Annotated in this window: 85 protein-coding genes and 3 tRNA genes (1 of these 88 cut by a window edge); 41 read left to right on the top strand and 47 right to left on the bottom strand. The window is 70.3% G+C overall.

Translation table 11 applies throughout. The annotated features are described in order from the left end of the window. From DFP85_RS07845 to DFP85_RS07860, 4 genes are all read left to right on the top strand, one after another. Window positions 1-416, top strand: partial view of a phosphate-starvation-inducible PsiE family protein gene (locus DFP85_RS07845; RefSeq protein WP_208108467.1) — the 3' portion only. Its footprint begins 55 nt before the window's first position; only the last 416 of its 471 coding nucleotides appear in the window; the start codon falls outside the window, past its left edge; the stop codon is at window positions 414-416. An 83-nt stretch (window positions 417-499) separates the two neighbouring features. Continuing rightward, on the top strand, window positions 500-1333 hold the full coding sequence (locus DFP85_RS07850) for a PhzF family phenazine biosynthesis protein (RefSeq protein ID WP_133635748.1): 834 nt from the start codon (window positions 500-502) through the stop codon (window positions 1331-1333). A 166-nt stretch (window positions 1334-1499) separates the two neighbouring features. Then, on the top strand, window positions 1500-3368 hold the full coding sequence (locus DFP85_RS07855; protein WP_243737236.1) for a glutamate synthase-related protein: 1869 nt from the start codon (window positions 1500-1502) through the stop codon (window positions 3366-3368). Window positions 3369-3552: 184 nt separating this feature from the next. Further along, the gene (locus DFP85_RS07860; protein ID WP_208108468.1) at window positions 3553-4131 is read left to right on the top strand and encodes a hypothetical protein; all 579 of its coding nucleotides are present in this window, start codon (window positions 3553-3555) and stop codon (window positions 4129-4131) included. 229 nt (window positions 4132-4360) lie between these two features. Here the strand turns inward: DFP85_RS07860 and DFP85_RS07865 are convergent, their stop codons facing one another. Continuing rightward, a complete protein-coding gene (locus DFP85_RS07865) occupies window positions 4361-5428 on the bottom strand; it encodes a class I SAM-dependent methyltransferase (protein WP_133635749.1) in 1068 nt (355 codons plus the stop codon). A 158-nt stretch (window positions 5429-5586) separates the two neighbouring features. On the opposite strand from DFP85_RS07865, the gene DFP85_RS07870 reads away from it, so the two are divergent. Next, window positions 5587-6624 carry a GlxA family transcriptional regulator gene (locus DFP85_RS07870; protein WP_133635750.1) on the top strand — a complete coding sequence of 346 codons (1038 nt, stop codon included), beginning with the start codon at window positions 5587-5589 and terminating at the stop codon, window positions 6622-6624. Here DFP85_RS07870 and DFP85_RS07875 read toward each other — a convergent pair. After that, complete coding sequence (locus DFP85_RS07875) at window positions 6545-7936, bottom strand: tetratricopeptide repeat protein (protein WP_243737237.1); 1392 nt, start codon at window positions 7934-7936, stop codon at window positions 6545-6547. The two genes, DFP85_RS07870 and DFP85_RS07875, sit on opposite strands and share 80 nt — an antisense overlap. 158 nt (window positions 7937-8094) lie before the next feature. Here DFP85_RS07875 and DFP85_RS07880 point away from each other — a divergent pair, with 158 nt between their 5' ends. Further along, entirely contained in the window at window positions 8095-9075 is a 981-nt protein-coding gene (locus DFP85_RS07880; protein ID WP_133635751.1) for an AraC family transcriptional regulator, read from the top strand. A 121-nt stretch (window positions 9076-9196) separates the two neighbouring features. Here the strand turns inward: DFP85_RS07880 and DFP85_RS07885 are convergent, their stop codons facing one another. Beyond that, window positions 9197-10195: an NADP-dependent oxidoreductase gene (locus tag DFP85_RS07885; protein WP_133635752.1), complete on the bottom strand. Its 999-nt coding sequence runs from the start codon at window positions 10193-10195 to the stop codon at window positions 9197-9199. Between the two features lie 157 nt (window positions 10196-10352). Here DFP85_RS07885 and DFP85_RS07890 point away from each other — a divergent pair, with 157 nt between their 5' ends. Then, complete coding sequence (locus tag DFP85_RS07890) at window positions 10353-11192, top strand: CPBP family intramembrane glutamic endopeptidase (protein WP_166644618.1); 840 nt, start codon at window positions 10353-10355, stop codon at window positions 11190-11192. Between the two features lie 442 nt (window positions 11193-11634). On the opposite strand, the gene DFP85_RS07895 is transcribed toward DFP85_RS07890, so the two are convergent. Continuing rightward, window positions 11635-11922: a hypothetical protein gene (locus DFP85_RS07895; RefSeq protein WP_133635754.1), complete on the bottom strand. Its 288-nt coding sequence runs from the start codon at window positions 11920-11922 to the stop codon at window positions 11635-11637. Between the two features lie 182 nt (window positions 11923-12104). On the opposite strand from DFP85_RS07895, the gene DFP85_RS07900 reads away from it, so the two are divergent. Further along, window positions 12105-12962, top strand: coding sequence for an alpha/beta hydrolase (locus DFP85_RS07900; protein WP_133635755.1), 858 nt, complete (start codon window positions 12105-12107; stop codon window positions 12960-12962). Between the two features lie 70 nt (window positions 12963-13032). Further along, the gene (locus tag DFP85_RS07905; protein WP_243737238.1) at window positions 13033-13722 is read left to right on the top strand and encodes a transglycosylase SLT domain-containing protein; all 690 of its coding nucleotides are present in this window, start codon (window positions 13033-13035) and stop codon (window positions 13720-13722) included. 70 nt (window positions 13723-13792) lie between these two features. Here the strand turns inward: DFP85_RS07905 and DFP85_RS07910 are convergent, their stop codons facing one another. Beyond that, window positions 13793-14104, bottom strand: a complete 312-nt coding sequence (locus DFP85_RS07910) for a hypothetical protein (RefSeq protein ID WP_133635756.1) — start codon at window positions 14102-14104, stop codon at window positions 13793-13795. Window positions 14105-14233: 129 nt separating this feature from the next. Next, window positions 14234-15103 carry a LysR family transcriptional regulator ArgP gene (locus DFP85_RS07915; RefSeq protein WP_133635757.1) on the bottom strand — a complete coding sequence of 290 codons (870 nt, stop codon included), beginning with the start codon at window positions 15101-15103 and terminating at the stop codon, window positions 14234-14236. A gap of 135 nt (window positions 15104-15238) precedes the next feature. On the opposite strand from DFP85_RS07915, the gene DFP85_RS07920 reads away from it, so the two are divergent. Beyond that, entirely contained in the window at window positions 15239-15853 is a 615-nt protein-coding gene (locus DFP85_RS07920) for a LysE/ArgO family amino acid transporter (RefSeq protein ID WP_133635758.1), read from the top strand. A gap of 72 nt (window positions 15854-15925) precedes the next feature. Then, window positions 15926-16870 (top strand): sensor domain-containing diguanylate cyclase, encoded by a 945-nt coding sequence (locus DFP85_RS07925; RefSeq protein ID WP_166644619.1) that lies wholly within the window; start codon window positions 15926-15928, stop codon window positions 16868-16870. A gap of 58 nt (window positions 16871-16928) precedes the next feature. Here DFP85_RS07925 and mltF (DFP85_RS07930) read toward each other — a convergent pair whose 3' ends face one another. The 6 genes from mltF (DFP85_RS07930) to DFP85_RS07955 form a co-directional block, all read right to left on the bottom strand. Then, a complete protein-coding gene (mltF, locus tag DFP85_RS07930) occupies window positions 16929-18314 on the bottom strand; it encodes a membrane-bound lytic murein transglycosylase MltF (RefSeq protein WP_133635760.1) in 1386 nt (461 codons plus the stop codon). A gap of 84 nt (window positions 18315-18398) precedes the next feature. Continuing rightward, entirely contained in the window at window positions 18399-19082 is a 684-nt protein-coding gene (locus DFP85_RS07935) for a DUF6064 family protein (protein WP_133635761.1), read from the bottom strand. 3 nt (window positions 19083-19085) lie between these two features. Continuing rightward, window positions 19086-20021 carry an aldo/keto reductase gene (locus DFP85_RS07940; protein ID WP_133635762.1) on the bottom strand — a complete coding sequence of 312 codons (936 nt, stop codon included), beginning with the start codon at window positions 20019-20021 and terminating at the stop codon, window positions 19086-19088. Between the two features lie 60 nt (window positions 20022-20081). After that, the gene (locus tag DFP85_RS07945; protein WP_208108469.1) at window positions 20082-21026 is read right to left on the bottom strand and encodes a patatin-like phospholipase family protein; all 945 of its coding nucleotides are present in this window, start codon (window positions 21024-21026) and stop codon (window positions 20082-20084) included. Window positions 21027-21028: 2 nt separating this feature from the next. Continuing rightward, a complete protein-coding gene (locus tag DFP85_RS07950; RefSeq protein ID WP_133635763.1) occupies window positions 21029-22495 on the bottom strand; it encodes a dihydrolipoyl dehydrogenase in 1467 nt (488 codons plus the stop codon). 128 nt (window positions 22496-22623) lie between these two features. Next, on the bottom strand, window positions 22624-23241 hold the full coding sequence (locus tag DFP85_RS07955; RefSeq protein WP_133635764.1) for a LysE family translocator: 618 nt from the start codon (window positions 23239-23241) through the stop codon (window positions 22624-22626). A 145-nt stretch (window positions 23242-23386) separates the two neighbouring features. Between DFP85_RS07955 and DFP85_RS07960 the strand changes: the two genes are divergently transcribed. Beyond that, window positions 23387-23899: an Lrp/AsnC family transcriptional regulator gene (locus DFP85_RS07960; protein WP_133635765.1), complete on the top strand. Its 513-nt coding sequence runs from the start codon at window positions 23387-23389 to the stop codon at window positions 23897-23899. A gap of 21 nt (window positions 23900-23920) precedes the next feature. Here the strand turns inward: DFP85_RS07960 and DFP85_RS07965 are convergent, their stop codons facing one another. From DFP85_RS07965 to DFP85_RS08010, 10 genes are read right to left on the bottom strand one after another with little or no spacing between them, the layout of a single operon-like run. Beyond that, window positions 23921-24463: a hydrogenase maturation protease gene (locus DFP85_RS07965; RefSeq protein ID WP_166644620.1), complete on the bottom strand. Its 543-nt coding sequence runs from the start codon at window positions 24461-24463 to the stop codon at window positions 23921-23923. Continuing rightward, window positions 24447-25778, bottom strand: coding sequence for a Ni/Fe hydrogenase subunit alpha (locus tag DFP85_RS07970; RefSeq protein ID WP_133635767.1), 1332 nt, complete (start codon window positions 25776-25778; stop codon window positions 24447-24449). Before DFP85_RS07970 ends, DFP85_RS07965 begins: the two co-directional genes overlap by 17 nt. Further along, window positions 25775-26596, bottom strand: a complete 822-nt coding sequence (locus tag DFP85_RS07975; protein ID WP_133635768.1) for an NADH-quinone oxidoreductase subunit B family protein — start codon at window positions 26594-26596, stop codon at window positions 25775-25777. Before DFP85_RS07975 ends, DFP85_RS07970 begins: the two co-directional genes overlap by 4 nt. Window positions 26597-26598: 2 nt before the next feature. Further along, window positions 26599-27432 carry an FAD/NAD(P)-binding protein gene (locus DFP85_RS07980; RefSeq protein WP_133635769.1) on the bottom strand — a complete coding sequence of 278 codons (834 nt, stop codon included), beginning with the start codon at window positions 27430-27432 and terminating at the stop codon, window positions 26599-26601. After that, complete coding sequence (locus DFP85_RS07985; protein ID WP_133635770.1) at window positions 27429-28547, bottom strand: 4Fe-4S dicluster domain-containing protein; 1119 nt, start codon at window positions 28545-28547, stop codon at window positions 27429-27431. The genes DFP85_RS07980 and DFP85_RS07985 overlap by 4 nt, the downstream gene beginning before the upstream one ends. Window positions 28548-28595: 48 nt before the next feature. Further along, the gene (gene hypE, locus DFP85_RS07990) at window positions 28596-29624 is read right to left on the bottom strand and encodes a hydrogenase expression/formation protein HypE (RefSeq protein ID WP_208108470.1); all 1029 of its coding nucleotides are present in this window, start codon (window positions 29622-29624) and stop codon (window positions 28596-28598) included. Continuing rightward, window positions 29625-33149 carry a carbamoyltransferase HypF gene (hypF, locus tag DFP85_RS07995; protein ID WP_208108471.1) on the bottom strand — a complete coding sequence of 1175 codons (3525 nt, stop codon included), beginning with the start codon at window positions 33147-33149 and terminating at the stop codon, window positions 29625-29627. Between the two features lie 3 nt (window positions 33150-33152). Next, complete coding sequence (gene hypB, locus DFP85_RS08000; protein WP_133635771.1) at window positions 33153-33941, bottom strand: hydrogenase nickel incorporation protein HypB; 789 nt, start codon at window positions 33939-33941, stop codon at window positions 33153-33155. A gap of 13 nt (window positions 33942-33954) precedes the next feature. After that, window positions 33955-34320: a hydrogenase maturation nickel metallochaperone HypA/HybF gene (locus tag DFP85_RS08005; RefSeq protein ID WP_133635772.1), complete on the bottom strand. Its 366-nt coding sequence runs from the start codon at window positions 34318-34320 to the stop codon at window positions 33955-33957. Further along, entirely contained in the window at window positions 34313-34564 is a 252-nt protein-coding gene (locus tag DFP85_RS08010) for a HypC/HybG/HupF family hydrogenase formation chaperone (protein WP_133635773.1), read from the bottom strand. The genes DFP85_RS08005 and DFP85_RS08010 overlap by 8 nt, the downstream gene beginning before the upstream one ends. A 297-nt stretch (window positions 34565-34861) precedes the next feature. Between DFP85_RS08010 and dbpA the strand changes: the two genes are divergently transcribed. From dbpA to DFP85_RS08030, 4 genes are all read left to right on the top strand, one after another. Further along, window positions 34862-36256, top strand: a complete 1395-nt coding sequence (gene dbpA, locus DFP85_RS08015; RefSeq protein ID WP_133635774.1) for an ATP-dependent RNA helicase DbpA — start codon at window positions 34862-34864, stop codon at window positions 36254-36256. A 65-nt stretch (window positions 36257-36321) separates the two neighbouring features. Further along, the gene (locus DFP85_RS08020; protein ID WP_133635775.1) at window positions 36322-37224 is read left to right on the top strand and encodes a PA4780 family RIO1-like protein kinase; all 903 of its coding nucleotides are present in this window, start codon (window positions 36322-36324) and stop codon (window positions 37222-37224) included. A gap of 97 nt (window positions 37225-37321) precedes the next feature. After that, window positions 37322-37756 (top strand): DUF4399 domain-containing protein, encoded by a 435-nt coding sequence (locus DFP85_RS08025; RefSeq protein ID WP_133635776.1) that lies wholly within the window; start codon window positions 37322-37324, stop codon window positions 37754-37756. 275 nt (window positions 37757-38031) lie between these two features. Then, window positions 38032-38583, top strand: coding sequence for a hypothetical protein (locus DFP85_RS08030; protein ID WP_208108473.1), 552 nt, complete (start codon window positions 38032-38034; stop codon window positions 38581-38583). 30 nt (window positions 38584-38613) lie between these two features. Here the strand turns inward: DFP85_RS08030 and DFP85_RS08035 are convergent, their stop codons facing one another. Then, on the bottom strand, window positions 38614-39843 hold the full coding sequence (locus DFP85_RS08035; protein ID WP_133635777.1) for a thioredoxin: 1230 nt from the start codon (window positions 39841-39843) through the stop codon (window positions 38614-38616). Window positions 39844-39851: 8 nt separating this feature from the next. Next, window positions 39852-40580: a YebC/PmpR family DNA-binding transcriptional regulator gene (locus DFP85_RS08040; RefSeq protein WP_133635778.1), complete on the bottom strand. Its 729-nt coding sequence runs from the start codon at window positions 40578-40580 to the stop codon at window positions 39852-39854. Between the two features lie 149 nt (window positions 40581-40729). Between DFP85_RS08040 and DFP85_RS08045 the strand changes: the two genes are divergently transcribed. Continuing rightward, entirely contained in the window at window positions 40730-41920 is a 1191-nt protein-coding gene (locus tag DFP85_RS08045) for a M24 family metallopeptidase (RefSeq protein ID WP_133635779.1), read from the top strand. Between the two features lie 62 nt (window positions 41921-41982). Next, a complete protein-coding gene (locus DFP85_RS08050; protein ID WP_133635780.1) occupies window positions 41983-42960 on the top strand; it encodes an MBL fold metallo-hydrolase in 978 nt (325 codons plus the stop codon). A gap of 73 nt (window positions 42961-43033) precedes the next feature. Here DFP85_RS08050 and DFP85_RS08055 read toward each other — a convergent pair whose 3' ends face one another. The 5 genes from DFP85_RS08055 to acsA are packed head-to-tail and all read right to left on the bottom strand — an operon-like array spanning window position 43034 to window position 48311. Beyond that, complete coding sequence (locus tag DFP85_RS08055) at window positions 43034-43291, bottom strand: acyl carrier protein (RefSeq protein ID WP_133635781.1); 258 nt, start codon at window positions 43289-43291, stop codon at window positions 43034-43036. Beyond that, window positions 43279-44523 (bottom strand): dihydrolipoamide acetyltransferase family protein, encoded by a 1245-nt coding sequence (locus DFP85_RS08060; protein WP_133635782.1) that lies wholly within the window; start codon window positions 44521-44523, stop codon window positions 43279-43281. Before DFP85_RS08060 ends, DFP85_RS08055 begins: the two co-directional genes overlap by 13 nt. A 28-nt stretch (window positions 44524-44551) precedes the next feature. Beyond that, a complete protein-coding gene (locus tag DFP85_RS08065; RefSeq protein WP_133635783.1) occupies window positions 44552-45532 on the bottom strand; it encodes an alpha-ketoacid dehydrogenase subunit beta in 981 nt (326 codons plus the stop codon). Further along, entirely contained in the window at window positions 45529-46560 is a 1032-nt protein-coding gene (gene pdhA, locus DFP85_RS08070; protein ID WP_133635784.1) for a pyruvate dehydrogenase (acetyl-transferring) E1 component subunit alpha, read from the bottom strand. The genes DFP85_RS08065 and pdhA overlap by 4 nt, the downstream gene beginning before the upstream one ends. Then, a complete protein-coding gene (gene acsA / locus DFP85_RS08075; protein ID WP_133635785.1) occupies window positions 46557-48311 on the bottom strand; it encodes an acetate--CoA ligase in 1755 nt (584 codons plus the stop codon). The genes pdhA and acsA overlap by 4 nt, the downstream gene beginning before the upstream one ends. A gap of 228 nt (window positions 48312-48539) precedes the next feature. Between acsA and DFP85_RS08080 the strand changes: the two genes are divergently transcribed. Genes DFP85_RS08080 through DFP85_RS08095 form a run of 4 tightly spaced genes read left to right on the top strand, consistent with a single transcriptional unit; the run spans window position 48540 to window position 54527 of the window. Then, a complete protein-coding gene (locus DFP85_RS08080; protein ID WP_133635786.1) occupies window positions 48540-48761 on the top strand; it encodes a hypothetical protein in 222 nt (73 codons plus the stop codon). A 60-nt stretch (window positions 48762-48821) separates the two neighbouring features. Beyond that, on the top strand, window positions 48822-51086 hold the full coding sequence (locus tag DFP85_RS08085; protein ID WP_133635787.1) for a toll/interleukin-1 receptor domain-containing protein: 2265 nt from the start codon (window positions 48822-48824) through the stop codon (window positions 51084-51086). Beyond that, a complete protein-coding gene (locus DFP85_RS08090; protein WP_208108474.1) occupies window positions 51058-52431 on the top strand; it encodes an IS30 family transposase in 1374 nt (457 codons plus the stop codon). The genes DFP85_RS08085 and DFP85_RS08090 overlap by 29 nt, the downstream gene beginning before the upstream one ends. A 20-nt stretch (window positions 52432-52451) precedes the next feature. After that, the gene (locus DFP85_RS08095) at window positions 52452-54527 is read left to right on the top strand and encodes a WD40 repeat domain-containing protein (RefSeq protein WP_133635788.1); all 2076 of its coding nucleotides are present in this window, start codon (window positions 52452-52454) and stop codon (window positions 54525-54527) included. Between the two features lie 26 nt (window positions 54528-54553). Here the strand turns inward: DFP85_RS08095 and DFP85_RS08100 are convergent, their stop codons facing one another. Both DFP85_RS08100 and DFP85_RS08105 read right to left on the bottom strand, forming a co-directional pair. After that, window positions 54554-55591 carry a hypothetical protein gene (locus tag DFP85_RS08100; protein WP_133635789.1) on the bottom strand — a complete coding sequence of 346 codons (1038 nt, stop codon included), beginning with the start codon at window positions 55589-55591 and terminating at the stop codon, window positions 54554-54556. A 10-nt stretch (window positions 55592-55601) separates the two neighbouring features. Next, window positions 55602-56078: a glycine zipper 2TM domain-containing protein gene (locus DFP85_RS08105; RefSeq protein ID WP_243737240.1), complete on the bottom strand. Its 477-nt coding sequence runs from the start codon at window positions 56076-56078 to the stop codon at window positions 55602-55604. 195 nt (window positions 56079-56273) lie between these two features. Between DFP85_RS08105 and DFP85_RS08110 the strand changes: the two genes are divergently transcribed. Further along, window positions 56274-56801, top strand: a complete 528-nt coding sequence (locus DFP85_RS08110) for a DUF4231 domain-containing protein (protein ID WP_133635791.1) — start codon at window positions 56274-56276, stop codon at window positions 56799-56801. A 24-nt stretch (window positions 56802-56825) separates the two neighbouring features. After that, window positions 56826-58694: an ABC transporter ATP-binding protein gene (locus DFP85_RS08115; RefSeq protein WP_133635792.1), complete on the top strand. Its 1869-nt coding sequence runs from the start codon at window positions 56826-56828 to the stop codon at window positions 58692-58694. A gap of 8 nt (window positions 58695-58702) precedes the next feature. On the opposite strand, the gene DFP85_RS08120 is transcribed toward DFP85_RS08115, so the two are convergent. Further along, window positions 58703-59317, bottom strand: a complete 615-nt coding sequence (locus DFP85_RS08120; protein WP_133635793.1) for a cell wall hydrolase — start codon at window positions 59315-59317, stop codon at window positions 58703-58705. Window positions 59318-59494: 177 nt separating this feature from the next. Further along, window positions 59495-60934, bottom strand: coding sequence for an FAD-binding oxidoreductase (locus tag DFP85_RS08125; protein WP_133635794.1), 1440 nt, complete (start codon window positions 60932-60934; stop codon window positions 59495-59497). A gap of 195 nt (window positions 60935-61129) precedes the next feature. Here DFP85_RS08125 and DFP85_RS08130 point away from each other — a divergent pair, with 195 nt between their 5' ends. From DFP85_RS08130 to DFP85_RS08140, 3 genes are read left to right on the top strand one after another with little or no spacing between them, the layout of a single operon-like run. Beyond that, window positions 61130-62152 (top strand): AraC family transcriptional regulator, encoded by a 1023-nt coding sequence (locus DFP85_RS08130; RefSeq protein WP_133635795.1) that lies wholly within the window; start codon window positions 61130-61132, stop codon window positions 62150-62152. 19 nt (window positions 62153-62171) lie between these two features. Further along, complete coding sequence (locus DFP85_RS08135) at window positions 62172-62795, top strand: LolA family protein (protein WP_133635796.1); 624 nt, start codon at window positions 62172-62174, stop codon at window positions 62793-62795. 31 nt (window positions 62796-62826) lie between these two features. Next, window positions 62827-63306: an SRPBCC family protein gene (locus DFP85_RS08140; protein ID WP_133635797.1), complete on the top strand. Its 480-nt coding sequence runs from the start codon at window positions 62827-62829 to the stop codon at window positions 63304-63306. A gap of 9 nt (window positions 63307-63315) precedes the next feature. On the opposite strand, the gene DFP85_RS08145 is transcribed toward DFP85_RS08140, so the two are convergent. Further along, complete coding sequence (locus DFP85_RS08145; protein WP_133635798.1) at window positions 63316-64596, bottom strand: MgtC/SapB family protein; 1281 nt, start codon at window positions 64594-64596, stop codon at window positions 63316-63318. 173 nt (window positions 64597-64769) lie between these two features. Here DFP85_RS08145 and DFP85_RS08150 point away from each other — a divergent pair, with 173 nt between their 5' ends. Then, window positions 64770-67862 carry a bifunctional diguanylate cyclase/phosphodiesterase gene (locus DFP85_RS08150; RefSeq protein ID WP_133635799.1) on the top strand — a complete coding sequence of 1031 codons (3093 nt, stop codon included), beginning with the start codon at window positions 64770-64772 and terminating at the stop codon, window positions 67860-67862. A gap of 139 nt (window positions 67863-68001) precedes the next feature. After that, a complete protein-coding gene (locus DFP85_RS08155; RefSeq protein WP_133635800.1) occupies window positions 68002-68523 on the top strand; it encodes a hypothetical protein in 522 nt (173 codons plus the stop codon). 90 nt (window positions 68524-68613) lie between these two features. On the opposite strand, the gene DFP85_RS08160 is transcribed toward DFP85_RS08155, so the two are convergent. Further along, window positions 68614-70578: an acyl CoA:acetate/3-ketoacid CoA transferase gene (locus DFP85_RS08160; protein WP_133635801.1), complete on the bottom strand. Its 1965-nt coding sequence runs from the start codon at window positions 70576-70578 to the stop codon at window positions 68614-68616. 158 nt (window positions 70579-70736) lie between these two features. Between DFP85_RS08160 and DFP85_RS08165 the strand changes: the two genes are divergently transcribed. The 3 genes from DFP85_RS08165 (at window position 70737) to DFP85_RS08175 (ending at window position 73335) form a co-directional block, all read left to right on the top strand. After that, entirely contained in the window at window positions 70737-71195 is a 459-nt protein-coding gene (locus tag DFP85_RS08165; RefSeq protein WP_133635802.1) for a LexA family protein, read from the top strand. Next, window positions 71192-72466, top strand: a complete 1275-nt coding sequence (locus DFP85_RS08170) for a Y-family DNA polymerase (protein ID WP_133635803.1) — start codon at window positions 71192-71194, stop codon at window positions 72464-72466. The genes DFP85_RS08165 and DFP85_RS08170 overlap by 4 nt, the downstream gene beginning before the upstream one ends. A gap of 116 nt (window positions 72467-72582) precedes the next feature. Continuing rightward, entirely contained in the window at window positions 72583-73335 is a 753-nt protein-coding gene (locus DFP85_RS08175) for an SDR family NAD(P)-dependent oxidoreductase (protein ID WP_133635804.1), read from the top strand. Between the two features lie 4 nt (window positions 73336-73339). On the opposite strand, the gene DFP85_RS08180 is transcribed toward DFP85_RS08175, so the two are convergent. From DFP85_RS08180 to DFP85_RS08225, 10 genes are all read right to left on the bottom strand, one after another. Beyond that, a complete protein-coding gene (locus DFP85_RS08180; protein ID WP_133635805.1) occupies window positions 73340-74554 on the bottom strand; it encodes an MFS transporter in 1215 nt (404 codons plus the stop codon). A 6-nt stretch (window positions 74555-74560) separates the two neighbouring features. Next, window positions 74561-75493, bottom strand: a complete 933-nt coding sequence (locus tag DFP85_RS08185) for a hydroxymethylglutaryl-CoA lyase (protein ID WP_133635806.1) — start codon at window positions 75491-75493, stop codon at window positions 74561-74563. 17 nt (window positions 75494-75510) lie between these two features. Then, the gene (locus tag DFP85_RS08190; RefSeq protein ID WP_133635807.1) at window positions 75511-77448 is read right to left on the bottom strand and encodes an aconitate hydratase; all 1938 of its coding nucleotides are present in this window, start codon (window positions 77446-77448) and stop codon (window positions 75511-75513) included. After that, entirely contained in the window at window positions 77441-77962 is a 522-nt protein-coding gene (locus DFP85_RS08195) for a TRAP transporter small permease (RefSeq protein ID WP_133635808.1), read from the bottom strand. The genes DFP85_RS08190 and DFP85_RS08195 overlap by 8 nt, the downstream gene beginning before the upstream one ends. Window positions 77963-77973: 11 nt before the next feature. Continuing rightward, entirely contained in the window at window positions 77974-79020 is a 1047-nt protein-coding gene (locus DFP85_RS08200) for a TRAP transporter substrate-binding protein (RefSeq protein ID WP_133635809.1), read from the bottom strand. A 74-nt stretch (window positions 79021-79094) separates the two neighbouring features. Next, window positions 79095-80384, bottom strand: coding sequence for a TRAP transporter large permease (locus DFP85_RS08205; RefSeq protein WP_133635810.1), 1290 nt, complete (start codon window positions 80382-80384; stop codon window positions 79095-79097). 12 nt (window positions 80385-80396) lie between these two features. Continuing rightward, the gene (locus DFP85_RS08210) at window positions 80397-81614 is read right to left on the bottom strand and encodes a CaiB/BaiF CoA transferase family protein (protein ID WP_133635811.1); all 1218 of its coding nucleotides are present in this window, start codon (window positions 81612-81614) and stop codon (window positions 80397-80399) included. A gap of 24 nt (window positions 81615-81638) precedes the next feature. Continuing rightward, a complete protein-coding gene (locus DFP85_RS08215) occupies window positions 81639-82358 on the bottom strand; it encodes a GntR family transcriptional regulator (RefSeq protein ID WP_243737241.1) in 720 nt (239 codons plus the stop codon). A 235-nt stretch (window positions 82359-82593) separates the two neighbouring features. After that, window positions 82594-82669: transfer RNA gene (locus tag DFP85_RS08220), tRNA-Thr, on the bottom strand. Window positions 82670-82710: 41 nt separating this feature from the next. Continuing rightward, entirely contained in the window at window positions 82711-83526 is an 816-nt protein-coding gene (locus DFP85_RS08225) for an acyl-CoA thioesterase (RefSeq protein WP_133635813.1), read from the bottom strand. Window positions 83527-83610: 84 nt separating this feature from the next. Between DFP85_RS08225 and tadA the strand changes: the two genes are divergently transcribed. Next, window positions 83611-84096: a tRNA adenosine(34) deaminase TadA gene (tadA, locus tag DFP85_RS08230; protein ID WP_133635832.1), complete on the top strand. Its 486-nt coding sequence runs from the start codon at window positions 83611-83613 to the stop codon at window positions 84094-84096. On the opposite strand, the gene mltF (DFP85_RS08235) is transcribed toward tadA, so the two are convergent. Beyond that, complete coding sequence (gene mltF, locus DFP85_RS08235) at window positions 84097-85560, bottom strand: membrane-bound lytic murein transglycosylase MltF (RefSeq protein ID WP_133635814.1); 1464 nt, start codon at window positions 85558-85560, stop codon at window positions 84097-84099. A gap of 159 nt (window positions 85561-85719) precedes the next feature. Between mltF (DFP85_RS08235) and purL the strand changes: the two genes are divergently transcribed. Next, window positions 85720-89670 carry a phosphoribosylformylglycinamidine synthase gene (gene purL / locus DFP85_RS08240; protein WP_133635815.1) on the top strand — a complete coding sequence of 1317 codons (3951 nt, stop codon included), beginning with the start codon at window positions 85720-85722 and terminating at the stop codon, window positions 89668-89670. Window positions 89671-89749: 79 nt separating this feature from the next. Here purL and DFP85_RS08245 read toward each other — a convergent pair whose 3' ends face one another. Beyond that, window positions 89750-90250, bottom strand: coding sequence for a hypothetical protein (locus DFP85_RS08245; protein ID WP_133635816.1), 501 nt, complete (start codon window positions 90248-90250; stop codon window positions 89750-89752). Window positions 90251-90511: 261 nt separating this feature from the next. On the opposite strand from DFP85_RS08245, the gene radD reads away from it, so the two are divergent. The 7 genes from radD to nadA all read left to right on the top strand — a co-directional run bounded on the left by radD (window position 90512) and on the right by nadA (window position 96660). After that, the gene (radD, locus tag DFP85_RS08250) at window positions 90512-92344 is read left to right on the top strand and encodes a DNA repair helicase RadD (RefSeq protein ID WP_133635817.1); all 1833 of its coding nucleotides are present in this window, start codon (window positions 90512-90514) and stop codon (window positions 92342-92344) included. A 126-nt stretch (window positions 92345-92470) separates the two neighbouring features. Continuing rightward, a complete protein-coding gene (locus DFP85_RS08255) occupies window positions 92471-93409 on the top strand; it encodes a segregation and condensation protein A (RefSeq protein ID WP_133635818.1) in 939 nt (312 codons plus the stop codon). Beyond that, complete coding sequence (gene scpB / locus DFP85_RS08260) at window positions 93406-94266, top strand: SMC-Scp complex subunit ScpB (protein ID WP_133635819.1); 861 nt, start codon at window positions 93406-93408, stop codon at window positions 94264-94266. The genes DFP85_RS08255 and scpB overlap by 4 nt, the downstream gene beginning before the upstream one ends. Further along, window positions 94263-95120: a 23S rRNA pseudouridine(2605) synthase RluB gene (rluB, locus tag DFP85_RS08265; RefSeq protein WP_106230635.1), complete on the top strand. Its 858-nt coding sequence runs from the start codon at window positions 94263-94265 to the stop codon at window positions 95118-95120. The genes scpB and rluB overlap by 4 nt, the downstream gene beginning before the upstream one ends. Before the next feature lie 81 nt (window positions 95121-95201). Continuing rightward, window positions 95202-95277: transfer RNA gene (locus DFP85_RS08270), tRNA-Lys, on the top strand. Window positions 95278-95307: 30 nt separating this feature from the next. Then, window positions 95308-95383: transfer RNA gene (locus DFP85_RS08275), tRNA-Lys, on the top strand. Between the two features lie 248 nt (window positions 95384-95631). Further along, entirely contained in the window at window positions 95632-96660 is a 1029-nt protein-coding gene (nadA, locus tag DFP85_RS08280; protein WP_133635820.1) for a quinolinate synthase NadA, read from the top strand. The last annotated feature ends 190 nt before the right edge of the window (window positions 96661-96850 follow it).

The following is a 96850-nucleotide window of genomic DNA, read 5'->3' on the forward strand; positions in this document are numbered from 1 at the left end:
TCCCCAAGGAGCATGAAGACCCGCTGATCCGCAGGCTGCACCTCGTCATCCGCTTCGCCATCAAGATCCTGGCGGTGCTGATGGTGCTGGTGATCATCTGGGGCGTGCTGGACGTGGTCTACGTGCTCTACTCGCGCTTCATGGCACCGCCGGTGATGCTCTTCGAGGTCAGCGATATCTTCGTCATCTTCGGCGCCTTCATGGTGGTGCTGATCGCCGTGGAGATCTTCATCAACATCCGGCTCTACCTCGGCACCAATATCCTGCCCATCCGGCTGGTGATCGCCACGGCACTGATGGCGATCGCGCGGAAGGTGATCATCCTCGACACCGAGATCGTCACCGCGGAGGAGATGCTGGCCATCGCGGCGGTGGTGCTGGCGCTCGGCGTGACGCACTGGCTGGTCGGCAAGTAGTTGCCGTGGCCTCGGGCCTGGAGGGCGAGCCCGGCGGGGTGCACCATGGGGAATGATGCCCCCACCACAGGAGATGCTTTCCCATGACCGGTACCCTCTATCGACTCTCGGCCTTCACCCGTAACCCCGCCGGCGGCAACCCGGCCGGGGTATGGCTGGGGGAGGTGCTGCCCGATGCCGCTACCATGCAACGCATCGCGGCCGAGGTCGGCTATTCGGAGACGGCCTTCCTCGCCCCGGCGCAGGGCGAACGCCGCCGGGTGCGCTACTTCAGCCCCGAGGCCGAGGTGAGCTTCTGCGGCCATGCCACCGTGGCCGCCGGTGTGCAGCTGGGTCGCCTGGAAGGCGCCGGCACCTATCGGCTGGAGACCGCCGTCGGCGAGGTGCCGGTGACGGTCAGCCAGGTGGGCGACGAGTGGCGGGCCTCGCTGGAATCCGTGACGCCCGCCCATCGGCCGCCCGGGCCCGGCCTGGTGGACGAGGCCCTCGCCCTGCTGGGCTGGCGGGCCGAGGAGCTGGCGGCCGACCTGCCCCCGGCGCTGGCCTATGCGGGAGCCTGGCACCTGGTACTGGCAGTGGCGGACCGCGAGCGGCTCGCCACGCTGGACTACGATTTCGAGGCCCTGCGGGCGCTGATGGCGCGCGAGGGCCTCACCACCCTGCAGCTCGTCTGGCGTGAGTCCGCCACGTGCTTTCACGCCCGCGATCCCTTCCCGGTGGGCGGGGTGGTGGAGGATCCCGCCACCGGCGCCGCGGCCGCCGCCCTGGGCGGCTACTTGCGGGATGCCGGGCTCCTCCAGGCCCCTGCGCGGCTGACCATCCGCCAGGGCGAGGCGATGGGACGCCCCAGCCAGCTGGAGGTGGAGATCCCCGCCTCCGGCGGCATCCGCGTGACCGGCACCGCGGTGGAGCTGTAAGCCTGTCTCCCGCGTCCCGCGTTGAGGGCCCGCGTTTCCCCGCCCGGAGCGGCCGGGTAGGCTGACAGCTGGCGCCCGCCGTCCGGGTGCACCACCCTTGAACGACGACCGTGCGGAGTCGTCTCCGCCCCCCTCCCGGCATCAACCCGATCAGGAGCCCGTCACCATGAGCCAGCCCGTCATCGCCGACAACAAGCCCGCCACGGTGAAGCTGACCAAGGGCAAGGAGTACGCCTTCTGCCGCTGCGGGCGCTCCGCCAGCCAGCCGTTCTGTGATGGCTCCCACGCCGGCACCGGCTTCACGCCCAAGAGCTTCGTCGCCGAGCAGGACGGCGAGGCCACCCTTTGCCAGTGCAAGCACACCGCGGATGCCCCCTTCTGCGACGGCACCCACCAGCGCTTCTCCGATGACCAGGTGGGCAAGGAGGCGCCCAGTGAGCAGGCCTCCGGCGAGGAGGCTACCGCGAGCGGGCCGGTGATCGCCGATAACAAGCCCGCCACGGTGACCCTGACCAAGGGCAAGGAGTACGCCTTCTGCCGCTGCGGACGCTCCGCCGATCAGCCATTCTGCGATGGCTCACACGCCGGCACCGGCTTCACTCCGAAGAGCTTCGTCGCCGAGCAGGACGGCGAGGCCACCCTGTGCCAGTGCAAGCACACCGCGGATGCGCCCTTCTGCGACGGCACCCACCAGCGGTTCTCCGACGACCAGGTCGGCAAGCAGGCACCTGGCGAAAAGCAGGGTGAGAGCGAGAGCGATGAGCCGCCGCAGTCCAAGGCCCCGGAGGCCAAGGCCACCCGGGAGGAGCCCACGGTAGCGTTCATCCACCGGCTGGCCCGGGAAGGCCTCGAGCAGATGGGGCCCCACGGCCCGACCACCGCCATGGGGGTGCCGCGCCACACCCTGCCGCACTGGGATGACCTGCAGATCATGGCCGCCCAGCTGGCGACCCAGCCCCTGATGGAGGAGGCCGAGGTCGCCACCGAGCTGGTCATCGGCCCCGAGGCCAAGAAGCCGCTGACCTTGAGCATGCCGCTGTTCGTCTCGGACATGAGCTTCGGCGCCCTCTCCGAGGAGGCCAAGGTCGCCCTGGCGCGCGGCGCCGAGCGGGCCGGTACCGGGATCTGTTCCGGGGAAGGGGGCATGCTGCCGGAGGAGCAGCAGGAAAACTCCCGCTACTTTTACGAGCTGGCGAGCGCCCGCTTCGGCTACCGGGAGGAACTGCTCGAGAAGGTCCAGGCCTTCCACTTCAAGGGCGGGCAGGGCGCCAAGACCGGCACCGGCGGTCACCTGCCGGGCAACAAGAACACCGGCAGGATCGCCGAGGTGCGCGGCATCCCCGAGGGCGAACCCGCGGTCTCGCCGCCCACCTTCCAGGACCTGCACACGGTGCAGGACTTCCGGCGCTTCGCCGACCGGGTGCGGGAGGTGACCGGCGGCATCCCGGTGGGCTTCAAGCTCAGTGCCAACCACATCGAGCGGGACATCCAGTTCGCCCTCGACGCCGGCGCCGACTACCTCATCCTGGATGGCCGCGGCGGGGCCACCGGCGCGGCCCCGGCACTCTTCCGCGACCATATCAGCGTGCCCACCATCCCGGCCCTGGCCCGTGCCCGGCGCCACCTGGATGACCAGGGCGCCAGTGGCCGGGTCACCCTGATCGTCACCGGCGGGCTGCGGGTGCCGAGCGACTTCGTGAAGGCCCTGGCCCTGGGGGCGGACGGCATCGCCATCGCCAACAGCGCCATCCAGTCGATCGGCTGCGTGGCCGCGCGGATCTGCAACACCAACAACTGCCCGGCCGGGGTCGCCACCCAGCGCAAGGACCTGCGCCAGCGGCTGGACGTCGACAAGTCCGCCCACCAGCTGCAGAACTTCCTCGAGGCCTCCGTCTCGCTGATGCAGGTCATGGCCCGGGCCTGCGGCCACGACCGGCTGGACCAGTTCAACCGCGAGGACCTGGCCACCTGGCACCGCGAGATGGCCCTGTTGAGCGGAGTTCGCTACGCGGGCGTGCTGGACCCGCGCGGCTGAGGGGCGAGAGCGCCGCTGACCCCTGACGGCATCGCTGGCCCGGGTGCCTGCGGGCCAGCCGGGGCCTCGTTGGGTAACCGGCCGGCGGCCCTCGCGTGGTGGGGCCCGGGCAGGTCGACTATCGTCAAGGCAGGGGAGGGACTATCTCCAGGGGCAGGGAGGCCCGGGGTTTGGGGGCCGCACCATGCAGCGCATCCGGCATATCCATGCCATCACCAGGCGCCTGATCGTCATGACCACGGTGGCGGTCGCCGTGCTGGGCGCGATCTTCGCGCTGACCTTCTTCTACAACCAGCGTTTCCTGGTGACCTGGGCGGTCCCCCTGTGCGGCATCATCGGGGGGTTCGTCAGCATCCAGCAACGCCTGAACAAGGTCACGGACGAGGAGCTCGCGCTGCTCAATGCCTCCTGGTTCCAGATCCTGCTGGTGCCCATCTTCGGCGGGGTGTTCGCCCTGGTGCTCTACCTGGTGTTCCTCTCAGGCATCGTCTCCGGCGATCTCTTCCCCGCCTTCTCCTTCCCGAGCCGTGACGAGATCGAGGAGGGAGAGGACTTCATGCTGCACATCTTTCAGGAGACCTACCCGAGCACCGGGCCGGACCTGGCCAAGCTGCTGTTCTGGTCATTCGTGGCGGGATTCTCGGAGCGCTTCGTGCCACAGCTGATCAGCTCGGTCACCTCATCGGTGTCCGAGGCCGCCGAGCGGGATGAGCGGGATGAGCGGGATGAGCGGGACGAGCGGGATGACACGGAGCAGCGCTGAGTGATCAGCACCATGTCAGGCCGGGGGGGACTGTGCGATACCGAACTGATCCTGGCCCCGATTCGGCCGATGAAATGTCACGGCAGGACCATCGGCCCGCGTGCCAGGCGGTCGTGATGGAGAGGTCGCCGTCGTAGCCGTTCATCCCGTCGCGGGAACAGCCGTTGCGCCATGCGTCGCCCCGTAGGGCAACGCATGGCGGCGTATCGTCCGGGAACCGGCCGGCGCGTCAGCGGCAAGCCTCGAGAATCAGGTTGAAGGGTGTCTCGGCCGCACGCCGGAAGTGACTGACCCCGGCCTTGCGGAACACCTCGGCCAGGCGCGCCTCCCCGGCCTGGGCGCCGAGCACGAGCTCGCCACCCTCCGATATGGCATGAGCGCAGCAGATGGTGGTGGAGGCCGCGTAGTACATCCGCGAAACCGGCGACAGGTTGTGCTCGACCCGGTCCTGGGCGAAGGGTTCGACCAGCATCACCGTGCCGCCGGGGGCCAGCACCCGGGCGGCGTAGCGGGCCGCGGCCACCGGGTCGCCCATGTCGTGCAGGCAGTCGAAGAAGCAGATCAGCCCATATTGCCCGTCGGGGTAGTCCACCGCCCGGGCCACCTCGAAGCTCGCGCGCTCGGCGACGCCTGCCGCGGCCGCGTTGTGCCTCGCCGCATCGATCGAGGCCGCATGCCCATCGAAACCATGGAAGCGTGATCGCGGGAAGGCCTGGGCCATCAGCACCGTCGAGTGTCCGTGGCCGCAGCCCACATCGGCGACGATGGTGCCGGCCTCGAGCTGCTCGACGACTCCTTCGAGGGCGGGCAGCCACTCCGGCACCAGGCTGGCGCGATAGCCGTTGCGGTAGAACGCCGCCACGCCACACTGCAGGCGGCCATCGTGATCGCCCCAGGCCACGCCCTTGCCGGTGCGAAACGCCTCGAGGGTGCGCTCTTCGTCGAACCACATCGAGGCCGGCACCTGCCAGGCATGGGGAATGAACAGCGGGCTCTCCTCGTCGGCCAGCACCAGCGCCTGTTCGGGGGAGAGCTCGTAGGTGTCGCTGTCGGTGTGGTAGCCGACGTAGTCGCCGGCGGCCTGGGCGTTCAACCACTCGCGCACGTAGCGCTCGGCGCAGCCGGTGCGGGTGGCGAGTTCCGCGGCGCCGATGGGGCCGGCACCTGACATGGCCTTGTACAGTCCGAGCTTGCTGCCCAGGCTGACCAGCACGCCGCCGTAGGCGGAGGAGAGGTCACCCACGGCGCGGGTGACAAAGGCGTCCAGTTTCGTTTGATCGATGGCGGGGGCATTCATGGTTCCGACTCCTGTTGTCATTGGGATAGTCATTGGGATAGGGCTCATACCACGCCCCCATCATGGGCGTACCACACCACCGTCTTAAGAGCCGAATCGCCCCCAATCGGTCCGTTCGTGCCACACTGAATGATCAGCGGCGAAAAGACCCATGCGCCATGACCGGACCAGCCCCCCGCGCCGGAAAGCGCCTCCATCACGTCAGCCTCGTGGCGCTGCCCGACGCCGTGATCTCCACGCTCGCCGGCATCTTCGATGTGATGAACGGCGTCGCGCTACTGGGCATCTCACGCCCTGGCGACCCGGCCCCCTTTCATGTCGAGATCGTCGGCGAGGCCGTGGGGCCCCTGGGACTGGCGAGCGGCGTGCCGATCAACGTGCAGCGCGCGATCGACACCATCGAGACCAGCGACATCGTGATCGTCCCGTCGGTGCTGCTGCGCCCGCAAGGCTGGGAGATGGGCCGCTACCCTCGGCTGGTCGACTGGCTGCAGCGCATGCATGCGCGCGGTGCCGTGCTCTGTTCGGCCTGCTCGGGGGTCTTCCTGCTGGCCGAGACCGGGCTGTTCGACGGCAAGGACGCGACGGTGCATTTCGGCTTCGCGCGGGCCTTCGCGGCCACCTATCCGGCCGTTCCGATCCATCCGGAGCGCGTACTGGTGATCGCCGGACGGCGCGAGGAGCTGGTGAGCTCGGGCGCCTCGATGAGCTGGCACGACCTGGTGCTCTACCTGATCGCCCGTTATGCCGACGCGACCACCGCCCAGGAGGTCGCGCGGCTGTTCGCACTGCAATGGCATCAGGACGGTCTCACGCCCTATATCGTCTTCGAGGGCAAGGCCGACCACGGCGACGGCGAGATCCAGGCCGCACAGCAGTGGTTGAGTGACCACTTCTCGCTGGCCCACCCGGTGGAGGAGATGATCAAGCGATCGCGACTCGCCGAGCGCACCTTCAAGCGGCGCTTCGCGGGCGCCACCGGCCTGACGCCGATCGCCTATGTCCAGCGCCTGCGCGTCGAGGCGGCCAAACGTCGGCTCGAGCGCACCGACGTCTCGATCGAAGAGATCAGCTGGCGGGTCGGCTACGAAGACGCTGCCTTCTTCCGGCGGCTGTTCAAGCGCACCACCGGTCTCGCCCCAGGGGCCTATCGCCGGCGCTTTCGCCTTCCCGACTTTGCCCGGCCGTCGCACTGACAAGGGCGCTGGCCCGGTTCAGGAAGGCTCGGTTGACGGGACTATATGGCTTGGCCGCGAGTCGCTCGTGTGCCAGCGCCTCGGCCACGTCGCGGTCGCCGCCGCGCAAGGCGGCCTCGGTCAGGGTCCAGTCGATGATGTCACGCTGGGCATGGCTGCCACCGAAACCGTTGGCGATAAAGCGGGCCGGGTGCAGGCGCTCGACCGCGGCCGCGTAGTCGCCGCGCCAGAAGGCAACGAACCCCTCCACCAGCGGCAGGCCGATGCGTCGTGCCCAGGCCGCAGTCTCCGTGGTGCTTTCGGCGCCGCGCAAGGCGCTCAGCAGCTGTTCGACCCGATCGTCGCGTCCTGCCCCCAGGTAGGCCATCACCGCGTGCCAGTCGTTGAACGGGTAGAGCCGGCCGTCGGCATGGCTGTCCCAGGCGTCCGCCAGTTCCTGCCAGCGGTGGCCGACGTCCTGGCCGGTGAGGGTCAGTCGCCACAGCAGCGCCGAGGCGTCCACCATGTCCAGCGCCACGGCGCTGCGCTCCTGGCGGACCGGACCGTCGTAGAGGGCCAGCGCCTCGCGGGCCTGCCCCAGGTCGAGATGGCAGAGGGCGAGGTGCCACCAGTTGTGGACCTTGAACAGGTTGTCCTCGCCGGACCACCAGGGTTCCCGCGCGGTCATCCAGCCGATGCCGTCCTCGGCACGACCCTGCATCTCCATGACATGCGCCACGGCGTGATGCGCCCAGCAGTCGAGCGGCTCCATGGCCAGTGCCTGCCGTCCGGTCTCCTCGGCCCGGGCGTAGGCGCCGGTCTCCTCCAGTCCGAAGGCGTACATGCCGAGCACGATGGAATGGCCCGGTAGGTCGGATGACCACCTGGGCAGCACGCGGGCCAGGCGGTCGCGCAGGTTGCGGGCGTTGGCCCGGTAGAAATCGATCAGGTGCCCGGCCTGCAGCGCCACCAGGTCGTGGGGGTGGCGCATGTTGTGATGGTCCAGCATGCCCCCTGCCGCACTCCACTCACCGGCCAGGAGGCGGTCGAGGGCGGCCAGATGGGAGGCTTCTCGGTCGGTCAGGCGGGCCCTCTTCAGCACGGCCAGGTCGGCCGCGGCCGCGGCGGTGGCGTCGGGTTCGGTGGCCAGCGCGAACAGGTAGGCCCGGAAGAGCCGGGCCATGGTGAAATCGGGCGCTGCTTCCAGTGCCTGGTCCAGCGGTGTCACGGGGTCGCCGCGGTAGATATTGAAGGCATCCACGGAGCGCTGGTACAGCTCCAGGGTGTCGGCGGTGGCGCCGGAGAGGGTATTGCCTTGGCGGTCGGTCAGCATGGCGGTGTGCTCCACGGTCGAGTCGTTGTCAGGGGAGGGCAAGTGTCGACAGGGTCCTGCGCCTTGCCCTGCTGCTAAACTACGTGGAGGTGCGGCGGACAATAATGGGCGCGACGCCGGCATTCTTGTCCGATCCGCCGCCTTTGGAGACCAGGCCGATGGAGGCTGCGCTTGAGGTGCTGCGCACGATCCGCTTGACGGGAGGCATCTTTCTCGATGCGGAGTTTACCGCGCCCTGGTGTGTGGCGGCTCAGGTCAGTCCGCAAGACTGCTCCCCCTTTACCCCGCTAACCGGCGGGATCCTGGCCTACCACTATGTGAGCGCTGGCCGTCTCCTGCTCCGGGTGGGGCAGGGGCGACCGGTGGTGGTCCCGGCGGGGCATATCGTCGTGCTGCCACGCAACGATCCGCATGTCCTGAGCAGTGGGCTGGACTGCCCGCCAGTCAGTGTCGATCACCTCATTCAACCCTCGGATGAAGGCGGGCCCGCGCGGATCGTGCATGGCGGCGGTGGCGAAGCCACTCGTCTGCTGTGTGGCTTCCTGCATGGGGAGACGACGGGAAATCCCCTGATCGGCAGCCTGCCCAGCGTGATGACCCTCGATGTGGCCAAGGGCGCGGCCGGGCTGTGGATCGAAAGCTCCTTCCGCTATGCCGCTGATGCACTCGCCGCCGGCGAGATGCGCTCACCGGCGCTGCTTGCCAGGCTGGCCGAACTGCTCTTCATCGAGGCCGTACAACGCTACCTCGCCGGCCTGCCGCCGGAGCAGCGCGCCTGGGTGGGAGGCTTGCGCAACCCCTTCGTGAGCCGCGCGCTGTGCTGCCTGCACGATCACCCGGAGCACCACTGGACGACGGAGGCACTGGCGCGGCATGTGGGGTTGTCGCGTTCCGCCTTCGCCGAGCGCTTCACGGAACTGGTGGGCGTGCCGCCGATGCGCTATCTGGTGGCACTGCGCATGCAACTGGCGGCACGCCAACTGAGAGAGTCGCCTACTCCCATCGTTCAGGTCGCCCTTGAGGTGGGATACGAGTCCGAAGCGTCGTTCAGCAAGGCCTTCAAGCGCATCTACGGGACGCCGCCGGCGACATGGCGCAAGGGGCAGCAGGATGCGTCGGAATCCATTGCGTCTTCGTGACCCTTGCGGGGGAGGGTTGCCGGCCTCGAGGCTCATCGCAACCACCCTCTCTTCCTCGTCGCACTCCAGCGCCGTCACGAGAAGGTGCTTCGCCTCGTGACGGTACATGACGCGGCTCGGATCAGAGCCTGACCAGCATCTTGCCGCGGTTGGCGCCCTCGAACAGCTTGAGGAAGGCGTCGGGGGTGCGCTCGAGGCCCTCCTCCACGGTCTCCTCGTAGTCGAGCTGGCCGCTCTCGACCTGAGGGCCGACCTCATCGAGGAACTGCGGATAGTGCGCCCAGTGGTCGAAGACGATGAAGCCCTCCATGCGGGCACGGCGGATCAGGATCATCGCCAGGTTGCCGGGACCGGCGCTCGGTGTTTCCTCGTTGTAGCGGGCGATCATGCCGCAGATGGCGATGCGCGCGCCGACCTTGAGGGTGTTCAGCGCCGCCTCCAGGCAGGTGCCGCCGACGTTCTCGTAGTAGACGTCGAAGCCCTCGGGGCAGGCGTCCTGCAGCGCCTCGGTGAGCTGGGCGGCGTCCTTGTCCCGGTAGCTCACCGCCTTGATGCCGTGGGACTCCAGCCATTCGAGCTTCTCGGGGGCCCCGGCGATGCCGACCACGGTGCCGCCCCTGGCCTTGGCCAGCTGCACGGCCAGCGAGCCCACCGCGCCGGCGGCGCCGCTGACCAGCACGTTGTCGCCCTCCTGCATCTCGGCAATGCGGTTCAGGCCGGTCCAGGCGGTCATGCCCGGCATGCCGAGCACGCCCAGGTAGGCCTGTTCCGGGACCTCGAAGGTGGGCAGCGGCTCCAGCTGGTCGCCGGGTAGCTGGGCGATGTCCCGCCAGCCGCCCATGTGGCGCACCCTGGTGCCCACCGGGAAGGCCGCATCGCGGGACTCGATCACCTCGCCGATGGCCGCCCCTTCCAGGGGGGCGTTCAGCTCGAAGGGAGAGATGTAGGTCGTCACGCCGCTCATGCGGCCACGCATGTAGGGGTCCACCGACAGCCAGCTGTTGCGGATGCGCACCTCGCCTTCGGCGAGCGAGGGCAGTTCCCGCTCGTGGAGCTCGAACAGCTCGCGTGCCGGTGTGCCCTGGGGGTGGTCGTTGATGGTGAAGTAGCGGGATTGCATCGTGCGGCTCCTTCGCTTCGGTAAGTAGACGACCAGTCTAATGCAGTGGCGGCGAACGGGCCAACCTGTCCGGTCGTGCCGGCTGGCCCTGGCGAAGGATGCGGATTCGCCGGGCAGCCGTCATCATGGATGCCCCGGCCACACGGCAAGGACGCCCATGCTCGCCTTATCCATGCTCTACTCCCTCTCGCTGATCGTGCTCGGCCTCTGTGCCGATGCGCGGTGGCGCATCGGCGGGGCCGTGGCGGTGCTGATGGTGGCGGGGCTCATCGGGCTGGCGACCTGGCTCTTCGTCGCGATGGCGCTGGGTTATGTGGCGCTCAGCGCCTGGATGCAGGCCCGTCCAGGGCCGCCCTTGCTGGCCTGGGCGCGTCTCGCGGTGTGGGTCGTCGCCAGCGCCGGGCTCGTGCTCCACGCCTGGCCGGGCCACGAGGGGCTGGTGGTGGTCGAGCAGCAGGTGCTGAAGGCGGATAGCCTGCCCGTGAGCCTCTACCTCAACCACGACAAGGTGCTGGTGGCCTGGTCGCTGCTCGGCTGGCTGCCGCTGTTCGGGCGCAGCGTCTCGACGGTCGGCGGGATGTCGTCGCTTGCCGTGCCATGGCTGGCTGTCGCGGGCATCGTGGCGCTCATGGGGCTCGCGGTGGCGCTGGGGCTGGTGGCCTGGCAGCCGGGTCTACCGGAGGTGGTCTGGGTGTTCGCCGTGGCCAACCTGCTCAATACCTGTATTGCCGAGGAACTGCTGTTCCGGGGCATGCTGCAGCGCTGGCTGATGGGGCGGGCAGGGGCGCTGGCCGCCGTGGCGCTGACCAGCGCCCTCTTCGGCGTGGCACACCTCACCGGGGGCGGGGCCTTCGTGCTGGTCGCCACCGCGGCCGGGCTGCTCTATGGCCTGGTCTACCTGTGGACGGGCCGGCTGGTGTGGGCGGTGCTGGTGCACTGGGGGCTCAACCTCAGCCACCTGCTGCTGTTCAGCTATCCCATGCTGGCGGGTGCCTGAGGTGACCCAGGGCTTCCTGTCGGCATTCCACCCCGACGGGTCGGGGTGGAAGGGTGTCAGGGGTGGCTCTTCCCTGAGCCCTCGTCGTGACGAGTCTTGCGCCTGAGGGGGTGGCTCTTCCTTGAACCGCTCATCGCGACGAGTCGTTCTCCTGCCCAGTATCAAGCCAAAGGTGTGCCAACGTCATTGTTAGTCCATTTAAATCATGTGTTTGGAGTCTTATCGATCCCTGGCCGGCTTTCTCCAGCCCGGCGAACGTGCCGAGACTGTCGCCAGCCGCCAACAGGATCGGCGCGCAAGGCGAGCAGGCGGGCTCCTGCTGGGCTGGAGCCTGTCGCTTATCCGAGACAGTCGTGGTCCCTTGGGCATCTTGCGCGGTGTCAATCAGGCCATGTCGCCCTCCAGACCCCGGGGTAGGGGACCGCAAGCCACCGGGCCGCGATCAGTCACCCTTATCCAGGGCATGCAGCCCCCTGGCAATCAGCTCGTCGGCCATCGCCCGGGAGGCCAGGGCGAACTCCACCCGTGCCGTGGCCAGGGCGCTCAGGTCGCGGGAGTCGACCTGATGCTCCAGGCGGTCGAGGCGCGCCTTGGCTTCGGCCAGCCGCCGGGCCAGTGACGCCTCCAGGCTGATGCAGGCCTGGGGCAGGTCGGGCATCGGGAACAGCTGCTCCACCAGTTCCTCTTGAACTGCATCAGGCAGCTCGCATGCCAGTGTCGGGATGTTCATTGTGAGACCTCCTCGGCCTCAGGGGCGGCCAGGATGTGACGTCCTGCAGTTCGGGGCCCACCAGCAGCGGGACAGGCCCCTCTCTGTGACTATAGTGTGTTTTTTTGTAAGTCAAGGCGAGAATCTGGTCCTGGCGTGGCTGGACTAGGCTGGTGGATGAGCCTCGGGTCTCGAGGATGCCGATGAGTGACCTTCATCCCCTGTTTCGCCTGCTCCTCTGGCTGCTGCTGGTCTACGCCATGCTGGTGATGATGGCCTGTGCCTTCCAGGACCGGCTGCTCTACCTGCCCCATGTGGGCGGACGCGAGCACCTTGCCACCCCGCAGGAGCGCGGCTTGGCCTATGAGCCGGTCACCCTGGGTACCGAGGATGGCCTGCGACTGGATGCCTGGTGGGTGCCGGCCCGGACGTCGCGGGGCGCCCTGCTGTTCCTGCACGGCAATGCCGGCAACATCTCCCACCGGCTGGACTCGATCGAGCAGTTCCACCGCCTGGGGCTCTCGGTGCTGATCCTCGATTACCGGGGCTACGGCCGGAGCGAGGGCAGCCCCTCGGAGGCGGGCACGGCGCACGATGCCCGGGCCGGCTGGCGCTGGTTGCGCGAGACGGCTGGCCTGTCGCCCGGCGAGATCGTGCTGTTCGGCCGTTCGCTGGGAGCCGCCGTGGCGGCGAACCTGGCGCGGGAACTCCGGGGCGAGGCGCGCCCCGCGGCGCTGATCCTGGAGTCGGCGTTCCGCTCGGTTCCCGAACTGGGCCAGCGGCTCTACCCCATCCTGCCGGCCCGCTGGCTGTCACGCTTCGACTACGATACCGCGGCCTATGTGGCACAGAGCGAGGCGCCGGTGCTGGTCATCCACAGCCGGGAGGACGACATCATCCCGTTCGCCGAAGGCGAGGCAGTCCATGCGGCGGCGCCCGAGCCCAAGCGGATGCTGGTGATCGGCGGCAGCCACAATACCGGTTTCCTGGAGAGCGAGGCGGTCTACCTGGCGGGTATCGAGGCCTTCCTGGTCGAGGTCGCGGGGTTGCCCGCCCCCTGAAGAGAGAGGCGCGTCCTCAGGGGTGGGGCCGGTGTAGTATCGGGCTATGCACCAGCGACAGGAGGGCGACATGGCATCGGCGATCGGTTGGCTCGGGGCCAGGAGGGCAAGAGGGGCCTGCTTGCGGCGTGTGGCGGGGTTCCTGCTGGTCGGCGGCTATCTCCTGGTGGCCAGCGGCTGCGCCATGCTGGCGCCGTCGCCGCCGGAGGATCAGCGCAACATCTGCGAGATCTTCCGTGAGCAGCCGTCCTGGTATGACCACGCCCGGGCCGCCGAGGAACGATGGGGAACGCCCATCGCCACGCAACTGGCGTTCATCCAGCAGGAGTCGGGCTTCCGCAGTCATGTGCGGCCACCACGCACCCGCCTGCTGGGCGTGATTCCCTGGCGGCGGCCGTCCTCGGCCAAGGGCTACGCCCAGGCCCAGGATCCGGTGTGGGGCGAGTATCGCGACGATGCCGGCGGCCTCTTCGCGCGCCGTACCCACATGCAGCACGCCACCGACTTCATCGGCTGGTACAACGCGCGATCACGCCGCCAGCTGGGTCTCTCGCTGCACGACCCCGAACGGCTCTACCTGGCCTACCACGAGGGCCAAGGTGGCTATCGGCGGGGCACCTACCGGGCCAAGCCCCGGGTGAGGCAGGCGGCTCGCCAGGTGGCCGCCCGGGCCGACCGCTACCAGGCACAGCTCGGGGCCTGCGAGGCCGAGTTTCGCTGTCGACGCTTCTATCAGGTCTGGCCGTTCTGTCGCGCCTGAACGAAAACACCCCACCCGGCCCGGGGCCGGATGGGGTGCGGTGACTGCACTTGCAGGTACGGTCACGGCCTCAACGGTGAGGCTCTTCCTCGAACAGCTCCGCCTTGGCATCACGCATGACGTCCTCGCAGGCGGCCTGATGGGCGAGCTGGGTGAGCAGGCTCTGGCTCAGGGCGAAACCCTTCTCCAGGCAGGTGTCGACGTCCTCACGGCTCACTTCGGGGGTGACGTTGCAGTCAATCTTGATCGTTCTTCCACCACCGTCCAGCCTGTCGGCGAACTCCCGAAAGCGCCAGGCGATTCGCTCCTTCCAGCTGGCTGATTCTTCCACGCCTTCGTTTACGCTAAACGTGCACTGCCACTCCGGTTTGTAGACCTTCATGAGAACCTCCCGTGCTGGCTTGAAAGAATGATCGATCGTGTCTTCTGCTCCGTATCTGAAGGTGTTGCCCGTTCATCATACAGGCTTTCGCTCGACTGACCATCGGTGGCGCCCCGGGGTGCCGACGGCTCACTCGAGCCGAACCTCGCCCAGCACCCCGGTCAGCCGCTCCAGCACCTCGCCGCTGTGCCGCCAGAAGTGCCAGTAGAGCGGCACGGCAAGCGAGCGCTCGGGGGCGATGCTGGCCAGCCGGCCCTCGGCCACCAGCGAGGCCACCTGCAACCGCGGCAGCATGCCGTAGCCGATGCCGGCGGTGGCCAGGCGCACGAAGCCTTCCGACGAGGGGCAGAGGTGGTAGGGGAAACGGCCGTGGTAGCCGCAGTCGGCGAGGAAGCGGTGCTGCAACTGGTCATGGGGGCCGTAGACGATGGCCGGTGCCCGGCGGAAGGCCTCTGGCGTCGGCCCGTTCGGGAAGTGCCGTTCGATGTAGGCCGGGGTGGCATAGGGGTGATAGACCATGGTGCCCAGCGGCACGCAGCGGGCCCCGGCGATGGGCTGGTCGCTGGCGCACAGGCAGGCCGCCACCTCGCCGTCGCGTAGCCGCTTGAGCCCCACGTCCTGGTCCTCGACCACCATGTCCAGCAGCAGGCCCTCCGCCCGGCAGAAGTCGCCGACGGCCGCGGCCCACCAGGTTGCCAGGCTGTCGGCATTGAGGGCGATGCGAAGCCGGGGCGAGGCCGCCTCCAGGGTGGGCAGGGTCGTGCGCAGGTCGCGCTCGAGGAGCTGGACCTGCTGGACATGGTTGAGCAGCCGCTGTCCCGCGGGGGTGGGCCGCAGCATCGGGTGGCGGACCAGCACCGGCTGGCCCAGGCGGACCTCCAGCGCCTTGATGCGCTGGGAGACCGCCGACTGCGAGAGGCCCAGCTGTTCGCCGGCGCGCTCGAAGCCGTCGCACTCGACCACCGTGGCCAGCGCCTGGAGCAGCTTGTAGTCCAGCATGGGGCCTCCGTGCCGGAAGGGGATGGGCATCAAGTATAAGCAGAACTGATGTGATATTAGCAGGATGATTTTTCGGCATGACGTGGCAGCGCTATGCTGGCCGCTCTCGATGGGTACCAGGAGAGGGAAAAGGCGATGCTGGAGAGCTATCTGACCGGGCTGGTGGTGTGCGGCGGGATCATCGTCGCCATCGGCGCGCAGAACGCCTATGTGCTGGGGGTGGCCGTGCGGCGGGAGCATCACTGGTGGTCGGCCGGGTTGTGCATGAGCACCGACGTGCTGCTGCTGGCCGCCGGGATGTTCGGGGTCAGCGCGGTGCTGCTGAGCATGCCGAGCGCCATGGAGGTGCTGCGCTGGCTGGGGGTGGCGTTCCTCGCCTGGCTGGCGGCCCAGGCCTTCCATCGCGCCGCCACCGGGCGTCAGGGACTGGCCGGTGGCGCGGCGGGCGGGCGCAGCCGCCGGGGAGTGCTGCTCGCCACCCTCGCGGTCACGCTGCTCAACCCCCAGGTGTACCTCGATACCCTGCTGCTGATCCCGGCCATCGGTGCCCAGCAGCAGAGTGCGGCCACCTTCGTGGCGGGCGCCGTCACCGCCTCGATCCTCTGGTTCAGCCTGCTGGCCTGGGGCGGCTCGGCGCTCTCGCCCTGGCTCTCCCGGCCTCTGGCCTGGCGGGCGATCGACGGCGCCATCGGCGTGATGATGGCGGTCATCGCCGTGCACCTGGCCGGCGGGACCGGCCTCGCGACCTGACCGGGATCAAGCGGCCCGCCGATGCCGTCCGCGGGCTTTGCAATCAACGAACGGCTTGGCTCTACTGGGGCCATGACACCGACCCAGGCCCCCGCTACCCCGGAGCGCAAGTTCGAGCGCTCGCTGGTCGAGGCGATCCTCGAAGCCTCGCCCGACGGCATTCTCGTCGTCGACGACCAGGGGGTGATCATCTGCCACAATCACCGGCTGCTCGAGGTGCTCGGCATCCCGCCCGGGGCGATTTCGGGTGGCGAGGACGGTGACCTGGCGGGCGTGGACGACGAGCACCTCCTGGCACAGGCGCTACGGCTCTTTCGCGAGCCGGAGGCCTTCCTGGAGCGGGTGGAGAGGCTCTACGCCGACCCCGGCCTCGAGGACCACTGCGAGCTGGCGTGCCGGGATGGCCGCACCCTGGAGCGCCACTCCAGGGCCCTCTGGGACGAGGGGCAGCGCTATGTCGGCCGTGTCTGGTTCTTCCGCGATATCACCGCGCGCAAGCGGGTGGAGCATGCCCTGGAGCAGCTGGCCCGGCATGACCCGCTCACCGGTGCCGCCAACCGCCGCCACTTCTTCGAGCGGGCCGCCGAGGAGCTCGCGCGTGCCCGGCGCCACGGCGATGCCCTCTCGCTGGTGATGCTCGACCTCGACCACTTCAAGCGGATCAACGACCACTGGGGACACGCCGCGGGCGACCGGGTGCTGCAGGCCTTCGCCGCCTGCGTCCGCTCGCTGCTGCGCCGGGAGGACCTGTTCGGGCGCATCGGCGGCGAGGAGTTCGTGGTGATGCTGCCGGCCACCGGCCAGGAGGGGGCCCTGCAGCTGGCCGAGCGCCTGCGCCGCCATACCGAGGGCCTCGAGCTCGCGGAGAATGGCGAGCGGGTGAGCGTCACCACCAGCGCCGGCGTGGCGACCCTGGCGGCGGGGGATGCCTCCCTGGATGCCCTCCTGCAGTGGGCGGACGAGGCGCTCTATGCCGCCAAGCGGGCCGGCCGCAACCGCTCGTTCTGCCAGGCCTAGGCACTCGCCGCCGGCGATACCTGCAGGCCCTTACTTGCTCTTGCTCATCACCTCGTGTTCATCCCTCCCCGGACGGCGACAGCTCCACCTCCACCGCAGCGCCGATCACGTCCTGGTAGTTGCGGATGCGCTGGACATAGTGCACCGGCTCGTAGCCCCGCGCGTAGCCGTAGCGGGTCTGCGGGTAGTAGCGCTTGTCGGCCTTGAGCGGCAGTACCTCCTTCATGTCCTCCCAGGAGTCCGGGTTCCTGCCGAGCTCGCGGGCCAGCTTCCGGGCGTCCAGCAGGTGGCCACGGCCGATGTTGTAGCTCGCCAGGGCCAGGTAGGTGCGGTCCGGCTCGGGAATGGTCTCGGGCAGCCGCCTGTGGCGGTCGGCGAGATACCGGGCGCCACCGTCGATCGCCGAAGCCGGGTCCAGGCGATTGGCGACGCCGAGGGACTGGGCGGTGTTCTGCGTGAGCATCATGATGCCGCGCACCCCGGTGGGCGAGACGGCCTGGGGGTCCCAGTGCGACTCCTGGTAGGCCAGGGCCGCGAGCAGGTCGGCGGGCATTCCGGTGGCCTCCTCGGCCGCCAGGAAGAGCTCGAGGAAGGAGGGCAGCCGCTCGTCGATGCGCCGGTTCAGCGCGCGAAGGTCGACGAAGTCGAACTCGCCGATATAGGCGTAGTAGCGCTCCTCCATCGCCGCGACGCTCTGCTGCCCCTCGGCGCTCTCCATCCACTGCCCGGCCATCTCGGCCAGCGCCTGGTGGCCTTCGGGCAGGTACCAGCCCAGCCGGTCACCGCTGGTCAGGTTCATGGCGACCTCCAGGTGCGGGAAGTGGCGGCGCACCACCCGCACGATGTTGGAGTCGGCCAGGGTGCACTCGATTCGCCGCTCGGCCACCTCGGCCAGCAGCATCTCGGTGGTGCGCGGGTCCTCCTGGTAGGCGATGCCGGTATAGGTGTTGACCAGGCTCGCGAGCTTCTCCGCGTAGCTGGAGTCCGCCGTGACGCGGATCTCGACGCCGGCCATCTCCTCCACCTCGCGGGGCAGGGGCCGCATGTCGCGGTGGCAGACCAGCTGCTCGACGATATCGGTATGGCCGGGGCCGCGCCGGAAGCGCGCGTCGCGGGAGGGCAGGTGGGTCAGCCCCGCGGCGGCCAGGTGGACCTCGCCGCTCTCCAGGGCCTCCAGCACCTCGGCGGTGGAGCCCTGCAGCCGCCACTCGACCTCCCAGCCATGGGCCTCGGCAAACCGCTGGACCAGGTCATGTTCCGGCCCCGCCGGGGTCTCGTGGCGGTCCAGGTAATAGGTGGTGGCGGCGTTGCGGGTGGCGACCCTCAGTGTCTCGCCAGGCTCGGGCGGGTCGAGCCGCGTGACCGGGGGCTCGCCCGGCTCGCAGCCCAGGAGCAGGGCCAGCGACAGCAGCAGGGGGGCGGTGAGCAGGCGGAATCGGGACATGGGACGGGTATCCTGGCCGGAGGGAGGATCGGGCACCGAGAGGACCAGCCTACCAGCCTCTGGCCGCGTCCTCGGCGGGGCGAGTCAACGCGGGGCCTTGGGTGCCGGCCACAGCCTCGCCGCCAGGGCCGCGGCGATGGCCAGCAGCGGCAGCCAGGCGCCGGGGGCGTCGAGCAGGAAGAGTGTGAGCGCGCTCAACAGGCACCAGAGGGCGGGAACGACCATCAGCGCCCAGGCGCGGGGGGCCGGCTCGGCCATGGCCGCCACGCCCAGGGTGGCGATGGCGAGCGGGTCGGGCGTGAGCCCGATGACCTCGGCGCCCGCCAGGCCTCGGCCTGTGGCCAGGGCGGCAAGCGGGTGCAGGGCCAGGGCATAGGCGAACAGCCCGATGCCGAGCCCGCGCCGCACGTTCCAGTGCCCCGGCAGGCGCAGCCCGCCGCGCAGGCTGCCCAGGGCCGCCAGCAGCAGCGCCTGGAGGCCGAACAGCCGGACGAGATAGGCGATGCCCCAGTGGATGGGGGCATAGCGCTGCCACAGGAAGGCCCAGGCCACGAAGGCCCAGGCCACGGCCAGCAGGGCCACGACCAGACGAGTGCGCCGCGGGCCGGGGCGCAGCAGGAAGACCAACACCACGGCGCCCAGCACCAGGGCGAGCAGCGGGGCGGGCCACAGCGCCTGGTTGTGCAGCTCGAACAGCCGCGCATAGACCCGCGGCGAGAACATCAGCAGGTCCCCGGGGCGATAGCTCCACCAGGCGCCGCCCACCATGCCCTAGAGCCCTCGCACGTGGTCGGCCATGCGGCGGCGCATGGCGTCGTCGGGCAGCGGCTCGCGGGCGGCGGCGAGGTTCTCGCGGACATGGTCGACGCGGGTGGTGGCGGGAATGGCGCAGGTGATCGCCGGGTGGGAGATGATGAACTTGAGGATGAACTGCGCCCAGGTGGTGGCGCCGATCTCGGCGGCCCAGGGCGGCAGCGGCTTGCCCGCCAGGCGCCGGATCAGGCGCTTGCGCTGGAAGGGGCGGTTGGCGATCACGCCGATGCCGCGCTCCCGGGCGAGGGGCAGCAGGCGACTCTCCGCCTCGCGGTCGACGATGTTGTAGGTGAGCTGGACGCTGTCCAGGGGCGCTCGCCGCATGATGCGCTCGAGCTCCTCATGGCGTCGTCCATGGGAGGTGGTGATGCCCAGGTGGCGCACCTCGCCGGCCGCCTTCATCGCCTGCAGGGTCTCGAGATGGCCCTCCCAGCCCAGCAGGTTGTGGACCTGCAGCAGGTCGAAGCGCGGCACGCCCCAGGCCCGGCGGGAGGCCTCGATCTGCGCCGGCCCCTCGGCGGGACTGGAGGTCCAGACCTTGTCCGCGGCATAGACGCGATCGACGGCCTCGAGGCGCTCCAGGGCATGGCCGATCGTCGCCTGCGAGGAGCCGTACATCGGCGAGGAGTCGATCAGCCGTCCGCCCGCGGCGAAGAAGGCCGCCATGACCGCGGTGCACTCCTCGAGCAGTACCGGGTCATCGCCGACGTTGAAGGTGATCCAGCTGCCCAGGCCGACCCGGGGCAGCGCCTCACCGGTGCCGGGCAGTTCGCGGGTCAGCGGGTCGGCCGCCCGCGCCAGGGCGCCGGCAGAGGGCAGCGCCGTGACGGCCGCCGCGGCGAGCAGGCCGCGCAGCAGCCGGCGGCGGGACAGGGCTGGAAGAGGCTGGGCCATGATGCGCTCCTGGGAATGCTGAGCACAGTGTAGCTGGCGGGTGAGGTGGGCCGGGGGCCGTCAGGGCGAGGGGGCTGCCTGCAGGGCCAGCCAGCCCTCGAGCAGGTCACGCAGCTCCTCGGCGGTGGGCTCGGTCTGGCGCAGGATCTCGTCGATGCGGTTGAAGTGCAGCAGGCGCACCCCCCGGGTCTCCGGACGCAGGTAGATGTCGGGGGGCCGGTGGTGGAGCGCCTGTCGGATGAGCGCCTGCTGCATGATCTTGAAGCTGTTGAACAGCATGTCGCTCAGGCCGAGCTCCTCACCATCCTCCTGCCGACGGCTGCCCGAGACGTCCACCGCGATGACCAGGTCGACCTCGCCGTGGAGCAGGTCGAAGGGCAGGGGCTTGGAGATGCCGCCATCGATCAGCAGCTGCTTACCATGGTGGACGGGCAGGAAGAGCCCCGGCACCGCCATGCTGGCCTCGATGGCCGGGAACAGGAGGCCCTCGTCGAGGGTCACGCTCTCCCCCGTCCAGTAGTCGGTGGCCACCACCTCGAGCGGGATGCGCAGCTCGTCGAAGGTGCGAACCTCGGTATGGCCGGCCAGGAAGTGGAGGAAGCCTGCCGAGTCGAGCAGCCCGGCATCGTCGTGCCCGAACGGCACCAGCGCCGACAGCTCCACCTCCGACTCGGCCAGGCCCGAGAGGGCATCCAGCGGCGAGCCGGCCACGTCGTCGAAGATGTCGCGGATCGCCTCGGCCGGGAGGCCCGCGGCATAGAGCCCGCCGATCACTGCCCCGATGCTGGTGCCGACGATGCGGTCGGGCACGATCCCGAGGTCGTCGAAGACCTGCAGGATGGCGATGTGCGCCAGGCCGTTGGCCCCGCCCGAGCCCAGCGCCAGGCCGATGGTCGGACGGGGCGACGGGGTATCGGGGGAGGCCGACGCGGCCGGGGCCGCCGCCAGCAGGGCGGCGGTCAACAGGGCAAGCGCGAGCCGGGGCATGATGAGCCGTGGCGTCATGCTCAGTCTCCGGGGCCGCACTCCATGCAGCGCTCGGTGATGGCCGGGCCCTGCTGCAGGTTGGCATTGAGGTCGCGCAGGGCGCTGCGCAGCCCCTCCTCGAGCACCGGGTGGTAGAAGGGCATCTCGAGGATGCGGCTCACGCTGGGCCGCTCTTCCAGCATCCAGGCCAGCAGGTGCGCCATGTGCTCCACCCGGGGGCCGAACAGCTCGGCGCCCAGGAACTGGCCCGAGCCGTGCTCGGCATAGAGGCGCATCAGGCCGTGATTCTGGCGAATCACCACGGCACGCCCCTGGTCCTCGAAGGAGGCCTCGCCGGTGGCGATGCAGTCGCAGCCGCCGTACTGCTTTTCCAGCTCGGCGCGGCTCGCGCCGATGGTGGCCATCTGCGGGTCGGTGAAGACCACCGCCAGGGGCACGTTGCGGGTGCCGGCGCGCAGTTCCGGATAGCGCCCGGCGTTGTCGCCGGCGATCCGCCCCTCGGTATTGGCCACGTGCAGCAGCGGCAGCTCCTGGTTGGCATCGCCGGCGATGAAGACGTGGCTGGGGCTGTCATCGGCATTGCGGCACTGCAGGGTGAAGCGGTTGTAGTGGGGCACGCCCTTGTCGTCGACCGCCAGGCCGGCCTTCTCCAGGTCGAGCCGGTCGACGTTGGCCCGCCGGCCGGTGGCCGCGAGCAGGTAGTCGAAGCGCTCGGTAAGACGCCTGCCGGTATTGCGCTCGAGGAAGGTGATCACCACGGCGTCACCATCGCGCTCGATGCCCTCCACCTTGGCGTCGGGGTCGACGTAGAACTCCTCGTTGAAGGTGCGGTCGGCGTAGTCCCGCACGTCCTCGTCCTGGAAGGGGCCCAGGGCGCCGCCCACGCCGAAGACCCGCAGGCGCACGTCCAGCCGGTGCAGCGCCTGGCCGAGCTCCAGGCCGATCACGCCGGGGCCGAACACGGCGACCGACTCGGGCAGGTCGTCCCACTCGAAGACGGCGTCGTTGACGACCAGCCGGTCGCCGGCCGCCTCGAAGAAGCCCGGCCAGGTGCCGCGCGAGCCGGTGGCGATGACGATGGTGCGCGCCGTCACGCGGGTATGGTCACCGACGATCAGGGTGTGCGGGTCCTCGAAGCGCGCATGGCCCTCGAGGCGGTTGTCCTCGCCCAGGCGCTTCACCGTCTTCATCACGCTGCCCACGAAGCCATCGCGCTTGCGCCGGACGCGCTCCATGACGGCGCGCCCGTCCACCTCCACGGGGCCGGTGCGCACGCCGAAACCGCCGGCATCGCGGGCGTGGTGGGCGGATTCGGCGGCGGCGATCAGCAGTTTCGAGGGCATGCAGCCGACCCGGGCACAGGTGGTGCCATAGGCCCCGCCCTCGATCAGCAGCACGCTGTCGCTGTGCTTGCGGGCGGCGTGCCAGGCGCTCAGGCCGGCGCTGCCGGCGCCGATGATGGCGATATCGACCTCACGTTCCTGCATCGGGGTCTCCTCTCACTGGTGGCATGGGTAGGCGCGTCGATGTGCATGGCCTCACTATGGCACAGGGTGGGGATGGGTCGCCGGGACGCAACGGTGGCGTCTTGACGCAGGACAAGGCCGTCGGCCGCTCAGGCGGCCAGGCGCAGGGCGAAGCCGATCATCAGCGAGCCGAAGGTCCAGCGCTGCAGGCGCGCCCGTAGCGGGCTGACGGCGAACCAGCGCTGCAGGGCGGCCCCCAGGGTGGCGTAGCCGGCATCGAACAGCAGGCCGATGCCCACCAGCAGGCTGCCCAGCAGGGCGAACTGCAGCAGCACGGGCCCCTCCCCGGGAGAGACGAACTGGGGCAGCAGCACCGAGCAGAACAGCAGCGACTTGGGGTTGAGCAGGTTGGTCAGCAGGCCACGGCGCCAGGCGCGGCGGTGACCGTCGTCGAGCCTCCCCACGCCGACCGCGTCGATGCCCTCCGTGACGGGCGGCGAGCGGAGCAGCTGCAGGCCGATCCAGGCCAGGTAGGCGCCCCCCGCATAGCGCACCCCATCGAAGGTCCAGGGCGCGCTGGCGAACAGCGTGGCGAGCCCCAGGGCCGCCAGGGCCACGTGCAGGCCCCGCGCCACGGCGAGGCCCACCGCGGTGGCCAGCGCCCGGGTGTGCCCCTGCTGGCTGCCGGTCTGCAATATCAGGATCATGTCGGGGCCAGGCAGCAGGTAGACCGCCGCCAGGGCCCCGATGAACAGCCACAGCTCCATGGGTTCGCCTCCCGCCGTCGTGAAACTTCTTGCTGGAACGCTGCCAGTCTAGCCCCGGGGGCGCCGGCAGGTCCTTGCGAAGTCGGCCAGGAAAACGGCTACAGTTGGCAGAAGATGCCAACGAAAAAGAGTGAGGTGAGAGTTCATGCCAAACACTCGGCTGGATGCCATCGACCGCCGCATCCTGGCGGCACTGCAGCGCGACGCCCGGCTGACCAACGTGCAGCTGGCCGAGGAGGTGAACCTCTCGCCCTCGCCCTGCCTGCGACGGGTGCGCCAGCTGGAAGCGGCGGGGCTGATCCGCGGCTACCATGCCGAGCTGGACCGCGGCGGGGTGGGCCTTGGTCTCACCGTCTTCGTCGGCGTCAAGGTGGAGCGCCACCACGAAGCCGAGGCCAACGCCTTCCGCGAGGCGGTCGTGGCGCTGCCGGAGGTGGTCTCCGCCCACCTGGTGTCGGGGGAGTCGGACTTCCTGCTGCAGGTGGTGGTGGCGGACCTGGCGGCCTACGAGCGCTTCCTGACCGGGACCCTGCTGCGCCTGCCGGGCGTCAGCGACATCCGCAGCAACTTCGCCATCCAGACCGTCAAGGAGCACGGGCCGCTGCCGCTCACGCGGCTCGAGGAGCGGGATACGCTGCCCGTCGGTCGACGCCCCTGAGGCCCGCCCTGGTCCGGGACCCTAGCCGGCATCGAGCCAGCCCAGGACCGCCGCGTGCAGTCGCCGGGCCTGCGCCCCGTCGAGCCCGGGTGCCGTCATCTCGCGGCCCGTCATCTCGGGGCCTGCATCTGTTGGCATCTCGATGCCGATGATCCGGATGCCCGCCCGGAAGAGCCCCAGGGCCTCGACCAGCGCCAGGGTGCCCGCCAGGTCGAGGCCGTGGGAGGACAGCCGAGCGGCGGCTGTGGGGAGCTCCGCCGGCGAAAAGGCCTTGAGGGTGCCGGGCGGCCCCTGGCCCCGCATGGCGTCGACCAGCAGCAGGCGGTCGCGTGGCGTCACCGCGTGCAGGAAGAGGTCGACGGGCTGGTCGAGTCGCGCGACCGTGAGGTCATCGCGCTCGCACAGCGCATCACCCAGCCACTCGGCGGCGAGCCAGCCCAGCCGGTCCCCGCCATGGGGCGAGCCGAGCCCGAAGAGATAGGCATGGCCCCCGGGCCGACCGTCTGCGGTGTTGGTCTCGGTCGCGCCCGGGGCATTCCTGCGGGGCTTATCTTCGCCAGTCATTTTCTCGCAAGTCATTTTCTCGCAAGACACGGAAGTCCAGGAAGTGGGTGGCGCAGGAGATGCAGGGGTCGTAGTTGCGGATCACCATCTCGCCGTGCAGGCGCAGGGCATCGTCGTCACGCTCCAGGCCGAAGCGCGTGAGGCTCGCCGCGAGGTCCTCCTCCATCCGCGCCTGGTTCTGGCTGGTCGGGGGGACGATCCGGGCCTCGACGACCCGGGCCTGATCGTCCAGCGCATAGCGGTGCCAGAGGATGCCGCGGGGGGCCTCGGTGCAGCCGACGCCGACCCCGGCCCGGGCGGGCGCCTCGGCATGGGGCTCGGCGGCGGGGTCGTAGTCCTCGGTGAGGCGCAGCGCCTCGGCGAGGGCGACATGCATCTCCACCGCCCGGGCGACGATGCTGTGGAACATGTTGCGGCTGGGAAAGCGCACGCCGAGGTCGTCGAGCAGCTCTCGCAGCTCCTCGGGCAGCCGGTCGAGGTTGTTGTTGAGCCGGGCCAGTGGCCCCACCAGGTAGGGGTGGCCGTCGAGCTGGGCGTGCAGGGCGGTGGAGTGGGGGACCTGGAACTCCCGGAAGCGCTGCTCGAAGTCGGCCGGGTCAAGGTCGAGCCCCTGGTCGGAGACGATGCGGCCCGCGGTGATGGGGTAGTCGTGGTCATGGCGCAGCGAGACGGAGACGAAGTCCTGGTCGTCCTCGGGCAGCGGCAGGCCGGCTACCCAGGTGATCAGCTCGCGGGCCTCCTCGAGGCCCGCAGCCAGGTGCTCTCGAAGGGCATCGATGGCCGCCGCGTCGGGGGCATGGAAGAAGCCGCCCGGACAGATGCCGACCGGGTGCACCGAGCGGCCGCCGAAGGTGCGGATGATCTCGTTGCCGAGCCCCTGCAGGCGCAGGCCGCGGCGCACCTCGTCCGGGTAGTCCCGGGCCATCGCCGGGGCACTCTCGTAGCCGAGGAAGTCGGGGGCGGCCAGCAGGTGGATGTGCAGGCTGTGGCTCTGCAGCCACTCGCCGCAGTACATCACCCGGCGCATCGCCTCCACCCAGGGGCTCGGCGTGACGCCGAGGATCGACTCGATCGCCGCCACCGCACTCATCTGGTAGGCCACGGGGCAGATGCCGCAGATGCGGGCCACGCTGTCGATCACGTCCTGGGTGCTGCGCCCCTCGAGCAGCTTCTCGAACAGCCGGGGCGGCTCGAAGATGCGCAGCGTCAGCGCCTCGATCCGGCCGGCCGCGATGCGGATGTCCAGCGCCCCCTCGCCCTCGACCCGCGCCAGGATGGGTACATGGATCTCGCCGGTTCGCGTGTCGTGACTCATCCCTGCTCCTCCTCGCCGCCCTGACGCGTGATGACCCGGGCCTGCCAGTCCAGGCCCTCGCTCCGGAACGGTTCGGCATGGCCGTTGATGAACAGCAGGCGCCGGGCGATGTCGCCTGCCGGCATGCCGGTATCGGCCAGGTGGCTGGCCAGGGCCGAGACGTTGGCCTGGACGGCGGGCCCGTAGCAGGCGTAGCAGTCGCGCTGCCAGCGGGGGCAGATCGCGCCGCAGCCGGTGCTGGTGACCGGGCCCATGCAGGGCTGGCCCTTGGCGACCATCACGCACACCGCCTGCTGGCGCTTGCACTCCATGCAGACCGCACTGTGGTCGACCCGGGGCAGATGGCCGGCCAGCAGCGACTTGGTGGCGCCGAGCACCTGTTCGCCGCTGACCGGGCAGCCCCAGAGTTCCAGGTCGACCTTGACGCTCTCGGCAATCGGGGTCGAGTCGGCGAGCAGGTCGATATGCTCGGGCTGGGCATAGACCCCGGATACCCACTCATCGGCGTCGTGGAGGTTGCGCAGCGCCTGGATGCCGCCGGCGGTGGCACAGGCGCCGATGGTGACCAGGTAGCGACTGCGCTGGCGGATGCCGCGCAGGCGAGCGGCGTCCTGGGAGGTGGCCACGCTGCCCTCGACGAAGGCGATTTCGACCTCGGCCTCCTCGTCGACCGGCCCGGCCTCGGCGAAGTGCAGGATATCGACGGTCTCGGCCAGGGCCAGCAGGGGCTCGCCCAGGTTGAGGAAGGCCAGCTGGCAGCCGTCGCAGGAGCTGAACTTGTGCACGGCGATGCGTGGGCGGCGGGTCGCGGTGGCCATGGTCAGACTCCCTTGTGCGACAGGTAGGGCGCCAGTTCCCGGCAGGTGAAGACCGGGCCGTCACGGCACACGAACTTGGGCCCCAGCTGGCAGCGGCCGCAGGAGCCGATGGCGCAGTGCATGTTGCGCTCCATGCTGAGCCAGATCCGCTCTTCCGGCACCTGGCGCTCGCGCATCGCCTTGATCACCGCCCGCATCATGCCCTCGGGCCCGCAGATGAAGACCGAGCAGCGCGCCGGGTCGAAGTCGATGCGCTCGAAGAACTGGGTCACCGGTCCGGTATGCCAGGGCCAGAACGTATCGCCGGTGTCGGCGGTCAGGTAGACCTCGACGTCGGGGTGCCAGCGCCAGGCGTCGTAGCGGTCGCGCCAGATCAGGTCGTTGGAGTGTTTGACCCCCTGGATGATATGCAGCCGGCCGTAGCGTCCGCGTCGGTGCAGGACGTACTCGATCAGCGAGACCGACGGCGCGCAGCCCAGCCCGCCGGTGACAATCAGCAGGTCGGTACCCTCGGCCTCCTCCGTGGGCCAGCCGCGACCGTAGGGGCCGCGCAGGCCGAGCCGGTCGCCGACCTCGAGCCGCCCCAGGTTGCGGGTGACCGAGCCGACCTTGCGGATGGTGTGGTCGATCATCGCCCGCTCGTCGGGGTCGGAGACGATGGAGATCGGCACCTCGCCCATGCCCGGCAGGTAGAGCATGTTGAACTGGCCCATCGTGAAGCGGTAGGCGGCCTGCACCTCGGGGTCGGTGAAGCGCAGCTGCAGGCTGAACATGTCCGGGGTCTCGTCCCTGCAGCCGACGACCTCGGCCTCGAAGGGCACCAGCGCGCTGGTCATGGCGTGTCCTCCCCATCGGGGGCCTTGGAAAGCGCCTCCAACTCTTCGGTCACGTCGATGCCCACCGGGCACCAGGCGATGCAGCGGCCGCAGCCCACGCAGCCGCTGCGGCCGTACTGCTCCACCCAGGTGCCGAACTTGTGGGTCAGCCACTGCCGATAGCGCTGGGGCCGCTCGGCGCGGATGACGGTACCATGGATGTAGCTGTGGTCGGGGTCGAAGCAGCTGCCCCACTGCCGGCCGTGGCTGGCCGTCTGGCCGTCCAGGGAGAGTTCGTCGACGTGGGTCTGGCAGAAGCAGGTGGGGCAGACCGCGGTGCAGTTGCCGCAGGTCAGGCATCGGTCGTTGAGGCTCTGCCAGTGCGGATGGTCGACGGCCGCCTGCAGCATCTCCGGGAGCGAGGTGTCGGGCAGGCCGCGCGTCTGCTGGCGGGTGGCACGCTCGACCCCGGCCTCCACCTGCTCGAGCTGGTCATGGCTTGCCAGGGTCGTCTCCAGGGTGTCGAGGATGGCCTGGCCCTCCTGGGTGTGGGCCTCCACCACGAAGCCGTCGTCGAGTTCCGAGAGCGCCAGGTCGAAGCCGTGCTGGGCCCGCGGGCCATCCCCGGTAGCGGTACAGAAGCAGGTGGCCGCGGAGCGCATGCAGTTGACGGCGACCAGGAAGAGGTTCTGGCGTCGCTCGCGATAGTGCGGGTCCGGGTGGGCGTCATGCAGGAAGTGGCGGTCATGGATCGCCAGCGCCGCGAGATCGCAGGCGCGTACGCCAATGACCGCCGTCGGCTGGGCCTCGGGGGGCTGCTCGCGAAACACCAGGCGGCCGTCGGGCTGTCGCTCGCTTCGCCACAGGGTCTCGCGAGGGGCAAAGGTCAGCGGTTTGATCGCCTGGGGGCCGGTGGCCCAGTCGAAGACGCGTCCGGAGTCGGTGCGCTCGAGCCGGTAGCGGCCGGGGGCCTGGTCGTCGATGATCCCGACAGGCAGCTGCTCCACCGCCGAGAGGGGCTCGAAGAGGATGGCATGGTCGCGCACCCGGGGCCCGATGACCTCATAGCCCGCCTCCACCAGCCGGTCGAGGAGTGACTGGAGGCGCTCGCGGGCGAGAAAGTGCCGTACCTTCATGGTGCCGTGTCCCCTTCAACGATCGTCAGGTGGCGGGCGCCGCCTCGCTCAGCAGATGCGCGGCAGCGGGTCGTCCTCGAGCTCCTGCAGGAGGCGCTCGCCGCCCCACTCGTTGACCAGCAGCAGCCGGTCGTGGTGCGGGTCGAGTGCGCCGATCCGCTGCGTCCCTCGCCCCTGCGGCAATGCCTGCCAGCGGCGCAGGGCCTCGTCGGCCTCGTCCTCGGCCACGATGGCGACCACCCGCCCCTCGCAGGCCAGATAGAGGGGGTCGTAGCCCAGCATGTCGCAGACGCTGCGCACGCTGCCACGGATCGGCAGGCGTGGCTCCTCGAGCGTCACGCCGAGCCCTGTGGCCTGGATCACCTCGTGCAGCACCGTCGCGAGGCCGCCGCGGGTCGGGTCGCGCATGAAGCGCAGGCCGGGCATCGTCAGCAGCGCCCGGGTCAGGGGCAGCACGCTGGCGCTGTCGGAGGCCAGGTTGCCGCTCAGGCCGAATTCCTCGCGGGCCAGCATCACGGCGATGCCATGATCGCCCAGCGGCCCGCTGACCAGCACCGCATCCCCCGCACGAATGCCGCCGGTGCCGAGGGTAAGCCCGGCGGGCCGCGTGCCGATCCCGGACACGCCGAAGTAGAGCCCGCCGCAGAGCCCGCGCGGTAGAACCTTGGTGTCGCCGGCCACCACCTGGACATCGCAGGCCCTGGCGGCCTTGGCCAGGCTGGCAACGATCCGCTCGAGCGCCTCGAGCGGCAGCCCCTCCTCCAGGAAGGCGTTGAGGCTCAGGTAGCGCGGGGTCGCCCCGCAGACGGCGAGGTCGTTGACGGTGCCGTGCACCGCCAGGCTGCCGATGTCGCCCCCGGCGAAGAACAGCGGCTGCACGGTGACCCCGTCGCTGGTGAAGACCAGCTCGTGGTCGCCGTCCGGGAAGGGGGGCAGGATGGCGGCATCGGCCAGCGGCGCCAGCCAGGGATTGCCCAGCTGGCGGATGAACATCGCATCGATCAGCTGGCGCATGAGGCGCCCGCCGTTGCCGTGGGCCAGGGTGACGGTGGCCGTGTCGGGACCGGGCTGGGTCACTCACTCCTCCTCATGCCGTGACAGTCGGGCCAGGCCCTCCATGACCTGGCCGACACTGATGGCGGCGTCGTTGCAGGGCAGCCGTTCGTGCAGGAGCACCCTGAAGCCGTCCTCCTCCAGGGCTGCCACGGCCCCCTCGGTCAGCCGGCGATTCTGGAACACGCCACCGGTGAGGCCGAGGGTCTCCACCCCGGTCGCCTCCCGAGCCGCCCCGGCCTGGCGGCACAGCACCCGCACCAGGGTGGCATGGAAGTCCGCGGCGCGCCGTTCCGGGGCGAGGCGTGCGTCATGGAGGTGACGGATCAGCGGGCGCCAGTCACAGCGTAGCACCCCGTCCGGGTCGCGTCGGTGGGGAAGCTTGAGCGGCTGGCCGTCGCGCTCCTCGTTGCTCTGGGCCAGCGCCTCGAGCCGCATGGCGGCCTGGGCCTCGTGGCTGACCCGTGGCATCGGGACGAGCAGGGCCGCGGCGGCATCGAACAGCCGGCCCACGGCGGAACAGGCGGGGGCATTGAGGCGCCGCTCCCAGGCCGCTCGCAGCAGGGCCAGCTCCTCGCCGGTGCCCTCGGCGACCGGCCCCTCGAGGCCGCTCTGCCAGCCCAGGGTGGTGGCCAGGCGCCAGGGCTCCCGGATGGCCGCCTCCCCGCCGGGCAGGGCAAAGGGCGCGAACGACGCATGGCGTTGCCAGTGGCCGGGGCGGCCGAGCAGGGCCTCGCCACCCCACAGGGTGCCGTCCGGGCCCAGCCCGGTGCCGTCCCAGGTGAACACCAGGGTCGGTTCCCGGAAGCGGCCGTGCTCCCCGCACAGGGCGGCAGCATGGGCGTGGTGATGGGCGACCTCCCGGCACGCCAGGCCGCTGTCGCGGGCCCAGCGGGTGCTGTGGTAGCCACGGTGGGCATCATGCAGGACGAGCTCGGGGCGCACGCCATACAGCCCGGCCAGAGTCTCGATCTGCCGCGCGAAGGCCTGCTGGGTGCGCAGCGCCGACAGCTCGCCGATGTGCGGCGACAGCACCAGCCGTGCCTCCCAGGCCAGGCAGACCGTGCTCTTCTGCTGGGCACCCACGGCGAGCACGGCCCGGGGCAGGCGCCAGGGCAGCTCGAGCTCGAGGGGGCTGCTGCCCCGCCCCGGACGCAGCGGCCGCGCCCTGCCGGCGATGGGCCGCCGGATGCCGTCATCCACGGGGTGCAGGATGGGGCGGTCATGGTGCAGGAAGGCATCGGCCACCCGGCCCAGGCGCTGCTCCGCCATGGCCCGGTCGGCGATGATCGGCTCGCCGGCGACATTGGCCGAGGTGGCGACCAGCGGGCGCGCCAGGGCCTCCATCAGCAGGTGGTGCAGGGGCGCATAGGGCAGCAGTACGCCGACCTCGTCGAGCCCGGGGGCGAGGCCCGCCTCGAGCCCGTGGTCGGCCCGCAGCGGGAGCAGCACCACCGGCCGCTCGTCGGCGAGCAGGGCCTCGGCGGCTGCCGGGTCCAGCCGGGCATGGCGGCGCACGACCTCCAGGCCATCCTCGCCCTGCCACGGGACCATCACGGCGAACGGCTTGTGCGGCCGATGCTTGCGCTCGCGCAGGGTCGCCAGCGCCGCCGGGTTGCCGGCATCGGCCATCAGGTGGTAGCCACCGACCCCCTTCACGGCGACGATCCGGCCTTCGGCCAGCGCCGCTATGGCGGCCGCCAGCGCCTCCCCGGGATCCGTGAGCGTCCGGTTGCCCTCCACGCCCCCCTCTACAAACGTCAGCCGCGGCCCGCACTGCGGGCAGCCGATCGACTGGGCATGGAAGCGTCGGCTCTGGGGGTCGTCGTATTCCCGCCGGCACTCGGGGCAGAGCGGAAAGGCCTTGAGGCTGGTGCGTGCCCGATCGTAGGGCAGCCGCTCGATCACGCTGTAGCGCGGGCCGCACTGGTCGCAGTGGGTGAAGGGGTAGCCGTGGTGGCGGTCCTGCGGGTCGTGCATCTCCGCCAGGCACGCCGGGCACACCGGGGTGTCCAGTGGCAGGTGGATCGCGCCGCCCGGGTCGCCGTCGCTCTGCCGGATCACGAACGGTCGGGCCGCGTCCGGCGGGCTCAGCGTCGCCGGGATCGTCTCGCGGCGAGCGAGGCGCGGGCGCGCCAGCCGCGGCGCCTCGGCGAGCAGTGCCCGCTCGAAGGCGTCCAGCCGGTCGGCGCTTCCCTGGGCCTCGATCACCACCTTGCCGCCGCTGTTGCGCACCTGGCCCGCGAGGTCCCGCCGGCTGGCCAGCCGCTGGACGAAGGGCCGGAACCCCACGCCCTGGACCACGCCGGCCAGCACCCAGCGTCGCGCCTCCTGGTCGGGGGCTCTCTCGATCGGGGCTGTCTCACCAGGGTCAGTCTCACCAGGGTCAGTCGCACCAGGGGCAGCTTCGACCGGGGTGGCGGCGATCCGCCCGGCGGGCGCGTCCTGCGTCGGCCGAACGCCGTGGCTCCACCAGATCCGGCAGGCGCCCTCCTCGGAGACCATGCAGGGGCCCACCGGGCTCTCGGGCCGGCAGGCGCTGCCGTAGAGCCGGCACTGCGGTGGCCGGATCCGGCCCAGCACCACCTCGGCGCAGTCGCAGCCGGGCGGCATCTCGCCGCGCCGTGCGTAGGCGGCCTCGAACACCCCGGGAAAGTGTCGGCGGGCATCTCGCTCGGCCAGGGTCGTCGTGCAGCCGTAGCCGGAGTCGGGCAGGGGGCCGATGCCGCGCCACTCGGCGTCGGTGATCTCGAACAGCTCGCCCATCAGCGCCTGTGCCCGACGGTTGCCGGCGGCGGTGACGCACTGCGGGTAGGCGTTGTCGAGCCGCGGGGCCCGGTCGAGCGCCTGCCTGAGTACCGCATGCAGGCCCGCCAGGATCAGGCCGGGGGTGAAGCCGGCCACGGCAGTGGGCAGCCCGTGCGCCTCGGGCACGAAGCGCCACTGCTCGGCGCCCATGATGGTGGCCACATGCCCCGGGGCGATCAGCGCATCGAAGCCTGGCGCGCCGTCCTCGAGCAGGTGGGCGATGGCCGGCCAGGTCTGGCGGGCGCTGAGCAGCAGCAGCAGGTTATCCGGCAGGTCCGTGCGGGAGAAGAGGGCGGCGATCGGTGCCGTGGTCGTCTCGAAGCCGGCGGCGAAGAAGACCACTCGCTTTCCGGGATGCTGGCGGGCCAGCGTCAGCACTTCGCCGGGGGAGGCGACCGGGACCACCCGGCCGCCGAGGGCGCGGGCGGCCTGCAGGGAGCGCGGCTCCCGCCGGGGGGCATTGCAGGGCACCCGGACCATGTCGCCGAAGGTGGCGACGATGACGTCGTCCGCGAGGCTCAGGGCCACCGCGGCATGGATGTCCTCCTCGGGGCAGACACAGACGGGGCAACCCGGCCCGGGGATCAGTTCCAGGTAGTCGGGCAGCACCTTGCGCAGGCCGGCATGGGTGATGGTGCGCTCGTGGCCGCCGCAGACGTTCATGATCCGCAGGTGACCCGATGCCGGCCGGGGCAGGGCGCGGATCCGGTCCAGCCACTCGCCGGGCGTGGGGAGCGCCATGGCTCAGGCGAGGCCCTGGGGGCGAGTCAGCAGGCACGCCTCCTTGGCGGGAGGCGCCGGGTGGAAGGCCGGTCGGCGCCGCTCGGCCAGGCCGGCCTCGAGCCATTCCAGCCAGGCGTCGAGCGGTCCCGACTTGCTGCTCAGCGCCATCACCGGGGCCGCAGAGGCGAGCCGGTGCATGTGCGCCGCCACCGCCTCGACATCGAAGTCGTCGAGGACCGGCAGCAGGTCGGTCTTGGTGACCAGCACCAGGTCGCTGGCGCGGAACATCACCGGGTACTTGAGCGGCTTGTCGTCGCCCTCCGGGGTCGAGAGCAGGGTGACGTTGGCATGCTGGCCGAGGTCGAAGCTCGCGGGGCAGACCAGGTTGCCGACGTTCTCGATGAACAGGAGGTCCAGGGCGTCCAGTGGCAGCGCATGGGCCGCGCGATGCACCATGGCGGCATCCAGGTGGCAGGCGCTGCCGGTGGTGATCTGGACCGCAGGCACGCCCCGGGCGCGGATGCGCCGGGCGTCGTTCTCGGTTTCCAGGTCGCCCTCGATCACCGCGAGGCGGTAGCGGGTGCCCAGCGCCTCGATGGTGGCCTCCAGCAGGCTGGTCTTGCCGGCGCCGGGGGAGGACATCAGGTTGACGACCAGCAGCCCGGCGCGGTCGAAGTGCTCGCGGTTATGGCGCGCCACCTCGTCGTTGTGGACCTTCAGGCCCTCGAGGACCTCCACGGTATGGACGTCGTGCTCGTTCGAGGCGTGCTGCAGGTGGTCGGGAAGGGCGCAGCCGCAGGTCTGGCACACGATGAGGCTCCTGTTATCCGGTGGGAGGGAGAGGGGTGTCGGCGAGGTCGACGCTGACCAGCAGGAGCTCGTCGCCGCCGGTCAGCCGGGTCTGCCAGTGCCCGCAGCGCGGGCAGCTCAGGTCGTTGACGCTGGCCTCGGCCTCCTGAGCGCAGCGGGGGCAGTGCACCCGGACCGGACAGCGGGTCATCTCCAGCCGTGCCCCCTCGGCGAGGGTATGGCGGCTGGCCAGCGGAAAGGCCTCGTGCATCAGCGCGGCCTCGACCCCGGAGAGCGGCCCGATGCGCAGGCAGACACGGCGGATGCCCAGCGCGCCATGCTCGGCGGCGACCCGGCTGGCCTGGCGGACCAGCGAGCGGCACAGGCTCAGCTCATGCACGTCCGTCGTCCGCCTCTGCGGGGGTGGCATCGTCCATCTCGTCGAGAAGCCGCCAGGTCGCCAGGGCCTCCTCGGGGTCCAGTCGCTGGAGGGCGTAACCGACATGCACGATGACGTAGTCGCCCACGGCGAGGGCCTGGTCCTGCACCAGCATCAGGTCGATGTCGCGCTCGATGCCGCGTGAGGCCGCGCGCGCCGTGTCGCCGTCGATGCGGGTGATCTGCATGGGAATCGCCAGGCACATGATGCGCGTCGGCCCTCCTCGGCAGGTGGCGTGATGGTCGCGGATGGCATGACTCCACCCCCTGACACTGACTATAGGAGATGGGGGCCTTTCGGACATGTCCCGCCAGCCAACGGCGCCGCCGCCTGCGGCGAGGCGGGCAGCGAAGGTCATGGCGGCGTCACCAGGCCGGGTGATGCGCGCCACTTTCTGCTATGCTGGCGGCCTCCGATCATCGCTTCCACGGCCCCGGCCCGATGGCGCCCACCCTCCTCGCGCCCTGTCCCGGTGCCCGCCTTCCCTTGCAGGTCTATCCACGTGTCTGATTCCTCTCCCGATTTCGCCACGCTGTCGCTGGCGCCGGAACTGCTCGCCAACCTCGCCTCGCTGGGCTATCACGCCATGACGCCGATCCAGGCCGAGAGCCTGCCGCCCATGCTGGCGGGCCGCGACGTGATCGCCCGGGCGAAGACCGGCTCGGGCAAGACCGCCGCCTTCGGCCTGGCGCTGCTGTCGCGGCTGTCGGTGGCGGACTTCCGGGTGCAGGGGCTGGTGCTCTGTCCGACCCGCGAGCTGGCGGACCAGGTGGCCGGCGAGATTCGCCGCCTGGCGCGCAGCCTGCCCAACGTCAAGGTGCTGACCCTGTGCGGCGGGGCCCCGTTGGGGCCGCAGCTGGCGTCGCTTGAGCATGGCGCGCACATCGTCGTCGGCACCCCGGGGCGGGTGGAGGAGCACCTGCGCAAGGGCTCGCTGGCCCTGGGGGCGCTCGAGACCCTGGTACTGGACGAGGCCGACCGCATGCTCGACATGGGCTTCCAGGCGGCCATGGAGGCGATCATCGCCGAGACCCCGGCGGACCGCCAGATGCTGCTGTTCAGCGCCACCTATGCCGAGGGCATCCGACCCATCGCCGAGCGGCTGATGCGCGAACCGGTCAGCGTGGAGGTGGCCGAGCCCCACGACGCCACCACGATCCGCCAGCACTTCTACCGGGTGGCGGACGAGTCGGCCCGCTTCGAGGCGCTGCGCCGCCTGCTGCTGCACTTTCGACCCGCCTCGAGCGTGGTGTTCTGCAATACCAAGCGCGAGACCGACGAGGTCGCCGAGGCCCTGAACGACGCGGGCTTCAGCGCCCTGGCGTTGCATGGCGACCTGGAGCAGCGCGACCGCGACCGCCTGCTGGTGCTGTTCGCCAATGGCAGCGCCTCTATCCTGGTGGCCACTGACGTGGCCGCCCGCGGACTCGACATCGACGCCCTGGACGCGGTGTTCAACTACCGCATCGCCCGTGAGCTCGAGGTGCATGTCCACCGTGTCGGGCGCACCGGCCGGGCGGGCGGCTCCGGGACCGCCTATACCCTGCTCACCGAGCAGGAGGACTACCGCCTGGCGCGGCTCGCCGAGTTGCTCGGGGAGCGCCTGGAGACCGAGCCACTGCCCCCCCGCGCGGTGCTGGAGCGCCAGCCCTTCCGACCCGCCATGGCGACCCTGCAACTGGGGGCCGGCAAGAAGCAGAAGCTGCGACCCGGCGACATCCTCGGCGCCCTGACCGGCGAGGGGGGGATCGCCGGGGATCAGGTGGGCAAGATCAAGGTGCTCGCCAACAGCGCCTACGTGGCCGTGCGGCGCGACGTCGCCGCGGCGGCCCTCGACCAGCTGGGAAACGGCAGGCTCAAGGGGCGCAGCTTCCGTGCCCGCCGCATCAGCCGCTGACCGGAAGCCAAACGAGATACGCCCGCGGGATACCCAGCCGACGGGTTCTATGCCAACGTGGTGACATGAAGATACCCAAGAGATTGCAACCGCTGGTCGACGACGGCCTGATCGACGCGGTCGAGAGCCAGCTGATGAGCGGCAAGGAAGCCCAGGTGTACGTGGTGCGCTCCCACGGCGAGCGGCGCTGTGCCAAGGTCTTCAAGGAGGCCAAGCAGCGCAGCTTCAAGCAGGCCGTGCAGTACCAGGAGGGGCGCAAGGAGCGCAACAGCCGCCGCTCCCGGGCGATGGCCAAGAAGACCCGCTACGGCCAGAAGGAGCAGGAACAGGCCTGGCTCAACGCCGAGGTCGATGCCCTCTACCGGCTGGCGGCGGCGGACGTGCGGGTGCCCAAGCCGTATGGCTTCGTCGACGGCGTGCTGCTGATGGAGATGATCACCGATGCAGAGGGCTTGAACGCGCCGCGGCTGGACGACGTGACCCTGACGCCCGAGGAGGCCCGGACCCATTACGCCAAGATCATCGGCGACGTGGTGCGCATGCTGTGTGCTGGCCTGATCCATGGCGACCTCTCCGAGTTCAACGTGCTGCTCTCTGACGATGGCCCGGTGGTCATCGACCTGCCCCAGGCGGTGGATGCCGCCGGCAACAACAGTGCCGAGAGGATGTTCGAGCGCGACGTCGACAACATGCGCCGCTACTTTGGTCGCTTCGCCCCGGAACTGCTGGCCACCGATTACGGCAAGGAGATCTGGGCGCTCTATGAGGCCGGCGACCTGCACCCGGACAGCCAGCTGACCGGCTGCTTCGAGCACGACACCGGCACCGTGGATGTGGACGAGCTGATGACCGTGATCGACGACGTGCGCGAGGAGGAGGCCGCGCGGCGTGCCGCGCTGTCCCGGAACGATGAGCCCGGCGTCGAGGAGGCCGCCGAGGCCTGGCGGGAGTCCCACGGCGAGCGCTGAGGCCCGTGCTCGCGTCGCTCCCCGTTCCTGGCTCGACTACGCTGTAGGCGAGCGTCGCCCGACGCGGGCGACCCCGGCCAACGACGAGGAGACGGCAATGAACAAGTGGATAGCGGGCCTGGCCCTGGCGGGTGGCATGCTGCTGGCCGGTCCGGCCCTGGCCCAGATGGAACGCGCCTCGGCGCCGGAGGGCACCGAGGTCTACTTCATCTCGCCGGAGGAGGGGGCCACCGTCGAGACTCCGCTGACCGTGCGCATGGGCCTCAAGGGCATGGGCGTGGCGCCCGCCGGCACCCAGGCCGACGGCACCGGCCACCACCACCTGCTGGTGGACACGCCGCTGGACGAGGTGGATCTCGACCAGCCCCTGCCGGCCAATGACGCGATGCGCCACTTCGGCGGCGGCCAGACCGAGACCACCCTGGACCTCGAGCCCGGCGAGCATACCCTGCAGCTGCTGTTCATGGATGCCAACCATGTCAGCTTCGACCCGCCGGTCACCTCCGATCCCATCACCATCACGGTGGAATGACCCGCCCCAGTCGGGCGCTCCCGCGGCGCCCGACTCCTCTCGATCATCAGGCCTCTGCCCTGCGTGATGATGCCACCTGACCCTCGCGACTGATTTTTCGCCTTCCGGCTGGCACTGCCAGGCTCATGGCACTGTACTGAGGAGTGCACTGGAAGGTGAAGCGGCTCAGGGAGGACTCCGGAGTTCCGGGAGGGCGTATGCCCTGCTGGCGATGACCTGGTGGAACGTGTGGCCACCGCCGCGATGCTCCCTCCCGCACGGGGAGGACAACGACAATGATGAACCTGACTGACGGCAAGATGGGGATGGCCGGGCCCTGCCTGGTCGTGCTGCTGGCGAGTCTGGCGGGACATGGCGTGGCCGTGGCCGACCAGGCGAAGATCGACGATGCTTTGGCGGCCGCCTGGCCGGGCATGGCGGAAGGCGCCCAGGTGGTCGACTGGGAAGGCAACGTGCTCAAGGAGGGCTCGAACGGCTATACCTGCCTGCCGACGCCGCCGAGCATGACCGGGACGGCGCCGATGTGTCTCGACGAGGCCTGGCAGGCGTGGGGACAGGCCTGGCAGAACAAGGAGCCGTTCGAGGCCGAGTCGATGGGTATCGCCTACATGCTGGCCGGCGACGAGGGGGCGAGCAACGTCGACCCCTACGCCGAGGGGCCCACGGACGACAACGAGTGGATCGTGGAGGGGGCGCACCTGATGCTTCTCGCCCCGGCGGCACTGCTCGAGGGCTACCCGACCGACCCACACAACGGCGGGCCCTACGTGATGTGGAAGGGCACGGACTACCAGCACCTGATGGTCCCCGTCGGGGCGCGTGACTGAGGCAGGAAGCGGTCGCGCTATCGCCAGTCGTCAGCGGCCGCTATGGCGTCCGCTGACGGCCATCACCGCCAGGGCGCCGGCCAGGGCGGCGCCGATCACCACCAGCGAGCCGGCCAGGCTCTCCATCAGCGCCGGTTCCACCAGCAGCACCCCGCCCAACGCCAGCATCACCATGCCGCCGATCAGCTTGAGCGTGCGGCCATGGGTCTCCTGCATGCGGCCGATGCGCAGGGTGACGATGGCGGTGCCCAGGATCAGGATCTCGTCGAGCAGGTAGACCAGCAGATAGGTGGCGAGCAGCCCGGCGAAGGCCGGGCCCTGGATGCCGGCCTCGGCCACCAGCGAGCTCCATATCACCGGGAAACCGGCAGTGCAGGGCAGCTCGATCAGCGCCACGCCGGCGGCCAGTACCAGCGTGGTCAGCAGCAAGGCGGGCAGGGAGCGCTCGCGGCGTACCTCGCGGCTGCCGCGGTAGATACGCGGCTTGAAGCGTTCGGGAATGCTGAACGAGAGGCCCTGCCGGAAGGCGAAGTAGTCCTTGACGTTGACCGCCCCGAAGACCAGCGCGAACAGCGCCACCACCAGCTGGATCCCGCTCAGGTGGCGGGCCACCGAGAGGGCGGCGAACACTCCGGCGATGAACAGCCCGTAGAGGCTGGCGGTGACCAGCAGGAAGGTGCCGCCTACCGCGGCGATGCGCGTCCGGGAGCCGCTGCCCAAGATCATCGCCAGCAGCACCGTGAGCACCCACAGCGAGCAGGGGTTGAAGCCGTCCACCGCGGCAATCAGCAGGGTGGCCACCAGCATCGGCTGCCCGGCCAGGTCGAGACGCCCGAGGGGCCCGAGGTCCAGGCGGTAGCGGCCCGAAGGGGCCTGGTGGGCGTCCGCCAGCTGCGCTTCAATGGCCTCGGCGATGGGCGGCGCGAAACCGACCCAGACCCGCTCACCGAGGATGAAGGTGGGCACGGCGTTGGGCACCTCGCCGCGCGCAGTCATCATCTCGATGAAGCGGGCGCGTCCGGCGGCATCCTGCACCACCTCGACCCGTGCCACCTCGAGCTCGGGATGGGTGCGCTCCAGCCTGTCCAGCCAGGCGGCCGCTTCACGGCAGAAGGGACAGTGCTCACGCCAGAAGTACCAGAGCGTGGTGGACTCCTGCTGGGCTGCTGCCGGGGCGGTATCGGCTCGGGCATCGGCGGCCAGCGGCAGCGTCAAGGCCAGCAGCAGCCAGGCCCACAGCGGCAGCAGGCAGCTCGGCATCGCGGGCCTCACGCCTCGCTTTCGATCTCGGCGTTGTGGAAGACGTTCTGCACGTCGTCCAGGTCGTTGAGGGTGTCGAGCAGCTTCTCGAACATTGCCACGTCGTCGCCCTCGACCGGGGTCACGGTCTGGGGCACGAACTGGATCTCGTCGACCTCGAAGTCGAGCTCGCCGAAGGCGTCGAGCAGCGCCTGCTTGGCCTTGGCGTACTCGGTATGCGGGGCGAAGACGGTGACATGGCCCGCCTCGCTCTCGATGTCGGTGACGTCGACATCGGCCTCCATCAGTGCCTCGAGCGTGGCCTCCTCGTCATCGCCGGGGAAGGCGAGGATGGCGCAGTGGTCGAACATGTGGCTGACGCTGCCGGGGGTGCCGAGCTTGCTCTTGGCCTTGTTGAAGCAGGCGCGCACGTCGCCGAAGGTGCGGTTCGGGTTGTCGGTCAGGCACTCGACGATGACCATGCAGTTGCCCGGCCCGAAGCCCTCGTAACGAGCCGGCGAGAAGTCCTCGCCACCCACGCCGGATGCCTTGTCCAGGGCCTTGTCGATCACGTGGCTGGGGACCTGATCCTTCTTGGCGCGCTCGATCAGCCCGCGCAGGGCCAGGTTGCCGGCGGGGTCGGTGCCGCCCTGCTTGGCGCAGACGTAGATCTCGCGGCCGTACTTGCTGTACACCTTGGTCTTGGCGGCGGCCGTCTTGGCCATGGATTCCTTGCGGTTCTGGAAGGCCCTGCCCATTGCATTGTCCTGTGGCGTCGAAACACGAGGCTGGATTCTACGAAACCGGGGCGGACGCGAACAGGGATATTTTGGCGCGATTCCGGGGGACCTGATGCCCGTCATGGCTACACTGGCAGGGAGTCTCATCCACCCAGGAGCGCCCCCCGATGGATCATCACGCCTACCGCCATGCGCTGGCCGACTGCCTCGCCGAGAGCGAGCTGCCCTTTGCCGCCGAGGAGTTCACGGGGCGTCGCCGCCGCGTGCGGCAGGCCATGCAGGCCGCCGGGCTCGAGGCGCTGCTGCTGACCGACCCCGCCGACATCTTCTACCTGACCGGCTACCACACCTTCGAGGTCTCGGTGTACACCTGCCTGGTCGTTTCGGCGGACCGGCTGGTGCTGCAGGTGCCCTCCATCGAGACCGGCCCGGCCGTGGTCACCGCCACGGTGGACGAGATCCTGGGCTATCGCTGGGAGGGCATCGAGGAGGTGATCGCACCGCTGGCCGAGATCCTCGCCCCCTACCATGCCATCGGACTGGACCTCTTCGGGGCCGGCCTGCGCTTCGGCGTCATCCGTGAGCTGCAGGCACGCCTGGGCAGCGGGCGCTTCCGCGACGACGGTGGCGAGCTGCTCGACCGCATCCGCATCGTCAAGACGCCGGCGGAGCTCGACTGCCTGCGCGAGAGCGCGCGGATCACCGCTGCCGGCCTGCGGGCGGCCATCGACGCCATCGCCCCCGGGGTCACCGACAACGACGTCGCGGCGGAGGGCAGCCGGGCGCTGCTGGCGGCCGGCAGCGAGTTCATGAGCCTGCAGCCCATCGTCACCACCGGCCGGCGCATCAGCGTCATCCACGTCAACCACAAGCGGCACGTGATCGCCGCGGATGAGCCGGTGTTCCTGGAGTTCGGCTCGGCCTTCCACCGCTATACCGCGCCGATGATGCGCACCGCCGTGGCCGGCCGGGCGAGCGCCGAGATGCAGGCGCTGCGCGATGTGTGCCGCGAGATGTATGAGGCACTGACCGCGGCGATGCGCCCCGGTAACAGCTTCGATGATGCCGCCCGGGCCGCCGAGGCGGTGCTGGCCCCCCACGCCGAGCGCGTGTTCTTCTCGGGGGTGTTCGGCTATGCGGTGGGGGCGCAGTTCCCGCCGAGCTGGGTCGAGGGGACGGGCTACATTGCCCGCGGCCAGCATCGCGAGTTCGCCGCCGACATGGTCTTCCACCTGCCGCTCTGCCTGAGGCTGCCGGGGCAGTGGGGCATCGGCCTCAGCGACACCGTGCGGGTCACCCCCGAGGGTGGTGAGCCGCTCACCGACAACGACTGGCAGCTGGCGGAGCGGGGTCGTTGAGCCGCCTCCGGCGGTTCGGCGCCTTCGTGGTCATCCCTTCATCGACACAGGAGAGATCTTGCATGACACCCTTCCCGCTGCGCCTTTCGCGTGCCGGCCTGCTGGCGATTGCCGGCGTCACGCTGTCCGCCCAGGCCGTCCCTCCCGACCAGCTTCGCGAGCAGGTGCCCGGCTGGTTTCGCATGATGGTCGACCAGCACGAGGTCACCGCCCTCTATGACGGCTATATCGACCTTCAGACCGAGTTGCTGAAGGGCATGGACCAGGAGGCGCTTCGCGACCACCTCGATGGCCTGTTCATCGACACCGAGCAGGGCGTGCAGACGGCGGTCAACGCCTTCCTGGTGCACACCGGGGAGCACCTGGTGCTGGTGGACGCGGGCTCCGCGGCCTGCTTCGGCCCGACCCTGGGCCAGGTGCCGGACAATCTGCGAGCCTCGGGCTATGCCCCCGAGGAGGTCGACACCGTGCTGATGACCCACCTGCATCCCGATCACGTCTGCGGGCTGGTCGATGGCGAGGGCGAGCCGGTCTATCCCAACGCCGAGCTGCGCGCCAGCCGGGACGACGCCGACTTCTGGCTGAGCGAGGCACAGGCCGAGGCCGTCCCCGAGGACGACCGGGCCTTCTTCGACATGGCGCGCAACGCCGTGGCTCCGTACCGCGAGGCGGGGCGCTTCTCGACCTTCGAGCCCGGCGAGGAGCTGCTGCAAGGCGTTCAGGCCAGGGACACCCGTGGCCATACGCCGGGCCATGCCAGCTTCCTGTTCGAGGGCGGGGACGACGAGCTGCTGGTGTGGGGCGACGTGGTGCACAGCTACGGCGTGCAGTTCGACGACCCGAGCGTGGCGATCGAGTTCGACTCCGACCCCGAGCAGGCCATCGCCACCCGCGAGGCGGTGTTCGAGGACGCCACCGAGGACGCGCACTGGGTGGCCGGCGCCCACCTGCCGTTTCCCGGCATCGGCCACGTGATCCGCGACGGTGAGGGCTATCGCTGGCTGCCGGTGGAGTTCGGGCCGATCCGCGATGACCGCTGAGGGAGGTGATGCTGGCTGACCCGGCGCCTGCCGCGGCTACCCGCGGCGGGCATCGTCCGCGACGGCCGCCGACTCAGGCGGCGAGCCGCTTCTCCAGGTAGTCGAGCAGCCCCTCCAGGGTGGCGAGCTCGTGATAGTCGCTCTCCGGCACGCTGACGCCGAGGCGCTTCTCGAGGTCGACCAGGATGTTGAGGAAGTCGAAGGAGTCGATCTCCAGCGCCTCCCGCCAGGGGCGGCCGTGGGGCAGGGCGTCGATGTCGGCCTCGGGGGCCACCGCCAGGATGGCGTCGATGACGGTCTCGCGGAGGGTGTCGCGGCTCAGGTTGGCCATAGGCGCTCGGGCTCCGTCAGCAGGTCGGTGAGTCGGGTCAGGAAGCGTGCGCCCAGGGCGCCGTCGGTGACCCGGTGGTCGGCGGCCAGCGAGGCGTGCAGGCAGCGAGCGGCCACCACCTGGCCGTCGCGGACCCAGGGCCGTTCGCTGATGCGCCCGAACCCCACCAGCGCCACCTGGGGCGGGTAGATCACCCCCTGGACGCTCTCTACGCCCAGGTCGCCCAGGTTGGTGACCGTGAGGCCCGCCGTGGTGAGCTCGGAGCTTCGCAGCCGGTCCTGGCGGGCGCGGGTCAGCAGGTCGCGCAGCGCGGCCATCATGGCGTCCGGCGCAAGCCGGTCGGCGTCGTGCAGTGCCGGGGCCACCAGCCCGCCGCCGCGCAGGGCGATGGCCACGCCCGGGTGCACCCCCTCGGCCGGCTGGAAGGCGTCGTCGACGAACCAGCCGTTGAGCGCCGGCACCGCCTCGAGCGCCAGCGCCACGGCGCGCAGCTGCAGCACCGGGAAGATCAGCCGCTCGGCCACCGGGCGCTCGGCGTTATGGGCCTCGAGCCAGGCGAGGGCCGGCTCCACGCAGAGGGTGTTGCCCAGGTAATAGTGGGGGATCTCGCGCTTGGAGCGGGCCATGGCAGTGGCGATGGCCTGGCGCATGGCGGCGTGGGCGTCGGCTGCGCGCTCGGAAAGGGCGGCCTGGCGACCCTCGGCCGGCCGGGCCGCGCGCTCGACATCCTCCAGGGTGATGCTGCCGTCGACACCGCTGCCGCGAACGTCAGCCGGGTCGAGGCCCAGTTCGGCGGCCCGCTTGCGCGCGGCGGGGGAGATGCGCAGCCGCCCGCTGGTGGCCGCGGCGTGAGGTGGAACCGGCGGCGAAACGTCGAGTGCCCGTGGCGAAGGCGCATGCGGTGAAGGCGTCCGAGACGCTTCGGGTATGGAGGGCTCGGCCGGCGTCTCCCGGCCGGCGGCCTCGCCCTCGGCCTTTTCGCCCTCGGCTCTTTCGCCTTCGGCAATGATCACCGCCAGTACCTCGCCCACCGGGACCTTCTGGCCCTCTTCCGCCACCAGCCGCTCCACGGTGCCGGTCTCCCAGATCTCCACGTCGATGGCACCCTTCTGGGTCTCGACCACGCAGACGATCTGCCCACGCTCGACCCGTTCGCCGGGCCGGATGTTCCACTCGACCAGGGTGCCGCTCTCCATGTCGGCCCCCAGCGAGGGCATGCGGAACTCGCTCATGGGTGCCTCCCTCCTGCCGGCCTTGCCATCAGCCGAGCAGCCGGTGGACGGCGGCGACGATGTCCTCGACCTGGGGGATCGCCGCGTCCTCGAGGTGCCTGGCGTAGGGCACCGGCACCTCCTGGCTGCAGACCCGTACCGGCGGCGCGTCCAGCTCGAAGAAGGCCTGCTCGTTGATGCGGGTGATGATCTCGGCCGACAGGCTGCCGCTGCGCCAGCCCTCGTCGACCACCACCACCCGGTGGGTCTTCGCCACGCTGGCCATGATCGCGGCATCGTCCAGCGGGCGCAGGGTGCGCAGGTCGAGCACCTCGGCGTCGATACCCGCCTTGGCCAGCTGCTCGGCGGCCGCGAGACTCTTGTGCAGCATGCCGCCGTAGGTGATCAGGCTGACCTGGCGGCCCTCGCGGCGGATCGCGGCATGGTCGAGCTCCATGGGGTGCGGCTCGCCCTCGACCGTCCCCTCGGCGCCCAGCAGCAGGGCATGCTCGAAGATCAGCACCGGGTCGGGGTCCTCCAGGGCGGCGAGCAGCATGCCGCGGGCATCCTCGTGGGTCGCCGGGGCGACGATGCGCAGCCCCGGGATATGGGCATACCAGCCCTCCAGGCTGTGGGAGTGCTGGGCGGCGAGCTGGCGCCCGCCGCCGGTGGTCATGCGGATCACCAGCGGCACGCTGAGCTGTCCGCCGGACATGTGCCGCAGGGTGGCGGCGTTGTTGATGATCTGGTCGAGGGCCAGCAGGCTGAAGTTCACCGTCATGATCTCGACGATGGGGCGCATGCCGTTGAGCGCCGCCCCGATGCCGGCCCCGGTAAAGGTCGACTCGGAGAGCGGGGTGTCGCGGATGCGCGCCTCGCCGAACTCCTCCAGCAGGCCGTGGCTGACCGCATAGGTGCCGCCGTAGCGGCCCACGTCCTCGCCCATCAGGAAGACCCGCTCGTCGCCGGCCAGGGCCGCACGCAGCCCCTGGCGCAGGGCCTCGCGGTAGGCGATCGTCTGCGTGGTCATGGCCGCACCTCCCGGGCATAGACATCGTGGCAGAGGTGCTCCACCGGCTCCCAGGTACCCGCCTCGGCGAAGGCCACGGCGGCGTCGATCTCCTCGGCCACCTCGCGCTCGATCTCGTCACGCACCGTGGCGGCGAGCAGCCCGCAGGCCACCGCGTCCCGGGCGAAGGTCTCGACGGGACAGCGCTGCCGCCACTGCTCGACTTCCGCCTTGTCGCGGTAGTGCTCGGGGTCGAACATCGAGTGGGCTCGGAAGCGGTAGGTGCGGTACTCCAGGAACATCGGCCCCCGGCCGGCGCGCACCCGGTCGACCGCCGCCTCGGTGGCCCGGGCCACCGCCACCACGTCCATGCCGTCCACGGACTCGCTGGGCAGGCGGTAGGCGGCGGCCTTGGCGGCCAGGTCGACCTGGGACTGGTGGCGCGCCAGCGCGGTGCCCATGGCGTAGCGGTTGTTCTCGCACAGGAAGAGCACCGGTAGCTGCCAGAGGGCAGCGAGGTTGAGCGACTCGTGGAACTCCCCCTCGGCCACGGCGCCGTCGCCGAAGAAGCAGGCGGTGACGCTGTCGCGCCCGGCCAGCCGGTCGGCTAGGGCATAGCCCACCGCCAACGGCAGGGAGCCCCCCACGATGGCGCTGCCGCCGAAGAAGCGCCGGCTCGCGTCGAAGAGGTGCATCGAGCCGCCGCGGCCCCGGCTGCAGCCCTCCTGCTTGCCGTACATCTCGGCCATGATCGCCCCGGCGGGGACGCCGCGGGCGAGGGCATGGCCATGCTCGCGGTAGGTGGCCAGCACGTTGTCACGCTCGGCCAGGGCCGGCATGGCGCCGGCGGCGATCGCCTCCTCGCCGATGTAGAGGTGCAGGAAGCCGCGGATCCTGCCGGCACTGTAGAGCTCCGCGCACTTCTCCTCGAAGCGGCGGATGCGGATCATCTGCCACAGCAGCGCCCGGGCCCTGTCGGGATCATCCAGGCCGGCCGCGCCGATGGCGGGTGAGGCGTCGGGGCCTTCCCGGGGGGGTGAGGCGTTCATCGGGAGGTCTCCAGGGTCGAGGTGTCACCCTCCGGCAGGCCCAGTTCCCGGGCCTTGAGCAGGCGACGCATGATCTTGCCGCTGCGGGTCCTGGGCAGCGAGGCCTGGATCTCGATCTCCTTGGGCGCCACCGCAGGGCCGAGGCGCGTGCGGGCGAAGCCGAGCAGTTCGCGGCGCAGCGCCTCGTCGGGCACATGGCCCGGCTTGAGGGCCACGAAGGCCTTGACGATCTCGCCGATCACCGGGTCGGGCTTGCCGATCACCCCGACCTCGGCCACCGCCGGGTGCTCCATCAGCGCCGACTCCACCTCGAAGGGGCCGATCAGGTGGCCGGCGGACTTGATCATGTCGTCGGCGCGGCCCACGAACCAGAAGTAGCCCTCGGGGTCGCGCCGGGCCAGGTCGCCGGTGAGGTACCAGTCGCCGACGAAGCAGCGCCGGTAGCGCGCCTCCTCGTGCAGGTAGGTGCGAAACATCGAGGGCCAGCCGACGCGCAGGGCGAGCTCGCCCTCCTCGTCATGATGGGCGACCCGCTCGACGCCGCCGTCGGGCAGGTGGCGCATCACCGCGGCCTCGATGCCGGGCAGCGGCTTGCCCATGGCGCCGGGGCGGATGTCCATGCAGGCGAAGTTGGCGATCATGATGCCGCCCGTCTCGGTCTGCCACCAGTTGTCGTGGATCGGCAGCCCGAAGGCCTCCACGCCCCAGTGCACGGCCTGGGGGTTGAGCGGCTCGCCGACGCTGGCGATGAAGCGCAGCGACGGATAGGTCCGGGTGCGGGCCCGCTCGGAGCCGCCCTTCATCATCATCCGTACCGCGGTGGGGGCGGTGTACCAGACGCTGACCGCCTCCTCGTCGAGGATCTGGTACCAGCGCTCGGCATCGAACTCCGCCTCGTCGACCACCAGGGTGGCGCCGAGGGAGAGCGGGGCGATGATGCCGTAGGAGGTGCCGGTCACCCAGCCGGGGTCGGCCGTGCACCAGAAGACGTCGCCCGCGCGCAGGTCGAGGGCGAGGCGGGCGGTGGCGTGGTGGGCGACCACCGCCTGGTGGACGTGGAGCGCCCCCTTGGGCGTGCCGGTGGTGCCGCTGGTGAAGTGCAGCAGGGCCGGCTGCTCGGGGTCGGTGGCCGGGATCGCATAGTCGGGCGAGGCCGCCTCGAGCAGCGGCCCGAGCTCCCGGGTGCCCTCGGGCAGCGCCTGGTCATCGTCGCGGACCACCAGCACGTGCGCGAGGCTTTGCAGCCGGTCGCGGATCGGGGCCACCTTTCGCCGGTAGAGGCTGGTGGTGGTCACCAGCACCCGGCCCTCGCCGAGCGTCAGCCGGGTGGCGATGGGCTCGGGGCCGAAGGCGGAGAACAGCGGGGTGACCACGGCGCCGTACTTGAGTGCCCCGAGCACCGCCAGGTAGAGCTCGGGAATCCGCCCGGCGAGCAGGAAGACACCGTCGCCGCGGGCGACACCCAGCTCGCCGAGCACGTTGGCGAAGCGGGCGCTGAGCTCGGCCAGTTCGCGGTAGCGGATCTCGCGTCGCGCCCCCGCCTTGCCGAGCCAGCGGATCGCGGTGCGCTCGCCGTCCTCACCGGCGGCGTGGCGGTCCACCGCCTCGTGGGCGATGTTCAGCCCGCCTTCGTCGGGCAGGCCGTCGAGCCAGCTCCGGGCCTCGTCCCAGGAGAAGCGGGCACAGGCCGAGGGATAGTCGTCCAGCACCGCTTCCCGGGCCTCGCGGCGGCTCTTGCGGAGTATCTCCATGCGCGGCGACCTCGTGGCGACATGTCTTCCCAGCATAGTTCCCGGCCAGGCTTCCGCCCGCCTTCCCTGGCCTCGGCTTGATCCGGGACAAGCGTCACGCGGATCGCCTGGTCGGCGACGGGGGAGCAGCTATAACTACACTGACGGCAGGGGAGGGGCATGCCCCTCTCGTCGCGTCCCGGTGCCGTCCGGTGCCGGACACTCCAATCCCCCGTTGCGGAGGGTGTCATGACACAGACCGTTACGGCTGCCTATGGCAGCATCGACAAGGCCGCCAACGCCTTCGACGAGCTGGTCTCCGAGGGCTTCCCCCGGGAGAAGCTGTTCCTCGACAAGGAGACCAACGAGGTCAAGGTGATCGTCCCCGAGACGTCGCAGCCGGAGGCGGAGGAGATCCTCAATCGCCACGGCCCCGACGAGGTGCGGGCCCGGCCCTACGAGGCCACCTAGGCGGCTGCGCTCCCCCGGCGCCGGGTGACATCGCCCGGTGCAACGGGTCGAGGCTAGGCGATGAGCACGCTCTTCATCAGCCACAGCAGCCACGACGCCTCGGCGGCGAGAGAGATGGCGGCCTGGCTGCAGCAGCAGGGGCACCACTCCTTCTTCCTGGACTTCGATCCCGAACTCGGCATTCCTCCCGGACGCGACTGGGAGGCCGAGCTTTACCGGCACCTGCGGGCCTGCCAGGCACTGATCGTGCTGTGCAGCGAGTCGGCCATGGCATCCTGCTGGTGCCTCGCCGAGCTGAGCCATGCCCGGGCCCTCGGCAAGCGGATCTTCCCGGTGCGGATCGCGCCCTGCACCCTGCGTCCCCAGCTGGCCGAGTTGCAGGTGATCGACCTGACCCGGGAGCCGGGACTGGGCTACGAGCGACTGGGCCGGGAACTGACCAGCGTCTTCGACTGGGATCGCAGCCGCCCTCCCTATCCCGGCCTGATGGCCTTCCAGGAGGTGGATGCCGCCATCTTCTTCGGCCGTGACGCCGAGATCCAGCAGTCGATGGACCGTCTCCACCAGCTGCGCGACTTCGGCGGGCCGCGGCTGCTGCTGTTCCTGGGGGCGTCGGGCAGCGGCAAGTCGTCGCTGGTGCGTGCCGGCCTCATGCCACGACTGCGGGCCGTTCCCGATGCCTGGACGGTGATTGGCCCGATTCGCCCCCGCGACCGGCCGCTCGACGAACTGGCGGTGCAGGTCGAGCGCGGCCTTGCCGCTGCCGGGGTGGACGTCGGGACACGGCCGCCACTGGCGACCCTGGCCGAGGCGGATCCCGGCGCCTTGAGCGAGCTTCAGCAGGCACTGAGACGCCATCCCGGCAGGGCTCACTCGACCCTGGTGCTGGTCATCGACCAGCTCGAGGAGCTGCTGTCGAGCTCGGCCCAGGCCGAGCAGTTCATGCGCATCGTGCGCCCCGTGCTGCAGGACACCAGCGCTCCGGTGCTGTGTATCGCCACCCTGCGCTCGGACTTTCTCGGTGCCCTCCAGGAGCATCCCGCCTGGCGTGACCTCTCCCTGGTCCCGGTGACGGTGGAGCCGCTGTCGGTGGAGGGGTTCTCGGCGGTGATCGAGGGGCCGGCGGAGCTCGCCGGCCTCGAGCTGGAACCCGGCCTGGTCCGGGCGATGGTGGCGGATACGGCCACCCAGGATGCCCTGCCGCTGCTGGCCTTCACCCTGCGTGAACTCTGGGAAACCGGAGGGGCCGACGGACGCCTCACCCTGGCCGAGTACCGTGACCGTCTTGGCGGGCTGCACGGCTCGGTGGCCAAGGCCGCCGAGGCGGTTCTCGCTGCCGCCGCGCCCTCCCGTGAGCAGCGCCGTGCCCTGCGAGCCGCCCTGTTCGATCTGGTTCGCCTCGACGAGGAGGGGCGCTTCACGCGGCAGGTGGTGCCCTGGGAGACGCTGCCCGCCGCGAGCCACTCTCTGCTCGAGCGCTTCGTCCAGGCACGCCTGCTGATTGCCGGCAGCGATCACGGGGTGCGTACCCTGGAGGTCGCGCACGAGGCCCTGTTCCGGGTCTGGCGTCGGCTCAATCGCTGGCTGGAGGCCAATCGAGGGGCGCTGCGGACGCGGGATGCGCTGCGTCGCGCCGCCAGCGAATGGGAGGCCGCCGGGCGCCCCGGCGAGCTGCTGGTCCACCGGGGCAGCCGTCTGGACGGGGCCCTGGCGCTCACCACCGCGGCCTCCTTCGCCCTCGATGACACCGAGACCCGCTACCTCCAGGCATGTCGTCGGCGGGAGCGGCTGAAGCGTGGCTGGATCACCGCGGCCTGGGCTTCCCTGCTGTCGGCGGTGGTCGGTCTGACCTGGCTGGCCTGGTCGCTGCACCAGCAGGAGCGGGTCACCCGGCAGGGGCTGGCCGACCTGCACTGGGCCAATGCGGTGAGCGCCCGCGACCGTGATGCGCGCCCTCTCAAGGCGAGCCACCACTTCATGCAGGTCGCGGAGCTGGCGCTGGACCCGCAGCGCGCCGCGAGCGCGTACTGGGCCGGCACCTGGCCGGGGGGCGGGCTCCGGCTGGCGGGCGCGGCGGATCTGGGTCCCGCGCTGATGATGGCCGACTTCGAGGCCGGCGGTGGCGCCCTGCGCCTGTGGAGCGGCGACGGCACCCGCCAGGCCTGGTCCTGGGACGATGCCGCGGCGATGCCCGCCCTGTCGGCGGGGCGACACTGGATACAGACCTTTTCCCCGGGAGGGGAGCGCTGGGCGGATTCAACCGGTCGTCGCAACATCTCGAATTTGGAGGTGTTGCATGGGACGATCACGCGGCTGGGGCGCTGAACAGACGGGGCGGGCACCGATGCGTTCGCCTGGCCGGCCGGGCGTCAACCAGCGGGATGCGAAGCGCGCGTTCTGGAAGCGCATTGCAGAGGGACTTTCGAGTGAGGACGCAGCGTTGGCGTGTGGTGTATCGCAGCCAGTGGGACCGCGGTGGTTCCGCGAAGCGGGAGGGATGGCACCGGCCAACTTGGCGCCGCACTCAGGGCGTTATTTGTCGTTTGCGGAGCGCGAGGAACTGGCGCTGTTGCGGGCCCAGGGGCATGGGGTTCGCGAGATCGCTCGCTGTCTGGGGCGGTCGCCCTCGACTGTCTCGCGCGAGTTGCGCCGTAATGCTGCCACCCGGGGTGGGATGCTGGACTACCGGGCCACGGTCGCGCAGTGGAAAGCGGAGCGGGCCGCCAAACGGCCCAAGGTTGCCAAGCTCGTCAAGAACGACCGGCTTCAGGCATACGTGCAATCACGCCTCGCCGGCGTGGTGACCGATGCTGAGGGTAGGCCCATTCCCGGCCCCAATGTCCCCTGGAGGGGGCGGCGACATGGTCGCCGAGCCGATCGACGATGGGGGACCAGTTGGAGCCCCGAGCAGATCAGCCGGCGATTGCGGGTCGACTTTCCGGATGATGAGACGATGAGGCTCTCTCACGAGGCGATCTATCAAGCCCTCTATGTTCAAGGCCGCGGTGCGCTGCGCCGTGAATTATCCGCGTGTCTGCGCAGTGGCCGGGCGTTGCGGGTGCCGCGCGCCAGGAGTCGGCAACGAGGCAAGCACTTTATCTCGCCCGAGGTGATGATCAGCCAGCGCCCAGCGGAGGTCGCCGATCGTGCCGTCCCCGGCCACTGGGAGGGTGACCTGATCATCGGTCTGAACAGCTCGGCGATCGGCACCCTCGTTGAACGCACGACCCGGTTCACGTTGCTGCTGCACTTGCCGCCCATGCCTGATCATGGGTCCAGTGCCAGAACCAAGAACGGGCCAGCATTGGCCGGTCACGGAGCCGAGGCTGTTCGCGATGCCATTGCCACCAAGATCGCGATGCTGCCCGAACAGCTGCGCAGATCGCTGACCTGGGACCAAGGCGCGGAACTGGCTCAACACGCGCAGCTACGGATCGCTACTGGTCTGGCGATCTACTTCTGTGACCCCCACAGTCCTTGGCAGCGTGGGACCAACGAGAACACCAATGGTCTGCTGCGCCAATACTTCCCCAAGGGGACCGACATCAGCAGGTATTCTGAAAATGAGCTTGACGCTGTTGCGGCTACCCTCAACAGCAGACCCCGAAAAACACTGGATTGGAAAACACCTGCTGAAGCTCTCAAAGAACTATTATCCTTGGCGTCATAAGCCAGTGTTGCGACGACCCCTTGAACCTAAGCTGGGAGCGCCGATTCGTCCTGCATGACGACAACGGGCAGGCCGAGATACGTGACCGGCGCAGCGGGGCCCTGCTGGCCCAACTGCCGCCGGCGGTGGACCGGGTGTGGATCGGCGGGACCGACGAGACCCTGGCGGTGACCACGACCCCGGCCGGCGATACCCGGATCTGGCACCTGGCCAGTGGCGAATCCCACCAGGGCTGGCGCCATGCTGCCGGCCTTGCCGGGGTGGCCATCTCGCCGGACGGGGCGCGCCTGCTGTTCTGGACCCGAGACGGGGAGGCCGTGCTCTGGCGTGTCGACGGCGCCAGGGTCGAGGCACGCCATGACGGGGGGATCGTCGGTGGGACGCTCGGACGCCGGCCGCACGAGGTCGTGCTCTGGAACCGCGATGGCCGGCTGTGGCTGCCCGAGATGTCGGACTTCGCGCCGGTCGCCGCGGAGGGGGGACGCTGCAGCCCGAGCGCCATCGGGGCCCGGTTCCTCGATGTGCAGCGTCACCTGCTGGTCTGGAACCATGGCGCCTGCGGCACCGCCCGCCTGTGGGATCTCGAGGCGCAGCGTGCCGTCGGCGCGGTGATCCGCCACCGGGATGAACTCGCCCCTCCCGTACTGCAGGGGGACCGCCTCGTCACCTGGAGCCCGGCAGGCGGGCCTGCCCGGCTCTGGCAGGCAGGCAGCGGCGAGCCGGTGGCGACCCTCGACGGCCCGGTGGCCGCGGCCCGTTTCCTCCGCGATGATGCCTTGCTGACCTGGGGGGGAAGCGAGCTGCGGCTCTGGTCGAGCCAAGACGGCGAACCCCTGGGGCTGCCGCTGCGGCATGCGGCGCGGGTCGGGGAGGCGTCCGTCAGCGAGGATGGACAGCACCTGCTCAGTCGGGACGCTGAAGGCAGCCTGCGCCTCTGGCAGTTGCCCTCCCGGCGGACCGCGACGACGTGGCGGTTACCGGCCGTCGTGCTCGATGCCACCCTGGTACCGGGCGAGGCGACGGTGAGAGCCGTCACCCTGGACGGGCGGCTGCACGTCTGGCCGACGGCCAGCGAGGCGGCACCGGAGAGCCGCCTGCTTGATGCCCAGGCCGTCTACGCGGCCTTTGCCCCCGGTGGGCAACGCCTCATGACCGCCAGCGCCGATGGCGAGGTGCGCCTGTGGAGCTGGGAGGAGGGGGGCTTCCGGGCGCTGGCCTCGCCCGGTGGAACCCCGGGTGATGATCCGGTGGCCGGCGTGGCGTGGAGTCCCGACGCCGACCGGCTGCTGTTCTGGGGGGAGCAGGGCTGTATCGCCTGGCTGTGGCGAGTCGGCAGCGCCCGCACGGTGGCGATCGCGCATGGCGATGAGGTGGGATGTCGTCTGCGCGGTGCGACCTTTGCCGCCGGTCAGGACAGCGTGCTGACCTGGGGGGAGGATCGCCGCCTGCGGCGGTGGAACGTCGAGTCACCGGTGCCGACGGCCCCCCTCGTCGAGGGCGTGCTGGTCCGCCATGCCGAGCTCGATGGCGGGCGGCTGCTGGTCGCCGGCGACGATGGTGTCGTGCGCCTGACCCCCTGGCCGGAGGCCGGCGAGGTCGAGACGCGCTTCCCGCACGATGCCGTCCAGGGTGCTCGACGGCACGCGGAAACCGGACGCCTGCTGAGCTGGGGAGGCGGCACGGTGCGGATCTGGGAGACCGACAGCCGCACCCTGCTGGCCTCCCTGGCCCACGAGGGCGATATTGTCGGTGCCGCCTTCACTCCCGAGGGGGAGCGAGTGCTCAGCTGGCAGCGTGAGGGCCGCGTGCGGCTCTGGGATGCGGTCAGCGGGCACCCCCTGACACCCGCGTTACAAGGTGCCGGCCGCACCCCGCCGGCGATCGATGTCGATTTCACGGCGAAGGCGCAACGGCTGCTGGTCACCTCGGGCGAGGGCGTCACTCTCTGGCAGCTGCCGCCAGTCTCGCCGCCGCCGTCGCGGCCGGCCCTGCATCATCAGGGGTTGACCGGTACCCGGCTCACCGCCCCGGGAGAGGTCGAGGTACTGTCGGCAGCAGCCTGGCGGGAACGCTCGGCCGAGCTTGCCGCGCGATGACCGACGGCAGCCCCGAGTGCGGTCGCTCAGGGCGAGACATCGACGCGCGAGTCCGACCAGACGGTCAGCCAGCCTCGTGTCGGTGCCCAGGCGCGGATCTTCAGGCGGTGCGTTCCCGTGGAGATGCGCTGGCCGGCGTCGCGCCCATCCCACTGCCGTGGCTCGATACTGCGTCCGGCGCTCACCCCGTCGTCGATGGGTTCCTCGTCGACGAAGAAGTGGCGCTCGCCATCCTCGGCCGGCTCCACGCGCATGAAGTCGGCCATGGCACTGGGGAAGTCGGAGTGCGAGAAGAACCGGTAGGAGGCCTGCTCGCGCGCCTGGGCACGGATCAGGCGCGGCAGGAAGGATACCTCCTCGATGGCCACCGAGCCCACGGCGCGGGGCCCGCAGCCGAGGGCCAGTACGCGGAACGAGGGCGCGGTCCGCTCGCCGCTCATGTCGGTGGCGGTCACGGCAATGGCGGCGGGGCGCTCGCTGTCGCCGAAGGCCGGTGGCAGTCGGAACTGCAGCCGGTGGTGCCCCGTCTCGTGCGCGCCGAACGGGAAGCGCAGGGTGTAGATGTCGGGCACCCCCCGGGCGCTGATGCGCAGCGTGACGATAACCGGCTGGTCGTGAACAAAGTCGAGCACGAAAGGCCAATTGCCCTGCACCATGCCCATGGCCGCAAAGGCGCTGGTGTTGTACAAGGGGGCGAATTCCGGGCCTTGCTGCTGCAGCGTCACCAGCTTGTCACGCTCGTCCGCGGTGGGTTGCTGTGCCGCCTGACGGCGCTCCCGCAGCCAGCGAACCAGCAGTACCGTTGCCGCGGCGCCGGCCACGATGGCCGGTACCGTCCAGTCGCTGCCGTCATCTCCTCCCGAGTCTCCGGTCGTTTCCGGTTCGTCCGGGGGGAGGGGATCGTAGGGCGAGACATCGTCCTGGCTGCTGTCGTCGGGGAGGGTGGAATAGCGCTGGGCAGTCCACTCCTGCGCCGTGGCCAAGGGGGAAACAGCCAGCGCAACGGCAAGCAGGCAAGCGACGAGCCGCTTGAAGGGGCGAGGGGGCGGGGTGAGCATGGCCATGGTCGTTCCCCTAGACCGAGGTCCACGCCTGGTCGTCCGGGCGTCGGCAGGCCGTCCCCTCGGTGCTGCGTGGCTCGCCGTCGACCATGACCTGCATCTCGAAGTCGCGGCACTGCTGGTCACCCTGATTGTAGGGGGCCTGCGGTGTCATGGTGTAGACGTTGCCGGTCTCCGGGTTGCTCCAGCTCCGAGACTCGCCGGTCGGGGTCTCGTCGAGGACCGTGCTCATTTCCCGACGGTCCTCGCAGGTCAGCCGTATGCCGATTTCCCGACCGATCCAGGCCCCGAGCCCGGCACCGACGATGGTGGCGGCGGTCCGTCCGGAGCCGCTGCCCACCTGTGAACCGAGAACGCCACCGATGACGGCACCCAGGCCGGTGCTGATCCCTTCGCAACGGCTGGAGTCGACCGTCTGGCAAGCGCCGAGCAGCAGGCTCAGCAGCAGGATGAACGCCAGGCGCAACATGCTCGAAGGGGAAAGTGCCATGCTGGCCTCCCGTTGGGTGGCGCCTCCTCTCGGCGACGGCCTGCCCCGTGATCGATGAGGCCTGAGCGACATTCCGGGGCAGGCCCCATGCCCCTATCTGCAGTATTGCACTCCCCTCGCACTTGCTCCATGTCGGAGAGCCCGGGCTGCTATCTTGGGTGTCAGGGGTGCCGTCGCACCCCATGGGCAGGGGCGATGGCCAACGGAGGCGAGGTGGACGATCCCGGTATCAGCGGTGGTGGCGAGGTACCTGACGCTGAGGCGGCCCGGGTCGCCGCTGCCCTGCGCGAGCGCCCCGAGTGGCTACGCCTGGAAGACCAGCTCGCCTGGTATGGACAGCGCAGTCGATATTGCCGGCGTTGGCACAAGCGCCTGCGCCTGCTGCAGGTGGTGTTCGCGGCTACCATCCCGGTGCTCTCCATGGCCGATTCGCCGCTCTTTCGTTGGCTGACGGCAGTGCTCGGGGCCTCGATCGCGGTTCTCGAGGCCATCGAGCAGATCAATCAGTTCGGCCCGCTGTGGATCCAGTACCGTGGCACGGCCGAGCAGTTGAAGCATGAGAAGTACCTGTTGCTTGCCGGCGCGGGCCCCTATCGTGACCTGGAGCGCGCCGAGGCGTTGTGCCTGCTCGCGGAACGGGTGGAGGAGCGGGTGTCCAGCGAGCATGCCCGCTGGGTGCGTGCCGCCGAGAAGAGCGTGGCTCCCCGCAAGGACGACAAGTAGGTGTGTCAACCCACCGGTGATGCCATGTTCCGCTTCTTCGAAGACCTGGTGGACCCCTATCCTTCCGGCGAGCCCGGCACGCCGCCTCGGGGCCTGTTCGCCTTCATCCTGCACTTCTCGCGCCCGGTGCTGGGGCTGCTGGTCGCCATGTCGCTGGTCACGGCGCTGGTCTCGGCCACGGAGGTGCTGTTCTTCCACTACATGGGCGAGCTGGTGGACTGGCTGGCGGGTGCCGAGCGGGAGGGCTTTCTGGCCGAGTACGGCTGGCGCCTGGCGGGCATTGCGGCGCTGGTGGTGGTCGGCTTGCCGCTGCTGACCCTGCTCCAGGCGCTGGTGACCCACCAGAGCATCTTCGGCAACTACCCGATGATCGGTCGCTGGCTGGCCCATCGCCACATGCTCGGCCAGAGCCTGGCCTTCTACCAGGACGAGTTCGCCGGCCGGGTCTCCCAGAAGGTGATGCAGACGGCGCTGGCGATCCGCGAGACGGTGATGAAGCTGATGGACCTGATGGTCTACGTGGTCGTCTACTTCATTGGCGCCATGCTGCTGATGGGCCAGGCCGAGCCCTGGCTGATGCTGCCGCTGGTGCTGTGGCTGGCCGGCTATATCGCCATCATGTGGGGCTTCGTGCCGCGGCTGCGGGCGGTCTCCATGGCCCAGGCCGACGCCCGGGCGCTGATGACCGGGCGCATCGTCGACAGCTACAGCAACATCCAGACCATCAAGCTCTTCGCCGACACCCGCCGCGAGCAGGCCTATGCCCGCGACGCCATGGAGGGCTTCATGGTCACCGTGCACCGCCAGATGCGCCTGGCCACCGGCCTCACCGTGAGCCTGACCCTGCTCAACTCGCTGCTGCTGGCCGGGATCGCCGCCGTGGCCATCGCTGCCTGGTACCTGGAGGCGGTGTCGCTGGGTGCCATCGCCGTGGCCATCGCGCTGGTGATGCGCATCCGCTTCATGAGCAACTGGATCCTCTGGGAGGTGGCCGGGCTGTTCGAGAACATCGGCACGGTGCAGGACGGCATCAATACCATCGCCCGGGAGCCCGTGGTCAGGGACCGCCCCGACGCCGGTGAGCTCTCGGTGCCGCATGGCGAGATCCGCTTCGAGGGGCTGCGCTTCGGCTATGCCCGCCCCGACGGCGAGGGCGTGCGCGTCTTCGACGGACTGGACCTGACCATCGCTCCCGGCGAGAAGGTGGGGCTGATCGGTCGCTCCGGGGCCGGCAAGTCGACGCTCGCCAACCTGCTGCTGCGCTTCTTCGACCTGGAGGGCGGGCGCATCCGGGTCGACGGCCAGGATATCGCTGCGGTGACCCAGGAGTCGCTGCGCCGCCACATCGGCATGGTCACCCAGGACACCTCGCTGCTGCACCGCTCGGTGCGCGACAACATCCGCTACGGCAGTCCCGGGGCCAGCGAGGCGTCGATCCTCGAGGCCGTGCGCCGCGCCCATGCCGACGCCTTCATCGACGACCTGGTGGACCTCCAGGGGCGGCGTGGCCTGGATGCCCACGTCGGCGAGCGCGGCGTCAAGCTCTCCGGCGGCCAGCGCCAGCGCATCGCCATCGCCCGGGTGCTGCTCAAGGACGCGCCGATCCTGGTACTCGACGAGGCCACCTCGGCGTTGGACTCCGAGGTGGAGGCGGCGATCCAGGAGCAGCTTTACGCGCTGATGGCGGGCAAGACGGTGATCGCCATCGCCCACCGCCTTTCCACCATTGCCATGCTCGACCGCCTGGTGGTGATCGACGAGGGGCGTATCGTCGAGTGCGGCACCCACCAGGAGCTGCTGGCCCGGAACGGCCTCTACGCCGCCCTGTGGCGGCGCCAGTCCGGCGGCTTCCTGGGGCTGGATATCGCTGACGCGGCGACGGTGGGCGAATGAGCGCTGCGCTATCGGGCCATGCCGCCCTCGGGCCGGTAGAACAGGAACTCCCCCGTCTCGGCGGTGCGGGGATAGACGCTGGCCCAGTCGGGCGACACCGTCCGGTGGTGGAAATAGAGGGCGCCCCCGGTGTGGTCGGCCAGTTCCAGGTTGATCGCCTGTCGGGCGACCTCCCTGGCGGCCTCGTAGGCCTCGGGCTCCACGACCTCGTCTGGGCGGCCATCGCACCACCAGGAGAACTGGCAGGGCGGCTGCTCGGAGCCCTCGGTGACCACTTCGCAGATCGAGTTGGGGAAGCCCTCGTGGGCGAGCCGGTTCATGACGACGTTGGCGACGGCCTCCATGTCGCGGCCGGGCACGCCCTTGGCCTCCCAGTAGATGCTGCGCGCCAGGCAGGTGATCGGCTCCTCCAGCGGGTCGCTGCCCGCCGGATCCACCGCCTGCACCTCCTGTTCGGTGATCGGCTCGTCGGGCGGGGTGGCAGTGGCATCGGGGGCGACGACCCGCTCCAGCACCTCGGCCTTGGCGGCGGCGGCCTCCGCCGGGTCTTCCGGCTCGGCAAGGGCCCAACCGCCGGCGAGCAGCAGGGCCGGCAACGCGGCGGTGACCCATGGGCGGTGCATGGCCGTACCTCTCGCGATCAATGGCGTCGGGCTCGCCGTGCCGGGGCGGGACATCGGGTGCCGGCAGGGACGGTCGGCGCGGGGTGGGGAACCGTTACAGTATAGCCTGCCGCCGCCCGACGAGGCCGCGGGGCGAAAGGGGCCCGGGCCGGCGTCATGCTGCCGGCCCGGGCGGGATCATGCCGTCCGGGCCAGCACCGCCGGTGCGATGTTCTGGTTGATGCGAAAGAGGTTGTCGGGGTCGTACTGGCGCTTGACCTCCTGGAGCCGGGCGTAGTTCTGGCCATAGGCGCTGTCGACCCGGCCTGCCTCGTCCTCGGTCAGGAAGTTGACGTAGCCGCCGCCGGTGGCGAAGGGGGCTGTGTCACGGAAGACGCCACGTGCCCACTCCCGCATCCGGTCATCGTCCGCGGCATCCTGCCAGCGGCCATGCACGTTCATGACGAAGTTGGCATCGCGCCCGGCATAGGCGGTGTCCGTTTCCGCCACCTCGCCGAGAGCTCCGTCGAGCTGGGGAATGAAGATCTCGCACTCGGGGCCGGGAAGGGCCTCGGCCCCGCGGATCACCGTATCGATGAGCTCATCGGTGATTATATGGAAGTTCTGGGACTTCCAGTAGTTCCGCGCGCCGGCAGCGAGCAGCGGGTCGAAGGCGGTCTGGAAACCGGCGTAGGGCTGGATGCCGAGCATGCTGCCGGCCGGCTCGCCGAACTCGAGCACCCGTGCCGCCAGCCGCTCGCCCTCCTCGAGGGCGCCGTTGTGCACCAGGGCGAAGACCACCACCGGCTGGCCATGGATCGACTCGGGCAGGAAGGGCAGCGGCGGTGCCAGGCGCAGTACCGTCCAGACGCTGAGCTCCCTGGGGGTAGTGGTGTTGAAGTCGCGCCAGGCCCTCAACACCTTCCGTGCCTGGGCGAAGGGGTAGACCACCAGGCCGGCATATACCTGAGGGCCCACCGGATGGAGCCGGAACTCGAAGGAGGTGACCACGCCGAAATTGCCGCCGCCGCCTCGCAGTGCCCAGAACAGCTCGGGCTCCTGGCTGGCCGAGACCACGTGCAGCTGGCCGTCGGCGGTCACGATATCGGCGGATAGCAGGTTGTCGATGGTCAGGCCGTACTGGCGGGTCAGCCAGCCGAAGCCGCCGCCCAGGCACAGCCCGGCCACCCCGGTGGTGGAGTTGATGCCCAGCGGCGTGGCCAGGCCGAAGGCCTGGGTCTCGTGGTCGACGTCGCCGAGCAGGGCGCCGGCGCCCACGCGGGCGGTCCGGCCCTGCGGGTCGACCCGCACGCCCCGCAGGGCGGAGAGGTCGATCACCAGGCCGCCCTCGGCCACGGCATTGCCAGCGATATGGTGGCCTCCGCCGCGCACGCTCACCAGCATGCGGTGGTCGCGGGCGAAGTCGATGGCACGACGCACGTCCTGGCTGCCCAGGCAGCGGGCGATCAACGCCGGATGGCGGTCGACCATGCCGTTCCAGACGCGGCGGGCTTCCTCGTAGTCGGCATCGGCGGGGGTGATGACGCCACCCCGGATGCCGGCGGCGAATGCCTCGGCCTCCTCGGGGGGCAGCGCGGCCAGGGGGCCGTCCAGGGTGCGATAGGTCAGGGTTTCCATGGGTCTCTCCGGGTCAGGGGGGAATGACGGTGGCAAGGACCACTGCTGAAGTATGCGACGCCGGGGGATGGCGCGACTGACCCCGACTCCGAGGGACTTGTCCGGGAATCCGGTTTGTCATGGCGAGGGGGGGCATCGTCCGCGATACTGAGGGATGCAGGCGTCGACGCACCTTACCCCACCGACGAGGTGGCCATGAGTCAGGACACGCTGTCCCAGGTATTGCGCAGCATCCGCTTGCGGGGCGCGGTCTTCTACCATGTCGAGGGCAATGACCGCTGGGTGAGCGAGTCGCCCCCGGCGAGGGCCATCGCCGCGCTGATCATGCCGGGCATCGAGCACGTCATGGCCTACCATGTGCTGACCCAGGGGAGCTGCTGGACCATGGTGGTCGGCCAGACCCCGGTGCAGCTCCAGGCAGGCGACGTGGTCATGTTTCCCCACGGCGACCGCCACGTGATCTCCAGCGAGCCGGGCCTGCGCGGCGAGGTGGACATGCGCCCCTACGGGTTGCCCCGCCCGGAGCAGCTGCCGTTCTTCGCCAGCCGGCGCGGCGCCGCGCTCTCGATGTCGCGACTCGACCCGGCCAGCGACCGGCACGGCGCGACCCTGGTGTGCGGCTTCTTCGGCTGCGATGCCCACCCCTTCAACCCGCTGCTCGCCAGCCTCCCCCAGCTGCTGCATGTGCCGGCCGGGCAGGCCGACGACGATGACTGGATCGCCCACTTCATCCGCTTCGCGCTGTCGGAGTCGACCCTCAAGCGGCCGGGCGGGGAGGCGCTGCTCGAGCGACTGAGCGAGACGATGTTCGTCGCGCTGGTGCGCCGCTACCTCGACGACCTGCCCGAGGGGCCGCCGACCTGGCTGGCCGGGCTGAACGACCGCCATGTCGGGCGTGCCCTGGCGCTGCTCCATGCCCGGCCCGCCGAGGCCTGGACGATCGACCGGCTCGCCGATCACGTCGGCCTGTCACGCTCGGCCCTGCACGAGCGCTTCGCCCGCTTCACCGGCCATGCGCCGATGCACTATCTCGCCAAGTGGCGCATGCAGGTGGCCGCCGGGCTGCTGCGCCACTCCAGCGCACCGATCGCCTCGATCGCGCTGGAGGTCGGCTACGAGTCCGAGTCCGCCTTCAGTCGCGCCTTCCGCCGGGAAGTCGGCCAGCCGCCCGCGGCCTGGCGGCGTCAGCGGGCCCGGCTGGGCGCCGGCGCGGCCTAGGCGGTAAAAGGAGGGAGAGATGTTGCCGGAACTGCTGCTGATGGTGGCCCTCGGCCAGGCGGGCGACCCGGTCTCGGCGGCGCTGGCCCGGGTCGAGCAGGTGCACGCCTACCGCCTGGTGCTGCGCAGCCAGGGACGGCGCGGCGAGGAGGTCATCCGCTATGCCTATCGTCGCCCGGGCTGCATTCGCATGGACCTGGTCTCGCCCTATCCGGGGGCCGTGGTGATCTACAGCCCCGAGACCCGGCGGGTCCGGCTGTGGCCCTTCGGCTCGCCCGAGCGGCGAGCCGGCCTCTCCCTCAGCCCCCTCAACCCGCTGGTGCGCAGCGCCCGGGGACACCGGGTCGACCAGTCGGACGTCGCCTCCCTGCTGCGCAACGTGCAGCGGCTGCACCGGCAGGGGCAGCTGCGACTGCTGGGCGAGGCGCCGGTCGATGGCCTGCGCAGCCACCACCTGGTCGTGCAGGGTGACGCGGGGCATCGCGTGGGCGAGATCGCCGCCTACGAGCTGTGGCTCGACGCCGAGACGCTGTTTCCGCGCCGGGTGATCAGCCGCGACCGCTGGGGGGAGGTGATCGAGCGGGTGCACCTGGAGGAGATCGTCATCGATCCCGACCTGCCGGCCGGCTTCTTCACGCCCTGACGCCCCGGACGCTGCACAGGAGCCTACCCCCATGGCAGAGCTGCGGTTCGTCACCACCTGGTGGCTCGAGGCCCCTATCGACGAGGTGTACCGGGCGATCGCGGAGGCGCCGTGCTGGCCGGCCTGGTGGAAGAGCCTGTGCGCCGTGGAGGAGCTGGCGCCGGGCAACCGCGAGGGGATCGGCCGGGTCTATCGCACCACCTGGCAGAGCCGGCTGGGCTACCGGCTGTGCTTCGAGGTCCGCGTGACCCGTGTCCTGCCGGGGCGGCTGATCGAGGGCGTGGCCCGGGGCGACGTGCAGGGGACCGGCCGCTGGCGGCTGAGCGAGGAGGGGCGTGTGACCCGGGTGCGCTACGAGTGGCGGGTGCGCCCCGTGCGGCGCTGGATGGCGCTCCTCGCCCCGGTCGCGGGGCCGCTGTTCGCCTGGAACCACCACGCCGTGATGCAGGACGGCGCCGAGGGGCTGGCCCGACGGCTCGAGGCGCGGCTGCTGGCGACGTCCCACGACTGAGTCTGGACCCTAGAGCCACCAGGCCAGCGCCAGGCCCGCCCCCATGGAGGCGACCATCGGCAGGGCGACCCGCTGGCCGAGTCGTCGGGTACCGAAGAGGGTGGCCAGGCCCGACTTGAAGAGGTTGTTGACCGCGGCGGCGATGACGATGCCCAGCACCGCGGTGGAGGGGGCGATGCGCTCCAGCGACATGCGGGTCAGCGACAGGGTGATGGCGTCGACGTCGGCCACCCCCGAGGAGGCCGCCAGCAGGTAGATGCCGGCCTCGCCCAGGACGCCGCGCAGCCATTCGCCGAGCAGCATGATCACCGCCAGCAGGCCGCCGAACAGCAGCGCCGTGCGCAGTTCCAGGGGGTTCTGGATCGGGGTCGGGCTGTCGACCCTGAGGGCCTGGCGGTGGTGGTGCCAGAGGTAGAGCGCCGGCAGGTAGAGCATCATCCCCATCACCGTGACCGGGACCAGCAGCGCCGGCAGCAGCCCGGGGCTGATCACCGCGGCATAGAGCAGGATGCGCGGGAACATGGTGCCGCAGGCCAGCAGGATGCCGGCGGCGAGCATCGCCTCGACCTCCCGGCTCTGACGTGACGTGCGCGCGAAGTGCAGGGTCAGCGCCGTGGAGGAGGAGAGCCCGGCGAAGAGGCCGGTGAAGAGGATGCCCTTCTCGGCGCCGCCCAGGCGCACGGCGAAGTAGCCGACGAAGCTGATCGAGGCGATCAGCACCACCATCCACCAGATCTCGTAGGGGTTGAGCACCTCGCCGGGCCCCATGCCGCGGTCGGGGAGCAGCGGCAGCATCACCACGGTGATCAGCAGCAGCTTGAGGCCGGCATCGAGCTCGTGGGCCTGCAGCTTGTTCAGCAGGCCGTGGATCTCGTGCTTGTTGTCGAGGATCACCGCGGTGATCACCGCGCCGGCGGCGGCCAGGGCCAGGTCGATCGCCACGGCCACCGCGCCGAAGCAGAAGGTCAGCAGCAGGCCCACCAGGCCGGTGATGCTGTAGTCATGCTGCTCGGCGAGCTTGGCCCGCCAGGCGACCAGGCTGATGCCGGCCACGGTCACGAAGACCAGCGGGAAGGCCCAGTCGCTGACGGCCTCCGAGAGCAGGGCGGCGATGCCGCCGAGCAGCCCGACCAGCGAATGGGTGCGGATACCGGCGATGCGCTCGCCGGACTTCTGTGCCCGGGCCACCCAGCCGCGCTCGATGCCGATCAGCGCACCCAGCAGCAAGGCCACGCCCAGGCGGATGGCGGACTCGTTGGCAGTGAGGAACTGGCTGGCGACATCGTCCATGGGCAGGCCTTCCCGACGCCGTCCGGTGGTCGGCGGATACCCTCATGGTGGCCCGCGGCGACGTCTGCTTCAATGGGCGCTGCGGGAGCGCGCACCGCCAGGGCCGCGGGCGCATTCCTGTCGACGAGCCGATACACTGGCCCTCTTGATACAACGCAAGGATTGCCCGTGACATGAGTGACGCGTCGCCCCCTGCCGACGAGGCGTCGTCCGAGAGCGGCCATCGGGGCACGCGGCGTCGTGCCATCGCCCTCTACCTGCTCGCCCTGCTGGCCCTGCTGCTGCTGTTCGCCGGTATCCTGCTGGACCAGCACCGGCGTGACCTCGAGGTGGGGCGAGAGCGTGCCAGCGCGCGGGCCGACCTGGTGGCCGAATGGGTGGCCAGTACCTTCGAGGTCAGCGAGCACACGCTCTCCAGCCTGGTGCAGGTGTTCCAGTCGCCTCTCGGGCAGGCATTGCTGGCACGCCGCGGCAATGATGCGGCCCTCGGGGCACTCCTTCGCCAGCACAGCCATCGCCATGCCTTGATCGATGACCTGGGTATCGTCAGTGCCGGGGGGATGCTGCGGGCCTCTGCCAACCCGGCATTTCCACAGGGGCTCGACGTCAGAGGCCTGCCCCATTTCCAGGCCTTCGCGCAGGATGCCGACCGCCAGGAGTGGGTGTCCCCGCTCTACTGGTCGGCCGTCAGCCAGGACTTTCATGTGGCGCATGCCCGTCGCCTGGTCGGCCCGGATGGCGACTTCCGGGGCCTGGCTGTGCTCAGGCTCAATCCCGACATCTTCGGCGAGACCCTCGAGCGACTGGACATGATCCGGGGCGAGAGCATCGCCATTCTTGATACCGAGATGCGGCTGATCACCCGGCGGCCGGCCTTCGATGAGAGGGGCGCCATGGGCGTGCTCGGCACTCCGGTCAGCGAGCCGCTGACCCGGGCCTTCCTCGACGGCGGCGAGACGTCGACGACCCTGCGCACCACCTCGCCGCTGGACGGCAGCGAGCGCCTCTATGCCATGCAGCGGGTCGAGGGGCTGCCGCTCCTGGTGGTGGTGGGCGAGGAGCTAGACGTGCTGCTCGCCGGCTGGTGGCAGCGGCTCTGGTTGCTGGGCGCCATCTTCCTGGTGGTGGCGGCGCTGGGCTGGTGGCTGCTGCGCCACTACCTCGGCCGGCTGCGGCTGGAGGGCGACCTGCGCCGGCGTCTGGTGGAGCGCGAGCAGGCCCGTCGGGCGGTGCAGGACCGCGAGGCACGGCTGCAGGCGCTGGTCGGCTCGATCCAGGACATGATCTTCGTGTTCGATGCCGAGGGGCGCTTCGTCTATGTCCATGCCCTGGACCCGGATCAGCTGGTCGGGGATGTCGATGACCTGCTGCAGCGTCACTACCGCGATGTCCTGTCGAGGGACGTGGCGCAACGCTTCGACCAGGCCCTGGCCGAGCTCAAGGCCACCGGCGAGCCGGTGGAGACCGAGTATCGCGTCACCCTGGCCGGCGAGCCCCGCGACTTCCAGGCCATCATCAGTCCGCTGGCCGAGGAGGGCGAGGGCTTCAGCGGGGTGCTCGCCGTGGTGCGCGAGGTGACCCAGTCTCGCGCCACCGAGGCCCAGCTGCGCATCGCCGCCACCGCCTTCGAGACCCACATGGGCATGGTCATCACCGATGCCGAGGGCCGTATCCTCAAGGTCAACGATACCTTCACCCGCATCACGGGCTATGCCGAGGCCGAGGTGCTGGGGCGCAATCCGCGCCTGCTCAGCTCCGGGCGCCACGACGAGGCCTTCTACCGGCACCTCTGGGAGAGCGTGCGGGAGAATGGCAGCTGGCAGGGCGAGATCTGGAACCGGCGCAGGAACGGCGAGGTTTTCCCGGAGTGGCTGACCATCAGCGCGGTACGCGACGAGGCCGGCGAGCTGACCCACTATGTGGCCACCTTCAGCGATATCACCCAGCGCAAGGCCGCCGAGGAGGAGGTCCACCAGCTCGCCTTCTACGACCCCCTGACCGGGCTGCCCAATCGCCGGCTGATGCTGGACCGCCTGGAGGGCGCGCTTGAGGACAGCTATCGCAGCGACCAGTTCGGCGCGCTGCTCTATCTCGACCTGGACAACTTCAAGCAGGTCAACGACACCCTGGGCCACCATGCCGGCGACCAGCTGCTGCAGCAGGTCGCGAGCCGGCTGGGCGGGGTGCTGCGCGCCACCGATACCCTGGCACGGCTGGGCGGCGACGAGTTCGCCGTGCTGCTGCACGACCTGGGGCGTGACCCCCAGCGGGTGGCGGCCATTACCGAGCGTATCGCCCACAAGCTGCTCGGGGTGCTCCAGGCGCCGATCGGCCTGGCCGCAGGCTCGGTGACGATGACCGGCAGCATCGGCATCACGCTCTACCGCGATCACGGCACGACCCTCGACGAGATCCTCCAGCAGGCCGACATGGCCCTCTTCCAGGCCAAGCGGGCCGGGCGCGACACCCTGCGCTTCTTCGACCCGGCCATGCAGGCCCAGCTTCACGCGCGGGCCCGGCTCGAGGCGGACCTGCGCCAGGCATTGGCCCGGGGCGAGTTCCTGCTCCACTACCAGCCCCAGGTGGATGCCGAGCGGCGGATGATCGGCGTCGAGGCGCTGCTGCGCTGGCAGCACCCGGAGCGGGGCATGGTCTCCCCCGGCGAGTTCATCCCGCTGGCCGAGGAGAACCGGCTGATCGTGCCCATCGGCGGCTGGGTGCTGGAGGCCGCCTGTCGGCAGCTGGTGGCCTGGGCCGGGGATCCCGCCACGGCCGACCTCACGATCTCGGTGAACGTCAGCCCCCAGCAGTTCCGCGAGGCGGCCTTCGTCGATCACGTGCTGGCCACCCTGGCGCGCACCGGCGCCCGCCCCGAGCGGCTCAAGCTCGAGGTGACCGAGAGCCTGTTCGTCGACGATCGCGACGAGGCCCGCGAGACCATGCGGCGCCTCAGGGAGCACGGCGTGACCTTTGCCCTGGACGACTTCGGCACCGGCTACTCCTCGCTCTCCTACCTCAAGCGCCTGCCCCTGGACCAGCTCAAGATCGACCAGTCCTTCGTGCGCGACCTGCTGGAGGACGAGGCCAGTGCGGCCATCGTCGCCAGCACCATCGCCCTCTCCGAGAGCCTGCAGCTGGAGGTGATCGCCGAGGGCGTCGAGACCGAGGCCCAGCGGGTCTGGCTGGTGGCGCATGGCTGCCACGCCTTCCAGGGCTACCTCTTCGGACGGCCCGGGCCCGTGGACTCGCTTCCCCCTCCGGTTTGATGCATGTCAAGGAGTGGGGTGACTCATGCCCCACGACGCATGGCAACCATGGAGACTCCTGAAGGGGTGGGCTATACCTTGGTCGTGCAGCAGTTATTCCATAGGGTTTCTGGCTGGTTCGCCAGCAAGGGAGGTGAGCATGGCATCGATTTCCCTCATCACGCGTGGCCTGCGCCTCCTGCCGGTGGCGGCGCTGTGTCTCTTCATCGGCCTCGCCCAGGCCCAGAGCGTCGCCGACGAGGAGCGGCTCTACGGCGGCCCGATGCTCAACCAGCAGGAGCGCGACCAGTTCCAGCAGCAGATGCGCGAGGCACGCACCCTGGAGGAGCGCCAGCGCATCCAGGCCGAGCATCAGAGCCTCATGCGCCAGCGCGCCGAGCAGCGCGGCTTCGACCCGGACGGCATCTACGGCTACCCGATGATGAACCAGCAGCAGCGCCGCGAGTACCACCAGCGCATGCAGGGGGCCGGTTCCGATGCCGAGCGCCAGCGCATCCGCCAGCAGCATCGCGAGCAGATGCGCCAGCAGATCCTCCAGCAGCAGCGCAGCCCACGCGGCCAGGGTGGCGGCGGACAGGGAGGCCAGGGAGGCGGTGGTCACGGAGGCGGCCAGGGAAGCGGCCGCATGATGAACCAGGGCGGCGGTGGGGGGCGCGGCTGAGGTGCCCTGCGCGTCTGATGCCCGCGTCCCTTCCTGACCACGCGCGAGGCGGCCCCACGGGGCCGTCTCCTTCGTTCTGGCTCGGGCCCGTCACTCCTTCAGGTGCTGGCGGGCCTCCTCGGCGCTCTCGTAGATGTGCGGCGAGACGGCGCGCGCCTCCAGGGCGTGGCCGAGCTTGCGGCGCATGAAGCCGCTGGTGGTGTAGCGGGTCACCCGGGTGTAGAAGCGCTGCTCGAGGCCGCGCACCATCTCGGTGTAGGGGGTGAGCAGGGCATCATCGATGCGGCAGTGGTCGTAGTTGACGATGGCCTGGACGCGGCGGCCCAGCGGGGCGAGGCGGCGTTCGACCTCCTGCTCGATGGCGTCGATGTCCTCCGGTGAGGCGACGCGCAAGTGCTCGAAGTTGATGAAGAGGATGCCTGCCTCCTCGTCGAGGCTGAAGCGCTGCGCCAGGGGCCGGTCGAGCAACTCCTCGGCGAGCCCCATGGGCGCCTCGCGGAAGATCCGCGCGTCCATCAGCCGGGGCGGCTCGGGCATCCGCGGGGTGAAGGCCATCAGCGCCAGAACGTCGCGCTCCAGGTCGACCCCCGGAGCGATCTCGGTGAGGGTGAGCCCCTCCGGGGTGAGCTCGAACACCGCCCGCTCGGTGACGTAGCAGACCGGCTTGCCGTCCGCGGCAGCCAGGGTCCCGCTGAAGGTGCGGTGCTCCACCTCGGCGACGAACTTGCCCTGGCCGCCGGGGGGCGCCTCGAGCCGCCCGTCGACGATGGCAAGCGCCTCCCGGGTGGCCACGAAGGTGCCCATGAACACCACCTTGCGGGCGTTCTGGCTGATGTTGATGAAGCCGCCGGCGCCGGCCAGCCGCGGGCCGAAGCGCGAGACGTTGACGTGGCCCGCGCCGTCCACCTGGGCCATGCCCAGGAAGGCGATGTCGAGCCCGCCGCCGTCGTAGAAGTCGAACTGGGCCGGCTGGTCGATGATCGCCTGGGTGTTCAGCGCCGCGCCGAAGTCGAGCCCTCCGGCCGGCAGCCCGCCGATCACCCCGGGCTCGGCGGTCAGGGTCAGGTGATCGAGCAGGCGCTCCTCGCTCGCCACCGCACCGACGCCCTCGGGCATGCCGATCCCCAGGTTGACCACGCTGTTGGGCCTGAGCTCGAAGGCCGCGCGCCGGGCGATGATCTTGCGCGCCGAGAGCGGCAGCGGCGCGGGGCTCGCCATGGGCGCGCGGATCTCGCCGGAGAAGGCCGGGTTGTAGGCGGTGCGGAAGGTCTGCCAGTGGTGGGCGGGATCCTCGCAGACCACCACGCAGTCGACCAGGATGCCGGGAATCTTGACGTCCTTGGGGTGCAGGGTGCCGTGCTCGGCGAGGCGCTCCACCTGCACGATCACCACGCCCCCGGAGTTGCGCACCGCCGTGGCGATGGCCAGCGCCTCCAGGGTCAGGGCCTCGCGCTCCATGCTGACGTTGCCCAGGGTGTCGGCGGTGGTGCCGCGCAGCAGCGCCACCTGCAGCGGCAGGGCCCGATAGAAGAGGTACTCCTGGCCGTCGATGGGCAGCAGCGAGACGCGCTCCTCGAGGGTGACGTGGTTGATCCGGCCGCCGCCCAGGCGCGGGTCGACGAAGGTGCCGAGGCCCACCCGGGTCAGGGTGCCCGGCTTGCCGGCGGCGATGTCGCGGAAGAGATGCGAGATCACCCCCTGGGGCAGGTTCCAGGCCTGGATGCGCCCCTCGATGGCGAGCTTCTGCAGGGCAGGCACCAGCCCCCAGTGGCCGCCGATCACCTTCGCCACCAGCCCCTCGTGGCCCAGGTGGTTGAGCCCGCGCTCCTTGCCGTCGCCCTGTCCGGCGGCATACATCAGGGTCAGGTCGCGGGGCTCGCCGCTCTCCAGGAAGCGCTCCTCCAGGGCCACGGCGAGCCCCTCGGCGAAGCCGATGCCGACGAAGCCGCCGGTCGCCAGGGCATCGCCGTCACGGATCAGGTTCACGGCCTCGCGAGCGGAGACCACCTTGCCCTTCGCGGTGAAGGGCTGGCGGGAGAGCAGGGGATGGGGCATGGCGGGCGTCCTGGTGATCGTTTCTTGTGATGGGGCTTGGTGATGGTTCCCTGGGGAGCTCCTTCACGGTAGCACGCGTCCCGGCTGCCGGCAGGGCTTGCCAGGCGGGGGAGAAGTGTCGAATACTGTTCATATGTACAGTATTGAGGGAGAGGCCCATGATGTCGCCGCTGTCCACCACGGCCCGGGTGATCGGCCGCGCCGCGCCGTTCCCCGGCGAGACGGCCCAGCCGCTGATGGGGTGCCGGGTGCGGGCGGGCTTCCCGAGTCCCGCCGACGACCACCTGGACGTGGAGATCGACCTGCACGCCCATGTGGTGCGCCGCCCGGCCGCCACCTACTTCGTGCGGGCCGAGGGCGACTCCATGCTCGGCGACGGCATCCACGACGGCGACCTGCTGGTGGTGGACCGCAGCCTGGAGCCGCTGCCCGGTCGGGTGGTGGTGATCGCCGTGGATGGCGAGCCCACCGTGAAGCGCCTGGAGCGCCGCGGCGAGCAGACCTTCCTGGTGGCCAGCAACCCGCGCTTCGCGCCGATCCCCCTGGCGGGCCGCGAGTGCGAGGTGTGGGGCGTGGTCACCCATGTGCTCCATGCCCTGCCGGGGGGCGGGCCGTGATCGCTCTGGTTGACTGCAACAACTTCTACGTCAGCTGCGAGCGGGTCTTCGACCCGCGCCTGGAAGGGCGCCCGGTCGGTGTGCTCTCCAACAACGATGGTTGCGTGGTGGCGCGTTCCAACGAGCTCAAGGCGCTGGGCGTGGCGATGGGCGCGCCGATGCACCTGCTGCCGCCGGCCATCCGCCGCCAGGCGGTGCTGCTCTCCAGCAACTACGCGCTCTACGGCGACATGAGCCGCCGGGTCAACCTGATCCTTGACGAGTTCTCGCCGGACGTGGAGACCTACTCCATCGACGAGAGCTTCGTGGGCTTTTCCGGCTTCGCCCCGGCCGGCCTGGAGGCGCATGCCCAGCGGCTGCGTGAGACGGTGCGCCGCGACACCGGCATCCCGGTCTGCGTGGGGCTGGCGTCGACCCGGGTGCTGGCCAAGGTGGCCAACCGGGCGGCCAAGTCGCTCGCGGCCTACGAGGGCGTCTGCCTGCTCGAGGCCGAGGGGCCCGCCACCCGGGCGCTGCTCGAGGGGCTGCCGGTGACCGAGCTGTGGGGGGTGGCGCGACGCACCGCCGAACGCCTGGCGCTGATGGAGATCCACACCGCCTGGCAGCTGCGCCAGGCCGACCCCAAGCAGGTCCGGCGCCACTTCTCGGTGGTGCTGGAGCGCATCGTCTGGGAACTGCGCGGCCGCCCGGCCATCGTGCTCGATGACCTCCATGAGCCGCGCCAGCGCATCATGGTCTCGCGCTCCTTCGGGCGGCTGACCGGCGCCTTCCCGGACCTGCAGGAGGCCGTGCGCCAGCACGCCGCCCGGGCCGCCGAGAAGCTGCGCGGCCAGGGCAGCCAGGCCCGGGCGCTGATGGTCTTCGTGCGCAGCAACCCGCACCTGGCCGGCGAGCGCCAGTACCGCAACAGCGTGGTGGTGCCGTTGCCGGCCCCCAGCGACGACAGCCGCGAGTTGCTCGAGGCCGCCGCCCGGGGGCTCGCGGCGATCTTCCTCGAGGGCGTGCGCTACCAGAAGTGCGGGGTGATGCTGCTCGACCTGGTGGAGGCCGACCGCCACCAGCTCTCGCTGCTGGCGCCCCGCAGCGAGGCGGCGCGCGGGCGCAGCCAGCGGCTGATGGCGACGGTGGACCGGCTCAACCGCGAGATGGGCCGCGATACGGTGCGCTTCGGCCTGCCGCGTCGGGGCACCGCCTGGGCGCTGCGCTGCGAGCGGCGCACCTCGCGCTACACCACCCGCTGGGACGAGTTGATGCGGGTCAAGACGCGCTGAGAAAGTGCCCGACCTCGAGACGATGCGCGGTTCCCGCGGTGGGGCGATTGGCTACACTGGGGGCGCACCGGCGGGCCGTTCGTCGCGCCGGAAGGCCATCGACAGGGAGAAGCACCATGCGCATGAAGGGCAAGAACGTCATCGTCACCGGCGGCGCCAGCGGCATCGGCCTGGCCAGCGTGGAGCGCTGCCTGGAGGAGGGCGCCAGCGTGGTCATCGCCGACCTCGAGGGCGGCGACGGCCAGGCGCAGGCCGCACGGCTCGATGACCGCTGCGACGGCCGCTGCCTGTTCAAGGCGTGCGACGTCACCGACACCGCCCAGGTCGACCGCCTGTTCGCGGACACCGTGGCCGAGCTCGGCAGCGTGGACGCGGTGTTCAACAACGCCGGCATCGGCGGCATCTGCCCTACCGACGAGCTCGAGGACGAGGAGTACCTGAAGGTCATCGACATCAACCTCAACGGGGTCTTCCGGGTGGCCCGGGCCGCGCTGCGGGTGATGTACCGCCAGGGGAGCGGCAGCATCGTCAACTGCGCCTCCATCCTCGGGGTCTTCGGCCAGTCCCAGACCGCCGCCTACACCGCCGCCAAGGGCGGGGTGGTCAACATGACCCGGACACTTGCCATCGAGGCGGCGCCGAAGGGCGTGCGGGTCAACGCCATCGGCCCGGGCTATATCGACACGCCGCTGCTCGAGGCCCTGGACGACGACATGCTGCAGGGGCTGATCGGCCTGCATCCCATCGGCCGCCTGGGCCGCCCGGCGGAAATCGCCAACGCCTTCCTGTTCCTGGCCAGCGACGAGGCCAGCTTCGTCACCGGGGCCCACCTGCTGGTCGATGGCGGCTTCACCGCCGGCAAGTCCTGAGGCGCTATCCGGCGCCGTTCCCCAGCGGTAACTGCCCGGCCGCCTCGCGGCGGGCGGCGAGGCGGGCCTGGCGGATCAGCCACAGGCCGACCAGGGCCACGCCCGCGAGCACGGCGAAGACCGGGGTGTAGCGGCCGAACAGGCCATGCAGCGCCGTGAACAGGGGCAGGCCGAGCAGCACGCCGCCATAGGTGAAGACCAGGCAGCCGCCGGCGGCATCGGCGATGCGCTCGGCCGGCGCCAGCTGGGTGATCTCGGCCATGAAGACGCCATTCCAGCCCAGCGAGGAGAGACTCAGCAGGCACAGCAGGCCGGTGACCAGCGGCCTGGGCCATGCCGGCGTCATGGTGGCCACCAGCAGGGCGCCGACCGCGGTGGTGCAGGCGATCAGGGCGAGAGCGGTCAGTCGGTCGCCCATCAGATCACCGATCCAGCCCCAGCCGATGCGCCCGACGATCCCGACCACCTGCACGCCGGACATCACCAGCCCTGCCTCGACCAGGCCGAAGGCCAGGTCCTCCACCAGCAGCGCCACGGTGAAGGCCGAGACCGACAGCTGGATCGCCGAGAAGCAGAGGCTGAGCAGCGCCACGTGGCGCAGCGAACGCTGCTGCCAGACGACGGCGAGCCCGGCGAAGGGCGTGGCCAGCCAGGGGGTATGGGGGTCGCGCTGGTCGTCCCAGCGCGGCCGGGCGAGCTGCAGGGCGGCGATGCCGGCCAGCGCGAGGCCGGTGAGCACCAGCAGCCCCGCCTGCCAGCCGATCAGCAGCGCCAGGGCGGGGGCGCTGGCGCCGGCGATCACCCCGCCCAGGGGCACGCCGGACTGCTTGAGCGAGAAGATCAGCCCGCGTCGCCCGGGCGGGGTGAAGCGCACCAGCAGCAGCGAGGCCGAGGGGTTGGTCAGGCCATAGCCGAGGCCGGCCACCAGCGAGGCGACGGCGAAGCTCGGCAGGGTGGGGATGGCCAGCAGCCCGGCGCCGCCGCCCAGCAGGGCCAGCGAGAGCTGGCTGGTGCGGCAGGGGCCCAGGCGCCGGGTCAGGGGGCCACCCACCAGCGACGTCAGCATGGCGCCGGCGAAGATCAGGCTGACCTGCAGGCCCACCGTGGCCGAGGAGACCCCCAGGGCCCTGGCCACCTCCGGCGCGATGGCGGCGGGAAACAGCGCCACCAGCGCGGAGAAGGCCAGCACCAGGGTGGTGGCGAGCAGAACGACCGGCACGGCGGTTCAGGCCACCCGGTCCCGGGGCACCTGCCGCAGGTGGCTGGCGGTCTGTCCCCCGGGCAGGGCGGCGATGGCATCGGCCGCCGCCAGCAGCCGCGACAGGTCGATCCCGCTGTAGACCTGGCCCCCGTTGAGGGCGTAGACGAGGTCTTCCGTGGCCGTGTTGCCGGTGGCGCCGGGGGCGAAGGGGCAGCCGCCCAGCCCGGCGCAGGCGGTATCCACCGTGGTGGCGCCGTGGTGGATGGCGAACAGCGCGTTGGCCACGCCCATGCCGTAGGTGTCGTGGCCATGGAAGGCCCAGGTCAGCCGCGGCCCCTGGTGTCGCGCGACCAGCTGGCGGAAGTGCTCGGCCACCTGGTAGGGGGTGGCGCGCCCGGTGGTGTCGCACAGCGCGACCTCCAGGTGGAGGTCCCCGCACAGGGCGCGGGCCCGGGAGAGCACGTCGTCGACCTGGTGCCAGGCGATGGTGCCCTCGTAGGGGCAGTCGAAGCTGGTGCCCAGGTCGAGGCGCAGGCAGGCGTTCCCTTCTTGCTCGAGCAGTTCGACGATACGGGCGAGGTCCTCGAGGGACTGGTCCACGCTGCGCCGCACGTTGGCCTGGTTGTGGGACTCGGAGACCGAGACCACGAAGACCAGCTCGCGGATGCCCTGGGCCAGGGCCAGCTCCGCGCCCCGGAGGTTGGGCACCAGGGCCGAGAAGCGCATGGCGGCCCGGTCGGCAAAGGCGGCGACCAGCGCCCCGGTATCGGCCATCTGCGGGATGGCCCGGGGGCTGACGAAGGAGCCGATCTCCATGCGGGTGACGCCGGCCTCGATCAGCAGCTGGATGCAGCGGATCTTCTCGTCCGTGGGCAGCGGCTCGCGGATCGACTGGAAACCGTCGCGCGGGGCGACCTCGACGATGTCCACCCGTTCGGGGGGCGTGAGTAGGGTCATGGCAGCGATCTCGTCGTTCATGGTGGAGAGGAGAGGTAGTTGATCACCCCGCCGGCGGCGAGGATCGCCTGCTGGCGGGGGCTGAGCTCATGGACCAGGGCCAGGGGGCTGCCGTCATCCAGGGTCGCGGTGACCGCGCGGCCGGCGGCGAGCTGCTCGCGCCAGCCCTCGATACGCACCCGGGTGCCCCGGGTCAGCCGCGCCCGGTCGGCCGGGTCGGCCAGGGTCAGCGGCAACACGCCGAAGCAGGGCAGGTTCTGCCAGTGGATACGGGCGATGCTCTCGGCGATCACCAGTTGCAGGCCCAGCAGGCGCGGCACCAGGGCGGCATTCTCGCGGCTCGAGCCCTGGCCATAGTTGGCGCCGCCGACGATGGCGTGGCCGGCGTCGCCCTGCTCGCGGGCGCCGCTGACGTAGTCGGGGTCAAGGGCCTCGAAGAGGTGCTCCGCCGAGGCGTGGACATTGCTCCAGAGCGGCAGGACCCGCGCGCCGGCGGGCATGATGTCGTCGGTGGAGACGTTGTCGCCCACCGCCAGCAGCACCGGCAGCTCCAGGGTCTCCGGCAGCGGCGCGATCAACGGCAGCGGCGGGGTGTTGTCGGTGGCCAGCAGCTCGACGCCGCGGGCCTGGTCGGCGGGCAAGGGCGGCAGGAACCAGGCATCGTCGAGGGCCATGTCGGCGGGCTCGCGAGGCCGCGGGCAGGGCATGTCGAGGGTGCGCGGGTCGGTGATCACGCCGTGAAGCGCCGAGGCGGCAGCGGTCTCGGGACTGCACAGGAAGACGCTGTCCTCGCGGGTGCCGGAGCGCCCGGGGAAGTTGCGCGGCACGGTGCGCAGGCTGTTGCGACCCGCCGCCGGGGCCTGGCCCATGCCGATGCAGCCGTTGCAGCCGGGCTGGTGCAGGCGGGCCCCGGCGGCGACCAGGGCGCCCAGGTGGCCCTCGTCGATCAGCGCGGCGAGGATCCGCCGGGTCGAGGGATTGACGTCCAGGGAGACGTTGCCGGCCACGTTCCTGCCCTTGACGATCTCGGCCACCACCGCGATGTCGCGGTAGCCGGGATTGCCCGAGGAGCCGATGTAGGCCTGGTAGAGTGGTTGCCCCGCGACCTCGGCCACCGCCACCACCCGGTCGGGGCTGGAGGGCAGGGCGATCAACGGCTCGAGACGCGAGAGGTCGAGGCGCTCGGTGCGATCGAAGCGACAGCCCGGGTCGGCGGCGAGCGGGCGCCAGTCGGCCTCGCGGCCCCGTGAGCGCAGAAAGTCGCGCGTCACCTCATCGCTGGGGAAGACGCTCGCCGTGGCGCCCATTTCGGTGCCCATGTTGGCCAGCACGTGGCGGTCCATGGCGTCGAGCGTGGCCAGGCCCGGGCCGTGGTACTCGAGGATGCAGTTCTTCGCCCCGGCGACCCCGTGGCGGCGCAGCAGTTCGAGGATCACGTCCTTGGCGCTCACCCAGTCGGGCAGCTTGCCCTCCAGGCGCACGCCGACGATCTCCGGCATCGGCAGGTAGAGCGGCTGGCCGGCCATGGCCATGGCCACCTCGATGCCGCCGGCACCGATGGCCAGCATGCCCAGCGCCCCGGCCGCGGTGGTGTGGCTGTCGCAGCCCACCAGGCTCTGGCCGGGCACACCGAAGCGCTCCATGTGCACCGGGTGGCTGATGCCGTTGCCCGGGCCGCTGTACCAGACCCCCAGGCGCTCGCAGGCGCTCTTCAGGAAGAGGTGGGAATCGGCGTTGATGTTGTCCTGCTGGATCAGGGTGTGATCGATGTACTGCACGCTGGGCGAGGTGTGCACCCGCTCGAGGCCCATGGCGTCGAGCTCGAGCATCACCAGGGTGCCGAGGATGTCCTGCAGCAGAGCCTGGTCCATGCGCAGGGCGATCTCGCGGCCGGGCACCATCTCGCCGCCCACCAGGTGGTCGCGGATCAGCTTGTGGCTCAGGGTGTCAGCCATCGGAGGTCACCTCCTCGTCGTGGCCATGGCGCAGGCGCAACAGGGCGCAGCCGGCATCGATCAGGAACTGCAGGCCCAGGGCGGCGAAGCCGATCGGCAACAGCGCATAGGGATAGATCATGGGGGTGCCCAGCGAGCTGGAGACCCGTTCGCCGTACTCCAGCGCCTGCAGGGCCATGATGCCGCCGCGCCACACCAGGATGGTGCAGAAGGCGACTCCCAGCAGCCCGGTGGCCAGGTCGATGGCACCGCGCAGGCGCCACGGCAGCTTGTCCTTGAAGTAGGTGATGCGGATATGGGCGTCGTGGCGCTGCGCCTCGGCGGCGCCGATCACGGCCAGATAGACCAGCAGGAAGGAGTTGATCTCCAGACTCCAGCTGGTCGGGGCCGTGAAGACGTAGCGCATGATGGCGTCGTAGCAGATCGACGCCATCATGAACACCAGCACCGCCATCGACGTCCAGCGCAGGACGGCCAGCAGGCCGTCCCAGCCGCGCAGGGCAGTCATCGTCATGGCACTCTCCCTCAGGCCTCGCCCAGGGCCAGCGCGATGGCGCGACTGCCGACCTCCTCGCCGACCTCGCCCTTCCAGTGGTCCCAGACATCCTGGACCCCAGCATTGAAGGTCTCGAGGTCCTCCTCGGTGGGCTCGACGATCTCGACACCCGCCTGTTCGACCTGGGGCCAGTACTCGTTGGGGTAGATGTCGTTGTTGCAGTGTTCGATGAAGTTGGCGTCGTACCAGTCGGCGGCCTTCTGCAACACGGCACGGACGTCGTCGTCGAGGTTGTCCCAGGTGTCGCGCAGCATGAAAGGCGCCACCGAGAAGCCGGTGATCGGCAGCTTGTAGCAGACCTTGAGCTGCTCCTGCAGGCTGCGGCCGATGACCGTCGAGATGTTGAAGACCCCCGCGTCCACGGTGCCCCGCTGCAGGGCCATGTAGGTCTCGGAGGAGGGGATACGGGTGGCGCCCACGTTGTAGGGCTCGAAGGCCTGGGTGGCCTCGAAGCCGACGATGCGCACCTTCTTGCCGCGCACCTCGTCGAGGCGGCGGATCGGGCTCGCCTCGGTGCTCCACAGGTACTCCGGCTCGAGGATCCCGCCCCCGGAGGTGAGCATGTAGAGGTTCTCCTCGGCCAGCACCTCGTTGATCAGCGTCATCAGCGGGCTGCCCTGGCGCAGGCGCTCCGGGTGGCGGTAGAGCTCGCCGACCACCCCGGGGAGGCCTGTGACGCCGAGGATCGGGATCGACCGGGTGATGTAGGAGAAGGTGTGGAACATGAAGTCGATGCTGCGCGCGCGCAGCGCCGGCAGCTGCTCGTCCACCTTGAGCAGCTGGCCGGAGTCGTAGAAGTCTACCGAGAGGGCGTCGCCGCCGTTCTCCTTGAGCATCTCCACGAAGCGGTTGGAGCCGTAGGTCAGCGCCTTGTAGGAGTCGGGCAGGTAGGTGACGCCGGTGAGGGTGGTGGCGGCGTGGCTGCGGGGTGCCAGCAGGCTCTGGGTGCCGAACAGGGTGGCGCCGGCGGTGGCGAAGGTGCCGTACTTCAGGATTTGGCGACGGGACAGAGTCATGGTGAATCTCCTGCTTGTTGTTGTGATGGGTTACTTCACTGACGAGGGTTACGGACGTTGCTACCACACCGGGGCTACATCAGCCCCGGCAACCACAGGCTGATGCCGGGGAAGAACACAAACAGCATCAGCACGAGGAACTGCACGGCGACGAAGGGCAAGGCGCTCCTGATGATCTCCTCCACCGAGAGCTCGGGGCAGACTCCGCGCAGCGCGTAGAGGTTGAGCCCCACCGGCGGGGTGACCACGGCGATCTCCAGATTCAGCACCATGACGATGCCGAACCACAGCGGGTCATAGCCCAGGGCGGTGATCAGCGGCAGCAGCACCGGGGTGGTCACCACGATCAGCGATACGGCATCGACGATCATGCCGAGCAGGATCAGCAGCAGCATCACCGCCACCAGGATCGCCCAGGCGGGCAGGCCGGTGGCGGTGAGGGCCTCGGTGAGCAGCTGCGGGACCCGCACCATGTTGAGGTAGTCGCCGAAGATCTTGGCGCAGCCGATGATCAGCAGGATAGCGCCGCTGATCCGGGCGGTAGTGGCGAGTATCGACAGGAACTTCTTCCAGCTGAGGCTGCGAAACACCACCGTGGCGATCAGGAAGGCCCCGGCGGCGCCGATGCCGGCCGCCTCGCTGGGGGTGGCCAGGCCCGAGTAGATGGAGCCCAGCACGGCCACCACCAGCAGGGCGGCGTGCCAGATATTGGCGAGGCTCTGGAAGCGCTGCTTCCAGGTGAAGCGCTCCTCGCTTGCTGGTGCCTCGGCCGGGTTGAGGCGCACGCGGATGTAGATGAACAGCGACAGCGCCAGGGCCAGCACGATGCCGGGCACGATGCCGCCGATGAAGAGGTCGGCCACCGAGACGCTGGAGACCGCCCCGTAGATGATGAAGGGCACGCTGGGCGGGATCAGCATGGCCAGCGCCCCGGCGCTGACCACCGCGCCCGCGGCCAGCGAGCGGCTGTAGCCGCGCGCCAGCATCTGCGGCACGGCGATGGAGCCCACCGCGGCGACGCCGGCGAGGCTCACCCCCGAGACGGCCCCGAACATCGCCGACGCCCCCACCGAGGAGATCGCCAGGCTGCCGCGCAGCCAGTTGAGCCAGCGCACCGCGGCGGTGAACAGGCTCGAGCCCACCGGCGTGGCGCCCAGGAAGTTGCCCATCAGGATGAACAGCGGCAGGGCGATCAACTCGAAGGCGTTGAGCTGGCCGAACAGCGACGAGGGCGCGAAGAAGAAGGCCAGCGAGCCGCGGGCCATGTAGAGCCCGACCAGGCCGGAGAGGCCCAGGGCCAGGAAGATCGGGAAGCCGATGGTGATCAGCACGACCAGCACGACCAGGACGATGATGGGATCCATGGGCTGTCGTCCTCAGATCACGCCGTCGGCGCGCAGGGCGTCGAGGGCCTCGGGTGCCAGACCCAGCCAGCCGGTGAGCACCTGCTCGGTATGCTCACCCAGTGCCGGCCCCACCTCGCGGACGCGTCCCGGCGTGTCGGAGAGCCGCGGGAAGACGTTCTGCATGGGGAGGGGGCGGCCGTGGCGATCGGGCACCTCGACGATCGACTCCCGGGCCTGGAAGTGCGGGTCCTCGAGCATGTCCGGGGCACGGTAGACGAGCCCCGCCGGGACGCCGGCCTCGGCCAGGATATCCACCACCTGCTGGGCGTCGTGCTCGCGGGTCCAGGCGGCGACCAGGTCGTCGATAGCCGCCTGGTGCTCGCCGCGGGCGCGGTGGGTGGCGAAGTCGGGATGGTCGGCGAGGCCCGGCTGGCCCATCGCCTCGCAGAGGCGGCGGAACACGGTGTCCTGGTTGGCACCGATGATCACGTCGCGGCCATCGCGGGCCGGGTAGGCGTTCGAGGGGGCGATCTTGGGCAGGAAGCTGCCGCTGCGCTCGCGCACCTTGCCGGCGCGGGCGTACTCGGGGACCAGGCTCTCCATCATCGCCAGCACCGACTCGAAGATGCTGCTGTCGACCACCTGGCCGCGGCCACTGCGGTCGCGCTGGTGCAGCGCCATCATGGTGCCGAGTGCCGCATGCAGGCCGGCCAGGGTATCGCCCAGCGAGATGCCCACGCGCACCGGCGGGCGGTCCGGGTAGCCGCTCAGGTGGCGCAGGCCCCCCATGGCCTCGCACACCGAGGCGAAGCCGGCCCGCGAGGCGTAGGGACCCTCCTGGCCGAAGCCGGTGACGCGCACCATCACCAAGCGTGGGTTGTGGCGGGAAAGCGCCTCGTACCCCAGCCCCCAGCGTTCCATGGTACCGGGGCGGAAGTTCTCGATGATGACGTCGGCCTGGCTGGCCAGCTCGCGCAGCAGTTCCTGGCCGCGGGGCTGTCGCAGGTCCAGGGTCAGCGACTGCTTGTTGCGGCCGATGACGTTCCACCACAGCGGTTCGCCGGTGTCGCGGTCGGCCTCGCCCCACTGGCGCATGGCGTCGCCCTTGCCGGGCGGCTCGACCTTGATCACCTGGGCGCCGAAGTCGGCCAGTACCTGGCCACAGTAGGGTCCGGCAATCAGCTGGCCCAGCTCGAGGACCTTGATGTCGCTGAGGGGCGTCGGGGTTTGTGTGTCGTGCGGCGTCATTGTTGTTGTGGTGCCTCTTGGGTGTCAGTGGGAGGAGGCCCCCGGCGGGGCGCCGCCGGGGACGTCGGTTGACCGGACATGCAGGGCCTGGGCGGCCAGCAGATGGGCGCGCATCACGTGCTCGGCCCATTCGGGGCTCCCGGCGACGATGGCCTCCAGGATCTCGCGGTGATGGCGCATGCTGCGGCGCAGGTTGGTGAGGTCGTAGTTGCCGAAGTTGCGGCGGATCACCGAGGTGCGCACCACGCTCTCCAGCACGCTGGCCAGGCGCTGGTTGTCGCTGGCCAGCACCAGCTCGCGGTGAAACTCGTGGTTCAGGAAGGCGATCTCGTTGCGCACGCCGGGGTCGGTCTCGACGCGCTCGGTCAGGGCCTCCATGCGCTCGGCCAGTGCCTCCAGGCGGCCCAGCCGGGCCCGGTCCAGGCGCTCGCTGGCCAGCCGCACCGCCATGGGTTCCAGCACCAGGCGCAGCTCGAAGACCTCGCGGGCGTCCTTCTCGGTCCAGGCGACCACCCGGGCGCCATGGTGGGGGATCGCCTCGAGCCAGCCCTCTGAGACCAGCTCGCGCAGCGCCTCGCGCACCGGCGTGCGGCTCACCGCGAGCTCGCGGGCGACGCTTGCCTCGCGGATGTAGTCGTGGGGCCGGTAGCTGCCGTCGAGGATGCGCTGCTTGATCGCCTCGTGGACCTGGGCGGTGGCCGTTCTGGCGACGGGGGCGGCATCGAGGTGTCGGGGTTGGCTCACGGCGGATGTCCTGGATTGCATGCAATCTGCAAGATAGGAGAGAAACGGGACGCCGTATCACTAGACTTTAGGCTAGAGTTGCATGCAACTGGAGGGGCGAGACCTGACCTGGCGCTGAGAGTGGAGAAGGCAGGGCGGCGCTCCGATGGGCGCTGCCTGCTTGCCGCCTGAACCGGCCGGAAAGAAAAACGGCCACTGCCTCGATGAGCCAAGTGACCGTTTCTTCAGGAATTTCTGGTGCCGCAAAGAGGATTCGAACCTCCGACCTACGCATTACGAGTGCGTTGCTCTACCAGCTGAGCTATTGCGGCGCAGGGGCATGGTAGCGCCGCGCAGGACCCGATGCCAGGCGTCAGCGGCGCAGCCGGGTCAGCCCCTCCTGGGCGCTGGAGGCGACCAGCCGGCCCTGGCGGTCGTAGATGCTGCCGCGGGCGAAGCCTCGTGCGCCGCCGGCCCAGGGGCTGTCCATGTCGTAGAGCAGCCAGTCGTCGACCCTGACGTCATGGTGGAACCAGAGGGCGTGGTCGAGGCTGGCGATCTGCAGCTGCGGGTCGCGGAAATCGATGCCGTGGGGCACCAGGGCGGTGGTCAGCAGATTGAAGTCGGAGCTGTAGGCGAGCAGGCTGCGATGCAGCGCCTGGTCATCGGGCAGCTCGCCGACCAGCCGGAACCAGAGGCGCTTGCGTGCCGGTCGGCCCGCCTCGGCCTCGTCGCCCAGGTGCAGGAATTCGATGGGGTGGCCGGGGAAGCGCTCGAGTCGGGCATCGCTGTCCGCCAGCGTCTCGGGCGGGGCGACCTCGGGCATGGCGGGCTGGTGGGCGATGCTCTGCTCCTCGCCGTGGAAGGAGGCGCTGCAGAAGAAGATCGGCCGTCCCTTCTGGATGGCGGTGACCCGGCGGGTGGTGAAGCTGCCGCCGTCGCGCACCGCATCGACCTGGTAGACCACCGGGCGATGCGGGTCCCCCGGGCGCAGGAAGTAGCCGTGCAGGGAGTGGGTCCGTCGCGCCGGATCGACGGTCTGGCTGGCCGCCGAGAGCGCCTGGCCCAGCACCTGCCCGCCGAACAGCTGGGGCAGGCCCAGGTCCTGGCTGCGGCCGCGAAACAGGTTCTCCTCCAGGGCCTCCAGGCCGAGCAGGTCCACCAGGGCGTTCAGGGCATCAGGCTTCATCGGTCTCCTCCGGGGTGATGGCGTGCCGGCCATCGGTATCATACGATCGTCTGAATGCCATCCAGTCTACGGGAGTTCACGACAGTGCGCAGCGACGAGTTCTACATGCACCGGGCGCTGGACGAGGCCCGGCGGGGACTGGCTGCCGGCGAGGTGCCGGTGGGCGCCGTGGTGGTGGACGCCGCGGGCGAGATCGTCGGCGCCGGCTTCAACGCCCCGGTGGGGGCGCACGACCCCAGCGCCCATGCCGAGATCCGGGCCCTGCGCGATGCCGGCGAGCGGCTCGGCAACTACCGGCTGGACGGCTGCACCCTCTACGTGACCCTGGAACCCTGCCTGATGTGCACCGGGGCGATCATCCACGCCCGCCTGGCGAGGCTGGTCTATGGCGCCGCCGAACCGCGTAGCGGCATGGCGGAGTCGAAGGCCAACCTCTTCGCCCAGCCCTGGTATAACCATCGGGTCTCGGTGGAGGGCGGGGTGCTGGCTGGCCGCGCCGCCCGCCTGCTGCGGGACTTCTTCGCCGCGCGACGCGACGCCACCGGGCACGAGGCAGGCGGGGACCGCTGACTAGAGGACGGGTGGTACCTGCTCGAAGAGGGCGCTCTCCTCCTCGTCGGGCAGGCGCGCATTGAGTTCATGAAACTGCTCCTGGCTGCGGTCCAGGTAAGCCAGGATCTCGTAGTAGCGCCGGATGTTACGCACATAGATCACCGGTTCGCCGCCGCGGGCGTAGCCGTGGCGGGTCTGGCTGTGCCACTCGCGCTCCTGGAGCAGCGGCAGCGACTCGCGCACGTCGCGCCACAGATCCGGGTCGCCGCCGCGCTGCTCGGTGATCCTGCGGGCATCGTAGAGGTGGCCGAGGCCGACATTGTAGGAGGCCATGGCCATGAACAGGCGGTCGTCGCCAGTGATCGACTCCGGCAGCCGCTCGATCAGCTGACGCAGGTAACGGGCGCCGCCATGGATGCTCTGGGCCGGGTCGAGCCGGTTGTCGACGCCGAGGTCGCCGGCGGTGGCGTTGGTCAGCATCATCAGCCCGCGCACGCCGGTGGGGGAGGTGGCCCTGGGCTTCCAGTGGGACTCCTGGTAACCCAGCGCGGCCAGCAGCTTCCAGTCGAAGCGGGTGTTGCGGGCGGCCTCGCGGAACAGCGCGGTGTAGCGGGGCAGGCGCTCCCGGGCATGGGCGATGAAGGTTCGGGCGCCCACGTACTCCAGGTAGTCGTCGTGGCCGAAGTAGCTGGCCACCAGGGCGTCGAGCTCGCCGTCGCGGCGCAGCTCGTCGAGGAAGCGGTTGGCGGCGTTGACCAGGCCCAGCCCCCGTCCGGCGGGGAAGGCCCAGGCCAGGGAGAGCGGCTTGCCGAGGGGAAAGCCATCCTCGACCTCGGGGAAGAACAGCCGGTTGAGGCGGAACTGGTGCTCGAAGACCACCGCGGCATCCAGGGTGCCCCGGGCCACCTGGCCAAGCAGCTCGGCCACTTCCAGTTCGCCGGACTCCTTCCAGCTCAGCCCGGGGTGCTCGGCCTGCAGCTCGCGCAGCACCCGGTCGGTGCCGGAGCCGCGCAGGGTGCCGATCTCCAGCCCCTCCAGCTCGGCGATCGTCTCCGGCGGGTGCAGGCCGCGGCGATAGACCAGCAGCGGCTGCAGGAGCATGATCGGCCGGCTGAAGAGCAGGCCGTCCAGCGTCGGGTCCAGGGGCAGGGCGGCGGCGCCCAGGTCGCCTTCCTCGCGCACCGCGTCGAGCACGCCCTGAATATGGTGGTCGGCGTCCAGGGTCAGGCTGACCCCCAGGTGGTCGGCGAAGCGCCGCATCAGCTCGTATTCGAAGCCGGTGGGGCCCTGGCGCCCTTCATAATAGGTGGTCGGGGTGTTGCGGGTATGGACGCTGAGGAAGTCGCGCGCCAGTACCTCCCCCAGGTGCGGACCCTCGGGCATACCGGAACGCCCGGGCAGCAGCGCCAGCAGGAGGGCACTGCACAGGAGGGCGGCCCCGCGCCACTGGCGCCGGGCAGGGTCGGTCGGGAAAGCGGGCATGTGGGCGACGTGCGGCGATGAGACCCTCAACCTTAACCAGCCCACGGGCGGCTGTCACCTACGCCGATTTCTCGCGCCCGGCGCTTTCCAGTATCATGTGCGCTCGTTGCCGCCGGCCGCGGCCCCGAATTCTCCCCCCTGTTTCAGAGGCTCCAGGATATGCTCGAACTGCGAGGCGCGCCCGCCCTATCTGCTTTCCGTCATGCCAAGCTGCTGGACGCCCTGCGCGCATCCGTTCCCGAGGTCGAGTCCCTGCACGCCGACCATGTCCACTTCGTCGACCATGACGGCGACCTGGGGGACGACGAGCGGCGCCTGCTGGAGCAACTGCTCGACTACGGCCCGGCGCGCGCTGAGGAAGGCCGCGCCGAGGGCCAGCTCTTCCTGGTGGTGCCGCGTATCGGCACCCAGTCGCCCTGGTCCTCCAAGGCCACCGACATCGCCCATAACTGCGGGCTGGACAGGGTGCGGCGCATCGAGCGCGGCGTGGCCTACCGGGTGAAGGTCGCCGGCGCCCTCTCCGAGACCGCCTTCGAGCAGATCCGGGCCGCCCTGCACGACCGCATGACCGAGAGCGTGCTGGCCGATGCCTCCGACGCCGCCCGGCTCTTCGCCCACCACGCGCCGGCGCCGCTGGGCAGCGTCGATGTGCTCGAGGGCGGCCGCGAGGCGCTGGTCACCGCCAATGCCGAGCTGGGGCTGGCGCTGGCCGAGGACGAGATCGACTACCTGGTCGAGGCGTTCCGCGATCTGGGCCGCAACCCCACGGACGTCGAGCTGATGATGTTCGCCCAGGCCAACTCCGAGCACTGCCGCCACAAGATCTTCAACGCCGACTGGGTAGTGGACGGCGAGGCGCAGAGTCATTCGCTGTTCCGGATGATCAAGAACACCCATGAGTGCTCGCCCGGTGACATCCTCTCCGCCTACAGCGACAACGCCGCGGTGATCAGGGGCTCGGAGGCGCCGCGTTTCTTCCCGGCGCCGCTCTCCGGCAAGGAGGGCGAGCGCGCCGTCTATGGCAGCACTCGGGAGCCGATTCAGATCCTGATGAAGGTGGAGACCCACAACCACCCGACGGCCATCGCCCCGCACCCCGGGGCGGCCACCGGCGCCGGCGGCGAGATCCGCGACGAGGGCGCCACCGGCATCGGCGGCAAGCCCAAGGCGGGCCTGACCGGCTTCACCGTCTCCAACCTGCGCATCCCCGAGTTCGTGCAGCCCTGGGAGGCCTTCGACTACGGCAAGCCCGAGCGAATCCAGTCGGCGCTCGAGATCATGCTCGAGGGTCCCATCGGCGGCGCCGCCTTCAACAACGAGTTCGGCCGCCCGAACCTCGCCGGCGTCTTTCGCACCTACGAGCAGGACGCCCTGGGGCATGACGGCATCGAGCGTCGCGGCTACCACAAGCCGATCATGCTCGCCGGCGGCTACGGCAATATCCGCGACGGCCACGTCCAGAAGGGCGAGATCCCGGTGGGCGGAAAGCTGATCGTGATGGGCGGCCCGGCGATGCTGATCGGCCTGGGCGGTGGCGCGGCCTCCTCCATGGCCTCGGGGACCTCCAGCGCCGACCTGGACTTCGCCTCGGTGCAACGCGGCAACCCGGAGATGGAGCGCCGCGCCCAGGAGGTGATCGACCGCTGCTGGGCGCTGGGCCGCGAGAACCCGATCCGCTTCATCCACGACGTGGGTGCCGGGGGCCTCTCCAACGCCCTGCCGGAGCTGGTCAAGGATGGCGAGCGCGGCGGCCTCTTCGACCTGCGTGCCGTGCCCAACGCCGAGCCGGGCATGAGCCCGCTGGAGATCTGGTGCAACGAGGCCCAGGAGCGCTACGTGCTGGCGGTGGCGCCGGAGGACCTCGCCACCTTCGAGGCACTGTGCGAGCGCGAGCGCTGCCCCTATGCGGTGGTGGGCGAGGCGAGCGAGGCGCATCATCTGGCGGTGACCGACGGCCACTTCGAGAGCCAGCCGGTCGACCTGCCGATGAGCGTGCTGTTCGGCAAGCCGCCGAAGATGCAGCGCGAGTTCCAGCGTCGGGACAAGACGCTCTCCGGGGTGATGCTCGACAACCTCGACCTTCGCGAGGCCATGGACCGCGTGCTGCGCCTGCCCGCCGTGGCCTCCAAGAGCTTCCTGATCACCATCGGCGACCGCTCCATCACCGGCCAGGTGGCCCGCGACCAGATGGTCGGCCCCTGGCAGGTGCCGGTCGCCGACGTCGCCGTGACCACGGCGAGCTTCGACACCCATGCCGGCGAGGCCATGGCCATGGGCGAGCGGCCGCCGGTGGCGCTGATCGACCCCGCGGCCAGCGCCCGCCTGGCGGTGGCCGAGACCATCACCAACCTGGCCGCCGCGCCCATCGACAAGCTCGGCGATATCAAGCTCTCCGCCAACTGGATGAGCGCGGCCGACCACCCGGGCGAGAACCAGGCGCTGTATGACGCCGTCCACGCGGTGGGCATGGAGCTCTGTCCGGCACTGGGCATCGCCATCCCGGTGGGCAAGGACTCCATGTCCATGCGCACCGCCTGGGAGGAGGAGAACGCCCAGGGCGAGGCCGAGGAGAAGAGCGTCACCTCGCCGCTGTCGCTCTCCGTGACCGGCTTCGCGCCGGTCAGCGATGCCATGTGGACCCTGACACCCCAGATCAACCTGGAGCAGGACGAGTCCGACCTGCTGCTGATCGACCTGGGGGGTGGCCGGAACCGCCTGGGCGGCTCGGCCCTGGCCCAGGTCTATGGCCAGGTGGGCAACGAGTGCCCGGACCTGGACGACCCCGAGGACCTCAAGGCCTTCTTCGCGGTGATCCAGGGGCTCAATGCCGAGGGCACCCTGCTGGCCTACCACGACCGCAGCGACGGCGGCCTGCTGGTGACCCTGCTGGAGATGGCCTTCGCCGCCCATGCGGGCCTCGAGATCAAGCTCGACTGGCTGATCGACGAGCCCGTCGACGCCTTCAACGCGCTCTTCGCCGAGGAGCTCGGGGCGGTGATCCAGGTGAACCGCCGGCACACCGAGGCAGTGCTGGCCCAGTTCGCCGCCGCCGGCATCGAGACCTGCGGCGTCATCGCCCGGCCGCGCTACGACGACCAGGTGCGGGTGACCCTCTTCGAGGAGCCGCTGCTGGAGACTACCCGGTTGCTGGCCGAGCGCACCTGGGCCGAGACCAGCTACCGCCTGCAGGCGCTGCGCGACAACGCCGACTGCGCCAAGAGCGAGTTCGATGGCCTGCTCGACGGTCGCGACCCCGGGCTCAGTGCCCAGCCTACCTTCGAGGTCGACGAGGACATCGCCGCCCCCTATGTCCAGGCACCCCAGCTCAACAAGACGCGCCCGGCGGTGGCCGTGCTGCGCGAGCAGGGCGTCAACGGCCAGCTGGAGATGGCCTGGGCCTTCGACCGCGCCGGCTTCGAGGCGGTGGACGTGCACATGAGCGATATCCTCGAGGGGCGGGTGTCGCTGGAGGCGTTCAAGGGCCTGGTGGCCTGCGGCGGCTTCTCCTATGGCGACGTGCTGGGCGCCGGCGGCGGATGGGCCAAGTCGGTGCTCTTCAACCCACGCGCCCGGGAGCAGTTCGCGGCCTTCTTCGCGCGCGACGACAGCTTCTCCCTGGGGGTGTGCAACGGCTGCCAGATGCTCGCCCAGCTCCGTGAGCTGATCCCCGGGGCCGAGGCCTGGCCGCGCTTCGTGCGCAACGAGTCCGAGCAGTTCGAGGCCAGGGTCTCCATGGTGCAGGTGGAGGAGAGCCCGTCGATCCTGCTGGCCGGCATGGAGGGCTCGCGCCTGCCCATCGCCGTGGCCCACGGCGAGGGCCGCGCCGAGTTCCGCGACAGTGCTCACCTGCGCGGCATCCAGGGCAGCGGCCAGGTCGCCCTGCGCTTCCTGGACAATCATGGCCAGGTGACCACCCGCTACCCGGCCAACCCCAATGGCTCGCCCTCCGGCATCACCGGCCTGACCACGCCCGACGGCCGGGTCACCATCATGATGCCGCACCCCGAGCGGGTGGTGCGCGCGGTGACCAACTCCTGGCGGCCCGCCGAGTGGACCCGCGACGGCGCCTGGATGCGCCTGTTCCGCAACGCGCGTGTCTGGCTGGGCTGATCCCAGACGACACGGAAGGCGGCCCGAGGGCCGCCTTCCGTCATGACGGGGTCGTGTCAGGATCGTGTCGCGTTGCCGGTCAGGCGCGGCGGCGCTCTCCCGAAGCGGTGCCGCGATCGAGGCAGTGCTCGCTCAGGATGGCCAGCTCCGCCCGCTTCTGGCGGGCAATCGCCTCGAACTCGTGGCCCAGGGAGGAGGCCGCGCCGAATTCGCCGAGCCGCACATAGAACTGCCGGGACACGGCGGCATCGGCCATGGCCTGGGACAGGGCGTCCCGCGCCATCATCAGGCTGTCGATCAGCCCCGGTGGTGACACGGCCCGCGCCGTCAGGCGCGTGTCCGCCTCGATGTGCGGTGCCTCCAGGCCGAGGCGACGTGCGGCCCGGGCGAGGCCCGACAGGCGCGTCTCGCACTCGATGCCCAGCGTCGCCATCAGCCGGCTGGTGGCGCTGCTGAAGGCGAGGAAGCGGAAGGCGAGGCCGCGGTAGCGCTCGAGTTCGTCACGCTCATGGTCGCGGGCAAGGCCCAGGAGCTCCTCGGGCAGCAGGCGGGGGGTGCCGGTTGTTGGAATTGTGTGCATGGCGCTCTCCTCTATCGGGAGTCTTGGAAAGGTGCCATGCTCAAGCAGGCTAGCGACGTTCGACATGACCCGGATCAAGTTTCTGCCGGTCGCGCCTGCGAAGCGTCGATCTCATACGTGGCCTGTCGGCAATGTCGTCGGTTTCCTGACCGGCTGGTCGATGATTCGGGAGGCCGAAGGGCCATTACGCTTCGCTTGCCCCCTGACGAGCGTGCGACGCCTCGCTAAGATGGCGGCCCGTCTCGCCATCCCGGACCCTGCATGCCTGCCTCCGCCGCTCCCCCATCCCGTGCCGCGCCGCCCTCCCTGCGCCCCTACCAGCAGGAGGCGGTTCGGCGTGTCGTGGCGCATTTCCGCGGCTCCAGCGAGCCGGCGGTGGTGGTGCTGCCCACCGGCAGCGGCAAGTCGCTGGTGATCGCCGAGCTGGCGCGCCTGGCCCGGGGGCGGGTGCTGGTGCTGGCCCATGTGCGCGAACTGGTGGAACAGAACCACGCCAAGTACCTCGCCTACGGCCTCGAGGCCGATATCTTCAGCGCCGGCCTGGGGCGCAAGGAGACCGGGCGCCAGGTGGTGTTCGGCTCGGTGCAGTCGGTGGTGCGCAACCTCGAGCGCTTCGCCGCGCCGGAGCATCCACGCGGCCCCTTCACCCTGCTGGTGGTCGACGAGTGCCATCGGGTCTCGCCGGCCGAGGACTCCAGCTATCGCCAGGTGATCGATCGCCTGCGCGCGGCCAACCCGCGCCTCAAGATCCTCGGCCTCACGGCGACCCCCTATCGTCTCGGCCAGGGCTTCATCTATCACCGTCACCACCACGGCATGGTGCGCGGCGAGGCGGAGAGCTTCTTTCAGGAGTGCGTCTTCGAGCAGCCGCTGCGGCTGATGGTCAAGCAGGGCTACCTGGCCGAGCCACGGCGCATCGATGCCGCCGTCGAGCGTTATGACTTCTCGGCCCTCGCCCCGGGCTCCAGCGGACTCTTCCGCGAGGAGGAGCTCAACCGGGTGGTGGCCGGCCACCGCGCTACCCCGGGCATCATCGCCGAGGTGGTGGCGCGGGCCGCCGACCGCCAGGGGGTGATGCTCTTCGCGGCAAGCGTCGCCCATGCCGAGGAGATCCTCGGCTACCTGCCGGCGGGGGAGGCGGCGCTGGTCACCGGTGAGACGCCCTCTGCCGAGCGCGAGCGGCTCATCGGCGCCTTCAAGGCCCGCGAGCTCAAGTACCTGGTCAACGTGGCGGTGCTGACCACCGGCTTCGACGCGCCCCATGTGGACCTGATCGCCATCCTGCGCCCCACCGAGTCGGTGAGCCTCTACCAGCAGATCGTCGGCCGCGGCCTGCGCCTCTCGCCGGGCAAGCGCGACTGCCTGGTCCTCGACTACGCCGGCAACCCCTGGGACCTCTATGCCCCGGAGGTGGGCTCGCCCAGGCCCGCCTCCGACAGCGAGCCGGTGCAGGTCGAGTGCCCCGCCTGCGGCCATGCCAACCTCTTCTGGGGCAAGCGTGACGGCGAACTGGTGATCGAGCACTTCGGGCGGCGCTGCCAGGGGCTGGTGCATGCCGAGCGCGGCAGCCCTGGCGCGGCGTCGGGCGCCTGTAAACAGCGCCAGTGCGACTTCCGTTTCCGCTTCAAGGTGTGTGGCGACTGCGGCGCCGAGAACGATATTGCCGCGCGGCGCTGCCACGGCTGCCAGACCCTGCTGGTGGACGCCGACGACAAGCTGAAGGAGGCGCTGCGCCTGCGCGATGCGCGGGTGCTGCGCGTGGCCGGCATGCAGCTCGAGGCCACGGTCAACGGCCGCGGCCTGCCGCGATTGAAGGTGACCTATCATGACGAGGACGGTGCCACGCTGTCGGAGTGGTTCGCCCTGGAGACCCCGGCCCAGCGCGCCGCCTTCTCGGCGGCCTTCCTGCGTGACCACCTGCGCGCCCCGGGCGTGCCCTTCCGTCCCACCACCCCCGAGGAGGTGATCGTCGAGCGTCGGCGCCTGCGCCACCCCGACTTCGTGGTGGGGCGCAAGGTGGGACGCCACTGGCAGGTGCGCGAGAAGCTCTTCGACTACGTCGGGCGCTATCGCAAGGCCGCTGAGGCGGAGTAGGGGGCCTGTCGCCGGTAAAGCCCTGCGCTCCCGGTAGCCCGGCCAGCTGAGTGTCAGAGCTGTCTCCAGCGCCGCGCTCTTGCTAGACTGCCCCGTTGTTCCTGCGTCCCCGGAGAGGCACGTCGCGTGAGCGTCACCCCCGATACCGCCAGCCCCCAACAGACCGATGCCGCGGCCGGCCACGCCGCGGTGCTGGGGCGGCTGTTCGACGAGCCGATCACCCAGCTGCCGGAGGATCTCTATATCCCGCCGGAGGCGCTGCGCGTCTTCCTCGAGGCCTTCGAGGGGCCGCTGGACCTGCTGCTCTACCTGATCCGCCGCCAGAACCTGGATATCCTGGCCATCGACGTCGCCGCCATCACCCGCCAGTACATCGAGTACGTGGAACTGATGAAGGCCATGGAGATCGAGCTGGCCGGGGAGTACCTGCTGATGGCGGCCATGCTGGCCGAGATCAAGTCGCGCACCCTGCTGCCGCGCCCGCCGAAGGAGGGCGGTGACGACGAGGAGGAGGATCCGCGCGCCGAGCTGATCCGCCGGCTGCAGGAGTACGAGCGGCTCAAGCACGCCGCCGAGTCGCTGGCCGAGCTGCCGCGCCTGGGGCGTGACTGGTTCCCGGCCCGGGCGGCCCTGCCGTCCCTGGAAGCACGGTTGATCCACCCCGACGTGGAGCTCGACGAGCTGCTCGGGGCCCTGGCCGGCATCCTGCGCCGCGCGGAGCTCAACCAGGCCCACCAGATCAGCCGCGAGGGGCTCTCGACCCGGGAGCGCATGCTGGCGATCATGGAGCGCCTGGACCACGAGCACTACACCGCCTTCGAGGCGCTGTTCACCCTCGAGGAAGGGCGGGCCGGGGTCATCGTCACCTTCATGGCGATCCTCGAGCTCGCCAAGGAGGCGATGATCGAGATCGTGCAGAATGCCCCGCTCTCGCCGATCCACGTGCGGGCGCGGCTGGACGAACAGGAGGCCTACGCGCCGGAGGCCCTGGAAGAGGGCGAGGGCGACGAGAGCCCCTTCGACGATGACCGTCGCGACAACCCGGACGGGAGCGATCCGGCATGACCGCCATGGAGTTTCCCGATGCCCTGGACGAGATCCTCGAGGCGGCGCTGCTGGCGGCCGGGGAGCCGCTGGGGCTGGAGCGTCTGGAGGGGCTGTTCGATGACCACGAGCGCCCGCCGCGGCGTGCCCTGCGCGAGGCCCTGGAACGCCTGGGGGGCCGCCACGAACGGGGGGCCATGGAGCTGATCGAGACCGCCTCGGGCTACCAGCTGCGTATCCGCCCGCGCCTCTCGCCCTGGGTGTCACGGCTCTGGGACGAGCGGCCCCAGCGCTACTCCCGGGCGCTGCTGGAGACCCTGGCGCTGATCGCCTATCGCCAGCCGGTGACCCGCGGCGACATCGAGGAGGTGCGGGGCGTGACGGTGAGCGGCTCGATCATGCGCACCCTGCTCGACCGCGGCTGGATCCGCGTGGTGGGCCACCGCGACGTGCCGGGGCGCCCGGCGGTCTATGCCACCACGCGAAGCTTCCTCGATGACTTCGGCCTCAAGACCCTCGACGAACTGCCGCCGATGCACGAGCTCAAGCACTTCGAGGAGCCGACGCTGGAGGAGGAGCCACCCCCGCCCCAGCACGAGCTGCTGGCCCAGGCGGACGAGGCAGTCGATGGCACGACCGAGGCGGACGAGACAGACGACCAGACGTTGCCCGAGGCGGGCGACGAGGCGGCCCAGCAGGCCGCCGACCCGACGGCCGGGAGGGCCGACGAAGACGAACACGCCGGGACGGCGTCCGAGCGGGCAGGGCTGAGCTTCGCCGATCTGGAGGCTCGCCTGTCCGAACGTGCCCGGAGCCGCGTCGCCGATGACGCTGCCCCGGGGACGGAATCCACATCCAGTGAGAATGACGACCGATGAGCACTACCACCGAGAAACTGCAGAAGGTCCTGGCACGCGCCGGGCTGGGCTCGCGCCGCGAGATGGAAACGGCCATCGCCGACGGCCGGGTCAAGGTCAATGGCAAGGTGGCGACCCTGGGCGACCGCATCGAGATGCGCGACCGGGTGGCCCTCGACGACCGCCCGGTGACCCTGCGCGGCGCCGAGGAGGTGCCGCGCCGGGTGATCATGTACAACAAGCCCGAGGGTGAATTGTGTACACGCAAGGACCCGGAAGGGCGGCGCACCGTCTTCGATCGCCTGCCGCGCCTCAAGGGCGAGCGCTGGATCGCCATCGGCCGCCTGGACATCAATACCAGCGGCCTGCTGCTGTTCACCACCGACGGGGAACTGGCCAACAAGCTGATGCACCCCTCCACCGAGGTGGAGCGTGAGTATGCCGTTCGCGTGATGGGCGAGGTGAAGAAGGAGCAGGTGGTGGCCATGGTCGAGGGCGTGATGCTCGACGACGGACCGGCGCGCTTCACCGACGTCCAGGAGTTCGGCGGCGAGGGCATCAACACCTGGTTCCACGTGGTCATCATGGAGGGCCGCAATCGCGAGGTGCGCCGGCTCTGGGAGTCCCAGGGGCTGACCGTCAGCCGCCTCAAGCGGGTGCGCTACGGCAATATCTTCCTCGACAAGCGCACCAAGGCGGGCGAGTGGGTAGAGCTCTCCCAGGACGAGATCGATGACCTCTCGGCGACGGCGGGTCTGGAAGCACGCAAGGTGCCGGAGCTGACCCCGGACGAGAAGAACCGCTGGAGCCGCGACAAGCACAAGCGCCGCCCGGTGCAGGCCATGCGCAAGCCCAAGGGCCAGCGCGGGCGCTGAGCAAGGTTCCGCCTTGCGACCAATGGCAAAAATCGCTTGCCATCACGGGGGCAGATCAGTAATATCTGCACCCGTTCGGAGGGGTCGTTAGCTCAGTTGGTAGAGCAGTTGGCTTTTAACCAATTGGTCGTAGGTTCGAATCCTACACGACCCACCATCCGAGCCTGAATGCTTGCCTGCAAGCACCGGGTCGTTAGCTCAGTTGGTAGAGCAGTTGGCTTTTAACCAATTGGTCGTAGGTTCGAATCCTACACGACCCACCAGATTCGCGCCCCCGCCTCCTCGTGAGGCGGGGGCGTTCTGCGTATGGGGCAAGGTAACGCCTCCTTGGCAGACTTTCCTCACCCGAAACGAACAATCGCCGGCCAATCTGGTCTAGAATGGCGTTGGGTCGGCCATCGCGAGAGACGCAGCGGTTGGCCCTCTGGCGTGTTGCCCCGTGCGGAGTGCACGAGCGGCGGCACCTGGTGTAACGCAGGGGGAGCCCCTGCCGGTCACAGTGGTAGACACGATGACGATCATGACTTCCCGTGCCGATCTGCGCGAGCAGCTCGCACGTACCTACTGCCCCACCCGCATTCCCGCCGAGGACGAGGCGCGCATCGAGGAGATCAAGCGTCTGCTCGAGGCCCATAATGCCGTGCTGGTGGCGCACTACTATACCGATGATGCCATCCAGCAGCTCGCCGAGGAGACCGGCGGCTGCGTGGCCGACTCCCTGGAGATGGCCCGCTTCGGTGCCCGCCACGAGGCGGATACCCTGGTGGTGGCCGGCGTGCGATTCATGGGCGAGACGGCCAAGATCCTCTCACCGGAGAAGCGGGTGCTGATGCCCACCCTGGAGGCGACCTGCTCGCTGGACGTGGGTTGCCCGGCCGACGAATTCAGCGCCTTCTGCGACGCCCATCCCGACCGCACCGTGTTGGTCTATGCCAACACCTCCGCGGCGGTGAAGGCGCGTGCCGACTGGGTGGTGACTTCCTCCATCGCCGTGGACGTGATCGAGCACCTCCAGGCACGCGGCGAGAAGATCCTCTGGGCCCCGGACAAGCACCTGGGGGGCTATATCCAGAAGCAGACCGGCGCCGACATGCTGCTCTGGGACGGTGCCTGCATCGTCCACGAGGAGTTCAAGGCCCAGGGCGTCGAGGACCTCAAGGGGCTCTACCCCGAGGCAGCCGTGCTGGTTCACCCCGAATCGCCGGCCTCGGTGGTCGAGCTGGCCGACGTGGCGGGCTCCACCTCCCAGCTGATCAAGGCGGCGAAGGAGCTGCCCCACGACAAGCTGATCGTGGCGACCGACCGCGGCATCTTCTTCAAGATGCAGCAGGCGGTGCCAGAGAAGACGCTCTTCGAGGCGCCCACCGCCGGCCATGGCGCAACCTGCAAGAGCTGCGCCCATTGCCCCTGGATGGCGATGAACGCCCTGGACAACCTGGCCGGCACCCTGCGTGATGGCTCGGGCGAGATCTTCGTCGACGACGCGCTGCGCCTGGCCGCCCTCAAGCCGCTGGAGCGGATGCTCAACTTCCAGAAATAACAGCGGCCAGGCCATAAGCGCCGAGCTACAAGAAACCCCCGAAGGCTGAGGCCTCCGGGGGTTTCCTTTGCTGCGGGTGATTTCACGCTGTTGGCTGATGTGCCCCCGGTTTTGTAGACACCTTGCCGACAACCGAAGGTAAGGTGCTATGCGCTTGAAAACTCGACGTCAGTTCTCGCTAGAGTTCAAA

The organism is Halomonas ventosae, from assembly GCF_004363555.1.
GTDB lineage: Bacteria > Pseudomonadota > Gammaproteobacteria > Pseudomonadales > Halomonadaceae > Halomonas > Halomonas ventosae.

What these genes read in the sequence shown, in the direction of transcription:
- DFP85_RS07850 (WP_133635748.1), top strand. Translation starts at nt 500, where the DNA reads ATGACCGGTACCCTCTATCGACTCTCGGCCTTCACCCGTAACCCCGCC.
- DFP85_RS07855 (WP_243737236.1), top strand. Translation starts at nt 1,500, where the DNA reads ATGAGCCAGCCCGTCATCGCCGACAACAAGCCCGCCACGGTGAAGCTG.
- DFP85_RS07860 (WP_208108468.1), top strand. Translation starts at nt 3,553, where the DNA reads ATGCAGCGCATCCGGCATATCCATGCCATCACCAGGCGCCTGATCGTC.
- DFP85_RS07865 (WP_133635749.1), bottom strand. Translation starts at nt 5,428, where the DNA reads ATGAATGCCCCCGCCATCGATCAAACGAAACTGGACGCCTTTGTCACC.
- DFP85_RS07870 (WP_133635750.1), top strand. Translation starts at nt 5,587, where the DNA reads ATGACCGGACCAGCCCCCCGCGCCGGAAAGCGCCTCCATCACGTCAGC.
- DFP85_RS07875 (WP_243737237.1), bottom strand. Translation starts at nt 7,936, where the DNA reads ATGCTGACCGACCGCCAAGGCAATACCCTCTCCGGCGCCACCGCCGAC.
- DFP85_RS07880 (WP_133635751.1), top strand. Translation starts at nt 8,095, where the DNA reads ATGGAGGCTGCGCTTGAGGTGCTGCGCACGATCCGCTTGACGGGAGGC.
- DFP85_RS07885 (WP_133635752.1), bottom strand. Translation starts at nt 10,195, where the DNA reads ATGCAATCCCGCTACTTCACCATCAACGACCACCCCCAGGGCACACCG.
- DFP85_RS07890 (WP_166644618.1), top strand. Translation starts at nt 10,353, where the DNA reads ATGCTCGCCTTATCCATGCTCTACTCCCTCTCGCTGATCGTGCTCGGC.
- DFP85_RS07895 (WP_133635754.1), bottom strand. Translation starts at nt 11,922, where the DNA reads ATGAACATCCCGACACTGGCATGCGAGCTGCCTGATGCAGTTCAAGAG.
- DFP85_RS07900 (WP_133635755.1), top strand. Translation starts at nt 12,105, where the DNA reads ATGAGTGACCTTCATCCCCTGTTTCGCCTGCTCCTCTGGCTGCTGCTG.
- DFP85_RS07905 (WP_243737238.1), top strand. Translation starts at nt 13,033, where the DNA reads ATGGCATCGGCGATCGGTTGGCTCGGGGCCAGGAGGGCAAGAGGGGCC.
- DFP85_RS07910 (WP_133635756.1), bottom strand. Translation starts at nt 14,104, where the DNA reads ATGAAGGTCTACAAACCGGAGTGGCAGTGCACGTTTAGCGTAAACGAA.
- DFP85_RS07915 (WP_133635757.1), bottom strand. Translation starts at nt 15,103, where the DNA reads ATGCTGGACTACAAGCTGCTCCAGGCGCTGGCCACGGTGGTCGAGTGC.
- DFP85_RS07920 (WP_133635758.1), top strand. Translation starts at nt 15,239, where the DNA reads ATGCTGGAGAGCTATCTGACCGGGCTGGTGGTGTGCGGCGGGATCATC.
- DFP85_RS07925 (WP_166644619.1), top strand. Translation starts at nt 15,926, where the DNA reads ATGACACCGACCCAGGCCCCCGCTACCCCGGAGCGCAAGTTCGAGCGC.
- mltF (WP_133635760.1), bottom strand. Translation starts at nt 18,314, where the DNA reads ATGTCCCGATTCCGCCTGCTCACCGCCCCCCTGCTGCTGTCGCTGGCC.
- DFP85_RS07935 (WP_133635761.1), bottom strand. Translation starts at nt 19,082, where the DNA reads ATGGTGGGCGGCGCCTGGTGGAGCTATCGCCCCGGGGACCTGCTGATG.
- DFP85_RS07940 (WP_133635762.1), bottom strand. Translation starts at nt 20,021, where the DNA reads ATGGCCCAGCCTCTTCCAGCCCTGTCCCGCCGCCGGCTGCTGCGCGGC.
- DFP85_RS07945 (WP_208108469.1), bottom strand. Translation starts at nt 21,026, where the DNA reads ATGACGCCACGGCTCATCATGCCCCGGCTCGCGCTTGCCCTGTTGACC.
- DFP85_RS07950 (WP_133635763.1), bottom strand. Translation starts at nt 22,495, where the DNA reads ATGCAGGAACGTGAGGTCGATATCGCCATCATCGGCGCCGGCAGCGCC.
- DFP85_RS07955 (WP_133635764.1), bottom strand. Translation starts at nt 23,241, where the DNA reads ATGGAGCTGTGGCTGTTCATCGGGGCCCTGGCGGCGGTCTACCTGCTG.
- DFP85_RS07960 (WP_133635765.1), top strand. Translation starts at nt 23,387, where the DNA reads ATGCCAAACACTCGGCTGGATGCCATCGACCGCCGCATCCTGGCGGCA.
- DFP85_RS07965 (WP_166644620.1), bottom strand. Translation starts at nt 24,463, where the DNA reads ATGACTGGCGAAGATAAGCCCCGCAGGAATGCCCCGGGCGCGACCGAG.
- DFP85_RS07970 (WP_133635767.1), bottom strand. Translation starts at nt 25,778, where the DNA reads ATGAGTCACGACACGCGAACCGGCGAGATCCATGTACCCATCCTGGCG.
- DFP85_RS07975 (WP_133635768.1), bottom strand. Translation starts at nt 26,596, where the DNA reads ATGGCCACCGCGACCCGCCGCCCACGCATCGCCGTGCACAAGTTCAGC.
- DFP85_RS07980 (WP_133635769.1), bottom strand. Translation starts at nt 27,432, where the DNA reads ATGACCAGCGCGCTGGTGCCCTTCGAGGCCGAGGTCGTCGGCTGCAGG.
- DFP85_RS07985 (WP_133635770.1), bottom strand. Translation starts at nt 28,547, where the DNA reads ATGAAGGTACGGCACTTTCTCGCCCGCGAGCGCCTCCAGTCACTCCTC.
- hypF (WP_208108471.1), bottom strand. Translation starts at nt 33,149, where the DNA reads ATGGCGCTCCCCACGCCCGGCGAGTGGCTGGACCGGATCCGCGCCCTG.
- DFP85_RS08010 (WP_133635773.1), bottom strand. Translation starts at nt 34,564, where the DNA reads ATGTGCCTGGCGATTCCCATGCAGATCACCCGCATCGACGGCGACACG.
- DFP85_RS08020 (WP_133635775.1), top strand. Translation starts at nt 36,322, where the DNA reads ATGAAGATACCCAAGAGATTGCAACCGCTGGTCGACGACGGCCTGATC.
- DFP85_RS08025 (WP_133635776.1), top strand. Translation starts at nt 37,322, where the DNA reads ATGAACAAGTGGATAGCGGGCCTGGCCCTGGCGGGTGGCATGCTGCTG.
- DFP85_RS08030 (WP_208108473.1), top strand. Translation starts at nt 38,032, where the DNA reads ATGATGAACCTGACTGACGGCAAGATGGGGATGGCCGGGCCCTGCCTG.
- DFP85_RS08035 (WP_133635777.1), bottom strand. Translation starts at nt 39,843, where the DNA reads ATGCCGAGCTGCCTGCTGCCGCTGTGGGCCTGGCTGCTGCTGGCCTTG.
- DFP85_RS08040 (WP_133635778.1), bottom strand. Translation starts at nt 40,580, where the DNA reads ATGGGCAGGGCCTTCCAGAACCGCAAGGAATCCATGGCCAAGACGGCC.
- DFP85_RS08045 (WP_133635779.1), top strand. Translation starts at nt 40,730, where the DNA reads ATGGATCATCACGCCTACCGCCATGCGCTGGCCGACTGCCTCGCCGAG.
- DFP85_RS08050 (WP_133635780.1), top strand. Translation starts at nt 41,983, where the DNA reads ATGACACCCTTCCCGCTGCGCCTTTCGCGTGCCGGCCTGCTGGCGATT.
- DFP85_RS08055 (WP_133635781.1), bottom strand. Translation starts at nt 43,291, where the DNA reads ATGGCCAACCTGAGCCGCGACACCCTCCGCGAGACCGTCATCGACGCC.
- DFP85_RS08060 (WP_133635782.1), bottom strand. Translation starts at nt 44,523, where the DNA reads ATGAGCGAGTTCCGCATGCCCTCGCTGGGGGCCGACATGGAGAGCGGC.
- DFP85_RS08065 (WP_133635783.1), bottom strand. Translation starts at nt 45,532, where the DNA reads ATGACCACGCAGACGATCGCCTACCGCGAGGCCCTGCGCCAGGGGCTG.
- pdhA (WP_133635784.1), bottom strand. Translation starts at nt 46,560, where the DNA reads ATGAACGCCTCACCCCCCCGGGAAGGCCCCGACGCCTCACCCGCCATC.
- acsA (WP_133635785.1), bottom strand. Translation starts at nt 48,311, where the DNA reads ATGGAGATACTCCGCAAGAGCCGCCGCGAGGCCCGGGAAGCGGTGCTG.
- DFP85_RS08080 (WP_133635786.1), top strand. Translation starts at nt 48,540, where the DNA reads ATGACACAGACCGTTACGGCTGCCTATGGCAGCATCGACAAGGCCGCC.
- DFP85_RS08085 (WP_133635787.1), top strand. Translation starts at nt 48,822, where the DNA reads ATGAGCACGCTCTTCATCAGCCACAGCAGCCACGACGCCTCGGCGGCG.
- DFP85_RS08090 (WP_208108474.1), top strand. Translation starts at nt 51,058, where the DNA reads ATGGGACGATCACGCGGCTGGGGCGCTGAACAGACGGGGCGGGCACCG.
- DFP85_RS08100 (WP_133635789.1), bottom strand. Translation starts at nt 55,591, where the DNA reads ATGGCCATGCTCACCCCGCCCCCTCGCCCCTTCAAGCGGCTCGTCGCT.
- DFP85_RS08105 (WP_243737240.1), bottom strand. Translation starts at nt 56,078, where the DNA reads ATGGCACTTTCCCCTTCGAGCATGTTGCGCCTGGCGTTCATCCTGCTG.
- DFP85_RS08110 (WP_133635791.1), top strand. Translation starts at nt 56,274, where the DNA reads ATGGCCAACGGAGGCGAGGTGGACGATCCCGGTATCAGCGGTGGTGGC.
- DFP85_RS08115 (WP_133635792.1), top strand. Translation starts at nt 56,826, where the DNA reads ATGTTCCGCTTCTTCGAAGACCTGGTGGACCCCTATCCTTCCGGCGAG.
- DFP85_RS08120 (WP_133635793.1), bottom strand. Translation starts at nt 59,317, where the DNA reads ATGCACCGCCCATGGGTCACCGCCGCGTTGCCGGCCCTGCTGCTCGCC.
- DFP85_RS08125 (WP_133635794.1), bottom strand. Translation starts at nt 60,934, where the DNA reads ATGGAAACCCTGACCTATCGCACCCTGGACGGCCCCCTGGCCGCGCTG.
- DFP85_RS08130 (WP_133635795.1), top strand. Translation starts at nt 61,130, where the DNA reads ATGAGTCAGGACACGCTGTCCCAGGTATTGCGCAGCATCCGCTTGCGG.
- DFP85_RS08135 (WP_133635796.1), top strand. Translation starts at nt 62,172, where the DNA reads ATGTTGCCGGAACTGCTGCTGATGGTGGCCCTCGGCCAGGCGGGCGAC.
- DFP85_RS08140 (WP_133635797.1), top strand. Translation starts at nt 62,827, where the DNA reads ATGGCAGAGCTGCGGTTCGTCACCACCTGGTGGCTCGAGGCCCCTATC.
- DFP85_RS08145 (WP_133635798.1), bottom strand. Translation starts at nt 64,596, where the DNA reads ATGGACGATGTCGCCAGCCAGTTCCTCACTGCCAACGAGTCCGCCATC.
- DFP85_RS08150 (WP_133635799.1), top strand. Translation starts at nt 64,770, where the DNA reads ATGAGTGACGCGTCGCCCCCTGCCGACGAGGCGTCGTCCGAGAGCGGC.
- DFP85_RS08155 (WP_133635800.1), top strand. Translation starts at nt 68,002, where the DNA reads ATGGCATCGATTTCCCTCATCACGCGTGGCCTGCGCCTCCTGCCGGTG.
- DFP85_RS08160 (WP_133635801.1), bottom strand. Translation starts at nt 70,578, where the DNA reads ATGCCCCATCCCCTGCTCTCCCGCCAGCCCTTCACCGCGAAGGGCAAG.
- DFP85_RS08165 (WP_133635802.1), top strand. Translation starts at nt 70,737, where the DNA reads ATGATGTCGCCGCTGTCCACCACGGCCCGGGTGATCGGCCGCGCCGCG.
- DFP85_RS08175 (WP_133635804.1), top strand. Translation starts at nt 72,583, where the DNA reads ATGCGCATGAAGGGCAAGAACGTCATCGTCACCGGCGGCGCCAGCGGC.
- DFP85_RS08185 (WP_133635806.1), bottom strand. Translation starts at nt 75,493, where the DNA reads ATGACCCTACTCACGCCCCCCGAACGGGTGGACATCGTCGAGGTCGCC.
- DFP85_RS08190 (WP_133635807.1), bottom strand. Translation starts at nt 77,448, where the DNA reads ATGGCTGACACCCTGAGCCACAAGCTGATCCGCGACCACCTGGTGGGC.
- DFP85_RS08195 (WP_133635808.1), bottom strand. Translation starts at nt 77,962, where the DNA reads ATGACGATGACTGCCCTGCGCGGCTGGGACGGCCTGCTGGCCGTCCTG.
- DFP85_RS08200 (WP_133635809.1), bottom strand. Translation starts at nt 79,020, where the DNA reads ATGACTCTGTCCCGTCGCCAAATCCTGAAGTACGGCACCTTCGCCACC.
- DFP85_RS08205 (WP_133635810.1), bottom strand. Translation starts at nt 80,384, where the DNA reads ATGGATCCCATCATCGTCCTGGTCGTGCTGGTCGTGCTGATCACCATC.
- DFP85_RS08210 (WP_133635811.1), bottom strand. Translation starts at nt 81,614, where the DNA reads ATGACGCCGCACGACACACAAACCCCGACGCCCCTCAGCGACATCAAG.
- DFP85_RS08225 (WP_133635813.1), bottom strand. Translation starts at nt 83,526, where the DNA reads ATGAAGCCTGATGCCCTGAACGCCCTGGTGGACCTGCTCGGCCTGGAG.
- mltF (WP_133635814.1), bottom strand. Translation starts at nt 85,560, where the DNA reads ATGCCCGCTTTCCCGACCGACCCTGCCCGGCGCCAGTGGCGCGGGGCC.
- purL (WP_133635815.1), top strand. Translation starts at nt 85,720, where the DNA reads ATGCTCGAACTGCGAGGCGCGCCCGCCCTATCTGCTTTCCGTCATGCC.
- DFP85_RS08245 (WP_133635816.1), bottom strand. Translation starts at nt 90,250, where the DNA reads ATGCACACAATTCCAACAACCGGCACCCCCCGCCTGCTGCCCGAGGAG.
- radD (WP_133635817.1), top strand. Translation starts at nt 90,512, where the DNA reads ATGCCTGCCTCCGCCGCTCCCCCATCCCGTGCCGCGCCGCCCTCCCTG.
- scpB (WP_133635819.1), top strand. Translation starts at nt 93,406, where the DNA reads ATGACCGCCATGGAGTTTCCCGATGCCCTGGACGAGATCCTCGAGGCG.
- rluB (WP_106230635.1), top strand. Translation starts at nt 94,263, where the DNA reads ATGAGCACTACCACCGAGAAACTGCAGAAGGTCCTGGCACGCGCCGGG.
- nadA (WP_133635820.1), top strand. Translation starts at nt 95,632, where the DNA reads ATGACGATCATGACTTCCCGTGCCGATCTGCGCGAGCAGCTCGCACGT.